Genomic DNA, 104,223 nt, shown 5'->3' on the forward strand with positions numbered 1-104,223 from the left:
TGAACAATATGCCTTCATTTAGATACAGGTCATCAACAACTATCGCCTGGCTTTCAGTGAACTCCTTCTCACTTCCAGCGATCACTACGTAGCCAATTTCTATACATACATCACGTCCGACATTATCATTTGGAGTAAATAACGGGATCGGATACTCTTTGAGTAACGGCTTTATACTTAAAAGAAGCGCCTTCTGACGGACTTCAGACCTAAAGCATTCCTTCCACACTCTAACTTGTTTGATGCCTACTTTAGCGCCACCATCAAAAACAGGACGACCACCTCTAAACTTAAATACTGCGGCATCTGCTCGTTCAATTTCTACAAGCGTAATACGAATAACTTGATTGTGGCCAGATACATAAGCAAAATCGGCCCTGTGCCTACTAGGCAAAGAAAATTCGTCAAAAATAGCGTCCCGCATCAAGTCGCCGAAGTACAGTTCCGGGGTGTGCAAAAGAAATGAGTTGTCAATAATTTTCCTATGCAATACCGACTCGTGCAAATCTTTGGTAGTTGCAGAGTCTAGTGATACGTCGGCTTTTTTATGACCCGATCGCGCTACCCGGTGTGCCTTCCCTTTTATTCTATATTTATTCCCAGACTCGGGAACAGCCTTTGTAGAAAGCTGACTAGCTACCCGCCCAAGAATGCGTTCACCTCTATTAACAACTTCCAGAAAATCCTCTACTGCTTTTTCTTCAACCAAGGTCAGCGCCATAATGCCCCCAATTAGCGATCACAGGTATCTCCTACCATCAGGATAGTGAGGAATCAAAGTATTTTTATGAATATTCCTTGCCGGCCGACTCTTATAGCCACTATAGGTATCGATTCAAACGCTATATAGAAAAATTCGAAATGCCGCAAGCCAAATAAGATGCGGCGTTTGACAGGGTGACTGGGAATACATCCAGACTTCTACACCCTAAGCTTGAAGATACCCAAGCTGACAGTCCGTAACCCGGCACAATGATAACCTTCATGAACAGGGTGGGAACAAAAAGCGATTCATTTTCATGGTAGCCCGTTCTCTCCCCAGCACATCGATGCGGGAGGTGGGGCAACGAGGCTAAGGGTGGCGGGGAAAACTGGATTTATGAACAGGAGTCGATGAACAGTCGCGTTAACTTTTAGAGCATTGAGCCAGCCATCTCAGGCTTGTGAGCTGCTTATGAACAACTGACATCGCCCACTTGTTAAATTGTATCTATTTGTGACTGGCTTGCCATTATTGTCCTCCTTGCCATTCTGACAAGCTGCTATCTGCCGTTGATACGATTCGATGGTTGGACCAACGCAGTTCGTTTGTACCTGAACGTCTAGGTGCGATCCCTCTCGACCAAGTCCAGATATTGAGAAACGGTTGCTCCGGATAGCGCTTTAATCATTGTGCTAATCGTATTTTTCTTCAGCCCCATCGTCACTCCTTCACGCTCGCACACTGTGGCGAATCCTTGGGTTTCCCAGAAACGTTTGGCCCTTGGATTATCTGTGACCACTCCGATGCGAAGCCAGCGTGCTCCGCGAGTCACTGCCCAGTGCTCGGTTGCAGCATAGATTAATTGGGCATCACCTTTTCCATGGCGGCTGCCCTTCAGAATCAGAAGTCCGATATGCCAAACCCCTTCAACAAACAAATCCTGAATAACGTGCTCCACGGCGATCAAACCAACGCCTTGTTCACGAAAACCGATAAACCACTGCCTAGTACAAGCCATTCCGTCCGGCAGTCGTAGCTCCAGCTCGTTCACAGCTTCATCAGTCCGAGCAGGTTCTCCGTGGCAGATCAAAAAGTATTCAGAGTTACGGTCAAAGAAACTTTGCAGCTCGGCAGCATTTTCTGAGTGCAATTCATCAACGTGAATGGTCGGGTTCCAGATCATGGGTAACGGTGAGGTTTGCATTGTTTTTCCCCGTCTGCGGATAAGGCGGCGCATTCTTCAATGTGCCGCGCGTTCTACTCCGTTATTTCATTTAGCAACCCAACCACCTCATGCAGTGAGGAAATCGAGACTGGTGCAGCACCCATCTCCTGCGGCCAGTCATGAAATCCCCGTAACCACACCGCTTGCATTCCTGCTGAGCAAGCGCCCAGGTAGTCGTTAACAGGATGATCGCCCACAAACCAACATTCTTCGGGCCTTACTTGCAAATGCTCTGCCGCTGCCAGAAAAATCGCGGATGCCGGCTTGCTGGTCCCAACCTTTTCAGAGCTAAAAATCGCATCGATATGCGAAGCAAATGGCAAGCAGGCAACAGTACTCTGGCGGGAGGACTCCGCGCCGTTGGAGACAATGGCAATCCTGATGTCCCGACGTGATAGCTCCTCAACCAAAAGCTCGCTGCCGGACATCGCCACTGCTGAACGTGGGAAGTGAATCTGCCAGTGATCGCTTAAAGTCTGCGGTGTATGCGCCACGCTCCACGCCAGCTCATGAGCTAAAATGTGCCCAACTGCCTGGCGGATAGAGGAAAATGCCGACCCCGCTTTTAAATAGCCTCCATTATCTACCCGGCTGATCAACCGGACGATAGCCTGACTGTCTGCGTGGACGACGAGGCCAACGTCTTTCAAAAAGCACTTCACATACCGTTCAATACTGAGCGCCCGGTTAGTCAGTGTGTTATCAAGATCGAATAAAACCGCTTTAGGAAGCATTGGCTCTCCACTATGGCTCAAGTCGCAATTCCCTCCATCGCAAGCGCAAAACACCCGTACAGCTCAACCGGTTGGAACGAGTCAGACTATAGAAGTCTGACGCCCGCCAGGCTACTCGACGTGCGTGTGCCCTTCTCTACCACGGCCAAGATTTGATCTCGCCCACCGCTCCGCACTCATCACAGACAACCCCTGCACCGCATTAAACGTCCCCGCCACATCCCAAGCCACACCCCGTCCCATGGCAAACACCGCCCGGTATTTCCGTAAATTATCATCAGGCTCCTCTGCAAGATCGGCCAGCAACTGCTGCACGCCAAGCTCCCCGCGCTCGACTTTCCGTCCGATGACTCGTTCAACCAGGTCAGCCAGGGCGCCGTAGCTGAGTGTGTCGCCAGCGGTGTATACGACCTGGTTTATCAGGCGCGGGCTGTGCAGCACGATGGCGGCGGTGAGCGTGCCTATGTCTTCGGGTGTCGTCACGGTCACCATGGTTTCCAGACTGCCCAGTGCGTTGACCTTTCCGGCGGCCAGGTCAACGACTCCGAACGCTGGATCGAACAGAAAACTGGTGAACATGCCTGTGGAAATAATCACCCACTCGGTCCGGGATTGAGCACGCAACAGGTCGCGAACGTCCAGTTGCTCGTCAAACAGATCCTGAGGGCTGCCACGGCCAATCACGTCGTAGTCGACGCCGAATTGCCACGGAATATAGCGTTTCACTCCCGACATGAGTGCGGCTTCGGTCAGTTTGCGCTGTGTCCCACGGCCCGCTGCAAATCCTACGCAACTGATCACCGTGTCGAAGCGTTCGAGCACAGCAGCAAGTTCCTCCACGGAGGCGTCGGCGATATCGGCTGTCTCGATGGCGATGCCTAGCGTCCTGATGGTGTCGATTTCCTGTTGTTTTGCCTTGCTCGAACTCTGCACCGTGGCCTGACGCAGCAGCACGCTGATGCTCATCGATTCGGTTGAGCGGGCGGCCAGTCCTTGCAGTACGGCAAGTCCCAGTTCGCCAGCCCCTAGGACCAGAATGCGTTGTTTGACGTTTGAAATAGCAGCCTGCATGGTAAGCCTCTTTTGTCGTACTTAACGTGAGGCCAGGGATCTTGTCATGGACTTTGATGCGCAAAAAGTAGGTACATCTGTGATACCGAGTGGTCTTGATGCTCAGGAAATCGTGCGGCTTTCGCAGGATGCGTGTCGCGCGCTTTCCGATGATGAGGATGGTCTCAAGCGCGATATCCTCGGTCATTCCGGTAACCGATGGTCACTCGGCGTGGTGCATGCGCTGGGCGTCACCAGCCCGTTGCGCCATGCGGAGCTACGTCGCCGATTGCATGGCGTCACCCAGCGTATGCTCACTCACACGCTGCGTCAGCTGGAACGCGACGGGCTTATCTCTCGTCACGACTTTGGCGAAAAGCCTCTGCGCGTCGAGTACGCTTTGACCGAACTGGGAATGGGCTTATTGGTGCAGATGATTCCGCTGTGGACGTGGGTGATCGAACAGTCGGATGGTTTCAACGAGGCGCGCAAACGTTATGACAATCAGTGACGCATCTTGAGGTGAAGATTAGGCAGGGGAACTTTCGAGTCCCCTACCCGCTAGTCAACCTCTGAGTTGGCGGCTGTTTGGGTCGAGGCGATAAGGTCGCGTAGCCATATATGAGCGGGATCCCGGTGTAGTCGCTCGGGCCATAACATGAGCATTTCAAACCCTGGAATGGCGAGTGGAGGCTCCTGGACGATAAGTGCGGGCGCATCTCGCACCAGCCTTTCTGGCACCACCGCAACCAGATCGCTGTGGGCCAATGCCGAGACAAGCGAGTTGAAGTTGGGCACGGACAAGACGACTCGTCGTTCCAGACCTTTAGCCGCCAGCGCCTGATCAGTGCTCCCGACGAACCCGGCGCCATTGGGTGACATCACGGCATGTTCAAGGCCGCAGAACGCTTTGAGCGACAGCCTGGTTGCCAAGGCCGGATGATCTCGCCGCCCTGCCAGCACATAGCGTTCGTGAAACAAAGACCGCTGACGCAGTTTTGGCGGCGCTTCATCGCGGGTGTGCAGCGCCAGGTCAAGCTGGCCACTTTCAAGATCGTTGGCAAGGCTGACGGGATGTTTGTTCAACAGTGCCAAGCGGGTATTGGGGGCCAGACGCCTGAGCGACGCCAGCGATGGCCAGATCAAAGCCGTCGTTGCGTAATCACTGGCAGCAACCTTCCACGTCTGGCTGGACAGTGCTGGATCGAACGGTGCGCCAGGACTCAGCGCCCCTTCCAACGCTACCAGCGCTTCGCGTAGCGGCCCGCGCAATTCACGGGCGCGCTCGGTCGGCGACATGCCTCGGGGGCCGGGCAGCAATAACGGATCGTCCAGAATTTCCCGCAGCCGACCCAGCTGCAGACTGACGGTCGGCTGGGCGAGATTGAGCAGCCTCGCCGCGCGTGTGACGTTTTGCTCGGACAGGAGCGCGTCCAATGTGACCAACAAATTGAGATCCAGACGACGCAAGGTATTGTGCATGTAAATACCATATGTTTCGGAAATTCATTTCTATCATACCGGGTTCGTCGTTACCGTGAGGCATACACCCACTCGGAGCCTCTTATGAAACTGCTACTGATTTATGCCCATCCGGAACCTCGTTCACTCAATGGCTCGCTCAGGGATTTTGCAATCGCTCACCTGAAAACTGCGGGCCACGAGGTCAAGGTTTCGGATCTGTACGAGATGCGTTGGAAAGCGCCCATTGATAAGGACGACGCCCCAGGCTACGACCACGAAAAGCCTTTCAACCCCGCAACCGAATCGCAGCGTGTATTCGCCGCTGGTACCCAGCCGACAGATATCGAAGAAGAGCAGGCCAAACTGCTATGGGCGGACGCCGTCATCTTTCAATTTCCCCTGTGGTGGTTCTCGATGCCAGCGATCCTCAAGGGCTGGGTCGAACGCGTTTACGCCTACGGATTTGCCTATGGTGTGGGCGAACACAGCGAGAGCCACTGGGGCGACCGCTACGGCGAAGGCAGCATGGCTGGAAAGCGGGCGATGTTGGTGGTCAGCATGGGTGGATGGGAGTCTCATTACAGCGGTCGCGGGGTGAACGGCGCACTGGATGATCTGCTGTTCCCTATCCAGCACGGGGTGCTGTTCTATCCGGGGTTCACTGTAATGCCACCCTTTCCTATCTATAAAACCGGGAAAATGGACGCCGTTCGTTTCGAACAGCTATGCATGGCTTATGCGGCTCGGCTGGATAACCTGTTCGATGATGAGCCTCTGGCATTTCGTCGCCAGAACGCCGGGGACTATGAAATTCCGGCGTTGACACTCAAGCCGCATATCGCACCCGGACGTCACGATCTTGGAATCCATACCTACGAGGGCAGTACGCCTGAAGGTTAGAGGTCAGCACATCCACTCAATCCACCGTTATTGTTTTCAGGGACCATCGACGCATTCCCGCTATCCCTGGTCCCCGAAAATGCAGTTCTCCAAACAGCCTCACATTGCACTCGGCCTGCTTTTCTCGGCGATGGCCGAATCCGCTTCCGCCACGGGCTTCCTCGACGATGCAGCCACCACCCTGCTCGCCCGCAATTACTTTCTGAGCAACGACTACCGCTCGCCTTCTCCCTCCGGAAAAAACTACAAACAGGAATGGGCACAGGGATTCATCGGCACATTCACCTCAGGCTTCACTGACGGCACGATTGGAGTGGGTCTTGATGCTCACGCTTTTTACGGGCTGAAACTGGATGGCGGCAAAGGGCATTCGGGCACGGGACTGCTGCCGGTGGACAGTGACGGTCGCAGCGAGCGCGATTACTCAAGTGCAGGTGGCGCGCTCAAGCTGAAAGCCTCCCGAACCACCCTGGCCTTTGGCGAAATGACGGTAGAGACGCCAGTATTCGATACGTCGGACAAACGCCTGCAGCCGGAGTACGCCACAGGGTTTCTGCTCAACAGTCGCGAGATCGACAATGTAAACCTGATGGCAGGCCATTTCACGGCGTTCAAGAATCAGGACAGTGCATCCGGCAAGGACGATTTTCAAGGCTACGGCGTCAGCACCGACGCTGGCGGGATCAGTTTTGTCGGGGCTGAGCTGTTCAGCGACAGCCCGCTGGGTGGCGCGTTGTATGCTTCTGACCTCAGTGAAACCTGGCATCAGTACTACGCCAATTTGCACTGGAAACAGTCCGGCGTGTTGCTCGATGCCAACGTTTACCACACCCGCGATACCGGTCAGGCACTGGCGGGAGAAATCGACAACACCGCGTTCAGCCTTTCGGGCAAATACACTTTTGGTGCCCATGCAGTGATGCTCGGCTGGCAACGGATCGACGGCGATACGCCCTTCGATTTCGTCGGTGGCGATTCGATCTATCTGGCCAACTCGATCAAATACGCCGACTTCAACGGTGCCAACGAACGCTCGTGGCAAGCCCGTTATGATCTGGATTTTGGTGCATTCGGCATTCCGGGGCTGAGTTTCATGACCCGCTACGTGTCCGGCAGCCACATCGACGGCACGCATGCGCCCAAGGGCGGCGCCTACAACCCGTTCGACGCGGACAGCGGTGAGTACCAGCCTCAGCAAGGTGATGGCGGCCGTCACTGGGAACGGGATGTTGACCTGCACTACGTCGTCCAGTCCGGTGCGGCCAAGGACCTTTCAGTGCAACTGTCCCAGGTCACGCACCGGGCCAACAGCGCTCAGGCGGGTGATGACATTGACCGGATCTATGTGGTGGTTCAGTACCCGCTGGGGTTCTAAACCCGGCCGTTACCCAAAGGAAACTGGCACGACGGCAAGCAGAGGCGAGGATGTCGATTTCGAATCACCCCTCAAAAATCCGCCACCTTCCCCCACGCCGATCCCTTGAACCGATCCGGATGATAAGGCTTGGGATCAACAATCGGCGTAGCGCCACTCACAATATCGGCAATCAAATGCCCTGCCCCCGGCCCTATTCCAAAACCGTGACCACTGAACCCCGCCGCCAGCACCAAACCAGGCAGGCTGGCCATTTCCCCGATTCCGGGAACGCCATCCGGCGTGCTGTCCACATACCCGGCCCAGGCGGCGTTTATCGATGAGTCTCGCAGCGCCGGGACCAGTTCCTGTGCGCGTTGGTAGGTCAGTGCGACTGCCGAAGCGTCGGCTGTGGGGTCGAGGATTCGCATTTTTTCCATGGGTGTCGGCTGATCGAGGCTCCAGCGTTTCCAGCTTTCATGGCCTGAGCGAATGCCTTCCAGCCCGCCCGGCGCGAGGTTGCGCCAACGGCGCATGAACATCGGCAGGAATTGCGTGCCGTAGCCGAGGAGTTGAGGGGTTGGATCGACGCGCCCTCTTCCGCTGATTGCCAACGTGTAGGTGCCATCGAAACGGCGAGTCATCGATACGCCGGCGGTGTGCAGTGCGCCGGGTATTTCTTCGCTTGGCGCGGTGACCGAGAGCACGGTCTGGCGAATGGTCGCCTGGGGAAAGCGAATGCCGTACTGGCGACAGAACGACGACGCCCAGGCACCTGCGGCGAGCACGGCGATCGGGGTGCGGATGACGCCTTTTTCGGTCACGACGGCAGACAACCGACCCGCCTCGGTCTCGATGCCGCGCACGGCGCAGCCCTGATGCACGGTGCTGCCGAGGGCCATGATGGCGCGTGCGACTGCCGGTGCTGCGCGGGAAGGATCCGCTGTGCCGTCAGAGGGTGCGAAGACCCCGCCTTTCCACTTTTTGCCCGTTGCCTTGCCGTGTTCGGCAGCTTGCTGCGAGGTGAGCATGCGCGTGTCGACATTGACAGTGCGAGCAAACTCGCCCCAGCGCGCCCAGCCGGCGATTTCCTGTTCGTTGTTGCTGAGGTACAGCAGGCCGCAGCGCGAGAAGCCGGTCTGCTCGCCGGTTTCTGCGCCGAATTGTTCCCACAATTCCAGAGCCTTGGTGGCCATCGGCAGCTCACGCGCATCGCGGTTCTGCTGACGGCACCAGCCCCAGTTGCGGCTTGATTGCTCTGCACCTATACGACCTTTTTCGATCAGCGCGACTTTCATGCCGCGTCTTGCAAGGTAATAGGCGGTAAACGCCCCGATGATGCCGCCGCCGATCACGACCACATCGGCCTGCGTCGGTAATTCAGGGGAGGATTCTATGGCGGTCAAAGGTGCGGGCATGGTCAGAGGGTCCGTTCAAGGCTTCAGTGCGTGGGCGTGTTACTGATGTATTACACCACCACAGCGCCATGCATAGATGCTTGAAAGTAACCAGCCGCTGGCATGAATCACCGTTTGGCAGGGTTGCCTCGGCAGACTTTGCCGATGAGGAACATGTAGCCCCATTGCGGACAACAGGCTGTCATCTGTCAATTCGCACACGGCGCTTTTATTGCCGTCGTCTTAGATCCTGTTATCGAAGATACTGCGGCAAGACAGTGATGTATTTAACGAAACACCTCCCCTGCCCTTGAACGGAATCGAACACTGCAATGCTCAAACTCGCCGCGCTGCCGCTACTCGTCCTTCCCCTGTTAGCCTCCGCTGACTGTACCGAACAACTTGCAGACTGGGCCAGAGCCATCAAGCCCGATCTCAAGCTCGACAAGGAGCACGCGGTCTGCAAGATCAACCCGGCCAACGCCAGCCAGACACTGGCAGCCCTGCCGTTTGCCGAGAGTGTCACGGTAGATGGCGAGGGCGATTATGGGCTTGCGATGCTTGTGACGGATACCAATAGCAACAGGATCATCGCCCAGCATTATCAAAGTGCAGCGATCAGTTCAGACGCAATTTTTTTTGACGGTCTGACACTGGACACCGCTCGCTATCAGCTTGCACCGAAGCTGCGAGCATTTGGGGTCAGGGTAGCCCTTCGAAATTCATCCCGAGTCGTCACAGTGGACAGTACACTTCTGAATCTTTACGTACTTGAGGGTAAAACGTTACGTCCGGTGATGAAAGCGCTGGAGGTCAGCAGGTATAACGGTGAGTCGGATGGAATGTGCACTGGTCAGTTCACCCAGACCCAACGCACGCTATCCATAGCAGGTAAAGGCATAAATGGAATGGCCAATCTGCAAATAGACGAACAGGTCGTCAAGACACTACACAAGGTCAAAGGCGAAGAATGCGAAAGCACAGGCAGCAGACCTGTCGCCTCCAGGACGATTCTGAAATACGACAAGGGTCACTATGAAGTGCCCGATGAATTGTCATTCCTGGGGAGCTTATAAAGCGCCTTACTGCTGAAGAATAAAATCTGTACTTGATGCTGTCCCGCTGGACGGCGTCAATGCAAACCCATACACATTTCTCACTTCCCCCACCGCAATACCTCATAAGCCTTCTCCACGCCCTGCTCAGGACTCAGCAACACCGTAACCTGCAAACGCGCAGTAGAACCGCCCGGCATTTGCGCCGTACTGTCGATCACCAGCACGTCCCCAACCGTCATGTCCACTGCGCTTTGTGCCGGCAGATTCAGGGCCTTGCGCATCAACGGGCTGGCGAATGCGGGGTCGGGACGGTCGTAGCCGCTCCACAGTGTGATTTCCGGCAGTAATCGGGTGTAAAGCGCCTGGCTCATGCCAGGGAGCTGGCTGAGTTCTTCCAGCAGTTTGAAAGGTGTCTGGCCGTCGTTACGTTTGGCCACGAGTTCGGTGCCGAGCTGGCTGGCCTGAGCCTGTGTCGCGCCGCAGGCCAGCGCCAGGCGGGAGAAATCTTCAGGGTCGGCGTTGTTCAGGTACAGCTTTCCGCTTTCGCTGTGCAAGCGAATGAAAAGCCTGGCATCGTCGAACATCAGCGGGATTTCTCGTCCATCGGCGATCCATTTCCCGCGTTGTGCAGGATCATGCAGGCCCTGAACCGCCAGCTCGATGCCCGCCTGCGCCGCCATCAACGCCTGGGCGTGCTGACGAAGCTGTAAGGCCTGACGACTCTCCAGTTGCACCCAACCAGCCAGCGAACCCAGCAGCAGGCTCAGGATGGCGAGCACCCACAGCACCAACAGCAATGCCACGCCGTGCTGACGTGAAACGCCTTTCACAGGTGTGCCTTGTCGGTGGCAGGTTCCAGTTTCAGCGTACTGAAGCGAGCTGCGCGTTGTGCCTGGGTAACGACAAGATCGAGACGAAACATGCGCGGCTGGCCCGTATGGGTCGGTTGTCGGGCGACGTTCATTTGCCATTCGATCCCGTCACCCAGGCTGCCCTGTTGATGCCCTTGAGTCAGCGGTGCCGAGGTTTGCTCATCCATCACGCTCATGGCCACATGGGTCAGCCGGTCGCTTTGCGCGACCATCGACAGGGAATGCGCGCTCTGGCCGAACGCGACCAGCACTACGGTGCTGCACAGGGCCATGAGTGTCAGCGCCGCGAGCATTTCCAGCATCGTGAAGCCGCTTTCGCGGCTTGCGTGTCCTGCCCGTTCCATGGTGGCCTGTCGCGGCACGGCAAGGCTACAGACGAACCGCCATAGTGACGAACGCACTGCGAGGGTTGCCCACTTGAAGAATCTGCAGGTCGCCCGTCGGATCGCTCGCGGCACTGGCGTCGGTGTTCAGGGTGGAGATATAGCGCTTGTCGAATAGGTTCACCACGTTCAGCGACAGCGTGGTGTCCTTGACAGCACCCAGCTTGCCGAAGTCATAGCCCAGCGTCGTGTTGGCCAGCCAGTAACCTGCGACGCTCGAATCGTTGGTATAGGTGTAATAACGCTTGCTCATGTAGCTGCCTTGCAAGCCCGCGTTCCATTGCTGCCAGTGCCAGTCCAGGCTGCTGGAATACATCAGCTTGGGCGTGTCGACCACGGTTTTGCCTTTGACATGCACCTGGCTGGTGCCGCTCTGGTAATCGTCGTCGTAAGTGCTTCGGTTATAGGACGCCGAGTTGGACCAGCGCCAGTTTTCGTTGGGCGTCAGGGCAAAGGTCAACTCAAGGCCCCGGCTGGTGACCGAGCCGACGTTGGCGACGCTGTTCTGACAGATCACGATGCCAGTGCAGTTGGCGATCGCCACCAGGCGATTGTCGAATTTGGTGTTGTAGACCGCAGCCGAGGTCGAGTACAGCGGATTGCTGCGGCGCACACCGACTTCAACGGTCTTGGAAGTTTCGGGCTTGAGGTTCTTGAAACCGCCCGCCGCGTCGACGGCAACCTGCGTGGTGAAGAACGGGCTGTAGCCACTGCTGGGGAACGCGGCGACGTTCTCGGAATACGAGGTGAAGACCTCATCCTGATCATTGAGTTTGTACGTCGCGCCCAGCTGCGGCAGGAAGCGGTCCCGTGCTTCCAGCGAGCCACTGGCGTAACCGCCGCCCTTGCCTTCTGCGGTCGAGGTGGTGACCGTGTTCTTCGCACCGAACTCCAGCTTTAGACGGTCATCCAGCAAGGTGTAGCTGTCGCGCAGATAGAACTGCCGCGTCAGGTCGTTGTAATCCTGGGCAAGAACAGTCGCGACCTGCGGCAGCCCCTTGGTTCTCACGATGTTGTTCTGCGGCGCAGTCCCGGTCGGGTCGAACAGATAGCGGCCGATGTCGTTCTTGTTCGATTGAATCCAGAAACCGCCCTGAATCTCGTGTTGACCGAGGAAATACGTCAGCGACGTCTGAAAGCCCGACCGGTTGATGCCATAGACCGTGCTGCGAATGGAGTTGGTGGGCACCGTGGTACTGCCGCTGGTAAAGGTAAACGGGTAGTAAGAGTTGCCGCGGCCCGAGTCGTGGTGGTGATAGACCGCAGCATCCAGCAGCAGATCGTCGCTGAGCGAGAAATTGCCACTCAGAATGTCCAGCTCGTCGTCACGCAGACTGCTGCCGTTGTAGGTCGCATCCCCCGCACGGGTGACGCCGCCGGTAAAGATGCCGTTGGCCGCATTCACGGCGCGGGTCCAGTCCGGCGTGTAATAGCTCCAGTTGTAACCCAGACGCCTGATCATGCTGCTCGACAGCGATGGCAGGCTGGCCTCGTTGTGTGTCGAAGTGCTGTGAAAGAAACTCAGGTGGTTGCTGCCGAAATCGTAGGTAACCTTGGCGTTGACCGCGTCCGATTCCTGCGGGTTGTCGTGGCCTTTCCAGGCATCGGCGTCGTACGTTTCTCCGGAAATGTAAGCGGCCAGACCGTTGTATTCGCCGGTGTCGAACCGCGCAAACGTCCGTTTGGTTTTGTAGTCGCCAAAGGTCTGGGACAGGCGCGCGCCAAGCTCCTTGTCGGGGTTGGAACTGGTGAAGGCAACCGTACCGCCCAGATTGCTGTTGGAGGCCGTGCCCAGCGCGCCGATACCGGCGGCCACTTCACTGCTGGCGATGTTTTCCGCAATGATCGCCCGGGTAATACTCAGGCCGTTGAAGTTGGCAAAGCTCATGTTGCCCAGCGTGACGCCATCCAGCGTGTAGCCCAGGTGGTGCATGTCGAAGCCGCGCAGACTGATGCGCTGACTGCTCTCCTCCCGCCCCAACGGGTCGCCGGACTGAAAGCTGACCCCTGCCAGACGCTGCAGGACTTTCATCGGGTTGGTGGCGGCCGAATACGCCTTGATGTCCTTGTCACTCACCCGCTGCACCTGGCGCGTTTCGCCCTGGCCGATGACGGAAACCGTGCCCAGCGTGGTATCTGCCGCTGCGGAGACGGGTTCCTCGGTCGGCGTCGCGGTGTCCTGCGCATAAGCCGCCAGACTTAACGTGTGCAAACCGATCAATAGCACCAGGCGTCGGACGGGGAAACGTGACGCGTGCGTGGTCGATAACGTGATCATGAAAGGATTTCCAGGACATAATGAGTCGACAGGTTCCGGCCCGCGTGAGAGCTGGCCGGGATTATTGGATTCAAGGGCTTTCGGTAATCACCGCGAGCCGTGTGATGCCGGAGCGCTGCACATCCGCCAGTACGCGGGCGACTCGTCCGTAGTCGGTTGCCGTATCGGCGCGCAGGGTCAGCGCGACCTCCGGGTCTCGCGTATGAAGGGTTTGCAGGGCATCCGGCAGTTGCTCCTCGACCAGAGGCTCGCCATCGACGAACAGACTGCCTGTGGCGTCGATACTGATCGCAACCGGTTTGGCGTCATCCAGCGGCGCAGTGGACACGGTCTGCGGCAGGTTCAGCGGGATGGCGTTGGTCAACAAGGGCGCGGTGACGATGAACACCACCAGCAGCACCAGCATGACGTCGACCATCGGCGTGATGTTGATATCGCTGATCGCGTCGTCGTCATTGCTCGATGAAAAAGCCATGTCATGCAACCCCGCTGAGGTTGCGGACGCCGTCACGCTCACCTTTCAATCGGAAGGCATGGCGCTGGGCGCGATTGAGCAGATCAACTGCGAACGCATCCAGATCGGCAACCATGAGCTTCACGCGACGACCCAGGAAGTTGTAGGCCAGCACCGCAGGCACGGCGACGGCGATGCCGACACCGGTGGCGATCAGGGCTTCGCCGATAGGCCCGGCCACGATCGCAATGCTGGCTGATTTGGCAGTGCTGATGGCTTGCAGTGCATGGATGATGCCGAACACGGTGCCGAACAGACCAATGAACGGTGCCGTGCTGCCGATGGACGCGAGCACGATCATGCCGCTTTCGAGGCTGCGTCGTTCACCGTGAATCTGCTGATGCAGGCTGCGCTCGAGCAGTTCCTGACGACTCCAGCTGTCGGTCGGCTCGTGGCCGTCCTGACCATTGGAGAGCGCTCGGGTCGTTACCTGCGCAAGACGCGCCAACTGGCTTTTCTCGGGGCCGCTGCGCAACGCTGCATCAAAATCCTGCGCGGCCCAGAACGCCTGGGTGTAGTTCCTGTTCTGGCGTTTTGCGCTGCCCTGCTGCCAGGCCTTGAGCAACAGCACGGCCCAGGTCGCCAGTGAAAACAGCAACAGAATGCCCATGGAGCTTTGCTGGATCAGGGTTGAATAGTCGATTGTCATAGTGAAGCCTCAAGGAGCGAGAGTGAAGGCAAGCGGAACGTTGACCCAGCCATCGACCGGAGTGTCGCCACGCTTGGCAGGAGTGAATGACCATTGCCGCACCGCCGCTTTTGCCGCGTCGTCGAGTGCCGGGAAACCGCTGGTCTGCGCCACTTCAACCTGATCCGGATGGCCGCTGGCCAATACATGCACACGTAACAGGGTCGTGCCCTGCTGATGGCGCTTCGCGGCGGCGGGCGGATACACCGGCGGCGGGTTGTTCAGGTAACCGGCGCGGCCAATGGGCGCAGTGGTTCTTGGCTCCGGGCTCGGTGCTGGCGCCGGGGCTGCCTTTGCAACGGTCTGGGGCGCCGGAGGGGTTGGAGGCGCGACTGGCTTTTCGGCCACTTGCGGCTTGGCCTGTGGCTTGGCAGGCACCGGTCGTGTCGCTGGCTTGGGCGTGGGGGCCACAGGTTTGGGTGGCTCTACCGGCGCAGGTGGCGGCGGCGGTGGCGGCGGTGGCGGCGGTGGTGGCGTCGGTTGTGCAACAGGCGGCGCGGGCTCCGCAGGTGCCGAAGGCATTGGCGGTTTGGGGGCGGAGACCATTTGCATGGCGATCGGCATCGGTTGAGTGATCGGCGGCAACGGCTGCGCAGGCATGTTGTGCAACAAGAGAAATCCACCCACATGCGCGCCCAGCGCGATGACGCAGACCAGCGCAATGTGACGTTTGCCGATCGGTGGCACCGCCACTTCCGGCAACGGCGCGGCGGGCCTGTCGAATGAGTGTGCTGCAAGGTTTGGTGCCGACGTGTGTTCGCGAAACTGTTGCGGCGGACGTCTGGATGAAAGTAACGCAGGCATAACATCACCAGTTCAGTGCGGAATACCGAAGAGCGGGCCGCTTTTTAAAAGTTGGGCGATGCTACTATGGGTTTTATGTAGTTAATGTGACGGTGCGGAAACTTGCTATTAAGTTTCATCTTGGGTGCATGGTGGCCTGTTAGTATTAACTTGGTATGCTGCGCGTCATCTATTACTCAGCGCGGAAAAGTGCCTCCATGTGATGATTTTGTTCCTGTTTTATGACGATTGGCAAAGTTGATCCGGATGCGTTTATTTCACCGATTTGGCGTGTGATAGCCATGCACTCGACCGGGTGCGTGGTGCGCGCCCGGTCGACGCATTGAAGTATTTAAACAGGGGTGTAAGGAGTGTCGATAATCAGTTGGTAATCAGTCCTGTGTTTTGACGCCCATTGTCCTCCAGTGCTTTCATGGCGGTCAGAGGATCGTCGGTAATGATGTATCGAAACACATCGCCAGCGGTGTGTATGATCCAGTGGAGGTCTGGGCGGTTATCGCCTGTTTCCTCGCCAAAGTTCTTCGATTTCCAGAGCCAGTCATGGGGGACTGTGCAGCAATGTCCATCAGCGGCAAAGTAAGCATAGTTTCTAGTCTCCGGAACGGGCTGATAGGCGCCCATCGTTTTGACTTGATGCGGTTGCGTTCTCATTGCGCTGTACGCATTGATGATATTGTTGAGTGGAAATTTAAGCGTGCTGTCAAACTCCTTGAGTCGCACTTCGGTTGCATAGACATAACTCTTGTTGTAGTAGCCTTGCCAGTTTCGAAGTAGATTCGCCGCTCCACCGCTGGTACCGATGGCATCAGCACCGAATACCGGAATCAGCCTGAAGCGCTGTGATTCACTCTGAACATTGATGATGCCCTTGGTCTCGAATTCACCGGCCGTCATGCCGATCGAGTTGACGGGCATCTTGAAATACACCCAGCGCTCGGCGGGTGTTCCCCACGCATTGGTATGCCCCTTGACGATTTGCCAGGCTTGTTTTGCAGCTGCGATATTCTTCACGTCCAGTAAAAGGATCATTGCAATTCGGTCATTCTTTATCGCATTCAGAACGTCATCGAGGCTCGGCACCTTCTGATTCGTATAGCCGTTGCGCAATGGATTGCGAAGGTACAGATCAAGCGGATTCCCAAAGTAGTTTGACAGGGCGGGGTTGTAGCCAGATGGAATGTAAGGGTCATAGTCACTTGTACGTCCAACCGTAGTAACGTTGGTGGTTCGGCCCAGGTTGCTGTCATGTAACAGAATGACGTGACCTGCACGGTCCATCTGGAGATCGATTTCCGAGCACGGTATTCCAGCATTATGAGCCTGCTCGATAGCCGCGATCGAGTTTTCCGGGACGTTGCGAAGCCAGTCAGGATGAGAGTTGGTCCCTATGGCGGTGCCATGCAATCCACGGTGGGCACAGACAATGGTCAAATCATTGTGTGCATCTTTGAGTACGTCACCGATCTTGTCGGTGTTGTAATTCTTTACTTCGGCAAACGAGACGCAGGGCGTCATCAGAACAGCACTTGCACAGGCTAAAACCCATCTCGGCATACGTAACATAATCTTGACCTCCTTCAAGTGAGTATCACATCAGTCGGGCAGTGCCGATGGCAGGTTCTGGCCTGTCATCGCTTCCACATACACGGAGGGTGGTGCGGGAGGTGGTTGCGTGGGGGACGTCAAGGCGCCGGTATCCGGGTCGTAGGAAAAGATCTCCTCGACATCGTCGATACTCACCTTGAGTCGCCCTTGCTGCAGGTCATCATCGACTCTGAGAACGTGTCTGAATCCGCCGGAGCAGGTGATGCTGGCTCCGTTCGCGAATCCTGATCCTTTGGGTTCCAGGGGCTTGATCGTGCACGTTGCACCGTCGGGACGACTAATCTGCAGCCAGCCCTCTGGCGTGATTCGATGGGTATAGACCGGCTGACCATCCGGGCCCAGGGTGGTGAACGCAGCGCCGCGCTCGAAGCGCCGCTCAGGGGCATCGCTGCCCTTAACGCCCACGATGTTGTGCGTCAGCAGACCGTCGATGCCGATGTAGTAATGCGCGATTTGTGTTCCGGTATTGCCCGGCCAGCGCAAATGCATGTGGACGTGAGGCGGCGCGTCTTCGTGGCCGTGCGGCGCATTGGTATCGAAGCCCATGATCTGGATCTGACCCAGCCCGTGCTGCTGCACGTAACGCCCCAGATCCAGATCGCGCAGGACTTCTCGCTGTGCGAACTGCAATACGTTGGCCGCAGCACGCTGAAGGGATGGAAACTCGCCTTGGGCGTAAGCTCCGGCGCGGCGTGCCGGATCGGCGTGCTCGAGGCGCAATACCATGCCGGGTTCGACGATATGGGTCGATACCTGCGCGGCGGTGATTGCGTCTGCCGCGAGTGGTGGAAGTGCAACGATCAGATGCTTGCCGTCGAGCCTAAACCCGATGTCGCCCGCCTCCAGAATGACACGGGAGATATTCGCAACCGCTCCGTCAAACGCCAGTTCCAGTGTGCGTGATCGAGGCACTTTGAGTGCAATGATGGTTTCGCGCGGATTGTCGGCATTCCACAAGTCATCAGTGACCGGTTCGCACGCGACGCAACTGGCCTGGACAAACTGAACACCGGGTCCGTCTATACGCTTTACGAATTTCAGGACCACGATAACGCTGGGGTTTTTAATGGGTAAAAACGCAGCCATTGCCAGACCTGAACCCAGCATTGCACTCGTTGCAAGGGCCATTGTCCAGGACGCCGTCATGAGTGTGACTTCCGTAAAAGTCCCTGAATGTTTAAATGACATGCGCTCATAAGTCAAAGTGCCCAAGTTGGTCAGTTGATGATTGCGTCGCCGTTGCACGCTCGTTCGGCATGATGGCAACTAATAAATCATTCACGGGTGAGCGCTAGACACGCCGTTGTCGGCGAAAGTCTGCAGTGTCGAAGACTGCCTACCGCTCTCTAAAGTGTTATAAGTTGAGGGCGCAGTGGCCTCTGCTTGCTATATCTGTTTTTACGGTACGTAACCGATATGACAGATTGAGGACGTCATCGCCCGCCTTACTTTGATTTTGCACTCTTAAAAAAGAGAGGGTAGTTATCATTCAATAAGGGTCGATACATCCGTTCGGATTGGCTGACGGTTCCGATGCGCGAGTGACCAACGGCTTAACGCACTGCACTTCTCTTCTGCACTTTTCCGTCCAAAGCGTGATGTGACATGCCTTGCAGCGTGAGTACACCTGTCTACCAAATCTGAATTCAATCGAATTTGCCGGACGCCCAAATGACTAAACCCCGTGAGTTTCTTTGTTGTGAAGGAACACCCTATACAGGCAGGAGGATGCGTAAGTGAGCAAACATGAAATAAACGTCATCCGGGCATTGCAGGCAGCTTTTCTGATTGTTGTTGTACTGCTGGGCTGGGCACCGCTGGATCGAAAGACCTGGTTGATGGAAAACAGCGTAGTGGTCCTGTGCGCTGCTGCGCTCTGGTTCTGTCGCCACAGGTTTTACTGGACAACAAGGTCCTGGGCACTGGTGCTGGCTTTCGTAGGCTTGCATGAAGTCGGCACACACTTCACCTATCCGCAGGTGCCCTATGACCCTGCGATCCAGAAGATGACGGGTGTCAGCATCGATCAATTATTCGGCTGGCAACGCAATCAATATGACCGCTTTGTGCATCTGGCCTACGGGGTGCTTGGCGCCCTGCCCTTGCGCGAAATCGTGACGGTCAAATGCAGGCTTCAGGGTGCCTGGGCGTCACTGATTGCCTGGTCGCTGGTGCTGTCCACTTCAATGCTTTACGAGCTGATGGAATGGATCGGCGGCGCATCGTTCGGTCAGGGTGGATCGGCATTCGTGGGGGCGCAGGACGATTTCTGGGATGCGCAAAAAGACATGGCCGCCGCTGCGGCGGGGTCGCTTCTGGTGCTGGTCTGCAGAGGTCACGCGATACGCGAGAAAACCGGGATCACCAAGCCTGCGTGACAATCTTCTGGTGTCAGCCAGATGCCAAAGCCGCCTGCATCCTGCCAAGAAAGATCTCTTCGGCCGGGTTGCGGACCTGATGGGCGCTCCACATCAACATGACCGACACCTCGCATACGCGTGATTCAGGCACCAGTCTTCGCAGCAAACCCTGCGCCTCGTACTCCCGGCACAGGTGCTCGGAAAGAGCGCCAATGCCTATGCCTGCCAGCACCATGCGAAGCACTTCTCCAGTGTTCGAGGATGACGCAGCTATTTGCTGACGGATGTAAGGGTTGCCGTAATGCGCTGACAAAGGAGACACCATGCCACCCAGCGACTCGCCGGAAAAGCTGACGAATCGTGCGGACTTCAGGTGTTCGATCGTCACCGTTTGCTCATGAAACAGCGGATGAGCATGACTGCAGTAGAAAAACACCTGCTCACGGCTCAACTGGCACTGTTTGATATCAACTTCCCCGGGCTGGTTGATGCCTATGCCGAACGAGGCTGTATTTCGGTGAAGTGCACTGACGATTTCCTGCGTCGTAGCAACTTCGATATTGAAGCCAATGCCGGGATACGTCGCGTGCATATCCCTCAGAACCCTATCGTACTCCGGACTTTCGACACCGCTGACAGTCAGCAGGCGAATGACGCCTTTGACGGCCCCCGCTTCACTGCCGACAACTTCATCGATTTCCCGAATGCTTTGCCTGGCTGCGAGTGCGATTTTCAATACCGACACGCCGGCTTCGGTCAATTCAAATCGATGGCTGTCCCGCTCGATCAAGGTGCTTTCCAGCTGCTCTTCAAGGCGCTTGATGGCCTGGCTGACAGCAGGCTGAGACAAGTTGAGCCGCGATGCCCCCTTGCTGATGCTTTTCTCGATGGCGACCGCACTGAATGTCTTGAGCAGGTTCCAGTCCATACGCTCACTGACAGAGCGAGGCTCGCTTGAACTCACCCGATTGTTCGGTCTGAAACCCATGGGCTATGGCTCATATTGGTTGATGCAATACACAACATAACAAAATGTGAATAGGCAGCCTGATCGTCTTTTCATAGGGTGCTGGCAGCAACCACCATCGCGAGCCCGACCCAATGAAAACGTTTGAAAGTATGTCTCCACAGGAATGGTCGACCCGGTGTGATCTGGCAGCACTTTTTCGACTGCTGGCGTATTACCGCATGACGGACCTGGTCGACTCCCATGCCTCGGCCTGCATCCCCGGCCAGCCCGATGTATTTCTCATCAACCGATACGGCGTACCGTTCGAGAAAATGCGTGCCAGTGATCTGGTCAAGGTCGGTTTTGACGGTGAACCAGTGCCATCGGGCGACCGCTCGGAGACGCTCAACGTTGCCGGTGCCGTGATCCACTCCGCGGTTCATGCAGCCCGTCCTGACATGAACTGCGTGATCCACACCCATACCGCAGCAGGCATCGCCGTCTCGACACTCGAGGAAGGCCTGCCGCCCTTGTCCCAGCACGCCATGAAGTTTTACGGTCGTCTCGCCTATCACACCTACGGCTCTTTTATAGATACGCAACAGGAACAGCAGAACATGCTTGATAGCCTGGGGGATTCCAGCGCCATGCTTTTGCGCAATCATGGAATCATCGTCGGCGGACGTACCATCGGTGAAGCCTTCCACAGTGTTTACATGCTGGAACGGGCCTGTCAGATCCACGTCACCATCAGAAGCATGAATCAGAACATCGTCACGCCTGATCCTGATACGTGCAGGAAGACCAGCGATACCTTTGCCGACGACTATGACAGTGGAATCGTTGCGCTGGCATGGCAAGGTGGATTGCAGATCATCGCCTCCCAGAAAGAACAGTACTGCTGCTGATTCATCTGCCGTGGTTCTCTTGAAACAGACGACTTATCCGCACCGCGTCACATGTTTGACCGACTGATACGCCGCAAGTCCCCAAGGCCCGAGTTCACGCCCGATGCCACTGCCCTTGGTCCCGCCCCAGGACGTTTCGACGAACACGGCCTGGATCGAATTGATCCAGACGTGGCCGACCTCCAGCGCATCGGCCACTCGCTCGGCGCGCTGGATGTCTGCGCTGGCCACCGTGGCGACCAGCCCGAAACGGCTGTCGTTGGCAAGCGCAATGGCTTCGTCTTCAGTGCTGAAACGCCGGGTGCAGAGCACCGGGCCGAAGATCTCTTCGGTCCACAACCGGCTGCTGTCCGGCACGTCGGTGTACAACGCAGGGCTGACGAACCAGCCCTGTCCTTGCTGGTCTGCTTTCCCGCCTGCCAGACAACTCAGCCCCTCTTGTTCGGCGATTTCGAAATATTCTTGGACCTTGCGCCACTGCGCCTGGCTGGTCAGCGGACCCATGTCCACTTCGTCGATCAACGGATTACCCACACGCATGTTCTGAAAAGCAACCTTCAGACGCAGAGTCAGCGCCTCGGCGATCCCCTCCTGGATCAGCAACCGCGAGGTGGCCGAGCACATTTGTCCGGCGTTCCAGCAGATACCGGCAACGATCCACTCCACAGCCTGATCCGGGTCACAATCGTCGAACACGATAAACGCCGATTTGCCGCCCAGCTCCAGCGTCACCGGCCGACAGTACGCTGCCGAGTTGCGCATCACCTGAACGCCCACGGCGTTGCTGCCGGTGAACGACAACTTGTCCAGACCTGCGTGTTCGCTAAGCGCCGCGCCGGTCTCGGCCTTGCCGTTGACGATGTTCAGCACGCCAGTCGGCAAGCCCACATGCTCGGCGATCTGGGCATACGCCAGTTCGACCAGTGGGGTTATCTCCGAAGGCTTGAGGATCACAGTGCAACCCGCTGCCAGGGCCGGGGCGAGCTTCCAGGCGCTGGTCACCAGCGGAAAATTCCACGGCACGATAAGGCCGACCACGCCCACCGCTTCAAGACGCGTGCGAGAGGTGAAACCGGGCACTGGCAGCTGCAAATCGCGATGTGAGGACTGGGTTTCAATCAAATTGGCGTAGTAATTGAACGTCGCCACCGCATCGTCCAGATCCACCTCGGCTTCATGGCGAGGTTTGCCGTTGTTGCGCATCTGCAGTTCGATTAACGCTTCACGACGCAGGGCAAGCTGCTCGGCAAAGCCGCGCAGCACGGTGGCCCGATTGGCGATGCTCGTTGCCTTCCAGGCGGGTAACGCAGCACGCGCGGCTGTCACGGCCTGATCAACCTGCGCAGGGCTCGCCGACACCAGCTCTGCGAATGGCTCGCCACGGGAAGGATCGTAGACAGTGAGAACATTGTTGCCCTCGCCTGCCTGCCACTGACCGTTGATGTAATGCGGGGTATTCATCAGGCACTGCTCCTTGAAACGGGATTGCAAAGGTCCGGCTTTCGGGGGTCAGGGCGCAAACGGCGGCGCCTCGTTGACCTCGATGATCAACGGCCGGTCGCCTGGAGCTTGGCGCAACAGCGTTTGCAGGTGCGCGTGGTCGAGGGCACGTTCGGCCAGGCAGCCAAAGGCTCGGGCGATGGCCACAAAATCAGGGGTGTAGATGTCCACGCCCAGCGGGGTGATGTCGCGCCGTTCCATGTAGCGCTTGATCTCGCCGTAGCCCTGGTTATTCCACAGCAGCACGATAATCCCGACCCGCGCTTCCACCGCGCTGGCCAGCTCCGGCAGCGTGAACTGAATGCCGCCGTCACCCATCAGGCTGATCACCGGCACCGTCGGGTCAGCCAGCTTTGCGCCGATGGCGGCTGGCACGCCGTAACCCAGCGTGCCGTAGCCGGTCGATGCGTTGAACCAGCGCCGCGGGCTGTCGAGGTCGACCAGATGATTGCCGCTGTAGACGGTCTGGGTCGAATCACCGACAAAGCGTGCGTCAGGCAGCACTTCAAGGATGCAGTCGAACAATCGCCGGTAATGCGTCCAGCCGCTGAAGTCCTCGACCAGTTGTTTTCGAACCTGCGTCGCCTGTTGTGCGCCTGGGCTGTCGATACGGGGAATACGGGACGGCAAGGCGTCCAGCAGCGCCTTCATGGCCAGTCGCGCATCACTGACAATCGAAAGGCTCGGCGGATGGTTGCGGGTCAGTTGCGTGGCGTCGATATCGATGCGAATCAGCTCGCCGCCAACCCGGAAGTTGCCGTCGAACACCACGTCGTAATCGGTTTCGCCCAACTCGGTGCCGATGGCCAGCACCACATCGGCGTCCAGCGCCAACTGCCTCACCGGAACCAGTGACTGGTTGCTGCCGATCAACAACGGATGATCGCTCGCCAGCAATCCCTTGGCATTGATGGTCAGCGCGGTCGGCGCGTCGAGACGTATGGCCAGTTCGCTTGCCTCGATTGCCGCGTCCACACAGCCGCCGCCCAGCAACAGCAGCGGCTTTTGGGCCTTCTGAAGACGTTCGGCAACTTCATGAATCGCTGCCGGGTCCGGCGCTGGGCGAGCGACCACTTTGCGCGGGCGCACCTGCAAGTGATCGGCAGCTGCGGTGATGATGTCCAGCGGCAATTCGATGTGCACCGGTCGCGGCCGCTGGCTATCGAACACCGCAAACGTCCTGTCCAGTACGTAAGGCAGTTCATCGACGTCCATCAGCGTATGGCTGAACGCGCTGACACCCGCCACCATGGCGCGCTGATCCGGCAATTCGTGCAGGTAGCCGTTGCCCAGCCCCAAACGGGAGCGCTCGTTGACGCTGGAGATCACCAGCATCGGAATCGAATCGGCGTAGGCCTGGCCCATCGCGGTCAGGATGTTGGTCATGCCCGGCCCGGTGATGATGAAACATACGCCGGGTTTGCCACTGACCCGCGCATAACCGTCGGCCATGAACCCTGCGCCCTGCTCGTGACGCGGGGTGATGTGACGAATGCTGCTGGACGGCAGGCCACGATACAGCTCAACGGTGTGCACGCCGGGAATACCGAATACGGTATCGACGCCCCAGGCTTGAAGCTGTTTGACTAGAAACTCGCCACAGGTGGTCATGCCATCGACTCCTGTTCCAGGCCAATGAAGCGGCGTACCCGTTCATGGCCGTCGCTGCGGATCTCGGCGGGTGAGGCATCGGCGGCCACATGACCGTTTTCCATGAACACAATGCGGTCGGAAATCGACAGGGCGAAATCCATCTCGTGAGTCACGATCAGCATGGTCATGCCCTCTTCTGCCAGGTCACGAATGACATTCAGCACATCGCCCACCAGTTCCGGGTCAAGTGCCGAGGTCGGTTCGTCGAACAGCATGATGTCCGGCTCCATGGCCAATGCGCGGGCAATGGCGACCCGCTGTTGCTGGCCACCCGACAGTTGATGCGGGTACTTGTCGGCATGGGCCAGCAAGCCCACCCGGTCTAGCAAAGCATGGCCTTTGCGGCGCAGTTCACTGGAGCTGGCGAGCCCGTGGTAACGCGGGGCCAGAATCACGTTGTCGAGGATGGTGCGGTGCGGAAACAGGTTGAAGTTCTGGAACACCATGCCGATGCGCCGAATGCCCTGACGGATTACCGGGGAGTCGGGGTGCTTGCCAGCGGCGATGAAGTCATTGCCGAACAGCACGATTTCGCCCTTGTCGATGCTTTCCAGATTGTTGACCGTACGAATCAGTGAAGTCTTGCCGGAGCCTGACGGCCCGATGATGGAAATCACTTCTCCTGGGCGTACGGTCAGATCAATGCCTTTGAGCACTTCGTGATTGCCGTAGCGCTTGTGAATGCTGCGCAGCAACAGCGCATCCGGTTGTCCGGGTATTTTCTGAACCGGAGGTTTGCCCTTCGCGGCCGGTTGACGAAGCGCGGCCGCCTGACTGTCGTCCAGTGTCTGGGCGTTCTTGCGAGACAGATCAAGGTGCCGCTCGGCCCACTGCAGCAGCCAGCCGAACACGGTGACGATCAGCACGTAATACACGGCCACTGCGGCGAGGGTCTCCAGCACCAGGAAGTTCTGCGCGTAAAGACGCTGGCCCACCAGCAGCAACTCGTTCAACGAAATGACCGACACCAGCGAGGTGAGTTTGACGATGGTCACGTATTCGTTGGTCAGTGTCGGCAGTGCAATGCGTATGGCCTGCGGAATGATCACCAGCCGCTGAGCGCCGAGCCCGCGAATACCCAGAGCCTTGGCCGCTTCACGCTGGCCCTTGAGTACCGATAGCAGTCCGCCGCGATGGATCTCGGCCATGTACGCGGTTTCGGTCAGCACCAGCGCGATAAGCCCGGAATAGAACGGCTGCGACAACACACTGCCGGTCGATGGGAACAACTGCGGCAGGTTGTAGACGAACACCAGCAGCACCAGTAGCGGGATGCTGCGAAACAGCCAAACGTAGAAATGTGCGGGTAGGCGCAGCCAGGCGTGGCTGGACAGCTTGGCGCTGGCCAGCACAAAGCCCAGCGCAAGCCCGAGCGTCCATGCCAGGGTGCTCAACTGAACCACCGTGACGCAGGCTTTCCAGAAAGCGGAAAACGAAAACAGCGAGAAGAAATAAGCCCAATCGAATGCCATGTTGACCTCGGTGCAGCGGGTGAAGGTGATGGCCGGTGTAGCTGTGGCGTTGACCTGCAGATGTCGCGACATTGCGAAAAGCTTGTTTGTAGGAGCGCGCTTGCCCGCGATGGCGTTAGCACAGTCGCTGATTGATCGTCTTAAAGATCGCATCGCGGGCAAGCGCGCTCCTACCGTCCGGTGTCTGCTGTGCGTCCTGGTTGTCTCAGGAGCACAGCACCCTCGGCTCACGCAGGCTCAAGGTTGTACTTCTTGAGAATCTCGCTGTACTCGCTGCTTTTTTTCCACGCGTCCACCGCACTGCGCATCTGCTCCGCCAGTTCGGTATTACCCTTCTTCACGTAGATGCCCAGCGTCATCGGGTACAGCGCTTTTTGCGAGCTGATCACAATACGGCCACGGGCCTTGTCGATGATCATCTGGGCTGCGGCGGAGATTTCCAGGTGCGCCTGAATGTTGCCGGACATCAGTGCCTGGGACGCCTCGGCAGTGGTCGGAAATTCACTGATGGCGATCTCGCCCTTGTTCTGTTTGGCGCAGTAATCGGCGGACACGGCCTTGAGCTGGTTGATCCAGTTGGTGCCCTGTTGCAGGCCGACTTTCATGCCGCACAGGTCTTCAGGCTGCTGCGGCTTGGTCGTGTTGTCGCTGCGGACCATGATCGCAGCCCCCACCTGCGCGTAAGGAATCGCTTCGGCCTGCTTGGTGCGCTCGTCAGTGATGTACATGCCCGAAATGATGGTGTCGAAGCGGTTGGCGTTCAGGCCCAGGATCAGGTTCGGAAAGCGCGTGTCGACGAACTCCACTTTCAAGCCACCCAGCTGTTTGGCCAGCGCAGCGGAGACATCCGGGTCGAAACCGACCACCTTGTCGCCGTCGTAGGACTCGAACGGAGGGTAGGAAATCTCCATGCCGACCTTGAGCGTGCCGGGTGTTGCCGTAGGCGCTGCATGAGCGGCACCGGCAAACAGGGCCAGGCCGAGAATCGAAGCGGCAAAGCGCGAAAGCGTGGTGTTTTGCATAGTAGTCATTCCAGATTGAGGGAAACGGCAGGTCACGAAGTCACGCTCTGGTTTTTCAGGTGCCCGAAGCTTGATGGCTTTCTGGCGCGTTCCGGCAGGGCAATTTGCCCGCTGGCCACGCGCTGGCGAAGGTATTGATAGGTTTGCAAAGCCTGGGCCCACATGTGCTCGCCGATGGCGATTTCCTCGTAGCCCTGCCCGGCTGCTGCGAATTGCGGCAAGGGTTTGATCAGGGTGTGGTAATCGCAGGCATAGAACAGCGGAAAGGAATAACGCTCTTGTTTGACCTTGCGCACCCGGTGCGCGGTGGCCACGAAGGCCCCGCTGGTCATGACCTCAAGCATGTCGCCGATGTTGACCACGAACGCATTCGGCAGCGGCGGCGCATCGATCCACTCGCCCTTTTCGTTCATGACCTCGAGCCCCGGCTGATCAGCCATAAGAATGGTGAAGCACTCGTAGTCGGTGTGGGCGCCGATGCCCGGTGCGTCTTCGGCGGTGGCGTCGAACGGGTAATGGATCAGGCGAAGTTTGGATGGCGGGAAACAGGCCATTTCATCGAAGTAATGCTCATCCAGCCCCAGCGCCAGGGCAAATCCACGAAACAGCTGACGCCCCAGGGCGAAGACAGCTTGGTAGTAAGCCTGCACGGCGGTCTGAAATCCGGGCAACGTCGGCCAGTCATTCGGACCCAGCAACGGCGTACCGGCGATCACCAGCGGGTTGTCGGCGGGCACTTCGAACCCGACATCGAACGCTTCCTTGTGATCCGGCCTGCCTGTGCCGTACACCTCTTCACCTTCAGGCACGAAGCCCTTATGGGTCTGCGAGGCACCGATGTAATGACGCATCTTGGCGTCGATCGGCTGGGCGAAATAGTGCTCGGCGGCGCGGTGCAGGTTGTTGATCAGCGCAGGCTCGATCCCGTGCCCGGTGATGTACAGAAAGCCCACCTGACGGGCAGCCTCACCCAGATGCTGAGCGACTGCCTGACGATCCTCCAGACGCTCGCTGAACAGCCCTTGGATATCAACCACAGGAATGTGCGTGAAAGCAGGACGTTCACTCATGACAGCGGCCTCGCGGATGGATTGAAGAAGGTATTGAAGTGCTCGCGCTCGGTACGACCCATCCAGGCGTTGAGGCTCCACAGATCGGCGACTGGTACATCGGTAAACGGCAGGTGATGCAGATAGCCGTCGGGGCCGAACTCCGGGGTCATGGTCGTGCCGCTGTAGCCTCGCGCCTGCTGCGATGTCCAGATGTCGGCCCAGTGCTGCTGATGAAACGCCAGCGCCTCGGCATATTCCGGCGCTGCCGGATGTGGCACCTGCGGACCCTGGTCATAACCGACCCGCGCCTGAATGTGGTGCACACGCTCGACGAAAGCGCGCAAATCGTCAGCCGGATCGTTCAACAGACGTTCGCACGTCACCACCCAGTGGCTGATGTCGCTGGTGAAACGCAGGTCCGGTACCTGCTCGATCAATTGCAGGGTCAGCCAGGGATTGAACAGCGAGCGCGCCCGATGAGTTTCGAAGCTGCACACCAAGCCGCTGCGAGCGGCAATCTCCAGCGCCTCCCCGAAAAAGTCCACTTGCTGCGCCAATGGCCAGCGGTCGTTACCGGCCAGCACGTTGACGAAGCGCGGCTCCAGCTCTGCTGCCAGCTGCAACTTATGGGCGAAGTCGTCCAGATGCTCGGCGGGCGTGGCGGACTGAGATGGCAGCACGGGCGTCGAGGTGAACAGAATGGCGATGTAAGGCACTTGGTTGTCGCGCAGAAAGGCCCCGAATGCAGCGCGCTCTGCGCCTTCTTCAGGGATGCGGGCTTCAAGTCCATCGAAACCTGCGGCTCGCGCTTCATCCAGCGCCTGCTGCCAAGTGCCTCGGTAGCCCCATAGCGTACGAAAGAGTTCCAGTTTCATGAGCATGCCTCATCGTCTGCGCCCGCTTGGGGAGCAGCACCGATCACGAGTGGACGGAAGCCGGTTGTACCGCGTTGCTCATCGCCTTGCGGCCGAGCACCGGGTGCGCGCCTTTTGGGCCGTAGACCCCGGCAGGCTCGGGAAAAGTGCGTAGCAGGGTCAGGTACAACAGCGTCGCCAGGCCGAGTGTGATCGGCAGGCTGATGTCGATACCGCCAGCGAGCTCACCCAATGGCCCCACAAATTGTCCCGGCAGGTTGACGAAGCACAGGCCGGTCGCTGCACTGGGAATCCAGGCACCCAGCCCGCGCCAGTTCCAGCCATGGTGGAACCAGTAATGCCCGCCCCGCTGACCACGGGTGAACACTTGCAGATCGTCGGCGTGATAGAAGCCACGACGAGTGATGAGTCCCAGAATCATGATCACCATCCATGGGCTGGTGCAGGTAATGATCAGCACCGCAAAGGTCGACACGCTTTGCACCAGGTTGAAGGTGAAACGACCGATGAAGATAAAGGCAATGGCCGCAATGCCGATCAGCAAGGTGGCACCGGCACGGCTCAGCATGCGTGGGAAGATGCTCGACATGTCGAGCCCGGTGCCGTACAGCGCGGTGGTGCCGGTGGACAATCCGCCAATGACTGCAATGAGGCACACCGGCAGGAAGAACCAGGCCGGCGAAATCGCCAGCAAGCCGCCGACATAGTTATTGGCGTCGATGTAGTGCGGTGCCTGACTGGCCACCAGGGTCGCCGTGCACAGGCCGAACAGAAAGGGAATCAAGGTAGCGGCCTGCGCTGCCAGCACCGCGAGCATGATTCGTGCTTTTGACGTCTCACGCGGAATGTAGCGCGACCAGTCGCCCAGAAACGCTCCGAACGACACCGGATTGCTCATCGCCAACAGCGCAGCACCAACAAACGCCGCCCAGAACCCTGGCTGTTTAAGACTGACGCTGCCGACGTAACCCGCATCGAACGGGCCGGCGAACGCGAAGATGCCCAGCAGAAACAGCAGGCTCGACGCCCAGACCGCGATCTTGTTGACCCACAACATGAAGCGGAAACCAAAGATGCACACCACCAGCACCAGGATGGCGAACAAGCCGTAGGCCAGTCCCAGACTCAGGTCATTTTCCGGCAGACCGATCAGGCGCTGTGCGCCGCCGACCAGTGCGTCACCGGAGCTCCAGACCGACAGGGAAAAGAATGCCACCGCCGTCAGCAGCGACAGAAACGAGCCGATGATGCGTCCATGCACGCCGAAATGCGCGCCGGAAGAGACTGCGTTATTGGTGCCGTTGAGCGCGCCGAACAGCCCCATGGGTGCAAGGATCAGCGCTCCAACCATCACGCCAAGCACAATCGACCAGAACCCGGCCTGAAACGACAACCCGAACAGCACTGGAAAGCTGCCCAGCACTGCCGTAGAAAAGGTGTTGGCACCGCCGAAGATCAGACGAAACAGATCCAGCGGGCGTGCATGACGCTGGCTGTCGGGGATCTGCTCGACGCCCCAGGTTTCAATTCGGGTTTTGTCGGGTTTTTCGGCACGCGTCGAATGGCTCATGTGTCGCTCCAGCACCTGTCACGGTTGTTGTAAGGCCAGCGCAGGCACGCTGACCCTTTATGGCCGCCCGTTAACCCCGGGCGGAGGGTCGATCTGATTATTCTTCTGTCACACGTAATCGGGTGTTCATGCCCAGAGGCTCAACGGCGCACCACGCCCGGCAGCACGCACAGCATTTCGTACAGCAGATTGGCACCCAGCAGTGAGGTGTTGCCGGTGGTGTCATAAGGAGGCGACACTTCCACCAGATCGCAACCGATCAGGTCCAGCCCTTGGCAGCCGCGAATGATCTCCAGTGCCTGAATGGTCGTCAGGCCGCCCACTTCAGGTGTGCCGGTGCCCGGTGCCCATGCGGGATCGATGCCATCGATGTCGAACGACAGATACACCGGCCCGCCACCGACTTTTTCGCGCACTTCAGCCATCAAGGGTGCCAGCGACTGGTGCCAGCATTCCTCGGCCTGCACCACGCGGAAACCCTGCTTGCGGCTCCAGTTGAAGTCCTCGGCGGTGTAGCCCTGGGCACGCAGGCCGATCTGCACCACACGCTCGCTGTCCAGCAGGCCTTCCTCCTGGGCGCGGCGGAAGGTTGTGCCATGGGCGATTTTCTCGCCGAACATGTGATCGTTGACGTCGGCGTGAGCATCAATGTGCACCAGCCCGACCTTGCCGTGCTTCTTGTGAATGGCGCGCAGGATCGGCAGGGTCAGGGTGTGATCGCCACCCAGCGTCAGCGGAATGATGCCGTGACCGAGAATACGGTCGTACGCCTCTTCGATGATGCGCACGCTGTCCAGCAGGTTGAAGGTATTGATCGCCACGTCGCCGATATCGGCCACGTTCAACGAGTCGAAGGGAGCGGCGCCGGTGGCCATGTTGTACGGACGGATCATCACCGACTCGGCGCGAATCCCGCGTGGTCCGAAGCGAGTGCCAGGGCGCAGCGACGTGCCGACGTCCAGCGGAATGCCGACAAAGGCCGCGTCCAGACGGTCCAGTTCTTCAGGGGCTTGCACATGGGGCAGGCGCAGCATGGTGGCGATACCGCCAAAGCGCGGCATCTCATTACCGCCCAGTGGCTGGTGGAAAGTCTTGTCCACGAAGGGCCTCGCGTTGTTCCGATAAATGTGCGGCCATTCTGGTGATGGCGTGGGAGCAGAAGAATCGCTGCCAGCAAATACTCAGTTCAGAGATTTCTAAACTATCGCCGATTGTCGTCGTCGGCGTTTGGCAGGCATGATGTGTGCCGCACAAGGCTGCTGATATGCGCAACAGACACCAGCCGCCGAACCACCGACTGCCCACGGAGCGCCCATGTCCTCTGCCCTGCCCGACCTGAAACTGCTGCGCATCTTCGCCAGTGTGGTACGCCATCAAGGGTTCGCGGCAGCGCAGCAGGAGCTCAATCTTTCCACGTCGGCGATCAGCACTTACATGAGTCAGCTCGAAACCCATGTGGGGCTGGTGCTCTGTCATCGGGGTCGCGGCGGTTTCAATCTGACCAGCAAGGGTGAGCTTTTCCATCAGGAAACCCTGCGACTGCTGGCAGAGCTCGAAGGTTTCGAACGCTACAGCGCGGCGCTCAAGGGCGAACTGCGCGGCACCCTGAATCTCGGTGTACTGGACTCGACAGTCAGTGACCCGGCATTGCCGCTGGCGGATGTCATCGGGGCCTACAGCAAGGAACACCCGGCGGTCCATTTGCACCTCTCGGTGCTCAGCCCTGCGCAACTGCAACTGGGTGTGCTGGAAAACCGTGTGGACCTGGCCATTGGTTCGTTCTCTACGCGCATGAACGGTTTGATGTACCAGGCGCTGTACCGCGAACAGCACTGGTTGTACTGCAGTGACCGGCACGAGTTGTTCGAGCAGCGCCGTATCCCGGCAGAAGTCATCACCCAGCAACGCATGGTCGGGCGTGGTTACTGGAGCCAGGCCGAACTGGCCCGTCACGGCTTCAAGGACAGCGCCGCGACGGTCGAGTCCATGGAAGCGCAGCTGATTCTGGTGCTGTCAGGCGCTTACATCGGCTATCTGCCGGAGCACTATGCGCAGTTCTGGGTGGATCAGAAGCGCCTGAAGGTCTTGCTGCCCACCACATTCGGGCATCAGGCCCCCTTCTCGCTGGCACTGCGCCGCGGGCGTGTCAAAGAGCCTTTGATTCAGAGTTTCAGAGACCGGTTGAAAACCTGGTTCAAGGGATAGCGCCTGCTACTGCTTATACCGATCCGCTGTGCGTAAATCCTCAGCCGCATTCGCCTTGTGCTTCTGCCGTTTCGCGAGCCACAGGCACAACCCGGCCCAACCTCCGGCGACCGGCAGGATCAGCATGGCAACGATGCCAAATCCTGCACCCATAGCGGCCAGCCCCACCGACAGCCATCCGCTCATCGCGTCGCCACCCCGATACACCAGCGTTTCGATGACATTCTTGGCCTTGTACTTTTCTTCGCGACTGACCACTGTCCAGAGCACTTCCCGCGCCGGGCGCACTAAGGAAAATTCAATGGCGCGGCGCAGCCCCTGCGCCAGCGCGACGGTGGTCGGCACCGGTGCCAGCGCCATGGCGGTAAATGCGACAACGGTTGCCAGCGGTAACGTGATCAGCGCACCGCCGACGCCGATCATGCGGATCAAAGGACCTGTCAGCAAAAGCTGGAACGTCAGGGTCAGCGCCGACACGATCAGATCGACGACCGCAAAGAACTGTGTCCTGCTGGCCACGTCCGAATAGCTGTCCGCGACGATACGGCCTTGCTCGAAGTACAGAAAAGTCGCAGCGGTGGTGTGCAGGAGCATAAACAACACCAGCCCCAGCAGGTAAGGCGAGCGTGAGATCAACGTAATGCCGGCAAGCATGCTGCCGCCCATGCGGCGATCCACGCGCAAAGGATCAACAGACTGCGCCTCGGTGCGAGCCAGAAGCGCGCGATGGCAGCGAACAGCCAGTTCCAGCAGCACGGCAGCGGCCAGGGTCAATGCAATAGGCCCAAGGCGCGACGCCATGGTCGCAGCCAGCAACGGCCCGATGAAGGTGCCCAGTGTGCCGCCAGCGGCGACAAAGCCGAACAGCCGCTGCCCCTGCTCACTGGAAAACCGATCAACCAGCACGCTCCAGAAGATCGACACGATGAACAGGTTGTATACGCTGATCCAGACGAAGAACACGTTGCCGACCTGCACCGGCGCGACCCGGTTCGCGATCAGAACGCCGAAAAGGATCATCGTCAGCGCGATGCATCGATAGATCAACGGCACGAAGCGTCGTGTCGGCAGTCTGGACACCAGCGCGCCAAACAGCGGGACCATCAGCAGCATCACCAGAAAGGTCGCGGTGAAGAGCCACTGGAGTTTGTCGGCACCGCCTTCCAGGCCAAGCGCATCGCGCAAGGGGCGTACCAGGTAATAGCTTGCCAGCACGCAGAAATGGAAGGCGAAACCGAGCAATAAAGCAGCTCGCTCGCCGGGCCGCACATTGGTCCACTTCAGCGCTGCTGCGCGAATCATGGTCGGGTGCCTTGAAACGATTTACTTGGCAAGGGGATGCTCCCACACTCCGGCTAAATGCTAAAGCGATGTGCCAGAGACATTAAGGCCTCTTCCACGGTTCAGTGCCCGCAGATGAGCAGCTGTATTTTGGAAACAAACCCATCATGACGAAGGGTGAATAACGGTATGCCTGACGTCGATTTGACCAGCCGGTCAACATTCCCTACCGTGACCGACCTTTTTCCCGGCCCGAGACACTGATGACTACCCGCTCCAAACTGCCTTCAACCGTCTACCTGCTGGGTCTGACGATCTTTTCCCTGGTGACAGCCGAATTCATGGTTGCCGGAATGATGCCTGCGCTCGCCGAGGCGTTTTCCGTCAGTCTGGCGCAGGTCGGTAATCTGATTGCCTATTACGCACTGGGCATGGCGCTGGGCGGTCCGCCGGTCACGGTGTTGCTGCTCTCCCGAGGCATCAGCAACAAGCGGGCATTGGTCTGGTTGCTGACGTGTTACGTGATCGCAGGCGCTGTTGCAGCGGCGGCCCCGAGTTATGGGGTGCTTGCCTTTGCGCGCATCATCATGGGTATTTCGAGTGCCGTGTGCATAGGTTTGTGCATGACGATATGCGCAGGTCTGGTGGCGCCTGAAGGTCGCGGTCGCGCGGTTTCGGTGGTGCTGGCCGGGTTGATGCTGTCTCCGGTGATCGGCGTACCGATGACCACCTGGGTCGAGCAGCATGTCGGCTGGCGTGCCAGTTCCTGGGCCGTGGTCGCGTTGGCCATGCTGTGTACGGTCCTGGCGACACGCCGCCTGCCAGCCATTCAGAAAGGCGGCGAGCCTCCACTCAGTCAGCAATGGGCGGGCTTGAAAAATCGCACGCTGTGGGGTGCTTACATCACCAGCGGCCTGATCATCGGCGGCACCTTCGCTGCGTTCAGTTATTGCACGCCGATCCTGATTCATGAGGTCGGCATTGCGCCGACGCTGGTTGCTCCTGTTCTCGCCATCTATGGCGTTGCCAATCTGATGGGCAACATGATCGTCGGTCGTTTCGCAGACCGCCACACCTTCCCTGCCCTCGCCTGGGGCCTTGCGCTGATGGTGCTGGCATTGGGTGGCTTTGCCCTGGCGGGCGATCATCTGTGGCTGAATCTGGGCTGCTTCTTCGCGCTAGGCCTCACAGGTGTCGCCTTGAACCCGGCGATGGTTGCGCGGGTGATGAAGGCGGCCGAACCTGCGGCCATGGTCAACATCCTGCATACTTCGGTGATCACTGCGGGCCTGGCATTTGGCAGTTGGGCGGGTGGTGCCGTGATCGATGCCGGGTATGGTTTGCGTTCGCCGCTATGGGTCGGTGCCGCAATGGCGCTGGTGGGCTTGCTGAGTCTGCTGCCTGCGATGAAGTCGATGAAACGTGAACAAACGGCGCCAGAATCTGCTGAATGCGTTTCGTAAAATGCATTACTTAAATAATGTGATCATTAAGATATAACCAGAAAGACTTTTACAGCGCATTTCTACACGGTTAGGTTTAACTCAGACCGACCCCTTCCTCCAGGCGGAGGCACACGATCAGCGATACCCGCCGCCTGGAGCCTGCCTTTAATGATCCCCTCTGTCTCTTACCCGCAAGGCTGCTGTCCCTGCCTGAATCCTGGGCGGTGGCTCGTCGACCCTTGGGCGGTCGCTTCCGGCTGCCGTTCTGAAAATGATGCGACCCCTACAGGAGTACACCCATGAGCAAGCAACGCCAACTGAAACTCGGTGCAATGGTTCATGGCGTCGGCCACGGCTGGGGCGAATGGCGCCATCCGCAGGCCCTGGCCAATGCCAGCGTCAATTTCGACTTTTATAAGCAGCAGGCGCAATTGGCGGAAACCGCGAAATTCGATTTCGTGTTTATCGCCGACAGCCTGCACATTCATGAAAAATCCAGCCCGCATTACCTCAATCGTTTCGAACCGCTGACCATTCTTTCTGCGCTGGCGGCCACCACGCATCACATCGGTCTGGTGGCGACCGTCACGGTCAGTTACACCGAACCCTTCCAGGTCGCCCGCCAGTTCGCCTCGCTGGATCACATCAGCGGCGGCCGGGCTGGCTGGAACGTGGTGACGTCCTGGCTAAGTGGCACGGCCGACAACTTCGGCAAGGCCGAGCATCCGCCGCATGCGGTGCGTTATCGCATTGCCAAGGAGCACGTTGCAGTGGTCAAGGGCTTGTGGGACTCCTGGGAAGACGATGCTTTCGCCTACAACAAGCAGAGCGGCGAGTTTTTCACCCCCGGCAAGCTGCATGCGCTGGACCACAAAGGTGAGTTCTTTGCGGTCAAAGGTCCGCTCAACATCGCTCGCTCGAAGCAGGGCCAGCCGGTGATTTTTCAGGCGGGCACTTCCGAGGATGGGCGTAATTTCGCCGCGCAGAATTCCGATGCGATATTCGTCCACGCCGAATCGTTCGAAGAAGCCCGCGCCTACTATCAGAATTTGAAGCAGCGTGCCACCGGGTTCGGCCGCAATGCCGATACGTTGTCGATTCTTCCGGGTATCCGTCCAATTGTGGGTCGTGATGAAGCCGAGGTGGAAAGCCGTTATCGGCAGGCTGTGAAGCTGGTGACCATCGAAGACGCGATCGTCGCGCTCGGTCGACCGTTCAACGATCATGATTTCAGCCAGTACCCGCTCGACGCACCGTTTCCCGAACTGGGCGATCTGGGTTCCAACAGCCAGAAAGGCGGGTCGGACCGCATCAAGCAATTGGCCCGTGACGAAGGCCTCACCCTGCGCGAAGTCGCCCTGCGTTTTTCCAGACCACGACGCGACTTCGTCGGAACACCTGAACAGGTCGCAGACGCCATACAAAACTGGTTCGAACAAAGCGCTGCCGACGGTTTCATCATCAACTCGCTGCTGCCCGACGGCCTGGCGTACTTCACCGAGCTGGTCGTGCCGGTGCTGCAACAGCGCGGGCTGTTTCGTGATGAGTACAGCGGCGATACGCTGCGCGATCATCTTGCTCTGGACGTGCCGCCCAATCGTTATGCCGGCGTCGCACAGGAAGAACACAGCGAGGCACTGGCATGAGTCAGCTCGTTATCGCCAGTCAGTTGGATGAACATTTCAATGAGGTCATCCGCCAACGCCTGGAAGCTGTCTTGCCGGACGCTCGGATCATCAGTGTGCCCACCGGGGTGCCCAGTGATCTACCGCCAGAAGTCAGCGTACTGCTGGCGCGACCGATAAACGTGCGGGGTTATCAGGCACCTGATACCGCGCCTCCCGGCTGGCCCTATGGCTTGAAGTGGATTCAGGTGGTGTCGTCGGGCATCGACTTCTACCCTTCATGGTTTTTCGACGGCCCGCCAGTGAGTACCTCACGCGGCAGCGCGGCAGATAATATCGCCGAATTTGCCCTTGCGGCGATCTTCGCAGCGGCCAAGCATCTGCCGGACATCTGGGTAAAGGATTCGCAGTGGAATTTCACCGCACTGACGCCCCTCAAGGGCAGCACCCTGGGGATCCTGGGGTTTGGCGCGATTGGCCGCAGCCTGGCGACCAAGGCCCATGCGCTGGGCATCAAGGTGATTGCGCTGCGTGAAAGCCAGACGCCGTTCGAGGTGGCGGGTGTAGAAGCGGCACGGGACGTTCATGATTTGTTCGCCCGCTCCGACCATCTGGTACTGGCAGCGCCGCTGACCGCTTCGACCCGGCACCTCGTCGACCGCGCCGTGCTGGAGAGTGCCAAACCGGATCTGCACCTGATCAACATCGCCCGGGGCGGTCTGCTGGACCATGAGGCGTTGCTGGAAGCGCTGGACACGGGTCGCGTCGGCCTAGCGTCGCTGGATGTCACCGAACCCGAACCCTTGCCGGACGGCCACCCGCTTTACGCTCACCCCAGGGTTCGGCTTTCACCTCATACCTCGGCGATTTCCAGCAACAGTCACCATGAGATTGCCAACAGTTTCCTGGCCAATCTGGAGCGCTACCTGAAGGGCTCGGCATTGGAAAATCAGGCGAACGTGAAACGCGGGTACTGACCCGAAACGTAAAAGGGCTTCGACGCCTTCACGTCGAAGCCCTGTGTTCGTAAAGACTTTCTAGGCGGTCCTCGCCGCTATCGCTTCGACTTCCACCAACGCCCCCGGCAACGGCAGAGCCACAACCTGCAAGGCAGTACGCGCGGGTTTGTTCGGCTGCTCAGGCGTTCCGAAAAATTGCGTGTAGCCGGCCTGCAGGCCCGCGAAGTCGAGCCTGCCGCCGGTTTCTTCGGCGCCCACCAGAAAAATCCGCAGTTGCACGATGTCGCCCAGGTCCAGGTCCTGCTGCCTGAGGATGGCGCGCAGCTTGTTGAATACCGAAACCGCCTGCACTTCGGTATTGCCGTAGGCCGCAGGTGTTCCGGGCTGGGCCTGAGGGTTGGCAAGGTCGGGCAAGGTGCCGCTGACGAACACCAGACTGGCGGAGGCTGGAACGGTCACGGTTTGCGAGATGGGGAAATCGCCGACGCTGGTGCGTTGAATGCTGTCGCTCATGGATGTTGCTCCTTGGAGGATGGATTTTCGGGAATGGGTACAGCGTCACACCGCAATCGCTGCGGTGTGACGCTGCTGAACTACCTGTTCAGCCAGTTGCGCAACCACATGACGTGCCGAATTGGCGGCTGATTCCTGCCAGATGCCGACGCCGCTCTGCACCAGACCATCGCCGGCGAAATACACCCGGCCGTGGCCGGCTTCAAGCAACGCGCTGGCGTCGGCCGGGAAACGCTCGCGTTGCAGCCATGGGCCTTCGCTGAACGGGATCTGCTCCCAGGACACTGCCAGCGGATGGCGCAGGTGCCTTGAATAACCTGGATGCAAAAGCTCAACGGCCTCGCGTGAGGTGGCGTGCTGCGCCTCCAGAGGCAGCTTGCCGAAGGCTGCGGCGCCCTCGCCTGTCACGTAACCGGCAACCAGCAGGCCTTCGGCGGTATTCAGGTCGTTGCTCGGGTACCAGAGCAGGCGCGCCGGGTGTTCTACCCAGGACAGTCCGCCGTAGGTGCGGTAATCGGTTTCCCAGAACCGTGGCGATTGCCAGGCCACTTTGGTCGCCTGATCGTTGCGCGTACTCAGCAGCGCTGTCTTGATAGGGTCGCTGAAGTCGGTGTCCAGCCCGGCCAGCAGAGGCAATGGCAGCGTCGAGACCAGATAGTCGGCATGAGACACCTGTTCGCGGCTACTGCGTTGATCGTGCCAGGTAACGGTCACACCCTCCGGGTGCTGACGAATACTGTTTACCCTGGCGCCGAGCTGCACCTGCCCGGTCAGGCGCTGGTAGAAGGCATCGGTAATGCGGTCCATGCCGCCGACCGGTTGGAACATCGTGGCCGAAAACTCGGGAAATTCGGTGTGCAGCAACGCGCCCCAGAGCTCGGGATGCAGCAGCCGCTCCAGCGTCAGCGGAGCGACGCTGCCCGGCAGCGCCCCCGGATGGCTGGCCGATTCAAGATGCCCGGCACGGAGGCTGCCTTCGTACGTCAACTCCTGGGACAAATCGCCGTACACCTGCAGAAAAGCCAGCAGGCGGCTTCGTTCTTCAGCGCTCAGCAGATCGTCAAGCGCATCTCGCTGCACAGCTTTAGCCAACAACCCCGAGACGTGGCCACGGGCGTCGTTGATCGCCTGCCCGGCAGAGAACGCCGGTCGATTCAGGTCCGGACGCACTTGCGCGCCGTGGCTGCTGTTGACCAGCACCTCCAGCGGCACGCCCAGTTCGCTGCAGTAATCGAGCAGGGTCCGATGCTGACTCGGAATTCGGCCAGGTCCTGCGTTGAAATAAACGCCTTGATCGAATGCCACCGTCTGCGAGCGACCGTCCTTGTAGTCCACACGGTCGCCATTGCGCAGGGTCCAGGTTCGGCCACCCACCCGGTCGCGGGCTTCGAGCACCTGCACGTCGAACCCGGCCCGTTTCAGCTCCAGCGCTGTCACCAGCCCGGCAATCCCGGCGCCAAGCACAAGTACGCGGGTGCCCTGCCCCAGGTCCTTTTGCAGTTTCAAGGGCTGGGGTCTCCGGTGGGACGATGGCCCCAGCCCCAATACGGCGAGCGCATCCTTGACCGCCTTTTCGCCGCCCACGGCAGCGAGGCTTGAAAGCGCTTCACGTCGAGTCAATCCCATCTTTATTGCTCCCTGATAGATGTCAGTCCGGAAGACCGGGCGGGTTGATCAGCGATGTGTCGATGCGCTCCACATCCAGGCCCCAGCGCTTGAGGACCTGATCGTATTGGCCTCCGGCAATCGCGCCCTCCAATGCTGTATTGATCGGTCGAACCAGCCCGTTGTCCTTGCGGGTGGTCACGGCGATGTCGGCTTTCAGCGGCCAGCCGCCATTGACCACGCCGACGCGCTTGATGCCGCCGGTGATCGCCGCTGAGTAGGCATAGATCGAGTTGGGACCGAACAGCGCATCGCTGCGTCGGGACTGTACGGCCAATTGCGCGGCGGCCTTATCGTCGAAGTACTGCAGGATCGCGGGCGCAATACCGGCCTTTTCGTTGGCTTCGTTCCAGGCCAGCAGGACCTTTTCCTGATTGGTGCCCGAACCGACGATGATCTTCAGGCCGGCTATGTCTTTGGCCTCCTTGATCTCGGTGATCGGACTGGTGCTTTTGACGTAGAAGCCCAGTACGTCCTGACGATACGTCGCGAAGTCAAAGCGCTTCTTGCGCGCTTCGGTCACGGTGACGTTGCTGATGACCGCATCGTATTTGCCTGAGCTGACACCCAGCGGCCAGTCCTCCCAACTGGTCTGTACCACATTCAACTGCAGGCCCAGGCTGTCGGCCACCAGTTGCGCGGTGTCGGCTTCACTGCCGATGGTGGTCTTGTCATCATTGGCCAGCAGTGCCAACGGCGGCCCCGCAGTGCCCGAGACGGCCACCGTGAACTTGCCGGGCTGGGCGAACTTGAAACCTTGCGGGATCTGCGCAATGGCCGCTTCGTTGCGCGGTGCGTGGATGCGCGGCTGGTCAGGGCTCAGGTCGAACTTCGGGGCGCCGGAAGCATCCTCCTGCGCTGCAAATGCGGGCAAACCCGCGCTGACGGCGAGTGCCAGCGCGGCCACTCGGACGGTATTCACTAACATGGGCTATCACTCCTTCGATAAGGCAAACGGGTTCACAGCACCTTGCCCAGAAAGGCAGCGGTACGTGGATGGCGGGGACGCAGAAAAACCTGTTCCGGGGGGCCCTGTTCGATCAACTGACCGTCGCAGAGAAACACCACGTGATCGGCCACTTCTCTGGCGAAACCGATTTCGTGGGTCACGATCACCAGCGTGACGCCCAGGCGGGTCAAGCCCTTGATCACGTCCAGCACCTCGCCGACCAGCTCGGGATCAAGCGCCGAGGTGGGTTCATCGAACAGCAGCACCTTGGGGTCGAGGGCCAGCGCACGGGCAATAGCAACCCGTTGCTGCTGCCCTCCGGAAAGCTGGCGTGGATAGGCATCGAGCTTGTCGGCCAGCCCGACTTTTTTCAGCAACGCCAAGGCGTTGGTTTTGGCCTCGGCCTTGTTCCAGCGCTGATGGGCCAGCGGTGCCTCGGCGATGTTTTCCCAGACCGTGAGGTGCGCAAACAGGTTGAAGTTCTGAAACACGAAACCGACGTCAATGCGGCGCTTGAGAATCTCACGCTCCTTGAGTTCGTAAAGCAGATCGCCCTTGCGCCGGTAGCCAACGTACTCACCGTCGATGGTGATATGGCCGCTGTCGACTTTCTCCAGATGGTTAATGGTGCGCAGCAGTGTTGACTTGCCGGAGCCTGACGGTCCGAGAATCACCGTGACCTGGCCAGGTTCGATGCTCAGGTCGATGTCCCTGAGCACCTGCTGACTGCCAAAGCGCTTGCCGACGCCTTGAATCTCGATGCGTCCGGCCCGCAGGTTCGGAGTGACGCTCACGGCTTCAGTCATGGGCGCTCTCCTTGAGCCAGCGACGCACTCGTTGCAGCGGCGTGGGCGGTAAAACGCGAGCCGTGCCCCGGGCGAAATAGCGCTCGACGTAATACTGCGCGCTGGTAAGGACGGTGGTAATGATCAGGTACCAGACTGTGGCGACGATCAGCAGCGGAATCACCGCCTGGGTGCGGTTGTAGATCACCTGCACGGTGTAGAACAGTTCCGGCAGCGCCAGGACGTAGACAATGGAGGTACCTTTGACCAGCCCGATGATCTCGTTGAAACCGGACGGCAGAATCGAGCGCAGCGCCTGAGGCAGAATGATGCGCAGGACCCTGCGGGACGCGGGCAGCCCCAATGCCGCTGCCGCTTCATGCTGGCCGGCATCGACGCCGATCAGGCCGCCGCGAATGATTTCAGCCGTGTAGGCCGCCTGCATCAGGCTCAGCCCCAGCACCGCAACAGTGAACTGGCTGAGCACGTCGACCGTCGACCATTGGGCGATCACCAGATCAGTGAACGGCACGCCGATCACGATGTGGTCGTACAGGTAGGCGAAGTTGTAGAGGATGATCAACACCAGCAGCGCAGGCATGGAGCGAAAGAACCAGATGTAGCCCCACGCCAGCGCTGCCAGCAACGGAGAGCCAGAGAGGCGCGCCAGCGCCAGCCCCGTCCCGAGCAGAATGCTGAAAACCGTACTTAAGAGGGTCAATAAAAGCGTCTGTGCCAGGCCGCGCAATACCGACGGCGAGAAGAACCACTGACCGAAAACGCCCCACTCCCAGCGTGGGTTGCTCGCCAGCGAATGACCGATGGCCAGCAGCACCATGGCCGCAAATATCGACCCGGCCCATCGCCAGGGATGACGGGACGGGACGACCCTCAGGGCCTTTATGGTTTCAGGTCTGGCTGCCGGTCTGGCCTGGCGCTTTGGTATCGGGTAATGACCCGCGTCATCGATGAGGTCAAAGGGTTTGGCGACTATAGGCATGGACGGTTCCTCGCACGCATGTACATATCAGGCTGTTGTTTGGGGTGTGGGTCTGGGGCGATTCAGAACGCATAGCTCAGGCGGGTGTAGTAGTAACCACCCGTGAAGCCGAAGGGCGAATAGGTGCCGTAACTGCTGACCATGGTGCTGCTGGGCACACCCTGCTTTTTGGGATAGATGTCGAACAGGTTCTTGGCACCGATGGCCACGTTCAGGGTTTTGGTGAGGTCGTAGCCCAGGTCCAGGTCGGTGATCCATTTGGCGGCATAGACACGGTCCAGCGAGCGGTCGCTGGAGGCGTTGACCTCCTTGTAGGCGCCATAGCGTGTCAGGGCCAGATTCAGGTTGAAGCGTTCGACGCGCCAGTCGCCGCCCAGAATCAACTTGGTCTTGGGCTGAACGCCCGTAATCAGGTTGCGCGCCTCACGGTCCATCAACTCGTAGGAGGTGCCCAGGATCGACGTGGACTCCTTGTAGTTGAGAATCTGCGTCTGATTCCAGTTGAAGGCAGCCGTCCACTTCAAAGAGCCGTACCGGCCGAGGTCCTGACGGTAGTTGCCGACCAGATCCACGCCTTTGGTGCGGGTGTCGGCGCCGTTGATGAAATACTGGCCGCCGGAGGTTGAGTTGATGCCGTTGTTGAGCAGCACCTGGGTCACTTCATCACCCAGCAAGGTTCCGGTCAGGGTGATGCGATCACGCAGGTTGATCACGTAGGCATCGGCCGTCAGGCTCAGGCGCTCTGTCGGCGCCAGGGTGAAACCCAGGCTGAAGTTGGTGGACCGCTCGGGCTTGAGGTACTGTGCGCCGAGGGCTTTTGCTGCGCCCGATCCGACGGGCAGAACGCCGTAGTTGATCGACTGGTAAGTGCCGTCGACGATGCCGTAAGTGGTCGAGCGAGCGCTGAACAGGCTGTTGGCCAGCGACGGCGCACGAAATCCGTTGCTTACCGTGGCGCGCACGGCAAATTGCGGGGTGAAATCATAGCGGGTGGTGAGCTTGCCGCTGCGTGTACCACCGACGCCCTGGTTGTAATGCTCGTACCGCAGCGCCGTGCCCAGATACCACTCAGGCAACGGATTGAATCCCGCGTCGACATAACCGGCGACGCTATTGCGCGAGGTGCTGCTGGCTTCGTCAGGGGAAATGCCATTGGTGACCTGCGCCCCCGACGACGCGCAATTGCCTGGCGCAACGCAATAACCGCCGTCGGCGTAGGAAGCCCAGTCGCCCTCTTGCACCTCATAAGTCTCGCGCCGATGCTCGAAGCCGTAGGACAGGTCCAGCGGTTTCTGCAGGCCGATGTCGAAACCGCGCTTGAAATCCAGATTGGTGGTCAGCTCGCTGGCAATCCAGGTGCCTGAGGTGAAGCTGTTGGGCGTCGCCTCGCCCAATGAGGGATTCTGGTTGTGCCAAGTGCCCTGCTCCGCCTCGTTACGGCCATAGGTGCTGGACAGGTCCCAGTCCCACTCACCCAGGGTTCCCTTGCCGCCAAATGCCGCCTGAAAATCGTCCTCTTCGATGTACCAGGTCGGCGCATAGCCGGCGGGATAACCGTTCGGGCCGGTCGTAATGGTATTGGTGATGGTCGGCAGACGAAAATTCTGTCCCTGTTCGCCCTTGCGGTGCGAATAGGTGGTGAAGGAATACAGGCTCAGGCTGTCATCGACTGGCAGTTCGGCGTTGTAGCCCAGGGTCAGCAGGTTGGTCTTGGGTGTGCCATAGCCGCCGTAGGTGCTCTTGCCCGCCTGGCCAAGTGCCTGCTGTTCGGTGTAACCGTTGGAGGACGCCTTGTTGTCATCGTTCTGGCTGCGGGCGTCCAGTGCCAGTTGCACGATGCCACCCTCGCCGATCTCGAAGCCCTTGTTCAGGCTCTGCTGAACGGTCTGTTTTTTGCCGTCATAGCCGATACCGGCGTTGGTTACCGACGTTCCGCTGGTGTCGGCCTTTAAAATCACATTGATCACCCCGGCGATAGCGTCCGAGCCGTATTGGGCCGCAGCGCCATCGCGCAGCACTTCGACATGGTCGATGGCGCTGATAGGAATGAAGTCCAGATCGGCAGGCGCAGCGCCGGTGTTGATCCCGTTGATGTTCAGGGTGGCGCTGGTGTGGCGGCGCTTGCCATTGACCAATACCAGCACTTCGGCGGCACTCAACCCGCGCAGGTTCGGCGCGCGGGCAATGCCACTGGCGTCCCAGCCGGTTTTTTCCGGCAGGGTCAGCGACGGAATCACCGCGCTCAAGGCTTCCATCAATCCGGGCTTGCCGGTGCTCTGCAATTGCCGGGCACTGACCACATCTATGGGCACTGCGCTGCTGGTCACCGTGCGTTGCCCGGCGCCGCGATTGCCGGTCACGACGACCGCCGACAGCGTGCTGTTTTCGCTGGCGGGCGCACCTTGGGCCTGACTACCGTCTGACAGCAGTGCGCCGCCGATGGCGACGGCCAAGGGGCTGAACCCTATGAGCGAGACCCGGCTTCGGGCGTGTTGTATGACTCGTTTCATGTCCACTCCAGAATGGCCGTCATCATCGGCCATGCTTCCAGCTCGCGCGGTCGGGTACTTGCGCCGTCACCTGAACAGCGCTCTCTATAAAGTTGCTTGGTGGAGGACGTCCTTTGCCGCGTACACGCGCAACGCGCACGACAGCCTGAGGTGCTCAGCCGTCGAAGCTATGCAGGAGGCGGAGCGCCGGAAAACAGCAAGATGGGGGCAGGACGCACAGGACTGGTAGCGCTGAACATGAACAGCGAATGACGAGGGTGGAAAAGCAACATACGTCGAACTCCCTTCCAACGACTCTGCTACAGGGATCAGCGGTGATCACCCTGTCATGCCGCGCAGTTTTTGGCGGTTGGCCGTGGCTGCGTTCTGCGGCATGGTGCGCAGATTCTTGATCGCGATTGGTACCATCCGGGGTAAGGGGTAGGCCGTAGAACTGCAACATAACGGAATGAATACTGAAAATATAATTCTATTTATGCATAAGCTAATATTATTAATATTCATCATATATGCATATTAATATTATATTTTCTGCATTTGTCTTGGGTATCGGAAGGCGGTTACAACGGCCGATCGCGAGTAACAGATGTGCGTCATGTGTCGGTTCCGGGACAGCTATATGACGAGCGGCATTTATTAATCAGGGTAGCCGCCGATAAGCGCCGAAGTGCCCCGGCAACATAAAACCACCGCGCTAGACACTTCAAAGGCTCGTATTCGCATGACCAGAACCCTGAAATTCAGCCACAAGATTCTGTTGGCTGCCTCCCTCATCGTCATCGCGGCGTTCACATCGTTCACGTTTTACAACGACTACCTGCAACGCAATGCTCTGCGCGCGCAATTGAAAGAAAACCTGAACCAGACAGGTGACAGCACGGCGGGCAACATCCGCAACTGGCTTTCAGGGCGGATCCTGCTGGTGGAAAATCTCGCGGAGAATGCAGCCGTTCCTCAATCGAGCGAGGCGCAGAATATTGCCCTTGGCCAGCCGACTCTGCTTTCTACATTCATGAGCATTTACGTGGGCAAGAAAGACGGTTCTTTCAGCACCCAGCCTCCTGACGATATGCCGGGTGACTATGATCCCAGAACCCGGCCCTGGTACACCGGCGCCATCGCAGCGGGCAAGACGACGCTCACCGAGCCCTATCTCGATGCGGTCACCAAGGGCCTGATCGTCACCATTGCAACACCTGTCAAATCCGCGTCGGGAGTGTCAGGCGTCGTCGGTGGAGATTTGAGCCTGGAAACTCTGGTAAAAATGATCAGTTCGCTGCGCCTGCACAACGATGGCTACGCATTTCTGGTCGATGCCAATGGTCGCATTCTGGTCCACCCTGACGCTTCACTGGCCATGAAAACGCTGGCTGAAGTCTATCCGATCAGCACACCCGGACTGTCGCAGGAACTCAGTGAAAGCGAATTCGCCGGCAAGAACCAGATTCTGACGTTTGCCCACGTGAACGGGCTGCCCTCGGTCGACTGGTATGTCGGCGTGGCGATGGACAAAAGCAAAGCCTATGCTGCGCTGAGCGAGTTCCGAAACTCGGCAATCGTGGCCACGGTCGTCGCTGTGGTGCTGATCATCGGCCTTCTCGGGATGCTGCTGAGTGTGCTGATGCGCCCGCTGAATCTGATGGGCCGTGCCATGCATGATATCGCCGCAGGCGAAGGCGATCTGACCAAGCGTCTGGTCATTCAGAGCCAGGACGAGTTCGGCTACCTGGGCAATGGTTTCAATCTGTTTGTGGAGCGTATTCACGACTCCATGCGTGAGGTCGCGTCTTCCACAACCCAGCTCAACGAAGTCGCACTGAGGGTCGTGAGCGCATCGAACTCCTCCATGCTCAACTCCGATCAGCAAGCCAATCGCACCAACAGCGTGGCGGCGGCCATTAACGAACTGGGCGCGGCCGCCCAGGAAATCGCTCAGAATGCCGCACGGGCCTCGGGCCATTCGAGCGATGCCCGTACCCTCGCCTCCAATGGACAGGAAGTGGTGGGCAAGAACATCGCTGCAATGAACCGCCTGTCGTCGCGGATCAGTGGCGCCAGTGACGAGATAGAAGCACTCAACACGAAAACGGCCAACATCGGTCAGATTCTGGACGTGATCACCGGCATCTCTCAACAGACCAATCTGCTGGCCCTGAACGCCGCAATTGAAGCCGCGCGCGCCGGCGAGGCAGGACGAGGCTTTGCCGTGGTCGCAGATGAAGTGCGCAGCCTGGCCCATCGCACCCAGGAGTCTGCCAGTCAGGTGCAGGAAATGATCGAGCAATTGCAGTCCGGCGCTCGGGAAGCGGTTGCAATCATGACCGACAGCCAGCGTGAAAGCATCGAGACGGTCGGCATCGCCAATCAGGCCGTTGCCAGTCTTGAGAGCGTCAGTGTGCGCATCGGTGAAATCGACGGCATGAACCAATCGGTGGCCACAGCGACCGAAGAACAGACCTCAGTGGTGGAAGCCATCAACGTTGACATCACCCAGATCAATACCCTGAACCAGGAAGGCGTGGAAAACCTCAACGCAACGCTGCGCGCCTGTACTGATCTGGAACGACAGTCGGCCCGTCTGACACAACTTGTGGGAAGCTTCCGCATCTGACATCGAACCGCGCCTTTCGCAATGCGCCGCTGACTTGGCCGGAACTCTCTCGGCAATCGCTGTTCTAGAACCCTTCGCCGATGCGCGCATGCCATCGGCGTTTTTGGTTTGGTAATCCTTAAAAACGGAGCGACGCATGTCGATTCAGCAAAAAAACGGGCACGTTCTGCCCGCGCGCGCCGCTGGCAAAATGGAAGCGGCCATGGCCGTAGGCAGCTTCGCCATCGGTACGGGCGAGTTCGCAATCATGGGCCTGATGCCTGACATCGCCAATAATCTGCACCTGAGCGAACCTCAGGTCGGTCATGCCATCAGTGCCTACGCGCTTGGCGTGATGGTGGGCGCCCCGCTGCTGACGATCCTCGGCGCCAAACTGTTGCGCAAACACATGCTGTTGTTGCTGATGGCGCTCTACGCGATTGGCAACGTGGCCACGGCCTTCACGCCGACCTTTGGCAGTCTGGTGGCCTTTCGTTTCATCAGCGGCCTGCCTCACGGAGCCTACTTCGGTATCGCTGCGGTGGTGGCGTCGAGCATGGTGCCGGACAATCAGCGTGCCGGCGCGGTGGCGCGGGTGATGATGGGACTGACCCTGGCGATGTTGCTGGGCAATCCGATCGCAACGTTTCTTGGCCAGTTCTTCGGCTGGCGTTCGGCGTTCGCGCTGGTGGGCCTGATTGCCCTCTGCACCATCGCACTGGTCTGGCAATTCGTACCGGACCGTCATGACGAGCCGCGCAGCGATCCGCGCAAGGAACTGGGTGCTTTCACCAAGCCGCAGGTGTGGATGGCGCTGGCCATCGGTGCCGTAGGCTTTGCCGGGATGTTCTGCGTGTTCAGCTATCTGGCACCGACCATGCTCGAAGTGACGCGCGTCTCACCACAGTGGATTCCTTTCGGGCTGGCGGCCTTCGGTGTGGGCGGCATCATCGGCAACGTCGCAGGTGGCAAGCTGTTCGACCGCATGCAGTTCAAGGCTGTTGGCGTGCTGCTGATCTGGTCGATGGCGGTCCTGCTGTTCTTCCCGTTCGCCGCCGGTTCGCTGTGGGGCGTACTGCTCGGCATCGCGCTGGTCGGCACCATGGTCGCGCTGGCCGCACCGCTGCAGATTCGCCTGATGGATATCGCCCACGAAGCGCCGAGTCTCGCTGCCGCCTCCAACCATGCTGCGTTCAACCTGGCCAATGCATTGGGTCCTTGGTTCGGCGGCATGGCGATCACCGCGGGGCTTGGCTGGACCAGCACGGGTTATATCGGCGCGGGCTGTGCGCTGGCGGGCCTGGGTATCTACCTGATGGCGCGACGCATGAAGGGTGGTGAATAGACACGGGCGGCTGAACAGCAGCTTAAGAAGCGTCGATCTACACGCCAGCGAATCGTTGAATGTCGGATGATCGGCCTTCAACGATTCGTTTGCTGCCTGTGAGGACATTCTTTTGCGTAGATCGATGCTGCAGGGTATGGCCTTGTGTTGCGCCGTTCTCGTCACACCTTCGCTGTTGCAGGCTGCCGAGCATCCCGACGGTTTTGCAAAAGATGTCACGGGGGGCGGAAGTGCTGCCGCTGTGCATCCTGCGACGCTTGATGAACTCAAGCAGGCGTTGTGCAGCATGTACGATCATCGTGGTCATTGCACAGACGCCACACCACGCGTAGTAGTGCTGGACCACACGTTCGATTTTCGTGGCAGCGTTGTGGCAAACGGCAGTGCTACCACCACGGAGACCGGCTGCATGGTCAAGGCCTGTCCCAAGGGTGGATCGCAACTGGCGCTCAACGGGGCAAACAACTTCTGCCAGTCCAGGCCGCCTGCCTCCGTGACCTATGACAACGCCGGGTTGCAGCGTTTGAAGATCGGTTCAAACAAGACGTTGGAAGGATTGGGAAAACAGGCAGGCATTCAGGGGATGGGCCTGTTCATCGGTAGCGGTGTCCACAACGTTATCGTTCGTAACCTGACCTTGTCCGACATCAATGCGCAGGTGGTCTGGGGCGGTGATGCGCTGACCATCGACGACGCAGACGGCGTCTGGATCAACCACAACACGTTCGCGCGTATCGGCAGGCAGATGATCGTGACCGGTTTCGGCGCGGCGTCCCATGTGACGATTTCCGATAACGAATTCGACGGCCGTACGCCCTGGTCCTCGACCTGCGACGGCCATCATTACTGGGTGTGGCTGTTCCTCGGCAGCCATGACACGTTGACGCTGGCCCGAAATTACGTGCATGACACCTCAGGCCGCGCGCCACATGCGGGGGGCATGCACGATGCTGCGGTCATCGCTCAGTTGGTCAACAACGTGTTTGCTCGCATGACCTATCAGGGCGCAATCATGTCGCGCACGCCCTCCTCGCAATTGCTGGTCGAAGCGAACGGCTTCGAAAGTGTGACACACCCGATGTTCAACGATACCCAGCAGCCGGGCACCGGGTTTGCCCTGTTCTCGACGGCTGCCGCTGCGTCTGTCGATGACGAATGCCAGCGCACCCTTGGCAGAGCGTGCGTCACCAATCTGCAACAACTGAGCGGCGACGACTATCGCCCGCAAGACGACGCGGTGCTTGAAGCGTTCGCGCCCTACCGTCAATACCTCGTGACGCCCTTGCCTGCCGAGAGGGCATTGGCGCAAGTGCCTCTGCACGCCGGTGCGGGCAAGGACTGATCCCCATTCCAAATGCCGAGAGTACGCCTGATGCAACGTTTGATCTGGATGCTGTGCAGCGCTTTTTGCTGTCTGATCGGTCTTGTCGGCGAGGCACAGAGCGCATCCTTCGGGTTCGTTCGAACCTCGCCGCGGATTGTCGTGGACACCGGTAGTCAGTTGGTCTTCAGCGTGGACGAGCGCAACGGCGATCTGGTTTCCATGCGCTACCGGGGTCAGGAATTACAGACCCGCGAGCCCAAAGCGTCGCAGATTGCATCAGGCCTGGGCGCGGCGCAGGTGGATGTCAGGACCGTCGGCGATGTAATCGTGATCAGCGCCCACGCGGGCGACCTGACGCAGTACTACATGGCGGTGAAAGGTCGCGATGCCATTTACATGGCGACGTATGCACCCACCTTGCTGCCGGTTGGCGAGTTGCGATTTGTTGCGCGCCTCGATGTCGACAAGCTGCCCAAGGCCGATCACGGAACCGATTCCAGCGTCGGCACAGCGATTGAAGGCAAGGATGTGTTCTTGCTGCCGGACGGACGCACCAGTTCCAAGTTCTATTCGGCGCAGCCCATGATTGATGACCCCATTCATGGCGTGAAAGGCCCCGGTGTGACTGTTTATATGCTTATGGGCAATCGCGAGCTCAGTTCGGGAGGTCCGTTTTTCAAGGACATCGCTACCCAGAAAACCGTAAAGACTCACGAGTTGTACAACTACATGTTTTCCAACCATACCCAGACCGAAGCTTACCGGGGCGGTCTGCACGGGGCGTATGGTCTGCTGTTTACCCAGGGAGAAGCACCGTCGGCCGTACTGACCAACCTGGATTTTCTGAACGACACGCTGGGGCTTGAAGGGTTTCTGAGCAGCGCTGAGCTAGGTTCGGTGTCAGGCCATGCCTGGGGAGCTGTCCAAGGCACGTCACTTGTGGTCGGCCTGAGTAATGACACGGCAGAGTATTGGGCTCGAACCTCCACAACAGGTGATTTCCGTTTGGCCGATGTTCGTCCGGGCCGCTATCGATTGACGCTTTACCAGAACGAACTGGACATCGCACACAGCACGGTAGACGTTTCAGCTGGCCGCGTCACACAAACCAGTTTGCACGCCGAGCCGCCTTCGGGCCGAGTGAAATGGCAGATTGGCCTGCCCGATGGAACGCCCGCAGGCTTTCGTAACGCGGGACTTCTGCCATCGGCTCATCCGTCCGACGCGCGGATGGCACCCTGGACCACTGGGAAGTACACGGTCGGAACAAGCACCCTTGCCGACTTCCCTGCCGCACAATGGCGCGACATCAACAGTCCGACCCGGATCGACTTTGTGCTGGGCGCCAACGAACTGCACGATTATCGGCTGCGTGTGCTCATATCACTGGCTCAGGCTGGCGGACGTCCGCAACTGAGTGTCAACGGCAGCTGGCATGCGCCGGTGCCTGCTGCGTCGGTGCAGCCCGACAGCCGTGGGATCACCCGTGGAACCTGGCGTGGCAACAACGTCCCGTTCGAATTCGACATTCCGGCGTCTGCGCTGCACGCGGGTTCAAACTCGTTGGAGATCGGCGTTGCCTCCGGCAAGTCCGGCACGGGCTTTCTGAGTCCGGGCTTTGTCTATGACAGCGTGCAACTGGTTGAATAAAACCAGTAACCGCAAGCGCTTGCCTTGATCGTTCATGGCTTCTCCGATGAGATACACAGATCAATCGAAACGGTGTCCAGACGATCACGTTGCAGGGTCGATAGACTCTGTAGTGTTTTTTCATAAACGGCATCGGCAGTGTCTTTCAAGCGCTGCCATTCCTGCAGGGTGATCACCTCGCGCAGTACCAACTCGTCCGCCCGACGGATAAGGGTCTGATAAAAGTCGTCGGGAAGATCCAGGCGATAGGTATCGTCTTCCAGTAACAGGTGCCATGCCTTGAGTTCCATCTGCTTGTCGTTTCTGGTCATGGTTGCGCCTCCTGAGCCTGTTTTTATCGGCCGGGAAGTGAAAATAGGGACCACGGGCCACGAACCCGCGGTCCGTTGAAGGTCAGTAGCGATAAACAGCCGCAGCGCCCGTCTCACTGGGCATCGAGCGCTCAGGCGGGAGGACGATGACCTCCCCGCCATGCTGCATGACGGCCAGAATCATCTCGTCCAGCACGTCATCCGCACTGGGATCGTCGTCGCTCCGAATCGCAAGTTCGCCACTCATCCCGTCCATCACGCCATTCACCGTGCGTTCGGCTTCGACCAGCAGCAGGGCCACCCTGCCCTCGGTGGCGGCCCGGGCGATGTCCGGCAATTCGTTTGCGTTCAGCCGCTGTCCCACGGCTCTTTCGTAACGCCCCAAGGCCTCGTTGAGCCTGTCATCGTGTCGCACGCCGATGAGTTCTCCACAAGCGGCCGTCAACTGCGCCGCCGTAAGGGTTGCGGTATCCTGCTCGACGCCCTCGGGCAGCAAAAACGGGTTGCGACTTTGCGCCCTGAATACCGCCTGATTTTCAGGCAGTGCTACCAAAACAAGCGGCAGTTTCGAGACACACGAACAGTGTTCGGTGATCTTGCGGTCGACGATGCGGAAAAACCGTTCCCGGTCGAGGTTGATTTCCTCCTGCTTACCGCTGCCCCCCGACTCATGCATCATCGGATCGCCACGTTCTCCACCACCGCTGAAGCCGTCCGGATGACCTCGCTGATCACGAGGGGTCAGGTCGTCGCCCAACGCCTCGATCTGATTCGTCGGTACCGCCTCCGGTAGACTGATTTCCTGCAGGCTCTGCATCGATCCTTCGTAGACGCGCACGCTGTCGCGCGACAGACAAAGGGCCTGATAGCGGGTCGGTCATCGGCGCTAGCCGCAACAGGGGTTTCAGGTAGGGATGGCTGTTGACCACGGCGGTTTCAGCCACCGCCTTGTGCAGGCCCACCACCATGAAATGTTCAAGGCCGCCAAAAATTGCGATGCCTTCAGGGCAGGCGTTCCAGAAAGTCTGATCGTCGATCAGCGCCTGGAACGGGGTGATCAATGCCTGCTTGGCTATCTGCGGGTAGTGCCGCTCCAGCAGGGTTTCCAGCTCCTTGATCAGATTCTTCAGCCGAATCGGATCCTGATTACGCTGCGGAAAGGTTCGATGCGTTGGCATGTACACACTGAGATTGGGACGGCCCGCCAATTCCAGAAGCGTGTCGAGGGTCTGCCGGGTAAAGGGTTGAATCTGAACCATGACGACCTCCTAGTCTTTGGCAAGACGAGACTGTTTCGCGAGGAACTCGTCTTCCAGCATGGCATCGATCTCGGCGGCCGAGTCCTCATGCACAACCGGAGCGGTCAGATGCCCGGTTGACTCGACTTTCGTAGACAGCTTGCCCACAAGGTGTTCCAGCGCATGGCTCATTTTGCGCGAAGCGCCAGCAACAGCCAGATCCAGACTGTCCGCCTCGTGGGTGACGGAAAGCGGCGTATGCCCCTTGGGTCGCGCCTCTATCTGGCAGCGCTTGTCCTGGGCTCCGGCTTTCTGTGCGTTGACGTCGCCTACGTGAATCTCGATCCGGGTCAGCAGATCGCTATAGCGCTCCAGTTCGTCACCGACTGTGCTGCCGACCCACTCCTGCAGCTCTGCGCTGCCTTCGATGTGATTACTGTCCACCTGTACTTGCATGTGATTATCCTCCGACACCGGCGCCCCACTGCGCCTGTGCCAGTAGAAATATCAGGCAGCCGATCGGTTCCTGAAAATGGATAACCGGTAAGTCGGCAGTGCTCAGGACATGATGGTGCGCTTCAACGCCTGCTGCCAGTGTTCATAGAGTTCAGGCACTGCATTGCGCCTGGGCTCGTAGCGCTGACGAGGACGTTCAAGGCTTGCCAGCGCGTCTTCATCCGGCCACCAGCGAAGCGCGAAACCTGCGAGATGCGCTGCGCCGATGGCGGAGACCTCAGGAGACAGGCTGCGGATAACCGGGCGTTGCAACAGGTCCGCCTGAAATTGCATCAGCCACTCGTTGCGCGTGGCGCCGCCATCGACCCAGAGTTCGCCCAGCGGGTCGGGACTGTCCTGTTCCATCGCGTCGAAAACATCGCGAATCTGGTAGGCAATGGCTTCCAGAGTGGCGCGCAGAATGTGTGCCCGGCTGGAGGCTTCAGTCAGTCCGCAAATCAGCCCGCGAGCCTGCGAGTTCCAGTGAGGCGCACCCAGGCCGCCGAGCGCCGGAACGAAATACACACCGCCGTTATCCGGCAACGCTGCCGCCTCGGCCGCCAGTGCGTCAATGTCGTCCGCCGCACCCAGCAAGCGTGCGGCCCAGCTCACTGCACCGCCGGTATGCACGATGTTCCCTTCCAGCGCATACGTTGGCGCCTCGGTGTGCCAGGCAACGGTTGTGGCCAGACCTGCACTTGAGCCCACCTGTCGGGCCATGGGCGTCATGAGCGACGAGCCCGTGCCCAGCGTGGCTTTCACCAGGCCCGGCGTAAATCCGCCCTGACCGAAGAGCGCCGCATGGGAGTCCCCGATCATCGACATGATCGCGATACCTGCAGGAAGCGACCCATGCGCTGTTGTCTCACCAAACAGGCCCGTGCTCGGGCGGATGTCAGGCAATGCCGCCAGCGGAATATTGAAAACCTCCGTCAACGCAGCGCTCCACTTGCAGGTACGCAGGTCCATCAGCTGCGTGCGCGCTGCATTGGAAGCGTCCGTGGCGAAGACCTTGCCACCGGTCAACTGCCAGAGCAGCCAACTGTCCACGGTGCCCAGGCATACCTCACCGTTCACCGCCCTCGCCTGTCCATCCGGCAACTGATCGAGAATCCAGCGCATCTTTCCTGCTGAGAACATCGGGTCCAGGGCCAGCCCGCTGGTTGAGCGGATCAGTTCGGCGTGGCCTTGCCGGGCCAGTTGCTCGCAGAAGTCATCGGAGCGGCGACATTGCCAGCTCACAAGCGGCGAAACGGGCTGGCCGGTTTCTCTGTCCCAGGCCAGAACCGACTCGCGCTGGTTGCTTATGGCGATGGCGGCAAGCGGCGCCGTGGTCTGGGCGATGCAGTGTTCGATGGCCGCGAGCATGGCGTGCCAGATCGCGGTGGGATCCTGCTCCGCATAACCGGGCCGGGGATGAGAAACGCTCAGTGGCTGCGACGAGCGAGCAACCACTTTGCCGCTGCGATCGATAAGGATCGCCTTGGCATTGGTGGTGCCTTCGTCCAGCGCCAGAATCAGGGGATCGAGGGAGGCCATCGCGTGCTTCCTGTTGTTATTGTTGTTTGTGTCTTGATGAGCGGACAAGCCGTTCAGCTTATTGCAACAGCGCCGTCGCCGCCGCAACAATCCCGGCCGCATCGATCTGATGCCTGGCACGTGTCGGCGAACGGCCACCGGCCGAGGCGTATTCGCCGTCCTGAATGCCCAGCCGAACCAGCGCAATGCCCAGTCCCGCTTCAGCCAGTACTTCTGCCACGATGCTGCCGGCACCGCCATTGACGTTGTGCTCTTCCACCGAGACCACGGCGCGAGTGGCGCACAAGGCCTGGAGCAAGGCATCACGCTGTAGCGGGCGGATGGAGGACAGATTAATGACCTGCGCGCTGATCCCCAGTTCTTCGAGACGAACCGCTGCGTCAACGGCTTCGTGAACGACCGAACCCAGCGCGACAATGCTGACGTCGTGTCCCGTTTTCAAGATATCGACCTGGCCAGGCACGAATCGGTAATCGGCCTTATGCAAAGCAGGCAGTGCCTTGCCGTCCAACCGGATGTAAACCGGGCCGTCATAGCCAATGGCGTAATCGACGATCTGCCGGCATTCCTCGCCGTCCGCTGGCGCAAAAATCTGCACGTTACCGAAACCACGCATGACCGAGATGTCATCGATGCTGTGGTGGGTGCTCGCGAGCGGTCCGTAGCTGGTGCCTGCGTTGAGGCCGAACATCTTGACGTTCGAGCGGTTGTAGCAGACGTCCACCTTCACCTGTTCATTGGCACGGGAAATCAGAAACGGCGCGGCATTGCAGGTGACGGCGACCTTTCCTGACAGCCCCAGACCTGCGGCAACACCCACCAGTGTCTGCTCGGCAATGCCTACGTTTACCAGACGATCAGGAAAGCGCTTCATGAAGGGGCCGATCTTTGCGGTCGATGTCGAATCGCTGACTACCGGGATCAGGTCGACACCGTTATCCACGGCATTGATGAACGCCTCGACCATGACCGAAGCCAGATGCGCTTCTGGCGCTACAGTGTGTTCAGTGGACATGATCAAGCTCCTTCAATGCGGCTTCTATTTCGTCACCCTTGGGTACACGGTGATGCCACTCGGGCTTGTCCTCGATGAACGAAACGCCCTTGCCTTTCACCGTGTTTGCAATCAGGACCTTGGGGCCTCCGGACTGCTGCAGCATGGCTTCCAGCGTCTGGACCAACTGGGCGACGTCATTGCCATCGCACTCGCTGACCTGAAAACCAAAGGCACGCCATTTGTCCGGCAAAGGCTCCAGGGGAAGAATCTCTGCAGTTCGACCGGCGAGTTGCAACTGGTTGTGGTCGACGATCACGATCAGGTTATCCAGTTGGTACTTCGCAGCCGTCAATGCCGCCTCCCAGTTGGAGCCTTCACCCAGCTCGCCATCGCCAGTCAGTACGAACACATGCTTGCGGCTGCCGGACTTCTTGGCGGCAATGGCAATGCCGCAGGCCACAGGCAAACCGTGCCCCAGAGCGCCAGTGTTCAATTCGATGCCTGGAGTTTTCTGGCGCACCGGATGCCCCGGCAGGTGTGAGTCAAAGTGCTGGTAGGTCTCCAGCCACTCGGCAGGGAAATACCCCGCTTCTGCCAGGCAGCAGTAAAGACCGCCGACACCGTGACCCTTGCTCTGGATATAAATATCGCGGTCCGGATCGCTGAACGTTGCGGGCGACACGTTGAGCAACCGGAAATACAGCGTCGCCAGGATATCGGTCTCGGACAGGTCGGCCCCGGTGTGTCCCCCGGCTGGCGACTCGGCGTTCAGCTTGATGATCCTGCGCCGGATCGCCTGGGCAGTTGCGCGAATTTGCGGTACGTCATAGCGGAATGGATTCATCTCGATCCCCTGGTTGTGACCTGGACGCAAACCGGAAAATCGAGGCTGCGTCATTCTCGAATAATTATTCATGTATGAGAATATATTTGTATTTAGAGCCTAATCCGTTCCGTCGTCAATCCCTTCTGTCGACCTTTGGGTCGACCTGCCGCACATCCTCAAAGCGAAGAAAGCACTTGACATCCAAGAGCCACAGCAGGAGTCTGATTTAAAAATCACGTACGAATAATTATTCCGGCGTGCCAAATAACAACAACAAAACCCAGGAGAAGCCCGTGGACGCAAAAGCCCCGATTGGCTCGATCCCACCCAAACCCCTCACCCGCCTGGCACTGCGCCTGCCTCAGAACGTAGGCGGTCCGCTGATCGGGCTTGCGCTTTTGATCCTGGCGTTTTCGTTCACTTCCGAATATTTCTTCTCGGTCCGCAACGCCCTCAACATCCTCGACCAGGTCACTGTGCTGGGCATTCTTGCCATCGGCATGACGGCGGTGATCGTCATCGGCGGGATCGACCTATCGGTCGGATCGGTGCTGGCGTTTTCCATGATGTTGCTGGGCTGGCTTTATCAGGATGTAGGCGTACCGATGGGCTTTGCCATACCGCTGGCCATCCTGGGCGGCATGGTCTGTGGCCTGATCTCCGGAACGCTGATCGCCAAGGCCCGGCTGCCCGCCTTCATTGCGACGCTGACCATGATGTCGGTTGCGCGCGGAATGGCGAATATCCTCACCGACGGACGCCAGATCGTCGGTTTTCCCGACTGGTTCACCACCCTAGCCACCCAGCGTCACTTTGGTTTTCTGTCCGCAACCGTCGCGCTGTTTCTGGTGATGCTGGCCGTGGCCTGGGTCTACCTGCGCTTTCGGGCAGGTGGCCGCAGTCTGTATGCGATTGGCGGCAGCGCTGAAGTGGCGCGCCTGTCAGGCATCAAGGTCAAGAAAATCACCCTGTGGATTTATGCGTTGAGCGGTGCACTGGCCGGGCTTGCGGCTGTGGCCATGGCCGCACGGCTTGATTCGTCGCAACCGAGTGCCGGGCTGACGCTGGAGCTCGATGCCATCGCAGCCGTGGTCATTGGCGGCGCCAGTCTCAGTGGCGGTGTCGGCAGCATCGGCGGCACGCTGGTTGGTGTGCTGATCATCGGTGTGCTGCGCAACGGCCTGAACCTGCTGGGCGTCTCGCCGTTCGTCCAACAGGTGGTGATAGGCGTAGTGATCGCCTTGGCGGTGACGCTGGACACGCTGCGCCGCCGCGCCAACCAACGTTGATTTTGAATGCTTTGCGATTTCTGTTCCCTGACCGCAGTACACAACAAAAACAATGGAGAACCGCTATGTTCGCGCCAAAAAAGCTGTTGCTGGGCAGTCTGTTCGCGGCTGTCACCCTTGCCACAACGGGCCAGGCCTGGGCTGAAAACCTCACCGTCGGCCTGGCTGTCGCCAACCTGCAGGCTGACTTTTTCAATCAGATCAAACAGTCGGTCGAGGCCGCTGGCAAGGAAAAAGGCATCAAGGTCATTACGGTCGATGCTCAAGGCAACTCGGCCACGCAGGTGAGCCAGGTTCAGGACCTGATCACGCGCAAGATCGACGCCCTCATCTATATTCCGGCAGGCGCCACCGCCGCCGGGGTTCCGGTCAAGGCGGCCAAGGCTGCGGGTATCCCGGTCATCGCGGTGGATCGCAACGCGCCCGACGCGCCGGGTGACACCTTCATCGCCAGCGACAGCGTCGCAGCCGCCCGTACGCTGGCCGAATACGTCGGCAAGGTAACCGGCGGCAAAGGCCGGGTTGCCATTCTTCAGGGGCAGATCGGCACCTCGCCTGAAAACGATCGCGCCAAAGGCTTCTCCGAAGGCCTCAAGAAATTCCCCGACCTGAAAGTCGTCGCCGAGCAACCGGCCGAATGGGCACAGGACCGTGGTTTCGCCGTCGCTCAGGACATGCTCCAGCGCGACCCGAACATTACCGTGTTCTTCGGCAGAGCCGACGCCATGGCATTGGGCGCGGCCCAAGCGGTCAAGGTCGCCAATCTGGAGCAGCCGGTGACTATCGTGGGCTTCGACGGTGATGTTGCGGGCCTCAAGGCGGTCGCCAATGGCACGCTGTCGGCCACCATGACCCAGCAGGCGCAGAAGATGGGCCGTCTGGCGCTGGACTCCGCCATCGCACTGAAGGAAGGAAAGACCGTGCCCAAGGAACAGTTGCAGGAAGCGATTCTGACGACCAAGGAAAACGTGGCGCCTTTCATCGCCAACCATCCTTGATTGGCCAGCACCTCTCAAGGTGCCGAACCATCCAGTCACTGCCCGGGAGAGCCCATGTCTGCCACCGCAATAGATCAATCGCAGCCTGCACCAAGGCTCAGCCTGCGCAATATCGGCAAGAAGTACGCGGCCATCGAGGTGCTTGCTGACATCGACGTCGATATCTACCCGGGCGAAGTGCTTGCCTTGCTCGGCGAGAACGGTGCGGGCAAATCCACGCTGTCTTCGATCATCGCCGGTCTCGTTCCGCCCGAGGCTGGCGGTTCGATGACCTGGCAAGGCGAAGCCTATGCGCCCGCCTCTCCCGGTGCTGCGCTGGATTCAGGTATCGGGCTCATCCATCAGGAAATCCGGCTGTTGCCGGAACTGTCGATTGCCGAAAACATGTTCGTGGGGCGTCTGCCGACTCGCTTCGGGCGTGTCGACAGAGCCTTCATGGAAGCCGAAGCGCAAAAGCAGCTGGATCGTCTAGGGCTGAAGGTTTCGGCGACCCGCAAGGTTGCGGGTCTGAGCGTGGCGGCACAGCAACTGGTCGAGATCGCCAAGGCACTGACCCTCAAGGCCAGTCTGCTGATTCTCGACGAGCCTACCGCGGCACTGGGCGGTGAGGAAACCGAAAAGCTCTTCGCCCAGGTCGACCGGCTGAAAGCCGAAGGTGTGTCGTTCATCTATATCAGCCACCGAATGGAAGAAATTGCCAGAGTGGCAGACCGGATACTGGTCTTGCGCGATGGTCGGCAGGTTGCCGTCCATGCAACCGCGCAGGTACCGGTCCGGCAATTGGTGGCGGAAATGGTCGGCCGAAGTGTCGACCGGATCTTCCCGGTGATGAAACCGGCCCAGTCAGAGGTCGTGCTGACGGTCAAAGACCTCAAGTGCCGGGAAATGGAATTTCACGATATAGACTTCTCGGTCTACAAAGGTGAGGTGTTTGGTATCGCAGGTGTTGTCGGGGCTGGCAGGACCGAGCTGGTTCGGGCCATCGCGGGTGCTGCCGAGCACATCACCGGCACACTGATCCTTGACAATCATCCTCAGCACTTCAAGTCACCGCACGAAGCAATTCAGGCCGGCATCGTTCTGGTGCCGGAAGATCGCAAGCAGCAAGGCGTGGTGGTGGATCACGCCATCGAAGAAAACCTGATCTATGGCAATACCGACCTGCTCCCGGGCCAGGGATGGATTTCTCCGTCCGGCTTGAGGGAATTCGCGCAGAGGGCCGTCTCGCGGATGGGCGTCAAAGGCCTGCCGGAACAGACGATTTCCTGCCTGTCCGGCGGCAATCAGCAGAAAGTGATCATCGCGAAGTGGCTCGCCCGTAACCCCAAGGTGTTCATTCTCGATGAGCCGACCCGAGGCATCGACGTCGGTGCCCGTGCGGCAATCTATGAGGTGATCGCCGAACTGGCCGCCAACGGCATGGCCGTGATTGTGGTGAGTTCCGACCTGGATGAGGTGCTGGGTCTGGCCAGCCGGGTCATGGTCATGAGCCGGGGCCGCCAGATGGGCATTCTGGACAAAGAGAACGCCACGCCTGTGGCAGTGATGGAACTGGCGACAGCCTAGGAGCCGATTTATGCGTCTGTTTGATTTGAGTGGACAAACCGCCTTCGTCACCGGTGCCGGAAGCGGCATCGGTCAGGCCATCGCGATCGGGCTGGCTGAAGCCGGCGCCAACGTCGCGTGCTTCGACCTCCCCGGCAGTCGGGACATGTCCAGCACTATAGAAGGCATTCAGCGTCATGGCCGCAAAGCCCTGGCACTGGAAGGCTCGGTGACCTCGCCCGAGGAGCTGGAAGCGGCAGTTGCCCGCACCGAACAGGACCTGGGTGCGCTCAGCCTGGCGGTCAACGCCGCCGGGATCGCCAACGCCCAGCCTGCGGAAACACTGGAGTTGAGCCGCTGGCAGCAGATGCTCGACGTCAATCTGACCGGCATCATGCTCAGCTGTCAGGCGCAGGCTCGTGTGATGCTGCCGCGCCAGCGCGGGTCGATCATCAACATTGCCTCGATGTCCGGGATCATCGTCAACCGTGGCCTGTTGCAGGCTCATTACAACACTTCCAAAGCGGGGGTTATCCACCTGTCCAAAAGCCTGGCGATGGAATGGGCGCAGCGCGGTGTGCGGGTCAACAGCATCAGCCCCGGCTATACCGCCACGCCCATGAATACACGGCCCGAGGTCGCCGATCAGGTGAAGATTTTCGAGGAAACAACGCCGCTGGGCCGCATGGCCACGGTCGATGAAATGGTCGGGCCTGCCATCTTTCTCTCCAGTCAGGCGGCGTCTTTCTGCACCGGCATCGACCTGGTCGTGGACGGTGGATTCGTCTGCTGGTGAGCCGCGGCGCGTGAAACAGGCATCCCGAACCGAATCCACCCGCAAAGGAGCACAACCTTGAACAGTAAACGCTTCCACGCAGCCACCGTGGTCATTACCGGCGCATGCCGGGGCATCGGTGAAGGCATTGCAGAACGCTTCGCCCGAGAAGGCGCCAACCTGGTCATGGTGTCCAACGCCGACCGGATCAATGAAACGGCCCGACGAATCGTCGAACTGACCGGCGCTCAGGTACTGCCGGTGGTGGCCGATGTCACCAATGAACAGGAGGTGATCGACCTGTACGCCCAGGCACAGGCTCGCTTCGGCCGGGTCGACGTCTCGGTGCAGAACGCCGGGATCATCACCATCGACCATTTCGACCGCATGCCCCGTGCCGATTTCGACCGAGTGCTGCAGGTCAACACCACCGGCGTCTGGCTGTGTTGCCGCGAAGCCGCCAAACACATGATCAACAGCGGGCGTGGTGGTCGGCTGATCAACACCAGCTCCGGACAGGGTCGTCAGGGTTTCATCTACACGCCCCACTACGCCGCCAGCAAAATGGGCGTGATCGGCATCACCCACAGTCTGGCCCATGAGCTGGCGCCTCACGGCATCACGGTGAACGCCTTTTGCCCCGGCATCATCGAGAGTGAGATGTGGGAATACAACGACCGGGTCTGGGGGCAGATTCTGTCCACCCCCGATAAAACCTACGGCACTGGCGAACTGATGGCCGAATGGGTCGCCGGTATCCCGATGAAACGTGCCGGGACTGCCCGTGACGTTGCCGGACTGGTCACCTTTCTGGCCTCTGCGGATGCCGCCTACATTACCGGCCAGTCAATCAACGTCGACGGCGGTCTGATCATGTCCTGATCAAGCAAAGGGTTGCTTTTGCTTTGAGGCGAATTGCACCATAGTGCCTGCAAACTGGCTAAGTTGGATCCCGGATGAGAATGCTTGAGGAGCAGCGGCTCCTGACTAAGATTGCTTCGCTTTATTACGAAGACGGACTGAAGCAGTCCCAGATTTCACAGCAACTGGATCTGTCTCAATCGTTCGTGAGTCGGGCGCTCAATCGCGCGCTGAAAGAGGGAATCGTCAAGATTTCGGTGCAGCGTCCGCTGAATTTCCATCTCGATCTGGAACGTGAGCTGCAACAGCGCTACGGCGTCAGGCAGGTGATCGTCGTCGAGCCCACCAGCGAAGATGAAGACGCCCTCAAGCAGGCCATCGGCTCGGCGGCGGCGCATTACATCGAAACCACCCTTACCGAGAAAGACCGGATCGGCATCAGTTCATGGAGCTCGACCATTCGCGCGATGGTCGGCTATATGCACAGTTCCAAACAGAGTGCGGCCACTGAAGTGGTTCAGCTGCTGGGCGGTGTCGGTAACAAGGGCGCCTTCGAGGCCACATTGCTGACTCAGCAACTGGCGACGCTGCTGGGCTGCCCTTCCTATTTGCTTCCATCGCAGAGCATCGAGCAGTCGGTCGACAGCCGTCACCGTATTCTGCAATTGGATGAGGTCAGGGAAGTCGTCGAACGCTTCTCCAATCTGACCGTTGCAATTGTCGGCATTGGCGAGCTTGAACCGTCCAAGCTGCTGCGCAATAGCGGAAACTATCACGGCGAGCCCATGCTCAAGCTGCTGGCCGAACGCGGCGCGGTGGGTGATATCTGTCTGCGCTATTACGATGCGGACGGCAAGCCGGTGCTGCAGGACAGCGAGGAAGTGGTGGTTTCGGTGGACCTGGAACAGCTCCTGAACATAGAGCGCGTCATCGGTCTTGCCGGTGGCGAGCGCAAGGTCAACGCGATTCGCGGCGCCCTGCACGGCGGCTATCTGGATGTATTGATCACCGATCTTGCGACGGCCCGTTCACTCATCAGCTGAAGCGGTTCTCGCCCTCAGGAAGAACACCGGCTTTTTTGCCCCTTACCGCACGAGCGTCAGGACGTGCGGTTAAATAATTAGTCATTTGATCTTTTCCCGTCTTTTGGTGGAACCTCGGGCGCCTGTCTGACCAACAGGCCAATCCCCATAAATGCTCATCGCTGCGATTCATGCAGCCGATGAGTGACGTTCGCCTGTCCAAAACCGTGGAATCGCACCGAATGAGATCGCCTGCCTCTTGGAAAACATCGCGGGTTATCCCCGCACACGGCCTGTTTGGCTTGCTGGTTTTTGGACTGATGACAGTCAGCGGGCTACTGATGCCTGAGCTGTCCCACGCGGCAGACCTTCCGGACGGATTTGCCAAAAACGTCACAGGCGGTGGTGACGCAGCACCTGTACGCCCGACCACGCTCGTTGAGCTTCGAAAAGCGCTGTGCGGCTCATACGATAACCATGGCCATTGTTCCGACGACACGCCTCGTGTCATCGAGATCGATCATGCCTTCGACTTTCGTGGCAGCGTGATGATCAACGGCAGCCCCACAACCACCGAGATGGGGTGCGAGGTGAACCCGTGTCCTGCCGGGGGTGGACAGTTGGCAATCAACGGTTTCAATGGTTTCTGTCAAGACAGGAAAGCGGCCAGCGTGACCTATGACAACGCCGGTATGACACGCCTCAATGTCGGATCGAACAAAACGCTGATTGGAGTCGGCAGTCAGGCTGCCATCCAAGGCATCGCGGTGCACATCGGCGGAGGTGTCCACAACGTTATCGTTCGCAATCTGACGCTGTCCGATGTCAACCCTCAGACTGTATGGGCTGGCGATGCGCTCATCATCGAAAATACCGACGGCGTGTGGATCAGCAACAATACGTTCGCGCGCATCGGCAGACAGATGATCGCCACCGGCTGGATGTCTGCGTCTCATATCACCATTTCAGACAACGAGTTCGACGGTCGCACGCCCTACTCCGCGTCTTGCGACGGCCATCACTATTGGGTGTGGCTATTCCTGGGCGACCCGGACACCGTGACCGTGGCCAGGAACCTCATCCACGACACGTCCGGTCGGGGACCGCACGCGGGCGGCATGGCCAATGCCGACGTTACCGTGCAACTGGTCAATAACGTCTACTCCAACCTGAGTTATCAGGGCGCGATCATGCCGCGAACCTCTTACTCGCATCTGCTGGTGGAAGGCAATTATTTCGATCATGTCACGCATCCCTTCTACCTCGATGCCAAACAGCCCGGTACGGCATTCGCGCTGTTCGCGCCAGGCACCGAAGCCGAAAACGCCGCGTGTCAGGCCGCGATCGGCAGACCTTGCGTACCTAATCAACAGGAGTTCAGCGGCAACGACTACCGCCCTGAAGACCTCAATGCGCTTCAGGCCTTCAGCCAACACCTCGACTATCTGATTACGCCGTTGCCCGCAGACGTAGCGTTCAAACAGGTGCCCCAGACCGCAGGTGCAGGCAAGATCAGTGTGGCCGGCACCCAGGCTCAGCCGCTGCCCACTGGCCCTGCCAAGCAATGAGATGAGCTGATTTTCAGAAAAATATGAATTTTTCCGCCCCTGTTTTGCTCATATCAGCATGAGCAACGGTTCGATCCGCCGTTGCAGTGTTTTTGAATGTGATATGCAAGGCTGAGGGAACGAGAAATGGCTCAATCAGAGCAGTATGGGAAGCCTGCGCAGGGTGAAGGTCTGGTGCTGGTCGTTGAAGACGAACAGACGATCCGTGACTTCGTCTGTGAAATCCTCGAGACGGACGTCGGACTGCGCACCAAGGCGGTGGAAAACGCCGACGAAGCAATGAAATACCTCCAGCAGAACATCAACAAGGTCGCCCTGCTGCTGACCGATGTCCGTATGCCAGGCAGTATGGACGGTATCGCTCTGGCCAACGTGGTGGGTTCGCAGTGGTCGCATATTCCGGTCGTGGTCATGTCCGGCCACGGTACGCCGGGCAGCGATCAGTTGAAGGACGACGTGCTGTTCATTGCCAAGCCCTGGACCATCACGCAACTGGTCAACGGCATCATGGACAGTCTGGGCGCAGAAGGTATCGCTCAGGTCTCCATGGATGATCCCAACTGAGTCCTTCTGCCGCTATTGCGCGCAATGAAGCAGGATTGCATTGCGCGCAACTTTAGCGGTTTGGCTGACTGGCGCTACACCACGAAGCGTTTCGAGACATTCATCCGCTTCTCGACCAACCGTCCCAGCAATTCGTCACGGCGTGTCCGGTCTGCCTGCTCTTTCGCCAGCAACTCGGGCAACAGTTCGCCTGCCTGTTGCGCGCTCAGAATGAATACGCCGTCGTCGTCGCCAATGGCCAGATCGCCCGGCTGTACCGTGACCTCGCCGATCCTGACCGGATGATTGAGCGCCCCGCTCTGCCCAAGGCTTCGCGTGGTAACCGCGCTGATCCCGCGACTGAATACCGGCAGTCCATGCGCACGTAGCGCCGCAACATCCGTGACGGAGCCCGACACCACCACACCTGCCAGTCCTTTGATCAGCCCCGCCAGTGTCCGCAACTCTCCCCAGCAGGCGCAATGGGCATCACCCGTGCATTCGACGACCAGTACGTCGCCCGGCTCGCTGTTGATCAAGGCGTCGCGCAGGATGCTGCCGTCGGGCAGATCCACTTTGACAGTGACCACATTGCCGACCATGCGCGCGCCTTCGAACACGGGGCGGATGCCGGGCAGATAGCCCGCCTCGGTCAGGTGGCCGATGGTGGATGCTGAAATGTCCCGGTACTGATCAAGCACGTCCTGGCTGATGTGCTGCTGTCGCGGTGCGATTCGCTCATTCATCGGCATTTCTTTGGCCTCAATAACGGACAGGTCGAGCAGTACTCGACGGGATTGCTTGCGTCGTAATAAAAACAGCAGGTGCGTCGAAAACGGATGCTTTGCCCGGAAGGCAATGTCGTCGGTGGTCGCCTGAAATGCTTCAGCGGGTTGTAATCCAGACCGAACAATGAAGGATCGGCGTGGTTCAACAGCCAGTCGAAATCGGCTTCGTAACGCGCACGAATGACGGGATCGTCGACCTTGGCCATGCGCTTCTCGTAGAGCGAGTACACCCGCACGGCAGTGTTTTCCCACAGGATGCGTCGGGAAATACCGCTCACCCGGTTGAAGGTTTCCCAGAGCGGTTTCAACAATCCGGCGAACAGGGTCCGGACGATCGATTCACGCCAGATGTCCCGGTCTCCGGTTGCATAGCCAAAGGGAGCAACATTCAGCAGCGGCATGGACGACGTCCACAGGCCGTCATCGTGGGCGTACTCGATCACGCTATTGTCCAGCGACAAGGTCAGGCCCTTGTCGAATACTGACATCGAGTAAAGGCAGGCACCGGTGCCAAGAAAGGAGAACCGCTTGGCCAGCAGGGATGCCGTGATCGCCCGCGTCGGAGAGCCAATGACGGGACCCAGTGCATCCAGCAGATCGCTGCACACGGCCTCATCCAGCAGGTCCTGTGCGGGCAAGGATCTTGAGTCGCGAGCCTCTGCCGTTCTGAGCTGGAGCGGCCCGCAGAGCAAAGCCCATTCGGCGTCGCTGAAGGCTTGCCCAGCCGTCATTGCGGCAGTTCCCGGCCGAAGGGAATGCACAGCGGCGTGCCGAAAAACGGGTCGGGAATGATCCGGCAGTTCAGGTCGAACACCTGCTTGACCAGTGTTTCGCTGAGGATATCGGCAGGACGTCCCTGCGCGAATGCCGTGCGTTGGTGCACGGCAATCATGTAATCGGCGTAGCGGCAGGCCAGATTCAGATCGTGCAGAACCATGACGATGGTCTTGCCTTCCTGCCGGTTGAGGTCGCGCAGCAGGTCGAGCACTTCGATCTGATGGGCCAGGTCGAGAAAGGTGGTCGGCTCGTCCAGCAGCACCAGGTCGGTGTCCTGTGCCAGGGTCATGGCGATCCACGCCCGCTGACGCTGACCGCCCGACAAGGCATCCACCGGGCGCTCGGCCAATGCGTGCATGCCGGTCTGCATCAGGGCCTTTTCGACCATGGCTTCATCCTGCGCGGACCATTGCTGCATCCAGTTCTGATACGGATAACGGCCCAGCGCGACCAGTTGACGGACGCTGATGCCTTCAGGCGCGCAGGGCATCTGCGGCAGGATCGCCAGTTCACGTGCCACGGTGGCCGTGGACTTGTGATGAATGTCAGCCCCATTGAGCACCACACTGCCTGCCTGAGGTTTAAGCAGACGGGCCAGAGATTTGAGCAACGTGCTTTTGCCGCAACCGTTGCTGCCGATCAGCACCGTCACCTTGCCCGCAGGAAGCTGCAGGTCAAGGTTGTCGATGATGACCTGGCCCTGATAGCTCAGGGTCAGGTCACGGGTTGCAATGGACGCCATCCGAAATTCCTTAATGCCGCTGGTTGATCAATAGATACAGAAAGAACGGCGTGCCCAGCACCGCGACAAAAATTCCTGCGGGCAGGTCCAGCGGCAGGAACAGCGTACGTCCGGCCAGATCGGCCAGCATCACCAGATTGGCGCCCATCAGCGCAGACATCAGCGCCTGTCCGGCGAACCCCGGCGGCACCAGACGCTTGGCGATATGCGGCGCAATCAGGCCGACAAAGGCAATCGCCCCGCCCCAGGCCACGGCCAGACCGGCCAGCGCCACGCTGACCAGCAACAGCCCGGCGCGCAGCCACTGCACACGCACACCGATGCCCTGAGCCAGATCATCATCCAGCTGTTGCACCCGCACCTGTCGGGCGAGCAGAACCAGCAATGGCAGAACCACCACCAGCCAGCTTGCGAGCGCACGTGGCTCGGGCCAGCTGGCACCATACACGCTGCCGGTCAGCCAGACGTAGGCCGACAAGGTTGTGGTCAACGGGCTGAACACCAGAATGAAGGTGGTGACGGCAGCCAGTAAAGCCGATACCCCAACGCCGATCAGCACCAGTCGCAGCGGCGAAGCCCCCTGGTTCCAGGCCAGCAGATAGATGGCCAGCGCCGCCAGACCGGCACCGCTGATGGCGGCAAGGGGCAGAAACTGCGCACCCAGCGCTGCCGAGAAGAATGACAGGTATATCACCGCTGCCGCGCTGGCACCGCTGGTGATGCCCAGCAGGTCAGGCGACGCCAGCGGATTGCGGATGATGCTCTGCAGGATCAGGCCGGACACGGCAAGCGCTGCGCCCACAAGCGCGGCCAGCGCCAGCCTTGGCATGCGCAATTGCTCGACGATGAACACCAGACGCTGGTCTGCCTGCCCGAACAGCACGTCAAACAACGTTGCAGGCGACAGGTTGACCTTGCCCAGCGCCAGGGAGCCCAGCATGACCAGTAAGGTGAAGGCCAGCGCCGCCAGCAATCGTGTCAGGCCAGCCAGACTGAAACGTCTGGAAAATCCTCGATAACGGAGCGTCAGGTGCCTATCCATAACGCGCTCCCCGACGTGCCAGCGCAATGAAAAATGGCGCACCGAACAGCGCCGTCATTACACCGACCGGCACTTCCTGCGGCACGATCACTACCCGCGCCAACGTATCGGCGAGCAGCAAAAGCGTCGCACCGAGCAGCGCACAGCCCGGCAGCAGCCAGCGATGGTCGATGGACAGTGTCTTGCGCACCATGTGCGGGACGAGTAAGCCGATGAAGCCGATACTGCCTGCCAACGCCACTGCACTGCCCGCGAGAGCGATGATCACGATGCTCATCAGCAGGCGGATCAGCCCGGTACGCTGGCCCAGAGCGGTGGCAATGGCTTCGCCGGTATTGAGCACATTGACCTGCCCTGCCAGCAGCAGCGCGGCGATCAGGGCCAGCACCACACAGACGAGCATGGGCGCCGCGGTGCTCAGGTCGCGCTCCGACAGCGAACCCGCAAGCCAGAACAGCACCGTGTCCAGACCGTCCTGATTGACCACCAGCAACGCCTGACTGAACGCGGTGAACAGCGCCGTGATAGCCGCTCCCGCCAGCACGATACGCAGCGGATTGAGGCTGCCCTGCCCCCGATTGCCGATCACCCAGACCAGACACCCCGCCACCGCCGCGCCGATGAAAGCGCACCACAGCCACTGGCTCATCGACGTCAGGGTCAGCAACGACGAACAGGCAATGATCGAAAACGTCGCCCCGGCATTGATGCCGAACAGACCCGGAGACGCCAGCGGGTTGCGTGTCAGGGCCTGCATCAGGGCGCCGGCCACGGCCAGACTCGCGCCCACGGCAATCGCCATCAGCGTACGGGTAAAGCGGCTGTCGAGCAGGACATGCTGGGTCGCACTCAGGGCATCAGGCTGCCAGAGGCTGTTGACGATCGCCGTGGGCGAAATCCAGCTGGCCCCTGACGCAAGGCTCAACCCCATGCACACCATGAGCACCAGCGCGCCGATGCCCAGTCTCGTTCCTTGCTTCATGAAGAGCGGGTCCCGAGCGCGACCTTTGATATTTCGTCGAGCATCAGGTTGGCGCCCAGAATTCCGCCGGACAGGCTCCAGGCCACCGCATCGACGCGCCAGACCTGGCCGTCCTGCGGTGCTCGCAACTGTTTCCAGAACGGATGCTGCACCAGCTTTTCGTATGTGTTCTGCGCGGCCTTGCTGTCGCCACGCTGAAAGATAAAGAACAGGTCGGCATCGACCACAGGCAGACTCTCTTTACTGCTGAGTTTGAGGGAAACGCCCTGTGCTTCGCGGGCGGCGGGTGTCCAGTCGAAGCCAAGTTCGCTGAGCACGGAGCCGGCAAAACTGGCAGGCAGGTAACTGCGGATATGGTCCTCGCGGACATCGAGCACCGATACGGTGATGGGCCAGCGTCCGGCAAACCTCGCCTTCAGTTGTTCACGCAGCGTCGTCACACGTTGCTGCCATTGCCCGAGCAGCGCCATGGCCTGCTGCTGGCGATTCAGGGCCGCGCCCATCATCGCCAGGGTGCGCTTGAATTCGAACACCTCTTCCAGCATCACCAGAGGTGCAATCTGTTCGAGCAACGGCGCAATACGTTGATGACGAAAGCGCGAGGCCACGATCAGGTCCGGCTTGAGCAGCACAATGTCTTCCAGGCTCGGCTGGGTTTCCAGGCCCACATGGGGCACCGCCGCCAGCGCCGGGCGCAGGTAGCGGTACATGGGCTTTTCACTCCAGGAATCCACCACGCCACAGGGCGTGACGCCCAGCGCCACCGCTGTGTCGGAGGCGCCCTGAAACAGCGTGACCACCCGCAACGGCGCTGCCCGGGCAATCCCGGGCAGCGTCAATCCGGGTAACACCAACAGTCCCAGCGACAGGCGCAATACCTTGCGCCGCGATGGCCGATCAGGCTCGTCAGACCTCACGTCGCAACCTGTGGAACGGGTTGACCACCTGCCCCTTGCCGAACGGCATGCTGCCCGGCCCGCCAGCACGCGCGATCATCGGCGTGAGCAGCAGTTTCTGTGGCCAGTTCGGTACTTCGAACAGTTGGTGCCGGAGCATGTTGCGGGCCTCCTCGTCGAATTCAATGGTGGTGATCAGGTTGTCCAGCACATCGCGCAATACGGTCCACAGCGCGGTGACCGGAATGTCGTAGACCTGCGCCAGGGTGTCCATGATTGCCCGGACATTGACCTGAATACCCAGGGTCTGCAGCCAGAACAGCAGATCTTCGGGGCGCTCATGGTACAGGGTATTGGCATGACCTTTCTTCATGCGATACACCGGATCCTGCATGCCGTTGCGCTCAAGCCACGGCACGAAGATGCGCAGCGAGTCATGATCACGCAGCAACAGGCCCTGCGCCTGCCCCGCTTTCCAGACCAGCACCGCATTCTGACCGTGCACTTCGCCGAGCATGCCCAGCCGCAGCATGCGCAGATTAATGTCGAAGAAGCTGTGGCTCAACTCCCTGAACAGCGTCAGCACCGAGGCCTGATTGCGTGGCAGCTCGCGATACGCCATCCACTCATCGAAGAAGTGCCGGTTGCTGCCCGGCAACGGCGTGCCCAGCGCGGCCATCGGCAGCAGACGGCATTCGGGATCGTCCAGCAGTGCTGCCGGATAACGGCGCAGCATCGCCGAAAGATGACGTGGGCCTTCGTCGAACAGGCTGGCGCCAGTCGGCATGAAGGCCCACCACGTGCGCTCGTCACACAGGTGCAGCGAGCGACCCAGTGTCTCGTCCTTCTCGACCACCTGACGCAACAAGGCTTCGCTCAGATTGCCATTGATCATTTTCACGGCTGGCAGATAACGCGATGCCCCGAGCGAGTAGATCGCCATCGGCAGCTTCAAGTAATCGGCGCTGTCGAAGCACGGCGTCATCGAACGCAACGACGAGGTTGCAAATACCGACGCTTCCTGAAAGTCCAGTCGCAGGCAGTCGCCCTTGGCCAGCGCGTCACCCACTTGCGCCTCCAGCACGTGATCGAACTGCCAGGGATGAACCGGCAGCGCGACGTGACTGTGGGCAATGCCGCGGACCTGCATTTCCTGATCGAGCCGGGCCTGCAGGTCAGTGGGCAGCAGGTAACGGGCCGGGAAAGACGCCTTCAGGTCCGCGACGCCCTCGCCACATTGCAGCAGGGTCTTGTCCACCGCCACCCAGTTCAGCACCACCGGTTTGGCAAACTCGGCCTGATAGGCGCGGTACTGCTGCTCATCCAGGCCCTGCTTGGCTTTGGCCAGCGGATGGTAAGGACGGTCACGCAACGAGGCCCATTGCTCCATGGTACGGAAGAAGGTGTGACCGTCCTGGACCATCAGGTTCTGGTCGTCCACGTTGTGATCCAGCGACAGTGCGGTCTGCCAGACACTGATGCGCAGCACATCGAGGAAAAGCGACAGGCCTTTTTCGTTGTCGGCAAAGCGCGTCGCCATGCCGGCGAACACCCACTTCATGAAGTCTTCGGGCGACAACTGCGTCCAACGCTCGCCCTGACGGCCCAGCACCGGCGTGCCGGGTACCTTCTCCCATTGCTGGGTGATACCGGGGCGCAACGCAATGCTGATGAAGCGTTGCTCGGCGGCATCGCAGTTCCAGTCCCAAACCTGTTGGCCGGCGCCTTTCCCGGACAGCGCCGGAGCCTGCGGGTGGCTCAGTTGCCATTGGGCGGTGTCCTGCAATGCCAGGTTTTCCTGGCCGAAAAAGTCTTCGGCCAGCAGGCAGTCGACCAGATCCTGCATCACCAGGTCTGCGGCATGTGAAGTGAAATTCATCGGATCAGTTTCCTTCTACAGAATGTTGAGTCAGGCGGGCTTGAAGCGCACGAAAAGCAATGCCGCGCTCATCCCCCAGAACAAAAGCGTTGACCCCGCGAGCCTGCCAGCGAGCAGCGTCGCCCGGCTGGCGGGGAATGGTGCAATAGGTAACGTCGGCGGCTTTGGCTGCCTGCCAGGTGTCGAGCAGTGCCTGCTGCACGACGGGGGTATCGATCTGCCAGGGCATGCCGAGCGACTGGGACAGATCCGCCGCGCCTTCGAGAATCATGTCCAGCCCCGGCACCGCCGCGATGTCGGCTGCGCGGCGCACGCCTTCGGCGCTCTCGATCATCGCCACCAACATGATTTGCGCGTTCGCGGCGTCGACGTACTGCGCCAGGCTGTGCTTGCCGAACGAGCCAGGACGCCCGGCATTCAGGCTGCGGCGGCCCAGCGGGTGGTACTTGCAGGCCGCAATCGCTTGCGCCAGTTGTTCGGGGCTTTCGATCATGGGCAGCACGATGCCCTGCGCACCGCCATCGAGCAGCCGCAGCAGGGTTTTCGGGTTCAGATCGGCGACCCGCACCAGGGGCGTGAGGTCGTAGCTTTCGGCCACGCGGATCATGTTCTCCACGGTTTCCGGGTTGATCAGCACGTGTTCCATGTCGATGATCACGAAGTCGAAACCGGCTTCGGCGATCAGTTCGATGGCGGCAGGCGCCGGGATCGAGCTGATCAGTCCGTACACCGGCTGGTGTCTGCCGAGCTTCTGCTTGAGCGTATTGGTCCTCAGCATCACTGCGGCCTGTAGGCATGCAGAGGGTTGGGCACAGACCTGAAGCGGCGTTCGCCGTCGCCGAGAAGGCGACGTTTGGTGAGTTCCTCCACTTCGTAGGTCGGTGCAAATACGTCGAACAGGCCGAAACGGTCACGGTGTTGCGGATGAGCCTTTTGATACCCGAGGATCACATCGGCGGTCATCTGCCAGAACAGCGCTTCGTCCAGTTGGTACTGTTGGCGCAGGAAAATGGCCATTTCCGCGAGGCAGATAAAGAAGAAGCAATCACAGGAGAAGTCGCGCACAGCATTGACATCGTCAGTGACGATGAACGAGTTGCGGTTGAGCTTCGCGTGGCTGGCAGGCAGCGGCACCAGTTCCGGGCACAGTTCGGGGCGGCCCAGATGTGCCGGCGAATAGCGCACGCCGTCATGGAAGTCCTTGAGCGCAATGCGCTGCGGCCAGCCGTCTTTGGTGATCAGTACGATGTTCTGGCCGTGGGACTCCATGCCGATGCCCTCGGCATAGAGCATGTGAATGATCGGCGGCACAGTGACCTGCAACAATTGCCGGGTCCAGTTTTCCAGGCCGTACTGGCGCACCCATGCATCGATGAAAGGCGACTGCTCTCCATCACCGTAACGATTTTCCACATGGCTCAGCCCGTTGAACGGCACGGCCTGCTCATCATCCTTGAGGTACTGATGCAGGCTTTCACGCCAGATCGCACCCAGCGTGCCGTAGGTCTGCGCCGAGCGCGATTCCGCCAGATGGCGATAGTCGAAGCTGACCCCGGCCACTTCGCCCAGAATCACGAAACCGAGCTCCCGAGCCGTGCTGTCGGTGCTGATCAGGTGTTGCAGCCAGTCGGCAATGATCGGCCCGTTCAACACCGTATGCCGCGCCAGAATGCGCGTACTGGATGTGTTGGTCATGCTCATTGCCAGTTTGACGTACGGCTTCTTCGGATCGTTGGCATTGGCCAGTGTACGAATTGACTGCTGCGCCTTGTACTGGTCGCTGGAGGTGCCCAGGTAGATCAGTTCGCCGCGCGCCAGTTCCGGGAAGAAAGTCGATACGGTTACGTTGTCCCACTGCCACGGATGCACCGGCATGAGCTGATAGTCGTCGATGGACTTGCCCTGCGCGGCCAGCGTCTGGGCAAACGCTTGCCAGCGCTGTGTGCCGAGTTCGTCACGAACGAACTGTTGAATGTCCATCGCACGAACATGACCGACAGAGGCGCTGCTTTTCGCAACCGCAATCCAGACCACTTCAATCGGCGTGGCGAACTCCGGTCCGTACTTGACGTTGTCGGCCAGTGAAAAGCCGATGCGCGACTTGTAGCACGGGTGGTAGCTGTGGGCGTCCATGAAATGCTGTTCCAGAGCATCCACATCCAGTTGATGAGCGGGCTTTGCGGGCTTGTAGCTCTGATTGCGGGCTTGTAGGTCCTTGAGCTGGGTCTGCTCGATTTCCTGGATGAAGCGCGCCAGATGCGGGCTGTCCTGGAATGGGCTCAACAGCTCGGTCAGGGCCTGATGCAAGTCCGGTACGCTGCGTTTACCGTCCTTGTCGACACGTTCAAGACGGGCATGTTCAAGCCGGATCAGTTCGAAACTGCTGCTGAGCAGGCCGCTGCAGCGGTACTCGACAGGTGCCTGAGCCGAATCGGTTGCTGGCACCACAAACAAGTGCCGATGCTCATCCAGTGATACACAGGTGTAAGGCAGAGCGGCTTCATAAAGCAGCGTCTGCAGCAACTGACCGATCACGCGGCGCTGCACTTTTGTATAACGGCCCGCGTCGATATCCGCCAGCCAGTCGCCGGTTGCCGGGGCTTTGACGGATTTTGGTTCACGCGGCAAAGGGTTCAGCGGTAGAGGGGTTGCCATGTTCATACCTCAAATGAAAATTATCGGGTTTCGACGGCGTCGGGCTGTGCCTCGGCGCGCCCGTCGTTGACAGGCTTTTCTTTCACGGGCGCTTCATTGACGGGGAAGCGCCAGGCGCAAGGCAAAGCCAGGAAAATCAACAGTCCGGTGGCGATAAACACTTCGCTGATGGCAGACGGCGTGGCGGTCGGCCCTGCGGAACTCAGGCGGAATTCGAGCCACAGGGAAGCGATGACAATCCCCAGCGACGCCACCAGACGCCGTGAAATGTTGTTCATCGCCGCGCCCTGCGTAACCATCGGCTCAGGCAAGGCATTTAGGCCGGCTGTGGTGATGGGCATGTAGGACAGACCCAGTCCGGCGCCGCGAACCATCATCAGGACGAACACCACGCCTATCGCCGCATCGGACTTGAGCAGACCCAGCGCCAGCGTCGACAGCCCGGTCAGCAACAGGCCGATGGCGACCACCTTGCGTGGCCCATGCCGATCCAGTGCCTTGCCGCCCCACTGTCCGAACAGGCTGGCGAACGCCGCCGTGCAGAGCAGCGACAGACCGGTCCAGATCGGGTTGTAGCCCATCACGGTCTGCACCAGCAGCGGCAACAGCACCAGGCACTCGAACATGCCGACCGATTGCACCACGGCGACGATCACACTCAGTCGGTAGCCGCGCAGATTAAACAGACGCAGGTTCAGCAACGGATCCTTGCGACGCAGTTCCACGCGGACAAACGCGATCAGGCAGGCCACGGCGACCAACACCATGGCCTGATTGAGTGGGTCCAACAGCGCCTCGGCATGGTGCATGCGACTGATGGCCACCATCAGCAGGCCGATCCCTGACGCGATCAGCAGGTAGCCAATCAGGTCGAAAGGCTTGCGTTCCGCAGGTTCGGACGCAGGCAACACGCCGACGCCCAGCAACAACGCCAGCAGGCCAATGGGCACATTCATCAGGAACAGCGAGCGCCAGCTGAACCACTCCAGCAGCAGGCTGCCGCACAGCGGTCCCAGTGCCGGAGCGAGCATCACGGCGGCGCTCCAAAGCCCGGTCACCCTGCCCCGCTCATGCTTTTCATACACGGCGAAGATGATTGCCAGCGACAACGGAATCATCAGTCCGCTGGCCACGCCCTGCACCACCCGCGCCGCGATGACCAGCGCAATGGAATTGGCCAGTGCGCCCAGCAGTGACCCACCGATGAACAGCGCAACACCCCACAGGTACAGACGCTTGCGCCCGACCCGCTGGCTGAGGAAGCTGGTCAGCGGCATGGTCATGCCCATGCTGGTCATGAACGCGGCGACGATCCAGGTGGCCATCAGCGGACCAATCCGGAACGCTTCCATGAACGTGGGCAGCGCCGGGTTGAGTGAGCTGTTGCTCAGGCTCACGGTCAGTGTGCCCAGTAAAACGTTGATCACCACCCAACTGCGCGGGACGTTGAAGCCGGATTTCACCGAAGGTCCTCCCGGATCCGTTCACCGTTGCGTATGAAATGCTGCGCCGGACGCGGATGGCAGAGAAAATCCACATGGGAAATGTTGAACCCATAGGCGCCCGCCAACGGCAGCACCAGCAGATCACCGATCTCGACGCCCTTGAACGGATGTTTGCGACTCAATACGTCCTTGGGCGTGCATAGCTGACCGACCACGGTGCAGGCCTTTTCCTCGGATTCGGCAGTCTGTGGCACGTTGGGCAGATGAATGACCGGGTGATCATGGCTCTGGGCCACCGGCAGACGGAACTGATGGGTACCGCCGCGGCACACCAGAAAGTGCTCGCCGTGACTGGTTTTCATGTCCAGCACTTCAATCGCGTAATAACCGCAATAGGCGCTGATGAACCGGCCTGGCTCGAAACGCAGGATCGGCGCATCGGCCTCCTCGCCCAGGCGTTTTTCCAGATAACGGCAAAAGCGCTGCCAGTCGAAGCGCTGACCGCTGAGGTAATCGACACCAATACCGCCGCCCACGTTGAAATGGGTGACCTGCTCCGGGTGACGGGTCAGGGCTTTCCATTGCGGCCAGCGCTGCAGGTACAGATCGATCAATTGCTCGTGTCGCTCGACCGATTGCTGGTGCGACATGGCATGCACATGAAAGCCCTTGAGCGACAAGTGACTGGCGCTGTCCACGCGATGCACGGCTTCAGCCAGGTCCGCTTCGTCGATGCCGAATGGCGTGGCGGTTCCGGCCATGGCCAGTCGGCTCGACTGGGTGGGCGGCAACTGCGGATTGATGCGGATGAACACCGGCTGCACGCGCCCGACTTCGCTCGCCAGTCGCTGCAGACGTTCGATTTCGTTGAGGCTCTCCACATGGAAGGCCTCAACCTTGTTCAGCAGCGCGCTGCGCAGGTCCGAGTCCAGCTTGCCGGGGCCTGAGAACACATAGGGTTTGCGCATCGGACACGCCATCACCCGCTCGATCTCCCCTCCCGAGGAAATCTCGAAACCGCTGACCAGCGGAGCCAGCGTCGCCAGTACCGGCGCTTCGCTGTTGGCCTTGATCGCGTAATACAGTTCCACGCCAGCAGGCAGCGCTGCCATGACCTCGCTCACATGCTGTTCAAGGGCGTCCAGATCGTAAACGAAGGCAGCCAGCGGATCCGTCTCCAGCGACCGGGCCTCGTTTATGGCGGCACGCACCGTGTCAGGCAACTTATGCATAACGCACCTCTTCCTGCTCGGCGTAACGCGCTTCCTCGCCCCACGGCGATGCCAGACGCACGTAATTGGCTTCGCGGTCGGCCTTGGCCGCCAGACGCACCTTGAGGTTGGTCTTGCAGGCAATCGAGTGGCCTGCAATCAATGCATCCAGTTCCGGCGCAGGACGTACCAGTTCCTCGCGAATGCTGCGCAGCTGTTGTTCGACCTGCTGCCACATCAACGGCGCCAGGTGCGGCCGCTCCCAACTCAGGGCCAGCACGGCCTCGGACAGGTTGTTGATCAGCAGGCAGTAAGTGATGCGGCTCCAGCCCTGCTCGCGGGAGTAAGTCAGCGACTGGCGAATGCGCGGGTGCAGCCCGACCTCGATGGACTTGATGCCGAGTTCGTCGGTGAGTTTGACGCCCTCAAAGTCGCGCAACAGCAACTGTCGAGGCTGGCCGTTATCGTGAATCAGCACGGCATTCTGCAAATGCGGCTCCATCACCACGCCATGGTTGAAGAACAGCGCCATGACCGGGCGCAGCAGCAAGGCCTGGTATTGATCAAACCATGTCAGCAGGTCCTCATCACCAAGTTCCCAGCCTTTGAAGCGCTGCAGGAAATCATGCACCAGCGGCCGTGAGCGCAGGTCGCGAGCGAACAAGGTGCCCGCCATCACGCTGCGGTCGGCACCGGAGCGAAGGCAGAAGTTTTCCCGCAGAATCGCGCCGGTCTGTTCGCGAAACCAGTGGGCATCGGTTTCGCCGACCCCTTTGGGTGCCCAGCTCATCGAACCCGGTTCAGCCACCGTGGACAGTCCACCGAGGGTTTCTGGCTGCGTCTGCTGCAGGCGCTGGAACAGTTCGTCGATGATCAGCGTGCTTTCCAGCTCATACCAGGCGTTTTTCCTGACACAGTTGGTGATGCGCACATTCAGTGAGCCCTTGATGAAATAGTCGTGGCCTTCGATGTACCAGGTGCGCATCGAAGCCGTCGGGCTGGCCAGTGGTCCGGTCGTGCCGAGGTCTGTGACCTCACCCAGCTCCAGCAGACGCTGTACGCGACGATCCTGCATGAACAGCTCAGCCTGCACCGGGTGCATGCAGATCAGCGCGTGTCCGGGACGGGCCTTTGCCTGATCGACAAAACCGGCCATGACCTGTGTGTCGCTCAGACCGTTGGAGGTGATCCGCAGCCCTTCCATCGGCACTTCGAACAGGTGAAGCGCGGTCTTCGCCTGAAACTCCGGCGCGTAGGTTTCCTGCGCCAGATGTTTAGGCCACAGCCGTGCCTTGGGCGCGGGATGATTGGGGTGACCGAACCACAGACCCTGTTCGCTGGCCAGGTAACCGCTCAACGGCTCCGGGTGCTCACCCGCCATGTTGTGGGCCACGATGGCGGCCGTCAGGTGCTGGCTTTGCATGACCTGATCGAGCAGTTCGTCGTTGCTGGCGCGGGTCATGTGCTCACAGGCGCTGAGCAGTTGCTGAACGAACTCGGGAAATGCCGGGCACTGCCAGCTGCCCTGTCCACGCCGTGCATAGACATCGGAAAGGTAGCGGTGGCTGCCCAGACCGTCGCGACGATCCACCAGCACGAAGAACTGTTGTTTATTGGGCAGGCTGATGGTCAGCGGGATGCCTTTCCACTGGCCGCCATCGACAAAACACCCAGGCGCGATGCCCTGCATGCCCTGCGGCCAGGTGTAATGAAGGCAGTGTTCCGGCAGTGCAAATTCCTTTATCAGGCAATTGAGTAACGCGCGGGTCGTCGCCAGCTCGCTCACCATCGTTGATAAAACGGTGCGATCGGTATTAGTCATGTCTGCTCCACAGTCGCTTTACGCTGACTGTCTAAGTGACATCGCAACAAAGTGTCAGATAATCATCTGCTGCGAAAACAACTCAAGCATTTGCCCGGCTTATCACTCGGCACGCCATGGCCAGATAAACCCTGTCAGCAAATACGCTACGTTCGTTCGGCCCGAAGTTCTGACCGGTCCAGATTGTCTTGAATAACAATAACGTGATGAAGTTATTGAGTGCGCAACTGACTCAGCGCGGCCTTGAGTGCCTCTTCGAATCGCTGGATAACCAGTTGGCACTGTTCGTCCGTGATGATCAGCGGCGGTAACAGGCGGATCACGTTGCCATTGCGGCCACCCCGCTCCAGCAACAGTCCCTGTTTGAAACACTGCTGCTGAATGACCAACGCAAGTTCGGCGTCTATCGGAAAACTGCCGAGACGATCTGCAGGTTTGCGCTCGTCGACGATCTCGATGCCCAGCATCAGACCGCGTCCACGTACCTGCCCCATGGCCGGGTAACGTTGTTGCAAAAGTGTCAGTTGATCCTTGAGCCACTGTCCGCGTCTGGCGGCCTGACCGGCCAGGTTCTGGCGCTGCAGCACTTCCAGCGTGGCAAGACCGGTGGCCATTGCCATCTGGTTGCCGCGGAAGGTGCCGGAGTGATTGCCCGGTGCCCACGCGTCGAACTCACGCCGGATGCCCAGCACGGCAAGCGGCAGACCGCCACCGACTGCCTTGGACATGACGATGATGTCCGGTTCGATACCGGAATGCTCGAAGGCGAACATCTTGCCGGTGCGGCCAAACCCGGCCTGTACTTCGTCAAGGATCAGCAGAATCCCGTGTTTACGGGTCACTTCACGGATCTGCCGCAGCCAGCTGTCCGGCGCAGGATTGACGCCGCCTTCGCCTTGAACGGCTTCCAGAATCACCGCAGCCGGAAGCGATACGCCGCTTTCGACGTCTTCGATGAACTGGGTGAAGTAGTAGCTCAGCGCTTCGGTCCCGGCTTCGCCACCGAGGCCCAGCGGGCAGCGGTACTCGTGCGGGTACGGCAGAAATTGCACGCCGGGCATCAGGCTGGCGACCGCATCTTTAGGTCCGGTGTTGCCGGTCAGCGCCAGAGCGCCGTGGGTCATGCCGTGGTAAGCGCCCGAAAAGCTGATGATGTTGCTGCGTCCCGTCGCGGTTTTGGCCAGTTTGATCGAGGCTTCCACCGCATCGGCGCCGGACGGGCCGCAGAACTGCAGGCAATAGTCCCGGCCCTGCCCAGGCAGCAGACTCAGCAGCGCTTCACTGAAGGCATCCTTGACCGGCGTGGTCAGGTCCAGAGTGTGCATCGGCATTCCCGAGGTCAGGAAGCCGTCGAGGCTGGCCATGATTGCTTCATGGTTGTGCCCCAGTGCCAGCGTTCCGGCACCGGCCAGACAGTCCAGATACATGTTGCCTTCAACATCCGTTACCCAGAGCCCATGTGCCTTGGCAATCGCCAGAGGCAACTTGCGCGGGTAACTTCTTACATTGGATTCAAATCTCGCCTGCCGGGCCAGATAGTTGGCATTGGTTTTATGCGAAGACGTAGTAGACTGCAATAAGCCATCATTCAACATGGGGTAACCCTCGCTAAGTTCGGGATGCAAACTATTCTCATTTCCAGAAAACTGCAAGTCCGTTACTGAAATTTAATTCTGAATTTAATATGACAATACATGCGTGCTTGTTTAATGAGAGGCGCACAGCATTACGCCAACTAACGCTGGATATATTCAACGCGTCCGGACTCATCAACGTCGGCGTATCGGTTATTGCCTTTTTGAAGGCCGCACTTTGATTACGTTATAAGTGAACTGTTTATTTATTCAACTGGCACTTTGCATGGCGTTCTCTCTGTCAGAGTCGTTGCGCATTGAGTCGTGAAGCGCAGGCGCCCTTCCCTGGGCAGCGCATGAGTGATGGATCAGAAACCCACAGTGGCCGAGATCAGATAGGTTCGGGGTGTTGCGAGCGTCAGGCCAGGCTCGCTGTCGTCAGAGGCGCCGGCAGAGCTCCAGTAGCGCTTGTCCATGACGTTCTCGACGTTGGCCCGCAGCGTGACGGTCTTCTGATCGACCTTGAAGGCATAGCGCGCGCCGACGTCGAAGCGCTCGGACGAATCGATGTCCTTGGTATTGGCCTGATCCAGGTATTGGGAACTGGTGTAGATGCCCCGCCCGGTCAGCGTCAGGCCCTGTACGGTCGGCACGTCCCACTCGGCCCCGATATTGACGTTGTATTCGGGCGTGGCAGGCGCACGGTTGCCGTCAAATGTGCCGCCAGTGGTGTTTTTCAGTTCGCTGTCGATGTACATCACGCCGCCCAGCAGGCGGAAACCCTTGAGCGGCTCGCCGAACATGGTCAGCTCTACGCCGTTGTTCTCACGCTTGCCGTTGGGGCCGAACACGCGGGAGGCGGCATTGGTTTCGTAGGCGGGCTGTTTGATGCGGAACACGCTGCCGGTGAAGGCGAACGAACCCAGGTCATATTTGGCACCCACCTCGACCTGACGGCTGATGAAAGGCGGGAAGATCTCGTCTTCGTTGATCGAGGTCGACGGTGCGATCTTGCCCTGGCTCAGGCCTTCCATGTAGTTGGCATACACCGACAGCTCATCGGTCACCTTGTACAGAATGCCGCCCGACGGCGAGACCTTTTCCTCGTCGTACGCCGTGTCGCCCTTGACGTTGTTGGTCCAGTCATCGACCTTGACCCGCTGCCAGCGTGCGCCCAGGGTCAGCAGCAGGCGATCGTCGAAAAAGCCCAGCGTGTCGGACAGCGCCAGACCGCTGAAGCGGTTTTCGGTGTAGACCTTGTCATCCCTGCGTGTCGGGTTGGCGGGCGTCGGCGTGTCGACGGGGTTGAACAGGTTGCTCGGAGACGCCGCGTAGCGGGCACCGCCATTCTCGAAGTCCATGTAGAAGTAGCTGGCCGCCAGGTTCACTTCGTGGCTGACCGGACCGGTCTTGAACCAGTTGCGCACACCGGCCGTGGCCGTGCGTACGTTTTCGTCGCGGGTGAAGTCGCGCGGCTGAACGCTGAAGTCGCCCGCATTGTTGGTGATCGAAACCGCATGGCGCAGGAAGTCATGGTCGCTTTTGCGCGCGCCCACGCCGCCGTACAGCATCACGGAATCGTTGACGTCGTATTCGGCGTTGACCATGCCGAAGGTGTCCTCGGTGCGTGCCTTGCTCCAGGATTGCGCGTAGTTGTCCCGCACATCGTTGGCGTTCGGCACCTTGGCGTTCGGGCCAATCTGGACGCGTTCCTGTGGCGCATCGGTGTTGCGTTCGGTGTGCCCGATATCGGTCGAAAGGCGCAGACGCTCACCTCGGAAGTCCAGCCCCAGGACCGCCATCTGGCGGTCAACACTCTGGTGGTCCCAAGTGGTATCGCCGGACTGCTTGACGCCGTTGAAGCGGATACCGAACTTGTCTTCGTCGCCAAAGCGGCGGGCGATGTCCACTGCACCGCCAACCTGGCTGTCGGAGGCATAACTACCAGTGAACTCAGTGATCGGCTTGTCTGTGGCGCGCTTGGGCACCACGTTGATGCCGCCGCCGACACTGCCACGCGGCGAGATGCCGTTGGCCAGTTGGCTCGGCCCTTTGAGGATGTCCACGCGCTCGGCCATTTCCATGTCGATCGTGTAGGTCGGCAGGATGCCGTACAAGCCGTTGTAGGAAACGTCACTGTTGAACAGGCTCAGGCCGCGAATGGTGAACTGCTCGTAGCGTCCTCCCGCCGGGTTGGTCGCACGCACCGAAGGGTCGCTGGCAATCAGGTCACCCAGCGTGCGGGCCTGCTGATTCTTCACCGCTTCCTGGGTATAGGTGGTCATGCTGAACGGCGTGTCCATGAAGTCCCGCGCGCCGAGCATGCCTTGCGAGCCACGGCGGGCAACCTGACCGCCCGCATAGGCCTGACCATCCGTCGTGCCGCCGGCACCGAGAATCGAGGTGGGCGCCAGTTCCAGACTGCCGCTGCTCGGCGCCGGGATCAGCGTGTAGGCCTGCTCGCCTACCGGCATCAATTGCAGGCCCGAGCCTTGCAGCAAACGCGCGAAGCCTTCCTCGACCGCAAAGTCTCCGGACAGGCCTGCGCTGTTGCGTCCGTTCACCAGCGCAGGGTCTACCGATAGATTCACCCCGGCCAGCCCTGCGAAACGGGTCAGCGCGGCGCTCAGGCTGCCTGCCGGAACCTCGTAGGCGCGGCGGCCTGACGTTTCCGCCCAACTGTTGGAGATGAACAGCGGGCTGGAACTGAGGGTCAGCAACAGGCTGAAGTGCAAAAGCGGACGTAAACGATAAGGAGGCACTGCGGACATGTAGGGAAGCTCTCGTAGTTTTTTGTTCACTTACCTGGAATGACCAGTGAGGCGAAAAAAAGGGACAGGCTTCACGCACTATTTTTTGCAGAAAGCGTTTTGCGAGGCACCAGCGTTACCCAGTAGCGGGTCCGCATATGCACATCCACCTGCAGGCTGGCCGCCAGCAGCGAAAGAACACGGTCGGTATCGTCGAGCCGGAAACTGCCCGTAACACGCAAATTTTCAAGTTCGGGCTCCCAGCGCAGCAACCCTGGACGGTAGCGACCGAGTTCACGCAGGAAGCTGCCCAACGGCTGGTTCTGCGCGGTCAGCACGCCGTCGCGCCAGCCTGGCAACAGGGCGTCGAAGGCGCTGACCGGCCCTGCCCCGTGAGGCCGCAGACTGATCTGCTGTTGCGCAAGCAGGTCCAGTTCAGACCCTTGCAGCGGCTGCAGCCGCACACTGCCGCTGACCACTGACACACGGCAATCGTCTGCATTGAGACGCACGCAGACTTCGCTTCGACTGACGATGATCCTGCCATACGGCACTTCGATGGTGAGCGGCGTACTGCCCGACACCTTGAGCGCTATCTCGCCGCGCACCAGCGTGATTTGCCGGGTGTTCAGATCGACGTTCACCGCACTGTCGGTATTCAGTTGCAATTGGCTGCCGTCGGCCAGCGCAAGGCGCTTGTGCTCACCGATGGAGGTTTGTAGGTCGGCGCGCCAGACGTCTATCGGCAACTGCCGCCCCAGCAGCCAGACGGCCGGAACCAGTGTCGCCACCCCAAGCGCCCTTTTGAGGGCGGCGCGCCTTGCCTTGTCGGGACGGTCGAGTGTGGCCATCGCCAGATGAGATGGCAGGCCGAAAAAACGTTGACGCAACTGCTGAGCCTTTTGCCAGGCGCGCTCGTGGCTGCTGGCGCTGTCGCGCCAATACTGAAGTTTGACGTAATCCTCATCGCTGGCACCGCCAGACTCCAGCAACGCAAGCCAATGCGCCGCTGCGCGTGCGACTTCGCGATCTTCGCTGGACAGCGACTGACGAATCACCAGTCCACCAACAGACAATGTTCGTAGGCTTGGGCCATGTAACGTTTGACGGTGCGTTCGGAGACCTGCAGACGTTCGGCGATTTCGCGATAACCCAGTCCTTCCAGCTGGCTCCACAGAAACGCTCTGCGCACGACGGCGGACAGTCCATCCAGCAACTCATCCAGCGCTTGTAGGGTTTCCAATAGCAGCCAGCGCTGTTCGGGAGACGGAGCCGCTTCTTCAGGGAGCTGAGCCAGCGCTTCGAGATAAGCCTGCTCCAGACTGCGACGGGTATAGAAGTTGCTCAACAGGCGCTTGCCGACGGTCAACAGATAAGCACGAGGCTCCTGCATATCGGCGATCTGCTGGGAACTGGACAGCACGCGAAGAAACGTATCCTGGCTAAGGTCCGCAGCATCCCAGGCATTGCCCATGCGCCGTCTCAGCCAGCTTTCCAGCCAGCCATAGTGGTCGCGATACAGGGAATGTAGAGAATGGTCCGTTGACGTCGCTGCTTCGATCATGTCGAGAGGCCTTGCGCTATGGATGTGTCAAATGAGACTCATTCTAATTAGTGTTATATCCCGAGTCCACGCACTTTTTCGATTAAGCCCCCGCCGTCGCTGGGCCGAGAGACTGTCAAAACCGCGCAACGGCACGGTTTGCAACGGTTTGGCTGATGATCGAACCTTGACAGATTGTTGTTACGCTGAGCCTGCCAGCGCACACAGCTCGACGCGATCAAGCCGTTTTTCGACACGGCCCTGCTTGATCAGCAGCGCCCGGTCGCACAGATGGGCAACGGTATTGATGTCATGACTGACAAGAATCATGGTCATGCCCGTTTCCCTGCGCAGCGTCTGAAGCAGATTGAGTATTTCCGCCTGTACCGTCATGTCCAGCGCTGAAGTCGGCTCGTCCAGCAACAGTAATGCAGGATTCAACTGCAATGCCCGGACGATGGCCACGCGTTGCCGCTGGCCGCCGGACAACTGATGGGGATACCGGTCAAGAACCTCGGCGGGCAACCCGACCCGTTCCAGCGACGTGATCAGACTGGGCTCGTCGAACGGCAGCCCGTTGATCTGCCGCGGTTCGCGCAGACTGCGCCGAATCCGGTGCAGTGGATGCAGTGATGCATAAGGGTCCTGGAACACCATTTGTACCTGCTGACGCAATGCACCCTTGAACGCACGCTGTGCCGTGAGCGGCTGGCCCATCAGATTTACCCTGCCCTGCCAGTCACGGTGCAGCCCGGCGAGTACGCGCAGCAAGGTCGATTTGCCTGAGCCGGAGCCGCCGATGAGCCCGAAGCATTCGCCCGGTTCGATCCGCAACCCGTCAAGTTCCAGCGCAGTGAAATGACCGAATCCCCGTTTGAAGCTCACGGTCAGATGTTCAATATCCACCGCGTTCATGACAGTTCCTCGATCAGGCTTCGGTCCAGAGTGGGCAGTGCCTGACCATAAGTCTGTGCCGAGGGCTGACAGCTCCAGAGCGTGCGCGTGTACGGATTGCTGGACGTGGCCAGCTCAGTGGCGCGACAACGGTCGATAATCCTGCCGCGGTACATGACCAGCGCACGGTCGCAGTAACGGGCAACCAGTGGCAGATCGTGGCTGATCAGCAGCAACGCCATGCCCCGCTGCCGGACCAGCCGTAGAATCAACTCAAGCATCTGGTCACGCAGGCCGCTGTCCAGCGCAGAGGTGGGCTCGTCCGCGATGAGCAGTCTGGGATCGTTGATCAGCATCGCGGCGAGCATCACCCGCTGGCCCATACCGCCGGACAATTCATGTGGATAGCTGTGGTAAAGCGATGCGGGATCGGGCAATCCCACGGCATCAAGCATGTCCAGGACTTTCTCGCGGCGTTCGCGGCGACCCAGCCGGGTATGCAGCACCAGTGCTTCCTCGACCTGAGTGCCGATCTTCAGCACCGGGTTGAGCGAGTACCTGGGGTCCTGCAAGACCAGCGACAGCCGTGTTCCCCTCACCTGTTGCCATTGCCGGGCCGACAATCCAAGCAGATCATCGCCTGCCAGACTCAGTCGCTCGGCCGTCACCTGGCCGGGACGTGCGACCAGTCCCATCAGCGCCCGCGCAGTCAGTGATTTGCCCGAACCTGACTCACCGACCAGCGCCACGGTCTCGGTGCCGATCGTGAAGTCGATACCCTTCACCACCTCGATCAGATCCGGGCCATGGCCGGGAAAGCCGATGCGCAGGCCCTTGACGTCCAATAATGATGATTCATGCGCCATGGCGGGGATCCAGTACGTCGCGCAGGCCGTCGCCCAGCAGATTGAAAGACAGGCTCGTCAGCAGAATGGCGATGCCCGGCGCTGCTGCTACCCACCACTGATCGAAGATGACCCGGCTGCCTTCGGCAACCATCGAACCCCATTCGGCCATGGGCGGTTGGACGCCCAGTCCGAGGAACCCGAGCCCTGCGGCGGCGAGAATGATGCCGCCCAGGTTCAACGCGACCCGAACGATCACGGATGGAAGGCACAGCGGCAGCACGTGCCCGATCAGCAGGCGCATCCCTCGTATGCCTTGCAGATGGGCGGCAGCCAGATAGTCACTGTTACGCAGCACGCTGGTTTCCGCCCGGGCCTGACGCGCATACGCCGGCCAGGCCGTCAGGGACAGCGCCAATGCGCCGTTGAGCAACCCCGGCCCGAGAATCGCCACAAATGCCAGCGCCAGTACCAGTTGCGGAAAGGCCATGATCACGTCGGTCAGGCGCATCAGGATCCGCTCCGTCCAGCCGCCATAGAAACCCGCTGTCACACCAACCAGCACACCAATCGGCAGGGTCAGCAGCAAGACCAGCGACACCAGCAGCAATGTGGGGCGCGTGCCATGCAGCAAGCGGGTAAACAGGTCCCGGCCAAACGCGTCGGTGCCCAGCCAGTGAATGGCCGAGGGTGGCAACAGGCGTTCCTGAATATTTTGCGCGTTCGGATCAAAGCCACTCAGCAGTGGGGCGAACACCGCGACCGCTATCAGCAAGGCAATGATCGATACGCCGATGGTCAGTGCCGGTGAGCGACGCCAGATGCTTGAAGCCGAAAGGCCTTCGAAGGCTACAGAAAGGTTCATGACAGACCTCGCGTGCGTGGGTCGATCATGCCCGCCAGCACATCGGCCAAGCCGTTGATCACCACAAAGCAGAGACCGATCACCAGCGTACTGCCCAGAATCGCAGGCACGTCACCTGCGAACAAAGCGGTCGTCAGGTAACGTCCGATTCCCGGCCAGGCGAATACCGTCTCGGTGAGAATGGAGCCTTCCAGCAGGCTCGCATAGGACAGCGCAACGACTACCACCAGAGTACCGGAGACATTGGGCAGCGCGTGACGCAACAACACTCGCCCACGCCCTGCGCCTTTGGCCAGTGCGGTGACCACGTATTCCTTGCCCATTTCGCCCAGCAACGCCGAGCGAGTCATTCGGCAGATCCCGGCCATGGCATGAAAGGCCAGTACCAGCACGGGCAACACCAGATGAGCAAACGCGTTGGCGAATGCGCCGGTCTCACCGGAGCGCCAGGTGTCCCAAAGCATCCAGCCGCTTGAGAGGTCGAGGGTGTACAGATACGAATCGTCGAGCCGCCCCGGCCCGCCTGCCCATTGCAGCCGGGCATAGAACAACAGGAGCATGAGCAGGCCAAGCCAGAATATCGGCACCGAATAGCCAAACAGCGAAAACAGCCTGACCGAACCATCGACCCAGCCGCCCGGTCGCCATGCGGCCAGCAGGCCCAGCGATAGCCCAAGGCTGCTACCGAGCAGGATGGCCAGAGTGGCAAGCTCCAGTGTCGCCGGTATCGCCCGGCTCAAGCCTTGCAACACCGGTTGACCAGACGTGCTGGAAACGCCCAGATCGCCCTGCCTCAAGTCGTTCAAATAACGCCCGAAACGTGTCGGCCATGGCTGATCCAGCCCCAGATCGCTGCGCACCTGGGCGAGCGTGGCCTCGCTGGCGCGGTCACCGGCAATTCGCAGCGCCGGATCGACCGGCGACAGCGTGGTCAACATGAAGGTAAAGAACAGCAACCCGATGAGCGTGACCGCCAGCGATAACACCCCGCCAGCCGCCACCTTGATCCTGCGCGCAGCCCCTACCCTCACTTGGACTTGCTCACCTGATCGAAGTAAGGCAGCGATGCAGTGATGTTCTGCAGCACGCCTTCAACACCATCGTGCACGGCAACCTGGTTCTGCCCTTGCAGCGCGACCACGTAGGGTGAGCTGTCCTGCACGGTCTTCTGCAGATGCGTATACAGCGCCACACGTTTTTGCGGGTCGCGTTCGGCTGCGGCAGCGCGGGTTTCCTGACTCAATTGCGGGATATCCCACTGGGTACGCCAGGCCAGGGTCTTGGGGCCGTTGGCGACGTTATAGGTGAAGGTGCTGGCGTTGGAGTGTGGGTCCAGATAATCCATGCCCCAGTAGGTGAAGATCAACTGGTAGTCCCGGCTGCGCATCTTGGCCCATAACTCGCTCTCGACCAGCGGCCGCACCGAAATATCGATATCGGCCTTGGCGAAACTGGCCTGCAATGCCTGAGCAATATCGGTGTAGGGCGGCTGATTGAAGACGCTCAGTTCGACCCTGGTACCTGGCGCGATCCCGCCTGCCTTGAGAATAGCCCTGGCCTTGTCCACATCCAGCTTGAACGGCTTGTCGCTTAACGAACCTGCAACCCCGTTCGGCAGAAACGCTTGATGCACGCTGTACTGATTCTTCAGCAGGTCTTTGGAAATGCCCTGATAGTCCACCAGCCAGCGAGCCGCTTCCCAGAAAGCCGGATTCTTCAAGGCAGGCACTTGAGTGTTGCCGCTGTTGATGCCCAGGTAATAAATCATCGACGAAGGAAAGCGCTGCACGCTGACGCCTTTCTGGTTTTCCAACGCGCTGAACTGATCGGCGCCCAGATCGAATGCCAGATCGGCATCGCCCTGCACCACCAGCAGGCGACGGGTTGCCGGGTCGGTAACGTTCTTGATGACCACGGTTTTGAGTTTCGGGGCTTTGGCTGCGTGAGGGTTGGCCTGCAGCACCAATGCCTCGTGAGGAACATAAGTACGCAAGGCATAAGCGCCGGTGCCCGCGGAGTGCGCCTTCAGCCAGCCATTGCCAAAATCCGCGCCCTGCGCGTGCTTCTGGACCTCTGCCGCATCGACGATGAAACCCACAGGTGTGGCCGACAGAATGCTCAACGCAAATGAGCTACCCACTGCCGCAGACCAGGCGATTTTCACATGGTTGTCGTCGACCCGCGTCACAAAGCTGTCGACGTTCTCTGCAGTCCAGCCCAGTTCGCCCAGAATGAACGCAGGTGTCTTGTTCAACTTGACCACACGGGTCAGCGAGTAGATGACATCTTCCGGGCGCACGTCGGCGCCCGAGGAAAATCGGGCGCCTTTTCGCAGTTCGAAAACCAGGCTCTTGTCATCACTGCCCGCCTCCCAGCCTGATGCCAGCGAAGGCACCAGATCGGACGGCTTATCACGGTCCGGTTCGATCAGGCGCTGGTAAATGTTGGCCAGCGTATTGGTGGCCGTTATCTCGAAACTTTCGGCAGGGTCAAGGCTTGCGATGTCATCGATGGAACGCGCTACTACCAGCGTGTCCGGGGGCGTCAGTGCCCACGCTGAACTGCTGAGTGTGATCGCCACTGTGAGAGCTGTCAGACGCCGCATCGTGCATTCCCTTATGAAGATGAGTTATTGGGAAGCGACGATAAAGCGCATTTGGTAATAAAAAAAAGACCGTTTAGTCATTAACTTATTCCGCTTTGCACGACCTGTTTCTGACAACCCCATGACTGAAGGCAACCGAGGCAGCAGGGATTGATGACAGAACGAATATGAATACATTTCGCAATCAATAAGAAAATAATGAATTTGTTTCATTATCAAGCGATGCCGACAATGCGCGGACTTACCGCACTGGAGATGTATCGCTATGGCACTGGCTCATTCACTCGGCTTCCCCCGCATAGGCGCAGATCGGGAACTCAAGAAAGCACTGGAATCCTATTGGAAAGGCGACATCGATCAGCCTGCACTGGAAAGAGTCGGTCGTGACCTGCGTGCCCGTCATTGGGCTGTGCAGCGTGATGCGGGCATCGAGTTGCTGCCGGTAGGCGACTTTGCCTGGTACGACCAGGTGCTGAGCCATTCTCTGGCGTTCGGCGTTATTCCCAAGCGTTTCGCCTCGACGCTGGGAGAGGCTGGACTACCGACACTGGACACTCTTTTCGCCATGGCGCGTGGGGCGAGTACGGCATGTTGTGGCGAGCAGTCGAGCACGCAATATGCTCAGGAGCTGACCAAGTGGTTCGACACCAACTACCACTATCTGGTACCTGAATTCACGGCGGACCAGACCTTCCTGCTGAGCTGGACTCAGTTGTTCGATGAAGTCGATGAGGCGCTTGCGCTTGGTCATGAAATCAAGCCGGTGATCATCGGCCCACTGACGTATCTGTGGCTTGGCAAAGCCAAGGGCGATGACTTCGACAAACTGGAATTGCTGGAGCGCCTGCTGCCTGTCTACGCTGAAATCCTGAACCGACTCGCGGAAAAAGGCGTGGAATGGGTTCAGCTCGACGAGCCGATCCTCGCGCTGGACCTGCAACCCGAATGGAAAAGCGCATTCGCACTTGCTTACCACAGGCTGCAACAAGCGCCACTCAAAACCCTGGTTGCCAGCTATTTTGGCGGCCTCGAAGACAACCTCACGCTGGCGATCGATTTGCCTGTAAATGGGCTGCACATCGACCTGGTGCGCGCACCCGAACAGCTCGCCGCTGTTCTGGCGGCGTACCCTGAAGACAAGGTGCTTTCGGTCGGCGTAGTCAATGGTCGCAACGTCTGGCGCTGCGATCTGGACAAGGCGCTGGCGCACCTTCAAGCGGCGCATGAGCAACTGGACGAGCGTTTGTGGGTGTCCAGTTCGTGTTCCTTGCTGCACAGTCCGGTGGACCTGGCCAGCGAAGACACGCTAGACGCAGAACTCGAAGGCTGGCTCGCCTTTGCGGTGCAGAAATGCGCTGAGATCGCAATATTGAGCAAGGCGGTCGTCAACCCGCATGGGAATGACGTTCAGCAGGCACTACAGACCAGCCGGAGCCAGCAGGCAAGTCGCGCACACTCCAGTCGAATCCATAAACCCGAGGTGCAGGCGCGGCTGGCCACGATTGGCGCTGCCGACATTCAGCGACTTTCGCCATTCGCACAACGGATAGAACTGCAGCGGTCCCGCTTGGCGTTGCCGCTATTTCCGACTACAACCATTGGTTCTTTCCCACAGACATCGTCGATTCGACTAGCCAGACAGGCTTACAAGCAGGGCAAGATTTCGATCAGCGAATATACCGACGCCATGCACCATGAAATCCGCCATGCCGTTCAGGTGCAAGAGCGTCTGGGACTGGACGTGCTGGTGCATGGCGAGGCCGAGCGTAACGATATGGTCGAGTACTTCGCCGAGCAACTGGACGGCTACGCCTTCACCCGCTTCGGCTGGGTGCAGAGTTATGGTTCGCGCTGCGTGAAGCCTGCAATCATTTTTGGCGACCTCAGTCGGCCAAAGGCGATGACGGTCGAGTGGATCCGCTATGCGCAGGCGCAAACCGACAAAATCATGAAGGGCATGCTCACCGGGCCGGTCACCATGCTGATGTGGTCATTCGCACGCGAGGACGTGTCTCGCAAGGTTCAGGCTCAGCAACTGGCCCTGGCGATCCGCGATGAAGTGGTGGACCTGGAAGCGGCGGGTATCAAGATTGTGCAGATCGACGAAGCCGCATTTCGTGAAGGGTTGCCACTGCGGCGTGAGCAATGGGCCGAGTACTTGAACTGGGCCGTGGAAGCTTTCCGTCTGTGCGCATCGGGCGTGCGCGATGAGACGCAGATCCATACCCACATGTGCTACAGCGAGTTCAATGACGTGATTGAATCCATTGCTGCCATGGACGCCGACGTGATCACCATTGAAACCTCACGGTCGGACATGGAGTTACTGGAAGCGTTCGAAGCCTTCGATTACCCGAACGATATCGGTCCCGGCGTCTACGACATCCACTCCCCGCGCGTTCCCGAGCCCCATGAAATGGTCAACCTGCTGCGCAAAGCGGCCAAACGCGTGCCATCGGAACGTCTTTGGGTCAATCCCGATTGCGGCCTGAAAACCCGTGGCTGGCCGGAAACCGAGGCCGCTCTGGCGGGCATGGTCGCTGCAGCACGTCAGTTGCGGGCTGAGCTGGCATAGCGGCTGCGCAGACGCAGAATTATTGCGCATAGCTTGTCGGCGACAGGGTCAGCCCAGTGATGAACGTATCGCTGGAAAACCCCGGCCGCTGGCAAGCTTCCTTGCGCCGCCAGGTGTTCCCTGCACCTTCGCCCTTCGGCCTGACCAGCCACTCCGACACCCCAAGATTAACCTCCGCATTTACGGCAGATAATTTCCCTTCGCTCTAAATCGTCATCTTTCGCAGGCACGCTAGTTCAACTAAATAAAAATATTAGTTTATGTGACTGCCAAGTCGTATTAACGTCTCAAAGACGTCAGTAGTTCTGAAATCATGGATGAGCAAGATGACCCCTACACTACTTCCCCAGATCGGCAGGGCCATAGCCAGCATCGGCAGCGGCCATTTCTCGAGCATGTTTCATGAGTTGATCAACTCGCAATTGACCGTGGATGCCACCCACCTTTACTTGCTGCCAAGGCCCTGGCAAACGCCGAAAGCGCCGGTTTCCACGGTGTTCAACGAGACCGTGACTTCCCCTCGGGCAGCCTCGCGCTTCACCGATTCCATCCAGTTGAACCCGGCACAGGAATCGCCCAGCTATTGCTGCAAGATCACGGCGTTTCGCGGACGCCCGTCCAGTGATTTCTCGATGACCGAGCGACGCCGCCTGGAGGACATCTCTCCGCTGCTGTTTTCGATTCTGGAAAAGCACGTCGACGCCCTGCAACTGGCCACACTGGAGGCCGAATCGAAGAAGCCAGAGGGCCTCGAAGACCGCTTTCACGAGCGACTGCGCGAGACCGGACTGATGCTGTCAGAGCGCGAATTGCAAGTGTGCGTGGGACTGCTGACCGGCCAGACCGCCATGGAACAGGCAGAGCGTCTGGCACTCAAGGTCAGCACGGTGAGCAGCTACCAGCGTCGGGCAGCGGTCAAGCTGGGCATCAGCGGACGCAACTCGCTGATGCGCTGGATGTACGCGTCGCCCGACGAAATGCCGTCGAGCGACCGGAGCCGTACGCCGGTCTTCAATCCCGCGCCAGCGCTTCGATAGGGTCGAGCCTTGCTGCATTGCGGGCCGGTACGAAGCCGAACAACACGCCGATCAGTGTCGAACAGGCAAACGCGGTGACCACCGAGGCCATGGAAAAGACCATTTCCCACTGTTTGACGAACAGCGTGAACAGGTAGCCGATGCCATAGGACAGGCCGATGCCGATGACGCCACCGATCAGGCAGACCATGACCGCTTCCACCAGAAACTGCTGGCGGATATCCGACTGTCGGGCACCCACTGCCATGCGAATCCCGATCTCCCGGGTTCGCTCGGTGACCGACACCAGCATGATGTTCATTACCCCGATGCCTCCCACCACCAGCGAGATTACGGCGATCAACGACAGCAGCAACGTCAGTGAACGACTGGTTTTCTGCACCGTCTGCATGACGCTGTCCAGGTTGTTGGTGAAAAAGTCCTTGGTGCCGTGACGCTGCAGCATCAGCGCCTTGATTTCTTCTTCCACCACCTTGCTGGGCATGCCGTCCTTGACCCGTACGCTGATGCTGTCCAAGTGACGCTGGCCAAGCACGCGTCCGGCAGCCGTCTCGTAGGGCATCCAGATGTTGAGCGTATTGCCTGCAATGAACAGGTTCTTGTGATCGCTGGTAACGCCAATCACGGTGCACGGCAGCTTGCCGATCAGGATCACCTTTCCGAGCGGATCGACGCCGGGGCCGAACAGGCGCTGGGCGGTGTTGTGGTCCAGCACCACGACCTGCGCCTGACGCCGGGCGTCCTGATCGTCAAAGGTGATACCGGCTGCCAGTTGAATGTTGCGCACCTGGAAGTAGCGACTGCTGACGCCATTGAGCTGTGCATCGACGTCGATGTTGCGGTAGCGCACCAGCATGCTGCGCCCGACCACCGGGGTGGCGCTGTCGATGTAATACATCTGATTGAGCGCCGTGACGTCCGATGGCAGCAGCGTTTCGATGGACTTGGCCCGACTGTCGCCGAAGTTGCTGCCCGCGTAGATGTCGATGGTGTTGCTGCCAATCGACTGGATGTCCTTGAGCACGTAACGCTTGGCGCCTTCGCCGATGGCGGAGATCGAGACCACAGAAGTGATGCCGATGATGATCCCCAGCATCGTCAGCAGCGTGCGCATGCGGTGCGAAATCAGCGCAATCCAGGCCATGTTGAACGCTTCGCGAAACAGGCCGAAGCTGGCGATCATGCGGCGCCTGGCGGTGGTCGGTGGCTGCAGCGCAGGCGCGGGTTCGACCACCGGCTGCACACGTGGCGAGGTGCGCTTGTCGCTTATGATTTCACCGTCGCTGACTTCGATGACCCGCTCGGCATTGGCCGCGACTTTCGGGTCGTGGGTCACGAGGATGACCGTGTGCCCCATTGCATGGAGTTCCAGCAGGATACGCATGACCTCCTTACCGCTGGTGGTGTCCAGTGCGCCGGTCGGTTCGTCGGCAAGAATCACCTCGCCGCCGTTCATCAATGCCCGGGCGATACTGACCCGCTGCTGTTGCCCGCCTGACATCTGACTCGGGCGGTGCTCGAGATGCCCGCCCAGCCCGAGGCGCGTCAGCAGTTCCTGGGCACGATGGTGACGCCCGGCCTGCGAAGTGCCCGCATAGACGGCCGGAATCTCAGTGTTGCGCACGGCATCCAGGTGCGGCAGCAGGTGGTAACGCTGAAAAATGAAGCCGAAATGATCGCGCCGCAACGCAGCCAGTGCGTCGTCATCCAGATCACGGGTCTGCTGACCGGCGACCCGGTAGATACCGCTGCTGGCGTTGTCCAGGCAACCGAGAATGTTCATCAGGGTGGACTTGCCCGAGCCGGAAGCACCGATGATCGCCACCAGTTCACCGGCGTGAATCGTCAGATTGATCTGCTTGAGGACCGTCACCTCGCGGTCTCCGGCCATGAAGCTGCGACTTACGTTCTCCAGTTGCAGCAACGGCTGCTGCGTTGCAATCGAGGCTTCGTGCAGGTCGGCGACTTCTACCTTCTGGTTCATATCAGGCCCCTGCCACAACCGCTGTCGGATCGCCTATGACCACCTGATCACCTTCAACCAGCCCATCCTTGATCTCCGCCTGCACGTTGTTGTTGATGCCGACCTGAACCTTGCGCTCCTGAGCGAAGCCCTTGGCGTCCACCACCCGCACAAAGGAAGCACCTTCGCTGGTGCGCGAGCCCAGAGCCGCAACGGGTACGGTAATCGCGTTGCGCGCCGTGCCCAGAACGATGCGCACCTGAGCGGTCATGGCGATGCGCAGGCGCTGATCCTGATTGGGCACTTCGAACAGCGCGTTGTAGAAGACCGCCGAGTTCTGCCGGGAAGCCGAGCTGCCGCTTTCGGTTTCCAGGTAATCCTGCGGCGCAGGCTCGGTGCCGCGCAGCTTGGCGTAGTAGCGCTTGTCCTCACCCAGAATCGTGAAATAGACCTCCTGCCCCGGCGTGATATGGATAACGTCCGCTTCCGACACCTGGGCCTTGATGGTCATGGTCTCCAGATCGGCCAGCTTCAACAGCACCGGCGCCAGTTGTTGAGCGATGACGGTCTGGCCTTCCTGCGTGACGATACCGACCACATCACCATCAATGGGCGCAATGATCCGCGTGTAGCCCAGATTGACCTTGGCGGTGTCGATCTGCACCTGAGCGCTTTTGATTTCAGCGTCCAGAGCCCTTACGTTGGCCTGCTGCATTTCGTAGTCGGACTCGGCGCTTTCGAAGTCCTGGCGGGATACCGACTGATCGGTCTGTAATTCCTTGTAACGGTCATACAGACGTTTGGCCTGCTTCATCTGAGCCTGAGCCGAGGCCCGCTGGGCCTTGAGTTTTTCCTCGTCCACTTCGGCCTGACGCAAGGTGTTGCGCAATACCAGCGGATCGATCTCTGCGAGCCACTGGCCTTTCTTGACCTTGTCGCCCAGCTTGACCTTGAGCGACTTCAACTGCCCCGACACCTGAGCGCCGACATCCACCTGCTTGATGCCTTCCAGCACGCCCGTGGCGAGTACGGCGTTCTCGATGTCACCACGCTCGGCCCTGGCGGTAATGTACGCGGGCGGTTTGGCCGGTGCCTCGACGGCATACAGCACGGCGCCCGCCACCAGTACCAGCGCAGTGATCAATCCCGTCTTGCGTAATTTCGACTTGTTCATAGAGGCCTGCTGATCCTTGAAGATCGCGCCCGCTCATGGGGCGACGACTGATTTACCGTTTTCCATGCGCAGCCCCGGAGCAGGCCGAATGCCTGCCGCCGGGGTTTTACTCAGGGTTTCATGAGAGCGTTTCCCGCACACTGACCGGCTGCCTGTCGTACCACCATGCCGCCAGGCTGTAGACGTCGGGCGTCTTGAGGATGCTGAAATGATCGCCAGGACCGTTCCACAGCGTCAGTTGCGGCACTACCTGCTGCCAGCCCTGAGTCATGTCGCTGTGCTCGACGCGATTGGCCGCTGCATCCAGTGCGGGATCGGTCAGCAGCACCAGACTCGCGGGGCCGGCATAGCCTATTTCCGGCCGATACAGGGTGCGCAATGCACTGGAGAACGTGCGCACGATGCCGTTCAGCGCCTGTGGCGCAATCCGTGAGGACAGCAGGCCAACGCGCACCATGGCCTCACGAAGCTGCACTGATTGAGCCGCGTCGTCAGCGTCGGCAAAGGCCTGCGTATCAAGCCCGAGGTCCTTGCCGCTGGACAATTGCAGCGCATTGATCAGCCGCTGCACCGCCGCCGTGGCGGTGTATGGCTTGCCGCAGGTCGTGGTGTTGCCGGGCGCTTCGCTGTCGATCAGGGTCAGGGAAAGCACTTCGCGCCCCTGTGCCTGCAACCTTCCCGCCATGGCATGCGCCACCCAGCCACCAAACGAATGCCCCACCAGATGCAGCGGCCCTTGCGGGTACAGGCTCTCGATTTCCCGCACATAGCTTCTGGCCGCGGCGTCGACACGGCTGTGAGGCACGTAACGGCCTTCCAGTCCGCGCGCCTGGAACCCGTAGATCGGCCAGTCAGGCCCCAGCGCTTCGGCCAGACCGATCAGGCTGGTGACACTGTCTCCCGCCCCCGGCACACAAAACAGCGGTGCACGGGTATTCTGTCCGCTCTGGATGGCCAGCAATGACTTGTAGACCTGGGACGGCTGCACAGCACCGGCCTGAGCGGCCAGTGCTGTGCCGAGTGCCTGCCCCAGCACCTGAACATGGGGCGCCTGCATCATGCTCATGTGATCGCCCGGCACGCTGACGCAATGCAGTTGCCCGGCAGGCAGCACCTCGGCCCAGCCATGGCTGGAATCCTGCCCGCTGGCGGCATCGCTCGGTGCGTTCTGTAGCTGTTCGGCGCGGAACAGATGCACCGGCAGGCTCATCGGTTCGAGCCGGTAATGGGCCAGCGCATGACCGTGAGCCAGCTCGCGCTCCAGATAATGACGCAGTTGCAGATCGCTCGCCTCGGCCAGTTCCGGATACAGCAACTGCTCATCCCGACACAGTTGCAACAGTGATTCGAATGCAGGCATGTAGGCCTGTTCCTGCAGGCTAACAAGGCGCATCAGTGGCGTGACGCCAGCCTTGCCTTGCGCCTGCCAGTACGCCGCACAATGTGCCAGCAGCTCGCGTTCAAGCAAGTGCGGACCTTCCCAGCGTGCCTTGCCCTGATCTGTCAGACGCGGCACGTAGCTGTCCAGCAGCCCGACGAAGGAGACGGTTTCATCCATGCCCAGCAGTTGCGTGGCCACTTCATAAGCCAGCACGCCGCCGAACGACCAGCCTGCCAGTCGATAAGGCCCGTGCGGCTGCACACCACGAATCCGCTCGACCAGTCCGGCTGCCAGACCTTCCAGCGTATTGAGTTGCGGTTGTCCCAGGCCGATGCCGGGCAGACCGTAGATCGCAAAATCGCCGTCCAGATGCTGCCCCAGCACCGGGAAATAGGCGTCCAGACCGGTGAAGTCGTGAATCAGGAACAGCGGTGTACCATTGCTTCCCTCGCGTACTGTGATCACCTCAGGCGTGTCGGCAGTGCCGTCAGGTCGTTGCTCAAGCTGCCCGGCCAACGCTGCAATGCTCGGGTGCTGGAACAGCTCTGCCAGACTCAGCGACAGACCGGATTTCTGCATCAGGCTGACCAGACGGATCGCCAGCAACGAGTGACCGCCCAGCTCGAAGAAGCTGTCGTGGCGGCCGACCCGTTCGACTTCCAGTACCTCGGCCCATAGCTCGGCCAGGCGTTGTTCAATCGGTGTCTCGGGTGCCTGATAGGTGGCGGTTGCCAGCGCATCCAGGCTCGGCACCGGCAGTGCCTTGCGGTCCACCTTGCCGTTCTGGGTCAGCGGCAGTGCATCCAGCGCGACATAGGCTGCTGGCACCATGTACTCGGGCAGACGCTCAGTCAGGTGCGTTCGCAACATGGTTGCGTCGAGTTGCGCATCCAGACAGGTGTAGTAAGCCACCAGTCGCAACCCGCCCTCTTCCAGCTGCCGCGCCACGACCACGGCTTCGCCGATGCCCGGGTACGATGCCAGTTGCTGCTCGATCTCGCCCAGTTCGATACGCACGCCGCGAATCTTCACCTGGTCGTCATTGCGTCCCAGGTATTCCAGCGTGCCATCGGCCAGCCAGCGAACCAGGTCACCGGAGCGATACATCCGCGCTTTGGGCTGCTCGCTGAACGGGTCATCGAGGAAGCGTTCGGCGGTCATGTCCGGGCGGTTCAGGTAACCCCGGGCCACACCGTCGCCGCCGATGTACAACTCGCCGGGCACACCCAGCGGCACCGGCTGGTAACGCGCATCCAGCACGTAGAGGCGTGCGTGGGACACCGGTTTTCCGATGTGCAGCACACCGCCCGGCGACATTTCGCCGGAACTGGCAACGACTGTGGTTTCGGTCGGCCCGTAGTTGTTGATCACCGTAAAGCCGGGGTCGCGAGGGAACTGCCGCAGGCGGTCGCCGCCGATCAGCAGCGTGCGCAACGTCGGATGACGCAGTTCGCGGCTGAACGCGTATTCGGCAACCGGCGTCGGCAGGAAGGCCACCTGCAGCGGCTGGGCAATCCACCAGTCGAGCAGCGCATCCAGTTGCTCATTGCCGATCCCGGCAGGCGGCACGTGCAGTGTTGCCCCGGCGCAGAGCGCAGGCCAGACCTCCCAGGCCATTGCGTCGAAGCCGAAACCGGCGACGCTGGCGGTATGGCTGCCAGCGTGCAGGTCGAAGGCCTGACAATGCCAGTCCACCAGGTTATTGAGGGTTCGATGCTCGACCATCACGCCTTTGGGTAACCCGGTGGAGCCCGACGTATAGATCACGTATGCCAGATGGTCGACGGTCAGGTGCACGACCTGCGGATTGTCCTCACGCATTGGCCAGTCAGCGCGGTCCAGTGTCACGACCCGCACTGCCAGCGGTGGAAGCCGCTCCAGCAGATCGGCCTGAGTCAGCACCGCTACCGGCGAGCTGTCCTGCAGCAGGTAGCCGATCCGCTCGTCCGGGTGACCCGGATCGACCGGCACATAACCGGCACCGGCCTTGAGCACAGCCAGCAACCCGACCAGTGTGTCCAGCCCGCGGCACGCCATGACCGCCACGCGGTCGTCAGGGCGGACACCCAGTCCGATCAGATGATGCGCGAGTGAGTTGGCGCGACGGTTCAATTCGCCATAGCTCAGACGCTGATCCCCCACTTGCGCGGCCACGGCATCAGGCGCATTGGCCGCCTGACGTTCGATGCGCTGATGAAGGGTGAGCTCGCTGTCAGGCTCGCTGCGTCGGGCATTGAAGCCGTCCAGCAGCTCGATGCGTTCGGCAGCGGGCAACAGATCCAGCGTGTCGAGGCTCAAGCGCGGCGTCTGCGCCAGGGTCTGAACCAGTGCTTCCACGGCGCAGACCATGTAGGCACAGATACGTCGCGCATCAATGCCTGACGAGGTGAGCGCGGTCAGGTCGAAGCCCTCGCCCAGATCATCGACGCTCAGGGTCAGCGGGTAGTTGCTGCGCTCATCGGCCTCAAGCAGTTCGATACCCTGCCAGGCTTCGCTGGCCGCAGCGTCGGCGGTTTGCGGTGCTGCACTGTGTCGGTAATTGAGCAAAGCGCTGAACAGCGGCGCACCGGCCGGCAGCGCGCTGCAACGTTGCGCGAGAGCCAGAGGCGCATGTTCGTGCGTCAACAGGCCGCTCAGGCGGCGGTGGGCCTGAAGCACGGCCTCTTGTGCGGAGTGGCCAGCGAGGTCGATGCGCAGCGGCAAGGTATTGATGAACACGCCCAGCGTGCGCTCCACACCTTCACCCCCTTGCAGTCGGCCAAGCAGAACGGTGCCGAACACCACCTTGTCGCGACCGGACAACTGTCCGAGCACCTGAGCCCAGGCCAGGTGCATTAGGCTGGCCGCACTGACGCCCAGCACACGCGCCTGATCACGCACTTTGCGACTCAAGTCAGCCGTCATCGGCTGCCTCGCTTCACCTGGCACGTCAGCGCCCGGCAACCAGCCTTGGCCATAAGGCAGGGTCGGTTCGTCCAGATCTCCCAGCTGCTCGCGGAAGAACAGCTCATGACCCTGATCACCCTGCCCCTGCAAGGTCTGGGCAATGTAATTGCGATACGGCACCGGCGCAGGCAGTTGTGCTTCCTGATCGAGCAGTATCGCCTGCAGTTCATGGCTCAGCAGCTCCAGCGCCATGTGATCCATGATCAGGTGATGGAACAGCAAAACCGCGACAATCCGTCCATTGGCAGGATCGGCAGCGTGGACCAGACGCAGCAACGGCGCCCGTTCAAGTCCAAGAGGCTCTGCGTCCGCGAGATCATCCAGCGCGACTTCGATCACGGACAGCGTGGCTTGGCGCCAGACCACCTGCACCGGCGTTTCCAGCCCTTCCCAGCACAGAGAGGTCCGCAGCACGTCGTTGCGGGCGATCACCTGCTGCAGGGCGACACAGAATGCGTCCAGACGCGAACGGTCAGCGAAGGCGAAACGGGCCTGCAACTGATAGGGATCGTCGCCGCCTGCAGACAAGTGATGGTAGAAGATACCGGCCTGCAGCGGCCCCAGCGGATAGATGTCCTGCACGTTGGCCACGCCCCCCGGAACACTGGCGACGATCAGATCGATGTCGGCCTGTTCCAGTTCCACCAACGGCAGAAGATCCGGGGTGATGCGCAGGCAACCCGGCTCGATCAGATTGGCGGGCACCTGTGTTTGCTGACTGTTGCCAATCGCAGCCGCCAATGCAGCCAGCGTCGGCTGCGCGAACAGCGTGCGAATATCCGCATCGAGCCCCTGGCGGCGCATTTGCGCGATCAGGTTCACGGCCAGCAGCGAATGCCCGCCCAATTCGAAGAAATGGTCATGACGGCCCACACGTTCGACGTGCAGCAGCGAACTCCATATCTCGGCGACGGCCGTTTCCACCGCCCCTTGGGGTGCCTCATAGTCCCGACCCGGCAGCGCTTCACGATCCGGCACCGGCAAGGCACGACGGTCGACCTTGCCGTTGGCGGTCAGCGGCCAGGCGTCCAGGCGCACGAAGGCGCTGGGCACCATGTAGCCCGGCAGTAAGGCCAGCAAGGCGGCACGCAGTTCGGACACCGGCGTCGACAGGGAACCATCGCGCTCGATGAAATACGCCGCGAGTCTTGGCTGTCCCGGCTCATCTTCACGTGCCAGAACCAGCGCTTCTTCGATACCCGGCAACTGGCTCAACTGGGCTTCGATCTCGCCCAGCTCAATGCGCACGCCACGGATCTTCACCTGATCATCGTTGCGACCCAGGTATTCCAGCGTGCCATCGGCGTTCCAGCGTGCCAGGTCACCGCTGCGGTACATACGTGCTTCGGGATTATTGTGAAACGGATCACGCAGGAAGCGCTCGGCGGTCATTTCCGGACGATTCAAGTAGCCGCGCGCCACGCTGTCACCGGCGACATACAACTCGCCCGCTACGCCCATAGGCACCAACTGCTGACGCTCGTCGAGCAGGTACACGCGGGTGTTGGCGATTGGTTTGCCGATATCGAGGCTGCCGTCGGGCAGCAACCGTCCTGAAGTGGCAACCACCGTCGCCTCGGTCGGGCCGT

At 59.9% G+C, this 104,223-nt stretch carries 85 protein-coding genes and 1 pseudogene (1 of these 86 running past the window's edge); 25 read left to right on the forward strand and 61 right to left on the reverse strand.

The genetic code is table 11. From position 1 onward, the window contains the following. The 4 genes from QRN20_RS01580 to QRN20_RS01595 all read right to left on the reverse strand — a co-directional run. A protein-coding gene (locus QRN20_RS01580) for a Shedu immune nuclease family protein (protein WP_285359944.1) crosses the window boundary here: on the reverse strand, window positions 1–721 show its 5' portion. 923 nt of this gene lie to the left of the window's left edge; the window shows 721 of its 1,644 coding nt (coding positions 1–721); it begins with the start codon at window positions 719–721; its stop codon lies beyond the left edge, outside the window. A 601-nt stretch (window positions 722–1,322) separates the two neighbouring features. Continuing rightward, the gene (locus QRN20_RS01585) at window positions 1,323–1,907 is read right to left on the reverse strand and encodes a GNAT family N-acetyltransferase (protein ID WP_285359945.1); all 585 of its coding nucleotides are present in this window, start codon (window positions 1,905–1,907) and stop codon (window positions 1,323–1,325) included. Window positions 1,908–1,960: 53 nt separating this feature from the next. Next, on the reverse strand, window positions 1,961–2,662 hold the full coding sequence (locus QRN20_RS01590; protein ID WP_285359946.1) for an HAD family hydrolase: 702 nt from the start codon (window positions 2,660–2,662) through the stop codon (window positions 1,961–1,963). A 111-nt stretch (window positions 2,663–2,773) separates the two neighbouring features. Then, window positions 2,774–3,733, reverse strand: coding sequence for an aromatic alcohol reductase (locus tag QRN20_RS01595; protein WP_285359947.1), 960 nt, complete (start codon window positions 3,731–3,733; stop codon window positions 2,774–2,776). A 46-nt stretch (window positions 3,734–3,779) separates the two neighbouring features. Between QRN20_RS01595 and QRN20_RS01600 the strand changes: the two genes are divergently transcribed. Next, window positions 3,780–4,223, forward strand: coding sequence for a winged helix-turn-helix transcriptional regulator (locus QRN20_RS01600; RefSeq protein ID WP_057408271.1), 444 nt, complete (start codon window positions 3,780–3,782; stop codon window positions 4,221–4,223). Window positions 4,224–4,273: 50 nt separating this feature from the next. Here QRN20_RS01600 and QRN20_RS01605 read toward each other — a convergent pair whose 3' ends face one another. Beyond that, window positions 4,274–5,194 carry a LysR family transcriptional regulator gene (locus QRN20_RS01605; RefSeq protein WP_122414677.1) on the reverse strand — a complete coding sequence of 307 codons (921 nt, stop codon included), beginning with the start codon at window positions 5,192–5,194 and terminating at the stop codon, window positions 4,274–4,276. A gap of 84 nt (window positions 5,195–5,278) precedes the next feature. Here QRN20_RS01605 and QRN20_RS01610 point away from each other — a divergent pair, with 84 nt between their 5' ends. Next, window positions 5,279–6,076 (forward strand): NAD(P)H-dependent oxidoreductase, encoded by a 798-nt coding sequence (locus QRN20_RS01610; protein WP_122414678.1) that lies wholly within the window; start codon window positions 5,279–5,281, stop codon window positions 6,074–6,076. Between the two features lie 130 nt (window positions 6,077–6,206). Continuing rightward, window positions 6,207–7,451, forward strand: a complete 1,245-nt coding sequence (locus tag QRN20_RS01615; protein ID WP_421668717.1) for an OprD family porin — start codon at window positions 6,207–6,209, stop codon at window positions 7,449–7,451. A gap of 71 nt (window positions 7,452–7,522) precedes the next feature. Here the strand turns inward: QRN20_RS01615 and QRN20_RS01620 are convergent, their stop codons facing one another. Continuing rightward, a complete protein-coding gene (locus tag QRN20_RS01620; protein WP_213673650.1) occupies window positions 7,523–8,848 on the reverse strand; it encodes an NAD(P)/FAD-dependent oxidoreductase in 1,326 nt (441 codons plus the stop codon). Window positions 8,849–9,159: 311 nt separating this feature from the next. On the opposite strand from QRN20_RS01620, the gene QRN20_RS01625 reads away from it, so the two are divergent. Next, a complete protein-coding gene (locus tag QRN20_RS01625) occupies window positions 9,160–9,903 on the forward strand; it encodes a PA3715 family protein (RefSeq protein ID WP_122414681.1) in 744 nt (247 codons plus the stop codon). A gap of 80 nt (window positions 9,904–9,983) precedes the next feature. Here QRN20_RS01625 and QRN20_RS01630 read toward each other — a convergent pair whose 3' ends face one another. The 8 genes from QRN20_RS01630 to QRN20_RS01665 form a co-directional block, all read right to left on the reverse strand. Beyond that, window positions 9,984–10,715, reverse strand: a complete 732-nt coding sequence (locus QRN20_RS01630) for a type II secretion system protein GspK (protein WP_029242627.1) — start codon at window positions 10,713–10,715, stop codon at window positions 9,984–9,986. Then, window positions 10,712–11,101, reverse strand: coding sequence for a type II secretion system protein (locus QRN20_RS01635; protein ID WP_088235259.1), 390 nt, complete (start codon window positions 11,099–11,101; stop codon window positions 10,712–10,714). Before QRN20_RS01635 ends, QRN20_RS01630 begins: the two co-directional genes overlap by 4 nt. 25 nt (window positions 11,102–11,126) lie before the next feature. After that, window positions 11,127–13,418, reverse strand: coding sequence for a TonB-dependent receptor (locus tag QRN20_RS01640; RefSeq protein WP_029242629.1), 2,292 nt, complete (start codon window positions 13,416–13,418; stop codon window positions 11,127–11,129). A gap of 70 nt (window positions 13,419–13,488) precedes the next feature. After that, window positions 13,489–13,893, reverse strand: coding sequence for an ExbD/TolR family protein (locus QRN20_RS01645; protein WP_025996189.1), 405 nt, complete (start codon window positions 13,891–13,893; stop codon window positions 13,489–13,491). 1 nt (window position 13,894) lies between these two features. Next, entirely contained in the window at window positions 13,895–14,581 is a 687-nt protein-coding gene (locus QRN20_RS01650) for a MotA/TolQ/ExbB proton channel family protein (protein ID WP_069144271.1), read from the reverse strand. A 9-nt stretch (window positions 14,582–14,590) separates the two neighbouring features. Further along, on the reverse strand, window positions 14,591–15,424 hold the full coding sequence (locus QRN20_RS01655; RefSeq protein WP_163020309.1) for an energy transducer TonB: 834 nt from the start codon (window positions 15,422–15,424) through the stop codon (window positions 14,591–14,593). A gap of 360 nt (window positions 15,425–15,784) precedes the next feature. Further along, the gene (locus QRN20_RS01660; RefSeq protein ID WP_122414683.1) at window positions 15,785–16,987 is read right to left on the reverse strand and encodes a glycerophosphodiester phosphodiesterase family protein; all 1,203 of its coding nucleotides are present in this window, start codon (window positions 16,985–16,987) and stop codon (window positions 15,785–15,787) included. A gap of 30 nt (window positions 16,988–17,017) precedes the next feature. Next, a complete protein-coding gene (locus QRN20_RS01665; RefSeq protein WP_285359948.1) occupies window positions 17,018–18,274 on the reverse strand; it encodes a hypothetical protein in 1,257 nt (418 codons plus the stop codon). 491 nt (window positions 18,275–18,765) lie between these two features. On the opposite strand from QRN20_RS01665, the gene QRN20_RS01670 reads away from it, so the two are divergent. Then, window positions 18,766–19,407, forward strand: a complete 642-nt coding sequence (locus tag QRN20_RS01670) for a DUF2238 domain-containing protein (RefSeq protein WP_122428306.1) — start codon at window positions 18,766–18,768, stop codon at window positions 19,405–19,407. Between the two features lie 13 nt (window positions 19,408–19,420). On the opposite strand, the gene QRN20_RS01675 is transcribed toward QRN20_RS01670, so the two are convergent. Continuing rightward, window positions 19,421–20,377 carry a LysR family transcriptional regulator gene (locus QRN20_RS01675; protein ID WP_240995039.1) on the reverse strand — a complete coding sequence of 319 codons (957 nt, stop codon included), beginning with the start codon at window positions 20,375–20,377 and terminating at the stop codon, window positions 19,421–19,423. Window positions 20,378–20,490: 113 nt separating this feature from the next. Here QRN20_RS01675 and QRN20_RS01680 point away from each other — a divergent pair, with 113 nt between their 5' ends. Then, window positions 20,491–21,246 carry a class II aldolase/adducin family protein gene (locus QRN20_RS01680; RefSeq protein ID WP_096766911.1) on the forward strand — a complete coding sequence of 252 codons (756 nt, stop codon included), beginning with the start codon at window positions 20,491–20,493 and terminating at the stop codon, window positions 21,244–21,246. Between the two features lie 33 nt (window positions 21,247–21,279). Here the strand turns inward: QRN20_RS01680 and QRN20_RS01685 are convergent, their stop codons facing one another. The 8 genes from QRN20_RS01685 to speB all read right to left on the reverse strand — a co-directional run bounded on the left by QRN20_RS01685 (window position 21,280) and on the right by speB (window position 31,490). Next, window positions 21,280–22,707 carry an aldehyde dehydrogenase family protein gene (locus QRN20_RS01685; protein WP_122428311.1) on the reverse strand — a complete coding sequence of 476 codons (1,428 nt, stop codon included), beginning with the start codon at window positions 22,705–22,707 and terminating at the stop codon, window positions 21,280–21,282. Window positions 22,708–22,755: 48 nt separating this feature from the next. Beyond that, the gene (locus QRN20_RS01690) at window positions 22,756–24,357 is read right to left on the reverse strand and encodes a 5-guanidino-2-oxopentanoate decarboxylase (RefSeq protein WP_122428314.1); all 1,602 of its coding nucleotides are present in this window, start codon (window positions 24,355–24,357) and stop codon (window positions 22,756–22,758) included. Then, window positions 24,354–25,871 (reverse strand): amino acid ABC transporter permease/ATP-binding protein, encoded by a 1,518-nt coding sequence (locus QRN20_RS01695; protein ID WP_122428555.1) that lies wholly within the window; start codon window positions 25,869–25,871, stop codon window positions 24,354–24,356. Before QRN20_RS01695 ends, QRN20_RS01690 begins: the two co-directional genes overlap by 4 nt. A gap of 227 nt (window positions 25,872–26,098) precedes the next feature. Then, entirely contained in the window at window positions 26,099–26,893 is a 795-nt protein-coding gene (locus tag QRN20_RS01700) for an ABC transporter substrate-binding protein (protein ID WP_122428316.1), read from the reverse strand. A 32-nt stretch (window positions 26,894–26,925) separates the two neighbouring features. After that, entirely contained in the window at window positions 26,926–27,963 is a 1,038-nt protein-coding gene (locus tag QRN20_RS01705; RefSeq protein ID WP_122614124.1) for an isopenicillin N synthase family dioxygenase, read from the reverse strand. Further along, window positions 27,960–28,820, reverse strand: a complete 861-nt coding sequence (locus QRN20_RS01710) for a sugar phosphate isomerase/epimerase family protein (protein WP_122614125.1) — start codon at window positions 28,818–28,820, stop codon at window positions 27,960–27,962. The genes QRN20_RS01705 and QRN20_RS01710 overlap by 4 nt, the downstream gene beginning before the upstream one ends. Window positions 28,821–28,863: 43 nt before the next feature. Continuing rightward, window positions 28,864–30,390 (reverse strand): purine-cytosine permease family protein, encoded by a 1,527-nt coding sequence (locus QRN20_RS01715; RefSeq protein WP_122614126.1) that lies wholly within the window; start codon window positions 30,388–30,390, stop codon window positions 28,864–28,866. 140 nt (window positions 30,391–30,530) lie between these two features. Further along, complete coding sequence (gene speB, locus QRN20_RS01720; protein WP_004882292.1) at window positions 30,531–31,490, reverse strand: agmatinase; 960 nt, start codon at window positions 31,488–31,490, stop codon at window positions 30,531–30,533. 214 nt (window positions 31,491–31,704) lie between these two features. On the opposite strand from speB, the gene QRN20_RS01725 reads away from it, so the two are divergent. Then, complete coding sequence (locus QRN20_RS01725) at window positions 31,705–32,595, forward strand: LysR family transcriptional regulator (RefSeq protein ID WP_004882291.1); 891 nt, start codon at window positions 31,705–31,707, stop codon at window positions 32,593–32,595. Between the two features lie 6 nt (window positions 32,596–32,601). Here QRN20_RS01725 and QRN20_RS01730 read toward each other — a convergent pair whose 3' ends face one another. Continuing rightward, window positions 32,602–33,897: an NTP/NDP exchange transporter gene (locus QRN20_RS01730; protein WP_029242642.1), complete on the reverse strand. Its 1,296-nt coding sequence runs from the start codon at window positions 33,895–33,897 to the stop codon at window positions 32,602–32,604. Between the two features lie 242 nt (window positions 33,898–34,139). Here QRN20_RS01730 and QRN20_RS01735 point away from each other — a divergent pair, with 242 nt between their 5' ends. From QRN20_RS01735 to QRN20_RS01745, 3 genes are all read left to right on the forward strand, one after another. After that, entirely contained in the window at window positions 34,140–35,339 is a 1,200-nt protein-coding gene (locus QRN20_RS01735; protein ID WP_096766918.1) for an MFS transporter, read from the forward strand. Between the two features lie 281 nt (window positions 35,340–35,620). After that, window positions 35,621–36,967 carry an LLM class flavin-dependent oxidoreductase gene (locus QRN20_RS01740; RefSeq protein WP_122614127.1) on the forward strand — a complete coding sequence of 449 codons (1,347 nt, stop codon included), beginning with the start codon at window positions 35,621–35,623 and terminating at the stop codon, window positions 36,965–36,967. Continuing rightward, window positions 36,964–37,923, forward strand: a complete 960-nt coding sequence (locus tag QRN20_RS01745; protein ID WP_004882279.1) for a D-isomer specific 2-hydroxyacid dehydrogenase family protein — start codon at window positions 36,964–36,966, stop codon at window positions 37,921–37,923. Before QRN20_RS01740 ends, QRN20_RS01745 begins: the two co-directional genes overlap by 4 nt. 60 nt (window positions 37,924–37,983) lie before the next feature. On the opposite strand, the gene QRN20_RS01750 is transcribed toward QRN20_RS01745, so the two are convergent. The 6 genes from QRN20_RS01750 to QRN20_RS01775 all read right to left on the reverse strand — a co-directional run bounded on the left by QRN20_RS01750 (window position 37,984) and on the right by QRN20_RS01775 (window position 45,327). Beyond that, window positions 37,984–38,418: a RidA family protein gene (locus tag QRN20_RS01750; RefSeq protein ID WP_029242652.1), complete on the reverse strand. Its 435-nt coding sequence runs from the start codon at window positions 38,416–38,418 to the stop codon at window positions 37,984–37,986. Window positions 38,419–38,463: 45 nt separating this feature from the next. Next, entirely contained in the window at window positions 38,464–40,044 is a 1,581-nt protein-coding gene (locus tag QRN20_RS01755; RefSeq protein ID WP_122614128.1) for a flavin monoamine oxidase family protein, read from the reverse strand. Window positions 40,045–40,066: 22 nt separating this feature from the next. Then, window positions 40,067–41,011, reverse strand: a complete 945-nt coding sequence (locus QRN20_RS01760) for an ABC transporter substrate-binding protein (RefSeq protein WP_004882276.1) — start codon at window positions 41,009–41,011, stop codon at window positions 40,067–40,069. Window positions 41,012–41,043: 32 nt separating this feature from the next. After that, window positions 41,044–41,838 carry an amino acid ABC transporter ATP-binding protein gene (locus tag QRN20_RS01765; RefSeq protein WP_029242654.1) on the reverse strand — a complete coding sequence of 265 codons (795 nt, stop codon included), beginning with the start codon at window positions 41,836–41,838 and terminating at the stop codon, window positions 41,044–41,046. Next, window positions 41,831–42,817 (reverse strand): amino acid ABC transporter permease, encoded by a 987-nt coding sequence (locus tag QRN20_RS01770; RefSeq protein ID WP_029242655.1) that lies wholly within the window; start codon window positions 42,815–42,817, stop codon window positions 41,831–41,833. The genes QRN20_RS01765 and QRN20_RS01770 overlap by 8 nt, the downstream gene beginning before the upstream one ends. Window positions 42,818–42,879: 62 nt before the next feature. Next, window positions 42,880–45,327, reverse strand: a complete 2,448-nt coding sequence (locus QRN20_RS01775) for a TonB-dependent receptor plug domain-containing protein (RefSeq protein ID WP_285359949.1) — start codon at window positions 45,325–45,327, stop codon at window positions 42,880–42,882. Between the two features lie 721 nt (window positions 45,328–46,048). Between QRN20_RS01775 and QRN20_RS26725 the strand changes: the two are divergent. The 5 genes and pseudogenes from QRN20_RS26725 to QRN20_RS01795 form a co-directional block, all read left to right on the forward strand. Next, window positions 46,049–47,083: pseudogene (locus QRN20_RS26725) on the forward strand (HAMP domain-containing protein); the annotation flags it as partial. Between the two features lie 90 nt (window positions 47,084–47,173). Next, a complete protein-coding gene (locus tag QRN20_RS26730; protein WP_413817793.1) occupies window positions 47,174–47,938 on the forward strand; it encodes a methyl-accepting chemotaxis protein in 765 nt (254 codons plus the stop codon). 136 nt (window positions 47,939–48,074) lie between these two features. Then, window positions 48,075–49,262 (forward strand): MFS transporter, encoded by a 1,188-nt coding sequence (locus QRN20_RS01785; protein WP_004882270.1) that lies wholly within the window; start codon window positions 48,075–48,077, stop codon window positions 49,260–49,262. Window positions 49,263–49,386: 124 nt separating this feature from the next. Then, window positions 49,387–50,604, forward strand: coding sequence for a pectate lyase family protein (locus QRN20_RS01790; RefSeq protein WP_240341994.1), 1,218 nt, complete (start codon window positions 49,387–49,389; stop codon window positions 50,602–50,604). A 30-nt stretch (window positions 50,605–50,634) separates the two neighbouring features. Beyond that, window positions 50,635–52,236 carry a rhamnogalacturonan lyase B N-terminal domain-containing protein gene (locus tag QRN20_RS01795; protein WP_122412124.1) on the forward strand — a complete coding sequence of 534 codons (1,602 nt, stop codon included), beginning with the start codon at window positions 50,635–50,637 and terminating at the stop codon, window positions 52,234–52,236. A gap of 32 nt (window positions 52,237–52,268) precedes the next feature. On the opposite strand, the gene QRN20_RS01800 is transcribed toward QRN20_RS01795, so the two are convergent. The 7 genes from QRN20_RS01800 to QRN20_RS01830 all read right to left on the reverse strand — a co-directional run bounded on the left by QRN20_RS01800 (window position 52,269) and on the right by QRN20_RS01830 (window position 57,660). Beyond that, window positions 52,269–52,547, reverse strand: coding sequence for a hypothetical protein (locus QRN20_RS01800; RefSeq protein ID WP_004882265.1), 279 nt, complete (start codon window positions 52,545–52,547; stop codon window positions 52,269–52,271). A gap of 82 nt (window positions 52,548–52,629) precedes the next feature. Further along, window positions 52,630–53,364 (reverse strand): baeRF3 domain-containing protein, encoded by a 735-nt coding sequence (locus tag QRN20_RS01805; RefSeq protein ID WP_285359951.1) that lies wholly within the window; start codon window positions 53,362–53,364, stop codon window positions 52,630–52,632. Then, window positions 53,279–53,806 carry a hypothetical protein gene (locus QRN20_RS01810; RefSeq protein ID WP_285359952.1) on the reverse strand — a complete coding sequence of 176 codons (528 nt, stop codon included), beginning with the start codon at window positions 53,804–53,806 and terminating at the stop codon, window positions 53,279–53,281. The genes QRN20_RS01805 and QRN20_RS01810 overlap by 86 nt, the downstream gene beginning before the upstream one ends. A 9-nt stretch (window positions 53,807–53,815) precedes the next feature. Beyond that, a complete protein-coding gene (locus QRN20_RS01815) occupies window positions 53,816–54,241 on the reverse strand; it encodes an HPF/RaiA family ribosome-associated protein (protein ID WP_122614132.1) in 426 nt (141 codons plus the stop codon). A gap of 102 nt (window positions 54,242–54,343) precedes the next feature. After that, window positions 54,344–55,819 (reverse strand): FGGY family carbohydrate kinase, encoded by a 1,476-nt coding sequence (locus QRN20_RS01820; RefSeq protein WP_285359953.1) that lies wholly within the window; start codon window positions 55,817–55,819, stop codon window positions 54,344–54,346. A gap of 58 nt (window positions 55,820–55,877) precedes the next feature. Continuing rightward, entirely contained in the window at window positions 55,878–56,834 is a 957-nt protein-coding gene (locus tag QRN20_RS01825) for a transketolase family protein (protein WP_088235235.1), read from the reverse strand. Further along, the gene (locus QRN20_RS01830) at window positions 56,824–57,660 is read right to left on the reverse strand and encodes a transketolase (protein WP_122614150.1); all 837 of its coding nucleotides are present in this window, start codon (window positions 57,658–57,660) and stop codon (window positions 56,824–56,826) included. Before QRN20_RS01830 ends, QRN20_RS01825 begins: the two co-directional genes overlap by 11 nt. Window positions 57,661–57,935: 275 nt before the next feature. Here QRN20_RS01830 and QRN20_RS01835 point away from each other — a divergent pair, with 275 nt between their 5' ends. The 8 genes from QRN20_RS01835 to QRN20_RS01870 all read left to right on the forward strand — a co-directional run bounded on the left by QRN20_RS01835 (window position 57,936) and on the right by QRN20_RS01870 (window position 66,264). After that, window positions 57,936–58,931 carry an ABC transporter permease gene (locus QRN20_RS01835; RefSeq protein ID WP_502942012.1) on the forward strand — a complete coding sequence of 332 codons (996 nt, stop codon included), beginning with the start codon at window positions 57,936–57,938 and terminating at the stop codon, window positions 58,929–58,931. A 65-nt stretch (window positions 58,932–58,996) separates the two neighbouring features. Continuing rightward, entirely contained in the window at window positions 58,997–59,929 is a 933-nt protein-coding gene (locus QRN20_RS01840; RefSeq protein WP_004882246.1) for a sugar ABC transporter substrate-binding protein, read from the forward strand. Window positions 59,930–59,983: 54 nt separating this feature from the next. Further along, window positions 59,984–61,495, forward strand: a complete 1,512-nt coding sequence (locus QRN20_RS01845) for a sugar ABC transporter ATP-binding protein (RefSeq protein WP_285359954.1) — start codon at window positions 59,984–59,986, stop codon at window positions 61,493–61,495. 10 nt (window positions 61,496–61,505) lie between these two features. Beyond that, window positions 61,506–62,270, forward strand: coding sequence for an SDR family oxidoreductase (locus tag QRN20_RS01850; RefSeq protein WP_029242666.1), 765 nt, complete (start codon window positions 61,506–61,508; stop codon window positions 62,268–62,270). A gap of 57 nt (window positions 62,271–62,327) precedes the next feature. After that, entirely contained in the window at window positions 62,328–63,131 is an 804-nt protein-coding gene (locus QRN20_RS01855) for an SDR family oxidoreductase (RefSeq protein ID WP_029242667.1), read from the forward strand. A gap of 74 nt (window positions 63,132–63,205) precedes the next feature. Continuing rightward, entirely contained in the window at window positions 63,206–64,153 is a 948-nt protein-coding gene (locus tag QRN20_RS01860) for a sugar-binding transcriptional regulator (protein ID WP_025996231.1), read from the forward strand. Between the two features lie 320 nt (window positions 64,154–64,473). Continuing rightward, complete coding sequence (locus QRN20_RS01865) at window positions 64,474–65,700, forward strand: pectate lyase family protein (RefSeq protein ID WP_231991846.1); 1,227 nt, start codon at window positions 64,474–64,476, stop codon at window positions 65,698–65,700. A gap of 126 nt (window positions 65,701–65,826) precedes the next feature. Next, a complete protein-coding gene (locus QRN20_RS01870) occupies window positions 65,827–66,264 on the forward strand; it encodes a response regulator (protein ID WP_004882237.1) in 438 nt (145 codons plus the stop codon). Window positions 66,265–66,338: 74 nt separating this feature from the next. On the opposite strand, the gene QRN20_RS01875 is transcribed toward QRN20_RS01870, so the two are convergent. The 21 genes from QRN20_RS01875 to QRN20_RS01975 all read right to left on the reverse strand — a co-directional run bounded on the left by QRN20_RS01875 (window position 66,339) and on the right by QRN20_RS01975 (window position 91,558). Further along, the gene (locus tag QRN20_RS01875; RefSeq protein WP_029242669.1) at window positions 66,339–66,995 is read right to left on the reverse strand and encodes an RraA family protein; all 657 of its coding nucleotides are present in this window, start codon (window positions 66,993–66,995) and stop codon (window positions 66,339–66,341) included. Next, window positions 66,986–67,762 carry an IucA/IucC family C-terminal-domain containing protein gene (locus tag QRN20_RS01880; protein WP_029242670.1) on the reverse strand — a complete coding sequence of 259 codons (777 nt, stop codon included), beginning with the start codon at window positions 67,760–67,762 and terminating at the stop codon, window positions 66,986–66,988. Before QRN20_RS01880 ends, QRN20_RS01875 begins: the two co-directional genes overlap by 10 nt. Next, complete coding sequence (locus QRN20_RS01885; RefSeq protein WP_096766933.1) at window positions 67,759–68,550, reverse strand: ABC transporter ATP-binding protein; 792 nt, start codon at window positions 68,548–68,550, stop codon at window positions 67,759–67,761. The genes QRN20_RS01880 and QRN20_RS01885 overlap by 4 nt, the downstream gene beginning before the upstream one ends. Before the next feature lie 10 nt (window positions 68,551–68,560). Beyond that, entirely contained in the window at window positions 68,561–69,592 is a 1,032-nt protein-coding gene (locus QRN20_RS01890) for a FecCD family ABC transporter permease (RefSeq protein ID WP_096766934.1), read from the reverse strand. After that, window positions 69,585–70,574: a FecCD family ABC transporter permease gene (locus tag QRN20_RS01895; RefSeq protein ID WP_096766935.1), complete on the reverse strand. Its 990-nt coding sequence runs from the start codon at window positions 70,572–70,574 to the stop codon at window positions 69,585–69,587. The genes QRN20_RS01890 and QRN20_RS01895 overlap by 8 nt, the downstream gene beginning before the upstream one ends. Next, on the reverse strand, window positions 70,571–71,491 hold the full coding sequence (locus QRN20_RS01900) for an ABC transporter substrate-binding protein (protein ID WP_088235230.1): 921 nt from the start codon (window positions 71,489–71,491) through the stop codon (window positions 70,571–70,573). Before QRN20_RS01900 ends, QRN20_RS01895 begins: the two co-directional genes overlap by 4 nt. After that, the gene (locus tag QRN20_RS01905) at window positions 71,481–73,349 is read right to left on the reverse strand and encodes an IucA/IucC family protein (RefSeq protein ID WP_122570182.1); all 1,869 of its coding nucleotides are present in this window, start codon (window positions 73,347–73,349) and stop codon (window positions 71,481–71,483) included. Before QRN20_RS01905 ends, QRN20_RS01900 begins: the two co-directional genes overlap by 11 nt. A 4-nt stretch (window positions 73,350–73,353) precedes the next feature. Continuing rightward, window positions 73,354–74,127: an HpcH/HpaI aldolase family protein gene (locus tag QRN20_RS01910; RefSeq protein ID WP_163003811.1), complete on the reverse strand. Its 774-nt coding sequence runs from the start codon at window positions 74,125–74,127 to the stop codon at window positions 73,354–73,356. Then, entirely contained in the window at window positions 74,127–76,004 is a 1,878-nt protein-coding gene (locus tag QRN20_RS01915; protein WP_122605383.1) for an IucA/IucC family protein, read from the reverse strand. The genes QRN20_RS01910 and QRN20_RS01915 overlap by 1 nt, the downstream gene beginning before the upstream one ends. 20 nt (window positions 76,005–76,024) lie before the next feature. Beyond that, on the reverse strand, window positions 76,025–77,467 hold the full coding sequence (locus tag QRN20_RS01920; protein ID WP_122605382.1) for a DHA2 family efflux MFS transporter permease subunit: 1,443 nt from the start codon (window positions 77,465–77,467) through the stop codon (window positions 76,025–76,027). Beyond that, window positions 77,464–78,681 carry a type III PLP-dependent enzyme gene (locus QRN20_RS01925; RefSeq protein WP_058432861.1) on the reverse strand — a complete coding sequence of 406 codons (1,218 nt, stop codon included), beginning with the start codon at window positions 78,679–78,681 and terminating at the stop codon, window positions 77,464–77,466. Before QRN20_RS01925 ends, QRN20_RS01920 begins: the two co-directional genes overlap by 4 nt. Beyond that, entirely contained in the window at window positions 78,674–80,482 is a 1,809-nt protein-coding gene (locus QRN20_RS01930; RefSeq protein WP_088235226.1) for an IucA/IucC family protein, read from the reverse strand. The genes QRN20_RS01925 and QRN20_RS01930 overlap by 8 nt, the downstream gene beginning before the upstream one ends. A 212-nt stretch (window positions 80,483–80,694) precedes the next feature. Then, window positions 80,695–82,077 (reverse strand): diaminobutyrate--2-oxoglutarate transaminase, encoded by a 1,383-nt coding sequence (locus QRN20_RS01935; RefSeq protein WP_122605381.1) that lies wholly within the window; start codon window positions 82,075–82,077, stop codon window positions 80,695–80,697. A gap of 347 nt (window positions 82,078–82,424) precedes the next feature. Beyond that, window positions 82,425–84,827 carry a TonB-dependent receptor gene (locus QRN20_RS01940; RefSeq protein WP_029242682.1) on the reverse strand — a complete coding sequence of 801 codons (2,403 nt, stop codon included), beginning with the start codon at window positions 84,825–84,827 and terminating at the stop codon, window positions 82,425–82,427. A gap of 71 nt (window positions 84,828–84,898) precedes the next feature. Beyond that, window positions 84,899–85,864 carry a FecR domain-containing protein gene (locus tag QRN20_RS01945; RefSeq protein ID WP_029242683.1) on the reverse strand — a complete coding sequence of 322 codons (966 nt, stop codon included), beginning with the start codon at window positions 85,862–85,864 and terminating at the stop codon, window positions 84,899–84,901. Further along, entirely contained in the window at window positions 85,861–86,370 is a 510-nt protein-coding gene (locus QRN20_RS01950; RefSeq protein WP_004882203.1) for a sigma-70 family RNA polymerase sigma factor, read from the reverse strand. Before QRN20_RS01950 ends, QRN20_RS01945 begins: the two co-directional genes overlap by 4 nt. 180 nt (window positions 86,371–86,550) lie before the next feature. Further along, on the reverse strand, window positions 86,551–87,264 hold the full coding sequence (locus QRN20_RS01955; RefSeq protein ID WP_285359955.1) for an ABC transporter ATP-binding protein: 714 nt from the start codon (window positions 87,262–87,264) through the stop codon (window positions 86,551–86,553). Further along, complete coding sequence (locus QRN20_RS01960; RefSeq protein ID WP_285359956.1) at window positions 87,261–88,109, reverse strand: ABC transporter ATP-binding protein; 849 nt, start codon at window positions 88,107–88,109, stop codon at window positions 87,261–87,263. The genes QRN20_RS01955 and QRN20_RS01960 overlap by 4 nt, the downstream gene beginning before the upstream one ends. After that, window positions 88,099–88,953, reverse strand: coding sequence for an ABC transporter permease (locus tag QRN20_RS01965; RefSeq protein WP_058432854.1), 855 nt, complete (start codon window positions 88,951–88,953; stop codon window positions 88,099–88,101). The genes QRN20_RS01960 and QRN20_RS01965 overlap by 11 nt, the downstream gene beginning before the upstream one ends. Continuing rightward, a complete protein-coding gene (locus tag QRN20_RS01970; protein WP_122586053.1) occupies window positions 88,950–89,960 on the reverse strand; it encodes an ABC transporter permease in 1,011 nt (336 codons plus the stop codon). The genes QRN20_RS01965 and QRN20_RS01970 overlap by 4 nt, the downstream gene beginning before the upstream one ends. A 20-nt stretch (window positions 89,961–89,980) precedes the next feature. Further along, a complete protein-coding gene (locus QRN20_RS01975) occupies window positions 89,981–91,558 on the reverse strand; it encodes an ABC transporter substrate-binding protein (RefSeq protein ID WP_122414714.1) in 1,578 nt (525 codons plus the stop codon). A 265-nt stretch (window positions 91,559–91,823) separates the two neighbouring features. On the opposite strand from QRN20_RS01975, the gene metE reads away from it, so the two are divergent. Then, complete coding sequence (metE, locus tag QRN20_RS01980; RefSeq protein ID WP_285359957.1) at window positions 91,824–94,133, forward strand: 5-methyltetrahydropteroyltriglutamate--homocysteine S-methyltransferase; 2,310 nt, start codon at window positions 91,824–91,826, stop codon at window positions 94,131–94,133. A 326-nt stretch (window positions 94,134–94,459) separates the two neighbouring features. Continuing rightward, window positions 94,460–95,170, forward strand: coding sequence for a helix-turn-helix transcriptional regulator (locus QRN20_RS01985; RefSeq protein ID WP_029242690.1), 711 nt, complete (start codon window positions 94,460–94,462; stop codon window positions 95,168–95,170). Here the strand turns inward: QRN20_RS01985 and QRN20_RS01990 are convergent. From QRN20_RS01990 to QRN20_RS02000, 3 genes are all read right to left on the reverse strand, one after another. Beyond that, on the reverse strand, window positions 95,145–97,154 hold the full coding sequence (locus tag QRN20_RS01990) for a MacB family efflux pump subunit (RefSeq protein ID WP_285359958.1): 2,010 nt from the start codon (window positions 97,152–97,154) through the stop codon (window positions 95,145–95,147). The two genes, QRN20_RS01985 and QRN20_RS01990, sit on opposite strands and share 26 nt — an antisense overlap. A gap of 1 nt (window position 97,155) precedes the next feature. After that, on the reverse strand, window positions 97,156–98,307 hold the full coding sequence (macA, locus tag QRN20_RS01995) for a macrolide transporter subunit MacA (protein WP_096766951.1): 1,152 nt from the start codon (window positions 98,305–98,307) through the stop codon (window positions 97,156–97,158). Window positions 98,308–98,425: 118 nt separating this feature from the next. Beyond that, on the reverse strand, window positions 98,426–104,223 hold a 5,798-nt coding region (locus QRN20_RS02000; RefSeq protein WP_285359959.1), incomplete at its 5' end, for a non-ribosomal peptide synthetase.

Origin of the sequence: Pseudomonas sp. fls2-241-TYG-175, assembly GCF_030209155.1 — a bacterium.
Classification (GTDB): domain Bacteria; phylum Pseudomonadota; class Gammaproteobacteria; order Pseudomonadales; family Pseudomonadaceae; genus Aquipseudomonas; species Aquipseudomonas viridiflava.

What these genes read in the sequence shown, in the direction of transcription:
- QRN20_RS01585 (WP_285359945.1), bottom strand. Translation starts at nt 1,907, where the DNA reads ATGCAAACCTCACCGTTACCCATGATCTGGAACCCGACCATTCACGTT.
- QRN20_RS01590 (WP_285359946.1), bottom strand. Translation starts at nt 2,662, where the DNA reads ATGCTTCCTAAAGCGGTTTTATTCGATCTTGATAACACACTGACTAAC.
- QRN20_RS01595 (WP_285359947.1), bottom strand. Translation starts at nt 3,733, where the DNA reads ATGCAGGCTGCTATTTCAAACGTCAAACAACGCATTCTGGTCCTAGGG.
- QRN20_RS01600 (WP_057408271.1), top strand. Translation starts at nt 3,780, where the DNA reads ATGGACTTTGATGCGCAAAAAGTAGGTACATCTGTGATACCGAGTGGT.
- QRN20_RS01605 (WP_122414677.1), bottom strand. Translation starts at nt 5,194, where the DNA reads ATGCACAATACCTTGCGTCGTCTGGATCTCAATTTGTTGGTCACATTG.
- QRN20_RS01610 (WP_122414678.1), top strand. Translation starts at nt 5,279, where the DNA reads ATGAAACTGCTACTGATTTATGCCCATCCGGAACCTCGTTCACTCAAT.
- QRN20_RS01615 (WP_421668717.1), top strand. Translation starts at nt 6,207, where the DNA reads ATGGCCGAATCCGCTTCCGCCACGGGCTTCCTCGACGATGCAGCCACC.
- QRN20_RS01620 (WP_213673650.1), bottom strand. Translation starts at nt 8,848, where the DNA reads ATGCCCGCACCTTTGACCGCCATAGAATCCTCCCCTGAATTACCGACG.
- QRN20_RS01625 (WP_122414681.1), top strand. Translation starts at nt 9,160, where the DNA reads ATGCTCAAACTCGCCGCGCTGCCGCTACTCGTCCTTCCCCTGTTAGCC.
- QRN20_RS01635 (WP_088235259.1), bottom strand. Translation starts at nt 11,101, where the DNA reads ATGGAACGGGCAGGACACGCAAGCCGCGAAAGCGGCTTCACGATGCTG.
- QRN20_RS01640 (WP_029242629.1), bottom strand. Translation starts at nt 13,418, where the DNA reads ATGATCACGTTATCGACCACGCACGCGTCACGTTTCCCCGTCCGACGC.
- QRN20_RS01645 (WP_025996189.1), bottom strand. Translation starts at nt 13,893, where the DNA reads ATGGCTTTTTCATCGAGCAATGACGACGACGCGATCAGCGATATCAAC.
- QRN20_RS01650 (WP_069144271.1), bottom strand. Translation starts at nt 14,581, where the DNA reads ATGACAATCGACTATTCAACCCTGATCCAGCAAAGCTCCATGGGCATT.
- QRN20_RS01655 (WP_163020309.1), bottom strand. Translation starts at nt 15,424, where the DNA reads ATGCCTGCGTTACTTTCATCCAGACGTCCGCCGCAACAGTTTCGCGAA.
- QRN20_RS01660 (WP_122414683.1), bottom strand. Translation starts at nt 16,987, where the DNA reads ATGTTACGTATGCCGAGATGGGTTTTAGCCTGTGCAAGTGCTGTTCTG.
- QRN20_RS01675 (WP_240995039.1), bottom strand. Translation starts at nt 20,377, where the DNA reads ATGGGTTTCAGACCGAACAATCGGGTGAGTTCAAGCGAGCCTCGCTCT.
- QRN20_RS01680 (WP_096766911.1), top strand. Translation starts at nt 20,491, where the DNA reads ATGAAAACGTTTGAAAGTATGTCTCCACAGGAATGGTCGACCCGGTGT.
- QRN20_RS01685 (WP_122428311.1), bottom strand. Translation starts at nt 22,707, where the DNA reads ATGAATACCCCGCATTACATCAACGGTCAGTGGCAGGCAGGCGAGGGC.
- QRN20_RS01690 (WP_122428314.1), bottom strand. Translation starts at nt 24,357, where the DNA reads ATGACCACCTGTGGCGAGTTTCTAGTCAAACAGCTTCAAGCCTGGGGC.
- QRN20_RS01695 (WP_122428555.1), bottom strand. Translation starts at nt 25,871, where the DNA reads ATGGCATTCGATTGGGCTTATTTCTTCTCGCTGTTTTCGTTTTCCGCT.
- QRN20_RS01700 (WP_122428316.1), bottom strand. Translation starts at nt 26,893, where the DNA reads ATGCAAAACACCACGCTTTCGCGCTTTGCCGCTTCGATTCTCGGCCTG.
- QRN20_RS01705 (WP_122614124.1), bottom strand. Translation starts at nt 27,963, where the DNA reads ATGAGTGAACGTCCTGCTTTCACGCACATTCCTGTGGTTGATATCCAA.
- QRN20_RS01710 (WP_122614125.1), bottom strand. Translation starts at nt 28,820, where the DNA reads ATGAAACTGGAACTCTTTCGTACGCTATGGGGCTACCGAGGCACTTGG.
- QRN20_RS01715 (WP_122614126.1), bottom strand. Translation starts at nt 30,390, where the DNA reads ATGAGCCATTCGACGCGTGCCGAAAAACCCGACAAAACCCGAATTGAA.
- QRN20_RS01725 (WP_004882291.1), top strand. Translation starts at nt 31,705, where the DNA reads ATGTCCTCTGCCCTGCCCGACCTGAAACTGCTGCGCATCTTCGCCAGT.
- QRN20_RS01730 (WP_029242642.1), bottom strand. Translation starts at nt 33,897, where the DNA reads ATGATTCGCGCAGCAGCGCTGAAGTGGACCAATGTGCGGCCCGGCGAG.
- QRN20_RS01735 (WP_096766918.1), top strand. Translation starts at nt 34,140, where the DNA reads ATGACTACCCGCTCCAAACTGCCTTCAACCGTCTACCTGCTGGGTCTG.
- QRN20_RS01740 (WP_122614127.1), top strand. Translation starts at nt 35,621, where the DNA reads ATGAGCAAGCAACGCCAACTGAAACTCGGTGCAATGGTTCATGGCGTC.
- QRN20_RS01745 (WP_004882279.1), top strand. Translation starts at nt 36,964, where the DNA reads ATGAGTCAGCTCGTTATCGCCAGTCAGTTGGATGAACATTTCAATGAG.
- QRN20_RS01750 (WP_029242652.1), bottom strand. Translation starts at nt 38,418, where the DNA reads ATGAGCGACAGCATTCAACGCACCAGCGTCGGCGATTTCCCCATCTCG.
- QRN20_RS01755 (WP_122614128.1), bottom strand. Translation starts at nt 40,044, where the DNA reads ATGGGATTGACTCGACGTGAAGCGCTTTCAAGCCTCGCTGCCGTGGGC.
- QRN20_RS01760 (WP_004882276.1), bottom strand. Translation starts at nt 41,011, where the DNA reads ATGTTAGTGAATACCGTCCGAGTGGCCGCGCTGGCACTCGCCGTCAGC.
- QRN20_RS01765 (WP_029242654.1), bottom strand. Translation starts at nt 41,838, where the DNA reads ATGACTGAAGCCGTGAGCGTCACTCCGAACCTGCGGGCCGGACGCATC.
- QRN20_RS01770 (WP_029242655.1), bottom strand. Translation starts at nt 42,817, where the DNA reads ATGCCTATAGTCGCCAAACCCTTTGACCTCATCGATGACGCGGGTCAT.
- QRN20_RS01775 (WP_285359949.1), bottom strand. Translation starts at nt 45,327, where the DNA reads ATGAAACGAGTCATACAACACGCCCGAAGCCGGGTCTCGCTCATAGGG.
- QRN20_RS26730 (WP_413817793.1), top strand. Translation starts at nt 47,174, where the DNA reads ATGCTCAACTCCGATCAGCAAGCCAATCGCACCAACAGCGTGGCGGCG.
- QRN20_RS01785 (WP_004882270.1), top strand. Translation starts at nt 48,075, where the DNA reads ATGTCGATTCAGCAAAAAAACGGGCACGTTCTGCCCGCGCGCGCCGCT.
- QRN20_RS01790 (WP_240341994.1), top strand. Translation starts at nt 49,387, where the DNA reads ATGCTGCAGGGTATGGCCTTGTGTTGCGCCGTTCTCGTCACACCTTCG.
- QRN20_RS01795 (WP_122412124.1), top strand. Translation starts at nt 50,635, where the DNA reads ATGCAACGTTTGATCTGGATGCTGTGCAGCGCTTTTTGCTGTCTGATC.
- QRN20_RS01800 (WP_004882265.1), bottom strand. Translation starts at nt 52,547, where the DNA reads ATGACCAGAAACGACAAGCAGATGGAACTCAAGGCATGGCACCTGTTA.
- QRN20_RS01805 (WP_285359951.1), bottom strand. Translation starts at nt 53,364, where the DNA reads ATGCAGAGCCTGCAGGAAATCAGTCTACCGGAGGCGGTACCGACGAAT.
- QRN20_RS01810 (WP_285359952.1), bottom strand. Translation starts at nt 53,806, where the DNA reads ATGGTTCAGATTCAACCCTTTACCCGGCAGACCCTCGACACGCTTCTG.
- QRN20_RS01815 (WP_122614132.1), bottom strand. Translation starts at nt 54,241, where the DNA reads ATGCAAGTACAGGTGGACAGTAATCACATCGAAGGCAGCGCAGAGCTG.
- QRN20_RS01820 (WP_285359953.1), bottom strand. Translation starts at nt 55,819, where the DNA reads ATGGCCTCCCTCGATCCCCTGATTCTGGCGCTGGACGAAGGCACCACC.
- QRN20_RS01825 (WP_088235235.1), bottom strand. Translation starts at nt 56,834, where the DNA reads ATGTCCACTGAACACACTGTAGCGCCAGAAGCGCATCTGGCTTCGGTC.
- QRN20_RS01830 (WP_122614150.1), bottom strand. Translation starts at nt 57,660, where the DNA reads ATGAATCCATTCCGCTATGACGTACCGCAAATTCGCGCAACTGCCCAG.
- QRN20_RS01840 (WP_004882246.1), top strand. Translation starts at nt 58,997, where the DNA reads ATGTTCGCGCCAAAAAAGCTGTTGCTGGGCAGTCTGTTCGCGGCTGTC.
- QRN20_RS01845 (WP_285359954.1), top strand. Translation starts at nt 59,984, where the DNA reads ATGTCTGCCACCGCAATAGATCAATCGCAGCCTGCACCAAGGCTCAGC.
- QRN20_RS01850 (WP_029242666.1), top strand. Translation starts at nt 61,506, where the DNA reads ATGCGTCTGTTTGATTTGAGTGGACAAACCGCCTTCGTCACCGGTGCC.
- QRN20_RS01860 (WP_025996231.1), top strand. Translation starts at nt 63,206, where the DNA reads ATGAGAATGCTTGAGGAGCAGCGGCTCCTGACTAAGATTGCTTCGCTT.
- QRN20_RS01865 (WP_231991846.1), top strand. Translation starts at nt 64,474, where the DNA reads ATGCCTGAGCTGTCCCACGCGGCAGACCTTCCGGACGGATTTGCCAAA.
- QRN20_RS01870 (WP_004882237.1), top strand. Translation starts at nt 65,827, where the DNA reads ATGGCTCAATCAGAGCAGTATGGGAAGCCTGCGCAGGGTGAAGGTCTG.
- QRN20_RS01875 (WP_029242669.1), bottom strand. Translation starts at nt 66,995, where the DNA reads ATGCCGATGAATGAGCGAATCGCACCGCGACAGCAGCACATCAGCCAG.
- QRN20_RS01880 (WP_029242670.1), bottom strand. Translation starts at nt 67,762, where the DNA reads ATGACGGCTGGGCAAGCCTTCAGCGACGCCGAATGGGCTTTGCTCTGC.
- QRN20_RS01885 (WP_096766933.1), bottom strand. Translation starts at nt 68,550, where the DNA reads ATGGCGTCCATTGCAACCCGTGACCTGACCCTGAGCTATCAGGGCCAG.
- QRN20_RS01890 (WP_096766934.1), bottom strand. Translation starts at nt 69,592, where the DNA reads ATGGATAGGCACCTGACGCTCCGTTATCGAGGATTTTCCAGACGTTTC.
- QRN20_RS01895 (WP_096766935.1), bottom strand. Translation starts at nt 70,574, where the DNA reads ATGAAGCAAGGAACGAGACTGGGCATCGGCGCGCTGGTGCTCATGGTG.
- QRN20_RS01905 (WP_122570182.1), bottom strand. Translation starts at nt 73,349, where the DNA reads ATGAATTTCACTTCACATGCCGCAGACCTGGTGATGCAGGATCTGGTC.
- QRN20_RS01910 (WP_163003811.1), bottom strand. Translation starts at nt 74,127, where the DNA reads ATGCTGAGGACCAATACGCTCAAGCAGAAGCTCGGCAGACACCAGCCG.
- QRN20_RS01915 (WP_122605383.1), bottom strand. Translation starts at nt 76,004, where the DNA reads ATGGCAACCCCTCTACCGCTGAACCCTTTGCCGCGTGAACCAAAATCC.
- QRN20_RS01925 (WP_058432861.1), bottom strand. Translation starts at nt 78,681, where the DNA reads ATGCATAAGTTGCCTGACACGGTGCGTGCCGCCATAAACGAGGCCCGG.
- QRN20_RS01930 (WP_088235226.1), bottom strand. Translation starts at nt 80,482, where the DNA reads ATGACTAATACCGATCGCACCGTTTTATCAACGATGGTGAGCGAGCTG.
- QRN20_RS01935 (WP_122605381.1), bottom strand. Translation starts at nt 82,077, where the DNA reads ATGTTGAATGATGGCTTATTGCAGTCTACTACGTCTTCGCATAAAACC.
- QRN20_RS01940 (WP_029242682.1), bottom strand. Translation starts at nt 84,827, where the DNA reads ATGTCCGCAGTGCCTCCTTATCGTTTACGTCCGCTTTTGCACTTCAGC.
- QRN20_RS01950 (WP_004882203.1), bottom strand. Translation starts at nt 86,370, where the DNA reads ATGATCGAAGCAGCGACGTCAACGGACCATTCTCTACATTCCCTGTAT.
- QRN20_RS01955 (WP_285359955.1), bottom strand. Translation starts at nt 87,264, where the DNA reads ATGAACGCGGTGGATATTGAACATCTGACCGTGAGCTTCAAACGGGGA.
- QRN20_RS01960 (WP_285359956.1), bottom strand. Translation starts at nt 88,109, where the DNA reads ATGGCGCATGAATCATCATTATTGGACGTCAAGGGCCTGCGCATCGGC.
- QRN20_RS01965 (WP_058432854.1), bottom strand. Translation starts at nt 88,953, where the DNA reads ATGAACCTTTCTGTAGCCTTCGAAGGCCTTTCGGCTTCAAGCATCTGG.
- QRN20_RS01975 (WP_122414714.1), bottom strand. Translation starts at nt 91,558, where the DNA reads ATGCGGCGTCTGACAGCTCTCACAGTGGCGATCACACTCAGCAGTTCA.
- metE (WP_285359957.1), top strand. Translation starts at nt 91,824, where the DNA reads ATGGCACTGGCTCATTCACTCGGCTTCCCCCGCATAGGCGCAGATCGG.
- QRN20_RS01985 (WP_029242690.1), top strand. Translation starts at nt 94,460, where the DNA reads ATGACCCCTACACTACTTCCCCAGATCGGCAGGGCCATAGCCAGCATC.
- QRN20_RS01990 (WP_285359958.1), bottom strand. Translation starts at nt 97,154, where the DNA reads ATGAACCAGAAGGTAGAAGTCGCCGACCTGCACGAAGCCTCGATTGCA.
- macA (WP_096766951.1), bottom strand. Translation starts at nt 98,307, where the DNA reads ATGAACAAGTCGAAATTACGCAAGACGGGATTGATCACTGCGCTGGTA.